At 64.6% G+C, this 115,343-nt stretch carries 71 protein-coding genes (1 of these 71 running past the window's edge); 27 read left to right on the plus strand and 44 right to left on the minus strand.

What is annotated here, in order from left to right:
* Window positions 1-74 precede the first annotated feature (74 nt).
* On the minus strand, window positions 75-1,241 hold the full coding sequence (locus BMI89_RS00005) for a tyrosine-type recombinase/integrase (protein ID WP_078569350.1): 1,167 nt from the start codon (window positions 1,239-1,241) through the stop codon (window positions 75-77).
* Between the two features lie 253 nt (window positions 1,242-1,494).
* Entirely contained in the window at window positions 1,495-3,153 is a 1,659-nt protein-coding gene (locus BMI89_RS00010) for an iron ABC transporter permease (protein WP_246831955.1), read from the minus strand.
* A 182-nt stretch (window positions 3,154-3,335) separates the two neighbouring features.
* On the opposite strand from BMI89_RS00010, the gene BMI89_RS00015 reads away from it, so the two are divergent.
* Complete coding sequence (locus BMI89_RS00015) at window positions 3,336-4,211, plus strand: hypothetical protein (protein ID WP_078569351.1); 876 nt, start codon at window positions 3,336-3,338, stop codon at window positions 4,209-4,211.
* Window positions 4,212-4,259: 48 nt separating this feature from the next.
* On the opposite strand, the gene BMI89_RS00020 is transcribed toward BMI89_RS00015, so the two are convergent.
* Window positions 4,260-4,511, minus strand: a complete 252-nt coding sequence (locus BMI89_RS00020; RefSeq protein ID WP_078539603.1) for a DUF2312 domain-containing protein — start codon at window positions 4,509-4,511, stop codon at window positions 4,260-4,262.
* Between the two features lie 206 nt (window positions 4,512-4,717).
* Here BMI89_RS00020 and BMI89_RS00025 point away from each other — a divergent pair, with 206 nt between their 5' ends.
* Window positions 4,718-4,933, plus strand: a complete 216-nt coding sequence (locus tag BMI89_RS00025) for a hypothetical protein (protein ID WP_075774390.1) — start codon at window positions 4,718-4,720, stop codon at window positions 4,931-4,933.
* 29 nt (window positions 4,934-4,962) lie between these two features.
* Here BMI89_RS00025 and BMI89_RS00030 read toward each other — a convergent pair whose 3' ends face one another.
* Window positions 4,963-6,984, minus strand: a complete 2,022-nt coding sequence (locus tag BMI89_RS00030) for an enoyl-CoA hydratase-related protein (protein ID WP_078569352.1) — start codon at window positions 6,982-6,984, stop codon at window positions 4,963-4,965.
* Between the two features lie 131 nt (window positions 6,985-7,115).
* Window positions 7,116-7,454, minus strand: a complete 339-nt coding sequence (locus tag BMI89_RS00035) for a TraR/DksA family transcriptional regulator (protein WP_078539605.1) — start codon at window positions 7,452-7,454, stop codon at window positions 7,116-7,118.
* 194 nt (window positions 7,455-7,648) lie between these two features.
* On the opposite strand from BMI89_RS00035, the gene BMI89_RS00040 reads away from it, so the two are divergent.
* Together BMI89_RS00040 and BMI89_RS00045 are read left to right on the plus strand one after the other, a co-directional pair.
* Window positions 7,649-8,074: a YeeE/YedE thiosulfate transporter family protein gene (locus tag BMI89_RS00040; protein ID WP_078519514.1), complete on the plus strand. Its 426-nt coding sequence runs from the start codon at window positions 7,649-7,651 to the stop codon at window positions 8,072-8,074.
* Complete coding sequence (locus tag BMI89_RS00045; protein ID WP_078569353.1) at window positions 8,074-8,574, plus strand: DUF6691 family protein; 501 nt, start codon at window positions 8,074-8,076, stop codon at window positions 8,572-8,574. The genes BMI89_RS00040 and BMI89_RS00045 overlap by 1 nt, the downstream gene beginning before the upstream one ends.
* Window positions 8,575-8,616: 42 nt before the next feature.
* On the opposite strand, the gene BMI89_RS00050 is transcribed toward BMI89_RS00045, so the two are convergent.
* The 6 genes from BMI89_RS00050 to BMI89_RS20765 form a co-directional block, all read right to left on the minus strand.
* Window positions 8,617-9,852 carry a FliM/FliN family flagellar motor C-terminal domain-containing protein gene (locus BMI89_RS00050; protein ID WP_078569354.1) on the minus strand — a complete coding sequence of 412 codons (1,236 nt, stop codon included), beginning with the start codon at window positions 9,850-9,852 and terminating at the stop codon, window positions 8,617-8,619.
* An 81-nt stretch (window positions 9,853-9,933) separates the two neighbouring features.
* On the minus strand, window positions 9,934-12,660 hold the full coding sequence (locus tag BMI89_RS00055; protein ID WP_078546459.1) for an ATP-binding protein: 2,727 nt from the start codon (window positions 12,658-12,660) through the stop codon (window positions 9,934-9,936).
* A 1-nt stretch (window position 12,661) separates the two neighbouring features.
* On the minus strand, window positions 12,662-13,000 hold the full coding sequence (locus BMI89_RS00060) for a hypothetical protein (RefSeq protein WP_232621727.1): 339 nt from the start codon (window positions 12,998-13,000) through the stop codon (window positions 12,662-12,664).
* Window positions 13,000-13,395 carry a response regulator gene (locus tag BMI89_RS00065; RefSeq protein WP_075774383.1) on the minus strand — a complete coding sequence of 132 codons (396 nt, stop codon included), beginning with the start codon at window positions 13,393-13,395 and terminating at the stop codon, window positions 13,000-13,002. The genes BMI89_RS00060 and BMI89_RS00065 overlap by 1 nt, the downstream gene beginning before the upstream one ends.
* A gap of 51 nt (window positions 13,396-13,446) precedes the next feature.
* Window positions 13,447-14,805, minus strand: coding sequence for a helix-turn-helix transcriptional regulator (locus tag BMI89_RS00070; protein ID WP_078569355.1), 1,359 nt, complete (start codon window positions 14,803-14,805; stop codon window positions 13,447-13,449).
* A gap of 74 nt (window positions 14,806-14,879) precedes the next feature.
* Window positions 14,880-15,047, minus strand: coding sequence for a hypothetical protein (locus BMI89_RS20765; protein WP_165756911.1), 168 nt, complete (start codon window positions 15,045-15,047; stop codon window positions 14,880-14,882).
* 172 nt (window positions 15,048-15,219) lie between these two features.
* On the opposite strand from BMI89_RS20765, the gene BMI89_RS00075 reads away from it, so the two are divergent.
* Entirely contained in the window at window positions 15,220-16,383 is a 1,164-nt protein-coding gene (locus BMI89_RS00075) for a mechanosensitive ion channel family protein (protein ID WP_078569356.1), read from the plus strand.
* Window positions 16,384-16,427: 44 nt separating this feature from the next.
* Here the strand turns inward: BMI89_RS00075 and BMI89_RS00080 are convergent, their stop codons facing one another.
* The 8 genes from BMI89_RS00080 to BMI89_RS00115 form a co-directional block, all read right to left on the minus strand.
* Window positions 16,428-16,892, minus strand: coding sequence for a hypothetical protein (locus tag BMI89_RS00080; protein WP_143593774.1), 465 nt, complete (start codon window positions 16,890-16,892; stop codon window positions 16,428-16,430).
* 108 nt (window positions 16,893-17,000) lie between these two features.
* Window positions 17,001-17,987 (minus strand): ABC transporter substrate-binding protein, encoded by a 987-nt coding sequence (locus tag BMI89_RS00085; RefSeq protein WP_078519523.1) that lies wholly within the window; start codon window positions 17,985-17,987, stop codon window positions 17,001-17,003.
* 71 nt (window positions 17,988-18,058) lie between these two features.
* Window positions 18,059-18,907 carry an ABC transporter permease gene (locus tag BMI89_RS00090; protein ID WP_078569358.1) on the minus strand — a complete coding sequence of 283 codons (849 nt, stop codon included), beginning with the start codon at window positions 18,905-18,907 and terminating at the stop codon, window positions 18,059-18,061.
* Window positions 18,904-19,767, minus strand: coding sequence for an ABC transporter permease (locus tag BMI89_RS00095; RefSeq protein ID WP_078519525.1), 864 nt, complete (start codon window positions 19,765-19,767; stop codon window positions 18,904-18,906). The genes BMI89_RS00090 and BMI89_RS00095 overlap by 4 nt, the downstream gene beginning before the upstream one ends.
* A 93-nt stretch (window positions 19,768-19,860) precedes the next feature.
* Window positions 19,861-20,649 (minus strand): ABC transporter ATP-binding protein, encoded by a 789-nt coding sequence (locus tag BMI89_RS00100; RefSeq protein WP_078569359.1) that lies wholly within the window; start codon window positions 20,647-20,649, stop codon window positions 19,861-19,863.
* Entirely contained in the window at window positions 20,646-21,068 is a 423-nt protein-coding gene (locus BMI89_RS00105) for a VOC family protein (RefSeq protein ID WP_078569360.1), read from the minus strand. Before BMI89_RS00105 ends, BMI89_RS00100 begins: the two co-directional genes overlap by 4 nt.
* A 6-nt stretch (window positions 21,069-21,074) precedes the next feature.
* Window positions 21,075-22,526 carry a dihydropyrimidinase gene (hydA, locus tag BMI89_RS00110; RefSeq protein WP_078569361.1) on the minus strand — a complete coding sequence of 484 codons (1,452 nt, stop codon included), beginning with the start codon at window positions 22,524-22,526 and terminating at the stop codon, window positions 21,075-21,077.
* A gap of 101 nt (window positions 22,527-22,627) precedes the next feature.
* A complete protein-coding gene (locus BMI89_RS00115) occupies window positions 22,628-23,878 on the minus strand; it encodes a Zn-dependent hydrolase (protein WP_078569362.1) in 1,251 nt (416 codons plus the stop codon).
* A 127-nt stretch (window positions 23,879-24,005) separates the two neighbouring features.
* Here BMI89_RS00115 and BMI89_RS00120 point away from each other — a divergent pair, with 127 nt between their 5' ends.
* The gene (locus BMI89_RS00120) at window positions 24,006-24,668 is read left to right on the plus strand and encodes a TetR family transcriptional regulator C-terminal domain-containing protein (protein ID WP_078569363.1); all 663 of its coding nucleotides are present in this window, start codon (window positions 24,006-24,008) and stop codon (window positions 24,666-24,668) included.
* Window positions 24,669-24,672: 4 nt separating this feature from the next.
* Here BMI89_RS00120 and BMI89_RS00125 read toward each other — a convergent pair whose 3' ends face one another.
* Window positions 24,673-25,524: a hypothetical protein gene (locus tag BMI89_RS00125; RefSeq protein WP_078569364.1), complete on the minus strand. Its 852-nt coding sequence runs from the start codon at window positions 25,522-25,524 to the stop codon at window positions 24,673-24,675.
* Between the two features lie 173 nt (window positions 25,525-25,697).
* Here BMI89_RS00125 and BMI89_RS00130 point away from each other — a divergent pair, with 173 nt between their 5' ends.
* On the plus strand, window positions 25,698-26,279 hold the full coding sequence (locus BMI89_RS00130; RefSeq protein ID WP_078569365.1) for a VOC family protein: 582 nt from the start codon (window positions 25,698-25,700) through the stop codon (window positions 26,277-26,279).
* Between the two features lie 254 nt (window positions 26,280-26,533).
* Here BMI89_RS00130 and BMI89_RS00135 read toward each other — a convergent pair whose 3' ends face one another.
* Entirely contained in the window at window positions 26,534-27,859 is a 1,326-nt protein-coding gene (locus BMI89_RS00135; protein WP_078569366.1) for an aspartate aminotransferase family protein, read from the minus strand.
* Between the two features lie 201 nt (window positions 27,860-28,060).
* Between BMI89_RS00135 and BMI89_RS00140 the strand changes: the two genes are divergently transcribed.
* Together BMI89_RS00140 and BMI89_RS00145 are read left to right on the plus strand one after the other, a co-directional pair.
* Window positions 28,061-28,711: a TetR family transcriptional regulator C-terminal domain-containing protein gene (locus BMI89_RS00140; protein WP_210402125.1), complete on the plus strand. Its 651-nt coding sequence runs from the start codon at window positions 28,061-28,063 to the stop codon at window positions 28,709-28,711.
* A 112-nt stretch (window positions 28,712-28,823) separates the two neighbouring features.
* Entirely contained in the window at window positions 28,824-29,465 is a 642-nt protein-coding gene (locus BMI89_RS00145) for a hypothetical protein (RefSeq protein WP_143593775.1), read from the plus strand.
* Between the two features lie 10 nt (window positions 29,466-29,475).
* On the opposite strand, the gene preA is transcribed toward BMI89_RS00145, so the two are convergent.
* On the minus strand, window positions 29,476-30,777 hold the full coding sequence (gene preA, locus BMI89_RS00150) for an NAD-dependent dihydropyrimidine dehydrogenase subunit PreA (RefSeq protein ID WP_078519535.1): 1,302 nt from the start codon (window positions 30,775-30,777) through the stop codon (window positions 29,476-29,478).
* Window positions 30,778-30,780: 3 nt separating this feature from the next.
* A complete protein-coding gene (locus BMI89_RS00155) occupies window positions 30,781-32,124 on the minus strand; it encodes an NAD(P)-dependent oxidoreductase (RefSeq protein ID WP_078569368.1) in 1,344 nt (447 codons plus the stop codon).
* Window positions 32,125-32,418: 294 nt separating this feature from the next.
* On the opposite strand from BMI89_RS00155, the gene accB reads away from it, so the two are divergent.
* Complete coding sequence (accB, locus tag BMI89_RS00160; RefSeq protein ID WP_078540411.1) at window positions 32,419-32,919, plus strand: acetyl-CoA carboxylase biotin carboxyl carrier protein; 501 nt, start codon at window positions 32,419-32,421, stop codon at window positions 32,917-32,919.
* 10 nt (window positions 32,920-32,929) lie between these two features.
* On the plus strand, window positions 32,930-34,273 hold the full coding sequence (gene accC / locus BMI89_RS00165) for an acetyl-CoA carboxylase biotin carboxylase subunit (protein WP_078569369.1): 1,344 nt from the start codon (window positions 32,930-32,932) through the stop codon (window positions 34,271-34,273).
* A gap of 45 nt (window positions 34,274-34,318) precedes the next feature.
* On the opposite strand, the gene BMI89_RS00170 is transcribed toward accC, so the two are convergent.
* Window positions 34,319-35,029, minus strand: a complete 711-nt coding sequence (locus BMI89_RS00170) for a class I SAM-dependent methyltransferase (RefSeq protein WP_078569370.1) — start codon at window positions 35,027-35,029, stop codon at window positions 34,319-34,321.
* Between the two features lie 71 nt (window positions 35,030-35,100).
* Between BMI89_RS00170 and aat the strand changes: the two genes are divergently transcribed.
* Window positions 35,101-35,739, plus strand: a complete 639-nt coding sequence (gene aat, locus BMI89_RS00175; RefSeq protein ID WP_078569371.1) for a leucyl/phenylalanyl-tRNA--protein transferase — start codon at window positions 35,101-35,103, stop codon at window positions 35,737-35,739.
* On the opposite strand, the gene BMI89_RS00180 is transcribed toward aat, so the two are convergent.
* The 5 genes from BMI89_RS00180 to BMI89_RS00200 all read right to left on the minus strand — a co-directional run bounded on the left by BMI89_RS00180 (window position 35,703) and on the right by BMI89_RS00200 (window position 39,273).
* Complete coding sequence (locus BMI89_RS00180) at window positions 35,703-36,113, minus strand: DUF2155 domain-containing protein (protein WP_078519540.1); 411 nt, start codon at window positions 36,111-36,113, stop codon at window positions 35,703-35,705. The genes aat and BMI89_RS00180 overlap by 37 nt on opposite strands.
* Entirely contained in the window at window positions 36,110-36,580 is a 471-nt protein-coding gene (gene mlaD, locus BMI89_RS00185; protein ID WP_078519541.1) for an outer membrane lipid asymmetry maintenance protein MlaD, read from the minus strand. Before mlaD ends, BMI89_RS00180 begins: the two co-directional genes overlap by 4 nt.
* Before the next feature lie 12 nt (window positions 36,581-36,592).
* Complete coding sequence (locus BMI89_RS00190) at window positions 36,593-36,967, minus strand: NADH:ubiquinone oxidoreductase subunit NDUFA12 (RefSeq protein ID WP_078519542.1); 375 nt, start codon at window positions 36,965-36,967, stop codon at window positions 36,593-36,595.
* A 292-nt stretch (window positions 36,968-37,259) separates the two neighbouring features.
* Window positions 37,260-38,525: an ATP-dependent Clp protease ATP-binding subunit ClpX gene (clpX, locus tag BMI89_RS00195; protein ID WP_078519544.1), complete on the minus strand. Its 1,266-nt coding sequence runs from the start codon at window positions 38,523-38,525 to the stop codon at window positions 37,260-37,262.
* 118 nt (window positions 38,526-38,643) lie between these two features.
* The gene (locus BMI89_RS00200; RefSeq protein ID WP_078519545.1) at window positions 38,644-39,273 is read right to left on the minus strand and encodes an ATP-dependent Clp protease proteolytic subunit; all 630 of its coding nucleotides are present in this window, start codon (window positions 39,271-39,273) and stop codon (window positions 38,644-38,646) included.
* A gap of 222 nt (window positions 39,274-39,495) precedes the next feature.
* On the opposite strand from BMI89_RS00200, the gene BMI89_RS00205 reads away from it, so the two are divergent.
* On the plus strand, window positions 39,496-42,102 hold the full coding sequence (locus BMI89_RS00205; protein ID WP_078569372.1) for a methyl-accepting chemotaxis protein: 2,607 nt from the start codon (window positions 39,496-39,498) through the stop codon (window positions 42,100-42,102).
* Between the two features lie 42 nt (window positions 42,103-42,144).
* Here the strand turns inward: BMI89_RS00205 and BMI89_RS00210 are convergent, their stop codons facing one another.
* Both BMI89_RS00210 and uraH read right to left on the minus strand, forming a co-directional pair.
* Window positions 42,145-43,443 (minus strand): urate hydroxylase PuuD, encoded by a 1,299-nt coding sequence (locus BMI89_RS00210; protein WP_078569373.1) that lies wholly within the window; start codon window positions 43,441-43,443, stop codon window positions 42,145-42,147.
* A gap of 122 nt (window positions 43,444-43,565) precedes the next feature.
* Window positions 43,566-43,922 (minus strand): hydroxyisourate hydrolase, encoded by a 357-nt coding sequence (gene uraH / locus BMI89_RS00215; protein WP_078569374.1) that lies wholly within the window; start codon window positions 43,920-43,922, stop codon window positions 43,566-43,568.
* A gap of 326 nt (window positions 43,923-44,248) precedes the next feature.
* On the opposite strand from uraH, the gene BMI89_RS00220 reads away from it, so the two are divergent.
* Genes BMI89_RS00220 through BMI89_RS00240 form a run of 5 tightly spaced genes read left to right on the plus strand, consistent with a single transcriptional unit; the run spans window position 44,249 to window position 48,967 of the window.
* Window positions 44,249-45,052, plus strand: coding sequence for a UDP-2,3-diacylglucosamine diphosphatase (locus BMI89_RS00220; RefSeq protein ID WP_078569375.1), 804 nt, complete (start codon window positions 44,249-44,251; stop codon window positions 45,050-45,052).
* Window positions 45,049-46,188 carry a ceramide glucosyltransferase gene (locus tag BMI89_RS00225; RefSeq protein ID WP_143593776.1) on the plus strand — a complete coding sequence of 380 codons (1,140 nt, stop codon included), beginning with the start codon at window positions 45,049-45,051 and terminating at the stop codon, window positions 46,186-46,188. Before BMI89_RS00220 ends, BMI89_RS00225 begins: the two co-directional genes overlap by 4 nt.
* Window positions 46,189-46,192: 4 nt before the next feature.
* Window positions 46,193-46,768 carry a VTT domain-containing protein gene (locus BMI89_RS00230; RefSeq protein WP_078546427.1) on the plus strand — a complete coding sequence of 192 codons (576 nt, stop codon included), beginning with the start codon at window positions 46,193-46,195 and terminating at the stop codon, window positions 46,766-46,768.
* Entirely contained in the window at window positions 46,765-47,508 is a 744-nt protein-coding gene (locus tag BMI89_RS00235; RefSeq protein ID WP_078569376.1) for a glycosyltransferase family 2 protein, read from the plus strand. Before BMI89_RS00230 ends, BMI89_RS00235 begins: the two co-directional genes overlap by 4 nt.
* 34 nt (window positions 47,509-47,542) lie before the next feature.
* Window positions 47,543-48,967 (plus strand): dihydrolipoyl dehydrogenase, encoded by a 1,425-nt coding sequence (locus BMI89_RS00240; RefSeq protein WP_078569377.1) that lies wholly within the window; start codon window positions 47,543-47,545, stop codon window positions 48,965-48,967.
* On the opposite strand, the gene BMI89_RS00245 is transcribed toward BMI89_RS00240, so the two are convergent.
* Together BMI89_RS00245 and BMI89_RS00250 are read right to left on the minus strand one after the other, a co-directional pair.
* Entirely contained in the window at window positions 48,964-49,716 is a 753-nt protein-coding gene (locus BMI89_RS00245) for a 3-keto-5-aminohexanoate cleavage protein (protein WP_078569378.1), read from the minus strand. The two genes, BMI89_RS00240 and BMI89_RS00245, sit on opposite strands and share 4 nt — an antisense overlap.
* A complete protein-coding gene (locus BMI89_RS00250; RefSeq protein WP_078569379.1) occupies window positions 49,713-51,035 on the minus strand; it encodes an aspartate aminotransferase family protein in 1,323 nt (440 codons plus the stop codon). The genes BMI89_RS00245 and BMI89_RS00250 overlap by 4 nt, the downstream gene beginning before the upstream one ends.
* Before the next feature lie 141 nt (window positions 51,036-51,176).
* On the opposite strand from BMI89_RS00250, the gene BMI89_RS00255 reads away from it, so the two are divergent.
* The 4 genes from BMI89_RS00255 to BMI89_RS00270 all read left to right on the plus strand — a co-directional run bounded on the left by BMI89_RS00255 (window position 51,177) and on the right by BMI89_RS00270 (window position 56,224).
* Window positions 51,177-52,040 carry a MurR/RpiR family transcriptional regulator gene (locus BMI89_RS00255; RefSeq protein WP_246831940.1) on the plus strand — a complete coding sequence of 288 codons (864 nt, stop codon included), beginning with the start codon at window positions 51,177-51,179 and terminating at the stop codon, window positions 52,038-52,040.
* A 57-nt stretch (window positions 52,041-52,097) separates the two neighbouring features.
* The gene (locus BMI89_RS00260; RefSeq protein WP_078519556.1) at window positions 52,098-53,072 is read left to right on the plus strand and encodes a TAXI family TRAP transporter solute-binding subunit; all 975 of its coding nucleotides are present in this window, start codon (window positions 52,098-52,100) and stop codon (window positions 53,070-53,072) included.
* A gap of 108 nt (window positions 53,073-53,180) precedes the next feature.
* Window positions 53,181-55,796 (plus strand): TRAP transporter permease, encoded by a 2,616-nt coding sequence (locus tag BMI89_RS00265; RefSeq protein WP_108722302.1) that lies wholly within the window; start codon window positions 53,181-53,183, stop codon window positions 55,794-55,796.
* Window positions 55,793-56,224 (plus strand): universal stress protein, encoded by a 432-nt coding sequence (locus BMI89_RS00270; RefSeq protein ID WP_075776036.1) that lies wholly within the window; start codon window positions 55,793-55,795, stop codon window positions 56,222-56,224. Before BMI89_RS00265 ends, BMI89_RS00270 begins: the two co-directional genes overlap by 4 nt.
* Before the next feature lie 102 nt (window positions 56,225-56,326).
* Here the strand turns inward: BMI89_RS00270 and BMI89_RS00275 are convergent, their stop codons facing one another.
* Both BMI89_RS00275 and BMI89_RS00280 read right to left on the minus strand, forming a co-directional pair.
* On the minus strand, window positions 56,327-56,992 hold the full coding sequence (locus BMI89_RS00275; protein WP_078546415.1) for an acyl-homoserine-lactone synthase: 666 nt from the start codon (window positions 56,990-56,992) through the stop codon (window positions 56,327-56,329).
* A gap of 73 nt (window positions 56,993-57,065) precedes the next feature.
* The gene (locus BMI89_RS00280; RefSeq protein WP_168173940.1) at window positions 57,066-57,641 is read right to left on the minus strand and encodes a LuxR C-terminal-related transcriptional regulator; all 576 of its coding nucleotides are present in this window, start codon (window positions 57,639-57,641) and stop codon (window positions 57,066-57,068) included.
* 126 nt (window positions 57,642-57,767) lie between these two features.
* Here BMI89_RS00280 and BMI89_RS00285 point away from each other — a divergent pair, with 126 nt between their 5' ends.
* The 5 genes from BMI89_RS00285 (at window position 57,768) to BMI89_RS00305 (ending at window position 62,866) form a co-directional block, all read left to right on the plus strand.
* Complete coding sequence (locus tag BMI89_RS00285) at window positions 57,768-58,199, plus strand: autoinducer binding domain-containing protein (protein WP_078539643.1); 432 nt, start codon at window positions 57,768-57,770, stop codon at window positions 58,197-58,199.
* A 393-nt stretch (window positions 58,200-58,592) separates the two neighbouring features.
* Window positions 58,593-59,567 (plus strand): UDP-glucuronic acid decarboxylase family protein, encoded by a 975-nt coding sequence (locus BMI89_RS00290; protein ID WP_246831956.1) that lies wholly within the window; start codon window positions 58,593-58,595, stop codon window positions 59,565-59,567.
* Window positions 59,568-59,668: 101 nt separating this feature from the next.
* On the plus strand, window positions 59,669-61,378 hold the full coding sequence (locus tag BMI89_RS00295) for a glycosyltransferase (protein WP_246831957.1): 1,710 nt from the start codon (window positions 59,669-59,671) through the stop codon (window positions 61,376-61,378).
* 32 nt (window positions 61,379-61,410) lie between these two features.
* Entirely contained in the window at window positions 61,411-62,322 is a 912-nt protein-coding gene (locus BMI89_RS00300) for a glycosyl hydrolase (RefSeq protein ID WP_108722301.1), read from the plus strand.
* 268 nt (window positions 62,323-62,590) lie between these two features.
* Window positions 62,591-62,866, plus strand: coding sequence for a hypothetical protein (locus BMI89_RS00305; protein WP_143593777.1), 276 nt, complete (start codon window positions 62,591-62,593; stop codon window positions 62,864-62,866).
* A gap of 54 nt (window positions 62,867-62,920) precedes the next feature.
* Here the strand turns inward: BMI89_RS00305 and BMI89_RS00310 are convergent, their stop codons facing one another.
* From BMI89_RS00310 to BMI89_RS00350, 9 genes are all read right to left on the minus strand, one after another.
* Window positions 62,921-63,727 (minus strand): efflux RND transporter periplasmic adaptor subunit, encoded by an 807-nt coding sequence (locus BMI89_RS00310; protein ID WP_078569383.1) that lies wholly within the window; start codon window positions 63,725-63,727, stop codon window positions 62,921-62,923.
* A gap of 12 nt (window positions 63,728-63,739) precedes the next feature.
* A complete protein-coding gene (locus tag BMI89_RS00315; protein ID WP_078569384.1) occupies window positions 63,740-65,734 on the minus strand; it encodes a preprotein translocase subunit SecA in 1,995 nt (664 codons plus the stop codon).
* Window positions 65,727-67,877, minus strand: a complete 2,151-nt coding sequence (locus BMI89_RS00320; RefSeq protein WP_078569385.1) for a hypothetical protein — start codon at window positions 67,875-67,877, stop codon at window positions 65,727-65,729. The genes BMI89_RS00315 and BMI89_RS00320 overlap by 8 nt, the downstream gene beginning before the upstream one ends.
* Window position 67,878: 1 nt before the next feature.
* Window positions 67,879-69,594: an HlyD family efflux transporter periplasmic adaptor subunit gene (locus BMI89_RS00325; protein ID WP_143593778.1), complete on the minus strand. Its 1,716-nt coding sequence runs from the start codon at window positions 69,592-69,594 to the stop codon at window positions 67,879-67,881.
* Between the two features lie 287 nt (window positions 69,595-69,881).
* A complete protein-coding gene (locus BMI89_RS00330; protein ID WP_143593779.1) occupies window positions 69,882-108,608 on the minus strand; it encodes a proprotein convertase P-domain-containing protein in 38,727 nt (12,908 codons plus the stop codon).
* A 337-nt stretch (window positions 108,609-108,945) separates the two neighbouring features.
* On the minus strand, window positions 108,946-112,251 hold the full coding sequence (locus BMI89_RS00335; protein ID WP_246831958.1) for an error-prone DNA polymerase: 3,306 nt from the start codon (window positions 112,249-112,251) through the stop codon (window positions 108,946-108,948).
* A gap of 104 nt (window positions 112,252-112,355) precedes the next feature.
* The gene (locus tag BMI89_RS00340) at window positions 112,356-113,831 is read right to left on the minus strand and encodes a DNA polymerase Y family protein (RefSeq protein ID WP_078569389.1); all 1,476 of its coding nucleotides are present in this window, start codon (window positions 113,829-113,831) and stop codon (window positions 112,356-112,358) included.
* A gap of 96 nt (window positions 113,832-113,927) precedes the next feature.
* Window positions 113,928-115,154 carry a glycosyltransferase gene (locus BMI89_RS00345; RefSeq protein ID WP_078569390.1) on the minus strand — a complete coding sequence of 409 codons (1,227 nt, stop codon included), beginning with the start codon at window positions 115,152-115,154 and terminating at the stop codon, window positions 113,928-113,930.
* On the minus strand, window positions 115,151-115,343 hold the 3' end of the coding sequence (locus tag BMI89_RS00350) for an ABC transporter ATP-binding protein (RefSeq protein ID WP_078569391.1). It continues 1,418 nt past the right edge of the window; only the last 193 of its 1,611 coding nucleotides appear in the window; its start codon lies beyond the right edge, outside the window — the gene reads right to left on this strand; the stop codon is at window positions 115,151-115,153. Before BMI89_RS00350 ends, BMI89_RS00345 begins: the two co-directional genes overlap by 4 nt.

Consider the following 115,343-nt stretch of genomic DNA (forward strand, 5'->3'; position numbering starts at 1 on the left):
TTGCTCAACCTGCGCCGATCGGCGTAAACACCAACCGGGCTCCGGTCGTGGCTGGATGAAAGACCCATGGCAGGTCAGTAGCCCCCCTCAGTTGGGACGTAGTTCAACATGAATACGCCATAGAAATGGCGTAACGAGTGGGGAGTATAATTCTCTTTTCCTGGAGGAGCGGGAATTCCGGCTTTCTTGCATGCGCGTAAAAACGCTGCGCGTTTGCTCTTATCCGATACCTCGCTGTAGGGGCGGCCATTACCTCCTGCGGTAATGTCTTGGAACACCATATGGTCTGGGTCTTTCGGGCGGTGTTCATAGCGGACGTAGTCAGCCAGCGCTTCGAAAAACACATCCCGCAATTGAGGAAGAATGTATGTTTCAGAGTATTTCCTCCCCTTGAAACGAGGGCGATACTCCTCTGGCATTTGGTCAGCGTAGCGATCGCTATCGGGATCGAATACGAAAACCTGCTGCGCTTCGATATCGATGGCGTCCCAGGTCAGCTGTGCCGCCTCGCTGTGCCGCAATCCTGCCCCGGCCATTAGGGCCCAGACAGCACGATCGCGATAACTGGTGCTTGCATCCAGAAGGGGATGCACCCATTCGACAGGGAGGTCCCTTTTGTCGTCCTCTTGGGACCGCGTCTGCGGCGACTTGACGCCGCTTCCGCGTGGCTTCTCTATTCCTTCCGGCTTTGCTCGGACGACGTTTGCAATCATGGATTTTTGCATGATCTGCCGAACCTCAGAGTGGCTCCGTTTGGCTTCGGTCAGGCGCTTGAATAGGTCTTTTGGCGATGGTGTTTCCGCGTGCGTTTCGCCGTGCCACTCAGCGATCTGTTCTTCTAAGTCGGCGCGATAGTCGGATAGTTTGAGAAATCTGTTGATTGCTGCGGCGGCGCTGCTTGCTGATGAGCTATCCAAGCGCTTTAGGCCGAGGCTTCTAACGATTTTTATATGATCATTTGTGGCCGTTGGCCCGGCCATCCGTGCGGGGAGGTATCTATCTACGGCCTTCAGGAGTTCGTAGCGGGAGCATGGCTGCCCGAAAACACCGGCATCGAAGAGGTAGTCCAAAAATTGAGCGACGGCCTCTGAGTAGCGTTTTACGGTGGCTGCGGCCAAGCGCGCATTGATTAGTGACTCGGTATAAGTGTCGAACACCTCGACAAAGTTACCGTCGCCGTCGATCAACCTATGGTTGACATATTTTCCGTTCTTGGTAGCGAGCCGCTCGAAGTTCCTCATTTGTTCTCCTCTGCGAAACGAGGTGTCGACGATACAATTTAAGGTGTATCTGTCAACCGCGCGTGGTTTTTGCGAATTTGTTAATTCTTGCAGGGACTTAGATCAGAATTCCCGGGCGATTTTTCTGTATCTCTTACAGGGTAAGATAAGAACCCCCGACCCCCTGATTACAAATCAGACGCTCTACCAACTGAGCTACGCCGGCGTGACCGGCCCGCAATAGCGCGGCTTGGAAATTCGTGCAAGACGCCGCTCAGCGGGAGCGGGCAAGATCGGCGCGCGCTTGATCTGCGCGGGCGAGGATCGCGACCGCGACAAGGCCCACCGCGCAGACCAGAAGTGCGGCAGGCGAGGCATCGCCGAGGTTCTCTAGGCTCGCCTTTTCCTGCGTGCGCGTGGCCAGCGTCTCGAAATTGAACGGGCGCAGCAGCAGTGTCGCGGGCAGTTCCTTCACGCAATCGACGAAGACCAAAAGCAACGCCGAGCCGACCGAGCCGCGCATCAGCGGCAAGTAGAGGCTGCGCAGGACGCCGCCCGGTGTGCGACCCAGCGAGCGCGCCGCCATCGGCAGCGAGGGCGGCACGCGCCCGAAGGCGGCGTCGCTCGCCCCTTGGGCGATGGCGAAGAATCGCACCACATAGGCGAGGATTATCGCGAAGGCAGAACCCGTCAGCAGCAGCCCGGGGTCGTGGCCGGTGAGCGCCAGCACGGCGTCGGCCAGCATGTGATCGAGACCGGCGAGCGGAATCAGGATGCCGACCGCCAGCACCGCCCCCGGCGCGGCATAGCCCAGCGTCGTCAGCGGCAGCACCGCGCGCGGCAGGCGCTGGCCCGACAGACGCACCCCGTAGACCATGAACAGCGCCAGCGTCACCGTGATCGCGGCGGCCGCGCCCCCGGTTAGGATCGTGTGCCACAGCGCGAGCCCAAGGCCCCGGCCGAACCACGCCTCGGGATTGGCGAGCGCATGACTGCCCATCACCGCGACCGGCAGCACGAAGCCCAAGGCGACCGGGAGCACGCAGGCCAGCGTCGCCACCCAGGCAGCCACACCTTTCAGGCGTTGTGGCTGCACTGGGCGGGCCTGACGCGCGCTTTGGTAATAGTGGACGCGGCGGCGCGAGAGCTTCTCGAGCATCAGGAGCGCGAGCACGATCCCGAGGATCACCAGCGCGAGCTGCGCCGCCCCGCCCGCATTGCCGCCCGAAAGCCATGTCGAGAAGATGCCTGTCGTCAGGGTTTGCACGCCGAAATGATCGACGACGCCGAAATCCGCCACCGTCTCCATCATCGCGATCGCGGCGCCTGCGGCGATGGCGGGACGCGCAAGCGGCAGGCCCACGCGCCAGACCATCCCCCACGGCCCGGTGCCGAGGGCGCGGGCGACCTCGTAGCTGGCGCCGGATTGCTCGCGCAGAGCCGCGCGGGTGATCAGGTAGATATAGGGGTAAAGCGCGGCCGAGAGCACGACCACCGCCGCCTCGCGCGAGCGGATCTCGGGGAACCAGTAATCACGCGCCGAGGCCCAGCCGAAAGCGCCGCGCATCGCGGTCTGCACCGGGCCGGAATAGTCGAGGAAATCGGTGAGTGCATAAGCGCCGACATAAGCCGGGATCGCGAGCGGCAGAAGCAGCAGCCATTGCAATATGCGATGCCCCGGGAAGCGATACATCACGACAAGCCACGCAGCCCCCGCCCCGATTGCGGACGCCAGCAGCCCCACGCCGCCTGTCAGCACCGCCGTATTGGTCAGGTAGCGCGGCAGCACCGTCGCGATCAGATGCGGCCAGATATTGTCGCGCGGATCGAGCGCCATCCAGCCGACAGCCAGGATCGGCGCCAGCACTAGCACCGCAATCACCACGGCTCCGAGCGACCACAGGCCGCCCCCCGCACGCAAGCGCCCGCGCAAGGCCGGCGCAGGAGGGACCGAGAGGGATTGAGCGGATTTGGGCACGGGCTTTCCCGATTAGTTTTGTCGGAATTGTCTCGCCCCTCCTACCCCGAAACACATTTGCCTGTCCAGAACGGAGCGGCTAGAGTGAGCGCCAACAATAAAGGCTTGACCGGCCAGACGATATTGAGGCGCGCAGAATGAAAGTCGTTTTCCATCTCGGAGCGCATTCGACCGATGAAGATCGCATCGTGGGCGCGCTTTCGAGCAATGACCGGCTCCTCGAGTCTCACCGCATCGCCGTGCCCGCCCCCCGCAGCTACCGGATGGTGCTGCGCGATGCTTTGGTCTCGCTGAAAGGCGGGCCTGCGCCGCAGGATGTGCAGGACGCGATCATCGAGGCGAGCACCGAGGCTCCAGTGCTGGATCGGCTGGTATTCAGCCACGCGTTTTTCCTGTGCATCCCCGAGCGGGTGATCACCAAGCGCGGCTTCTACGCGATGGCGCCGGGCAAGCTCGCGCCGCTCGCGAACCTCTTTCCCGATGCGGAGACCGAGTTCCATCTCGCGCTGATCAACCCCGCGAGCCTGATCCCGCAGCTGGTCGCCCGTCTGCCCAAGCGCAGTTACGAGCAGATCATGGAAGGCCACGACCCGCGCGAGCTGCGCTGGGAGCCGCTGATCCGCCAGATGGTGGAAGCCGCGGGCGGGCGGCGCTTCGTGATCTGGTGCAACGAGGATTTGCCACTGATCTGGCCCGAAGTGCTGCGCTCGGTCGGCGGATTGCCGGAGGATCAGGCGCTCAAGGGCGACATGATGGTGCTGCGTCAGATCATGCCCGAGGAGGGGATCGAACGGCTGCGCAGCTATTTCGCCGCGAACCCGCCGAAATCGGTGCTGCACCGGCGCAAGATCGTGGCGGCCTTCCTCGACAAATACGCCCAGCCCGAGGCGCTCGAGATCGAGGCACCGCTGCCGGGTTGGACCGATGAGCTGGTCGACGAGATCACCGCGCAATACGATGCCGATGTCGCCGCAATCGCGCGGATGCCCGGTGTGGAGTTCATCGCCCCCTAAGCGAAGGGCGCGGTTCGCGCCGGAACATCGCCCGGCGCGCAATGGCGCTCAGCCCATACCCAGCGCGGATTTGTAGAGGTCGAGAATCGCCTCTTCCTCGGCCACGTCATCCTTGTCGCGTTTGCGCAGCGCTACGATTTTCTTCAGCACCTTGGTGTCATAGCCGCGGGCCTTGGCCTCGGACATGATGTCCTTCTGCTGCTCGGCGATGTCTTTCTTCTCGGCTTCGAGGCTCTCGAACTGCTCGACAAACTGGCGCAGCTCATCGGCGGTGACATTGTAGGCGGCATCGTTGGGCATGGGCCTCTCCTGCTTGCGAACGGGGGTCGGCGCTCTGACTAGCCCGAGCGTCTGCGCGCATCAAGAGGCGGCGCGCGCGGATCGGCGGGTTATGGGAGGACGCCCGCCCCTCCCGCTTCTTCCCGCAAGATTACGGGCGCCCGCGTTTTTCTTGCCATACACCCGGCGACGGGCTAGGCAGGCGCGCGCAACTTTCGGAGGCCGCAATGGAAAATCTGATCTGGGCAGGGGCCGTCGTCTCGGTGATCGGGCTGTTCGGCATCCTCTATTGCATCGTCAAAGTGGCCAGCGCCAAACGCGCCGGCCTGCCCGATGAAGAGCTGCGCGCTCGGCTGCAAAAGATCATCGCGATCAATATGGGCGCGCTGTTCGTGTCGGTGATCGGGCTGATGATGGTGGTGCTGGGTATCTTCCTCGGCTGAGGCGGCCCTGCCCCTTCAGGCACGCCCCCTTACGCGTCGTCGAGATCGGCGAAGCATTTGCCGTTGCGGATCAGCACATCCCATAGCGTGACCGGCTCGGGCGCGCCCTCTTCGGCCAGCTCGCGCAGCAGCTTGCGCGTCCCAAGAAGGCCCGCGCGGTCGGCGGCGAACATCACGCCGCCCATCTGCGGCGCAAAGCCCAGCACATGGCGTGCCGCAACGTCGATATCGCCCGCGCGATGCGCCTGCGCGTGCTGCAAGAGCCCCGCGCCGCAATTGGCAAGCTCGGCCAGAATCCGGGCGCGGATGCGCGCATTGGACAGACGCCGCGGCACGATCCCGGCCTCGTCGCGCAAAGCCGCCAGCGCCTCGGCCTGATCGGGCACCGGGCGCGGCGTGCCCTCGGACCAATCGTAAAAGCCCTGTCGCCGCGCGCCGCTCGCCGCGGCATCGAGGGCGAGCAGGCTGAGAAGCGGGCCGAACGGGCGATGCAGCCGAACGAAATCCTCCAGCACGGCGTCGACGCCCAACCGGTCGGCCAGCTCCAGCGGCGGGCGCGTGCCGCCTGCCTCGCGGATCGCCGCATCGACCTGCGCGACCGAAGCCCCGGCCAGCACCGCGCGCTCTGCCGCGGCGATATAGGCGACGCGCAGATGATCGGCGATGCCGCCCGCGCCCGGGCCACTGCGCAATACCTGCGCCCCACCCTGCCGGAGCAGCCCAGCCATCGCGTAGAGATCGGCAGGCAGCGCGCCCTCGGGCGGCACGAGCTCACACAGATCGCCGGTGCAGCGCAGCCCGAAGTCCTCCGCGCCGTCAGCCAGATCATCGGCGTTGCGCGCGCTCAGCGGCGCGGGCGGGAAATTTCCTTTGCCCGAGGCGATCAGCGCATCCGAGCCCGACAGCCCCTCGCGGGTCATCGCCGCGCCAAGCCGCGCCCAATCGGCCTCGCGAATGTCGGGTGACAGAGCGCCGGACTGCACCGCGATCTCCTGCTTGCGCGCGATATCGGCAAAAGCCGTCTCGATCGCGGCGGGGTCGCTTGCGCCGAACACGACTTCGTGCCCGGCGGCAAGCAAGCCTCCGGCCATCGCGGCGGGCTGATCCCAAAGGCCGATGCGCAGCGGCGCGGGCGCGGTAGGCGTGCCCTCGCCGGGCAGATGCGCGGCGCGGCGCGTGGCCCGTGCGGCGTGGCGCAACGCCTGTGACAGCGGCGCCTCGAGCAATTCCTGCAAGGCGACCGCCTCGACATCGAGCGCCTCGTCGAGCGGCAGCAACAGCGCGCCTTCGACCACTTCGAACAGGCGCGCGCCGACCGGCGCAAGCGCGCCCTTTCCCAGCTGTGCCCGCAGCGGCGCGAGATCGTTGAGATAGGTTGCGGGATCGTCGAGCGCGGTATCGGTGCGCGGTACACCCTCGGCGATCAGCATATCGAGAGCGGCGGCAATCTGGCTGCGATCGGTCGCGCCCAGCACAAGATCGCATTGGCCCTGCGCCCGGGCGGGCTCGGCCTCGACCTCCTCACCGGCGGCCACGATCGCAAGCGCCCGCGCACCGCCGATCCGCCGCGCGAGCCGCACGAGGCCGCCTGCACCGACGAAGCCGCCAAGCGCGAATTCCGGTGCCGCAAAACAGGTATCAGGATCGGCGATGCGCAGATCGGCGGCCTGCGCCAGCGCCATCGAGCCGCCCGCGATCCGCCCGGAGAGCCGCGCAAGCACCGGCAGGTCGAGCGCCCCGAGTCGTCGGCAAAGCTCCGACAGGCTCGGCACCTCTTCGCCCTTCGCCGGGCGCGGCGTGATCGCGTCGAAATCTTCCAGCGGATCGGGTGCGCAGGGCCAGCCCGCCGCACCGCCCTGCAGGACCAGACCGCGCAGACTCTTGTCGCCTTCGACCCGGTCGAGCACGCCGCCGATCGCGCGGCGCATCTGGGCCGTGATACCGGCCCGCGCGCCCTGATCGTCGAGCGCTGCGAGCGTCAGCCAAGCCAGCCCGTCCTGTGTGCGAAATTTCACCCGGTTCGCCATCGTCCCCCACTTGTGGCGGGGCATTCCGTGCGATCCACCGCCGCGCGAAGTTTAAAGCGAAGCAGGTTCAAAACAAAAGGGAAATCGCGCATCCCCGGGGGATGCGCGCAGGGGCAATTGACTGCCCCTGCCCGTTTAAAACTATAGGCCCAGGGTTACTGGCGGGTCGCCTTCGCGCCCGGTGCGTGCGCCCGGCAAAACGGCGTTGCGGGCAGCAGATCGAGCCGCGCCTCGTCGATGCGCTCGCCGCAGGTGACGCAATAGCCGTATTCGCCCGCCTCGATCCGGGCCAAGGCGGCGTCGATCGCGCGGATCTCGGACTGCGCCGACTGGCCGAGGTCTTCGAGAACCTCGTCGCTCTCATGCTCGATCGCGGCGTCGTCCCAATCCTTTTCTTCGTGGCTCTCAAGCTCGGATTCGACCTGCGCCATCCGTTCCGAGAGTTGCGCCCGGCGGGTTTCGAGTTCGCTCTTGCGCGTTTCAATCGACTTCATCCTGTCCTCCTTGATCGATACAACCACCTAAACAGGCAAGCATTTATCCGCCTTGACGCAAATCAACCGGTCGCACTCACGCACATATGCAGATATCAAATTGCTTGCACCCTCACGGGCGTGAGGTCTAGCATTACAACTCTGACGGGTCCGGGAGAGCCCGTTCGATCCGCAATTGAGCACAGGGAGAGCTCATGCATCAAGATTGGATTTGGGGCCTCGTCGGAGGCCTGATGATTGGCGCGGGCGCGGGCCTGTTCTTGCTGGTCAACGGCCGGATCATGGGCGCAAGCGGCATTATCGGCGGGCTGGTCGACGGCTCGGGCCGCGAGACCGTGTCCGAGCGCGTGGCCTTCCTCGGCGGGCTGATCGCGGTGCCACCGCTTCTCGTGCCGCTTTACACAACAGTCGACACCCATATGACCAGTTCCGTCTGGGTGATCGTAGCCGCAGGCCTGATGGTGGGCCTGGGCACGCGGATCGCAAATGGCTGCACCTCGGGCCACGGCGTCTGCGGCATCTCGCGATTTTCGCTGCGCGGGATCGTCGCCACTGCCTTCTACCTGCTCGGCGGTGCGCTGGTCCTCGTGATCTTCCGGCATTTTCTGGGAGTGATCTGATGCGCAATTTCTTCGCATTCCTCTCGGGAGGGCTGTTCGGCGCGGGGCTTCTCGTGGCGGGCATGGTCGACACGAAAAAGGTGCAAGGCTGGCTCGACGTATTCGGCGACTGGGATCCGACGCTGGCCTTCGTGATGGGCGGCGCGGTGAGCGTGATGTTCTTCGTCTGGATTTTCGCGAAGCGCCGCGAAACCTCGATGCTGGGCTCGCCGATGCCGGGGCCCTTTCCGCGGCTCGTGGATCGCAATCTCGTGCTCGGCTCGCTCCTGTTCGGTGCGGGCTGGGGCCTCGCGGGGCTCTGCCCCGGCCCCGCGATGGGCTCGCTGTCCTTCAATGGCTGGGAGGGCTGGCTGTTCCTGATCGCCATGGGGGTAGGGATGGCGCTCGCACCGCGGGCGAAAGCGTGGCTGAGCGTTCTGGATCGCAGCACGCTGGAAGTGCCGCCCTGCGAGAACGGGACCAAAGAGGCGTCCGCGACCTCCGCGACGCGCGGCGCGTAAGTCGCCGCAGCCTGCATTCGCGCCCCCATCGCGGGGATGCGATCACATGCCCGATTGAATCTTGAGCGGCGGCAGCGCGTCGTCGTCTTCTGTCGAGGAGAGCGCATCAAGATCGAGTGGCTCTCCAAAATCCATGTCGGGTTCAAGCCCGTCAAACCCGCGCGGCTCGGGCGCGTGGGCGGCATCGACGCCACACTCAGGGTCATATGCCGGATCGAGCGGGTCGCCGAGGCTGGACAGGCCCGGCACCTCGTCGAGCGTCGGAGCCTGCGCATAGGGCGACGCCCCGGCATCGAACGTCTCAGCCCCCCGGCCAACGCCATTCGCCGACTCGTCTTCCTCGCGCAGGCGCAACGCACGTAGCCCGTGGCTCTGGCCGAGACGGGCGAGCGAGAGCTTGCGCCGTCCCTGCGCCTCGAGCGTGATCTTCTCCAACGCGTCTTCCGGAATCGGGATCTCTGTGCCGGGGCGCAGCTTCAGCACGGTAGACAGTGGCAGCGTGACGCGGTGCAGGACCGCTTCGAGCTGCGCGGAGGCCGCCAGAATGGAGCGTTCGAACGTGTCGGACCAGTCGCGCGCGGGATCTTCGAGCGTGAAGCTTTCCGCCTTGGGCCCCGCACCGCCCTCCGGATTTTCGCCCGCCGCCGGGGCCGCGCAGCGCATCGCCCCGCCCCGCCCTTCGCGCGGAACCGCCCAGAGGAAGCCGCCGCTGCGTTCGCCCCCGGTGCCGAAGCCAAGCTGCCCCGTCCAGACCCGGTAGCTGACATCTTCCAGCAGCAGGCCAAGCGGCCGGGGATCGTCGAGATGCGAGGCGAAGCGGAAGCCCCCAGCCCAGGAAATCGCCGGGTCGCTGATCAAGCCCTCCTCGATCTCGGCCAGCACCGCATCGACGAAATCGGCGGCGATGGCGGCATCGATCCGGGTGGGTTTGCGGGGGGCAGGCATGGTCTTGCCGAACCGTCCCATCGTCTGCATCTCGATCAGCGTGGCCAAGGTGGCGGGCGGCAATGCGAGCACGCCAAGCGCCTCCCCCGGCCCTTCGATAACCGCGAGCAGCGACAGATCTTCGAGCATCTCGGGCAGATCGGCGAGTGACCGCGTCGCCTCCTCGATCGAGGCGACCTGCAGCGGCAATTCGAGCATATCCTGCGCGACCTTCGACAGGGCGAGCGTGATCGCGCGTGCAGGCGTGATCGGGGCCGCGCCCGCAACCGCCTTCGCCGCCTCGGTCTTGCGCCGCAGCACCGATGTCTCGCGCTCGTGAACCATGGCCTCCATCCACCCGCCTTCGGGGTCTCATGGCTCAGCTTTGGCAGATCGAGGTTTACAAAACGTTGAAAATGCCCCGAGTTTCGCGGCTTAGCGAGAAAGGGCCGCGCTCTCGGGCGGCTGATCGGAGGGCGCGCGCTGATCGCTGCGCCTCAGCGGCAGACTGATGCGGAATGCGGCCCCTCCCTGCCCGGGCACGTAATCGATCGTGCCGCCCAGATTGGTCATGATCTCACGGCAGATCGCGAGGCCAAGGCCCGCACTCCCCGCGCGGCTTTGATCGGTCAGACGGGCGAATTTCTCGAAGATCAGCTTCTGGCTCTTCTTCGGAATGCCCGCGCCGTTGTCGATGAAGTCGATCTGCACCCGCTTGCCGCGGCGCTTCACCTCGATCCGCAGTACCGCCTTCTCGGCATCGCAATACTTCCGCGCGTTCGAGATGAGGTTGATCATCACCTGCACCAGCCGATCGGCATCGGTGAAGATCGGCATATGCTCGGTCGGGAAATCGCGCTCGATGCGGAAGGCGCGCTCGGGCTGGGTCGAGGAGGCCGATTGCACGGCGCGATTGATCAGGTCGTGCAGATTGGCGACCGAGACATTGAGCTGTGCGCGGCGGTTCTCGAGCACGGAGAGGTCGAGCAGATCGTCGAGCAGCCGGGTCAGGCGGCGCGCTTCCTCGTGGATGATCTCGGCATATTGGGCGCGCATCGAATCCGGCAGATCGGGCTCCATCAGGATTTCCGAGAAGGCGCGGATCGAGGTCATCGGCGTGCGCAGCTCGTGGCTGATCTGGCTGAGGAAGCTGTCCTTTTGCACCGACAGATCCTGCAGCTTGTCATTGGCCTCCCGCAGCGCCCGCGCCACCCGCGCGAGCTCCTCGGATTTCGCCTCGAGCCGCGCGGTGTATTCCTTGGCCTCCGCCGTCTCGCCCGCCACGGCGATCAGGTCCTGCATCGATACGGAGGTGCCGCCGGTGAGCTGCGCGATCATCGCATGCGCCGTCGAGGCCCCGACCGAGCCCGCCAGTTTCCGCTCCAGCCGGGCGAGGAAATCGGGTGTGGTGTCGGGCAGGAACCCGGCCTTGCCCTGCCCCGCCGCCTGCGCTTGGAAGAAGTGCTGCGCAGGCTCGGCGCCGAGAATCCGCTGCGACATCGACAGCAGGTCCTCGGCCTCGGCGCCGCCTTGCACCCAAGAGCGCGCTGCGGGGCTTTGATCGTAGATATTGACAAAGGCCACGCCCTGCAGCCGCTCCATAGGGCCGGGGAAGGACAGCATCGAGAAGACCAGAAAGGCCAGCGTGTTGAACAGCAGCGACCAGAACAGCGCATGCAGCAGCGGGTCGAGTCCCGCGATCCCGAACAGCGCATGCGGGCGCAGCCATTCGAACCCGAACAGCCCGTGATCCAGAACGATCTGCGGTATCAGCCCGGCATCGCCCACCGAGGGCAGAAAGAGCGTATAGGCCCAAAGCGCGAAGCCGATCACCAGCCCCGCCGCCGCCCCCACATGGGTCGCGCCGCGCCAGAAGATGCCGCCGATCAGCGCGGGCAGAACCTGCGCCGCGCCCACGAATGCGATCAGGCCGATCGCCGCCAGCGCCTCGGAGCCGCCAGACATCCGGTAATAGGCATAGCCCATCGCCAACACCGCGATGATCGAGACCCGGCGCGAAGCCAGAACCAGCCCGCGCACATCGCCCTGGGCGCGCGGCCCCTCCCGGCGCAGCGCCAGCCACAGCGGCGTCACGATATGGTTCGAGACCATCGTCGCGAGCGCGATTGCCGCCACGATCACCATGGACGTCGCCGAAGAAAACCCGCCGAGGAAGGCCAGCAGCGCCAGCTTTCCTTGCCCCTCCGACAGCGGCAGCGTGAGCACGAACAGATCGGGGTTCGCGCCCTCGGGCATCCGCTCGAGCCCCATCACCGCGATCGGCACGACAAAGAGGCTCATCAGCATCAGATAGGCTGGAAAGGCCCAGCTTGCGGTCGCGAGGTGCCGCTCGTCGACATTCTCCACGACGAGCACCTGAAACATCCGCGGCAAGGTCAGGATCGCGGCTGCGGAGACGAAGGTCAGCCCCGCGAAGCGTCCCGGATGGAGATCCCATTCCGCGATCTTCGAAGCGTCGATCCGCGAGAGCATGTCCATCGGCCCGCCGCCGAGGCCCCAGACGACGAAGACGCCCACCGCGACCAGCGCGACCAGTTTCACCACGGCCTCCAACGCAATCGCGGTGACAACCCCGTGGTGCCGCTCGTTCGCATCGAGGTTTCGGGTGCCGAAGAGAATGGTGAAGATCGCGAGCCCGCCCGCGATCCAGAGCGCCGTCGCCCCTTGATCGGGCAGCGCCCAGCCCTCGGGTGTGCCAGCCGCGAAGACGCCGAAGCTCAGCGTCACCGATTGCAATTGCAGCGCAATGTAAGGCGTGGCGGCGGCGACCGACATCAGCGTGACGATGACGCCCAGCGTGTTCGACTTGCCGTAGCGGCTGGAAATCAGGTCCGCGATAGAGGTCACTCGATGGGTGCGCCCGATCCGCACCAGCTTGCGCAACACCCACCACCAGCCGACGAAGACAAGCGTCGGACCAAGGTAGATCGTCAGGAATTCCAAGCCCGAGCGCGCCGCGTAGCCGACCGCGCCGTAGAAGGTCCAGGCGGTGCAGTAGATCGACAGCGACAGCGTGTAGATCACCGGCGAGCGTAGGAAGCGCAAGCGGCGGCGCTGCGCCCGACGTTCGGCCACGAACGCCACCGAGAAGAGCACGATCACATAGGTCAGGCAGACCGCGACGAGATTGTTGAAGGGCATCTCAGCCCTCCGGCGGCGGCGCGTCCGACGCGCGGTCAGTGGGTGCGGCGGCGGTCGGGGCCTCGGCCTCGCCATTGCCTTCTGGCACGTCCTCTGCGTTGAGCACCGGGCCCAGCCCGCGGGAGATGGCGAAAGCCGCGACGATCAGCACGATCCAGACCGCGAAAAGGTAGAGCCCGCCACGCCCGGTGTCGGGCACAGGGGTCTGCGCCGGGTGCCACAGACCCGGCATCATGATCAGCACCAGCCCGACAATCGGCAAAAGCCGCGCCGCATCCATCAGGCGGCGGCGGCGATAGGAACGGCGGGCAAGAAAGAGCGGCTGGCCCGTCTGCGGCATCAGGCGGGCTCCCGGCGCGCTGCGCCCCCGCCGGTGATGGCTTCGAGCTGGTCGAGCACATCGCCATTGGCAAATGGCTTGGCGAGGAAGGCCGTCGCCCCGGCGCGGGTTGCGGCATCGCGGTCGCGCCCCTGCCCGCGCGCGCTGAGCATCAGAACGGGCAAATCGCGCAGCGCGGCATCCGCGCGCATATCGGCAAGGATTTCGAGACCGGAGCGCCCCGGCAGCATCAAATCGAGGATGATTGCGTCGGGCGGATCGCCGGTGATGCGCGCCATTGCCCGCGCGCCGTCTTCGAGCACCGACACCGTCCAGCCCGCACGCGTCAGGATGAACCGGATCGCTTCCGCGATATGCGGCTCGTCCTCGATCAACAGCACCTGTCTTTGCGCCATAGCCATCCCCCTCACCCGACTATCGCCACCGTGTCGCGCCCTGTCAAACCCTCACGCCCTCCCCGCCGACGCATCCGCGACGATCGAGGGCTCGCGCCGCCCCGGACACTCGCCACGCGGGCAGATCCGGCACGACGCCCCGATCGGGCGCCCCGGTGCATCAGCGCTCTGCGCGGGGGCTGGCAGGATCAGCATGGTGGCCCGCATCAGCACCGGACCGTCGAACCCCGTCGGACGCGGCTCGGAGACGGCATAGGTCAGGAAGCGTTGCGGCAAGCGCCCCGCCATATCGACCAGCGCCCGTATCGGCTGCATCGGCCGCGCGAGCGCCTCATAGAGCGGCCAGAGCGGACAGGCGGCGGCGAAGCGCGGCAGCAGGAATCCGGGGGCTGCGCGGCGGAAGGTCAGGGTGCCCGAGCCGTCGCAGACCACCAACCCCGGTTGGCCAAGCCCCGGCGCGCCCTCTGGCAAGGCCGCGAGCCGCCGCAACATCTGTGCGAGCGGCACGACGAAGCGCGCCGCCAGCGCGCCCGGGTCGGGGCCGAGCTCGGCCAGCGCCGCCAGCACCGGGTCCAGCGGCAAGGCCCGCGCATCCTCCGCCTGCCGCTGCAAATGGCCGCGCGCCAGTTCCCGGGCCGCCGAGGACGCCAATTCCGGCGCGCCCGCGATCAGTGCTTCCGGATCGTTGCCCGCCTCCTCCAGTTCCGGGACATGCCAGCCGCGCGCTTCGAGCCACGCCTCGAGCTGTTCTTGCGGCGAGGACAGGCCGGTCTCCGCAGTTTCCATCTCGTCGAGATAGCCGACCAGCGCCTCCGCGGTTCCCGACAGGCGCAGGCTTTCCTCCTGGATCGTGTTGAGAAACCGCGCACGCCATTCCGGCTCGATATCCTCGGTCTCGACAAGGATCGCGGCGGTGGAGCGCAGCGAGGTCACCGCCGAGAGCACCTCATGCAGCGATGTCAGCAGGAATGGGTCCTGCGCCATGCGCTCGGCATAGGTTTCGACCACGCGCTCCAACTCGGCCAGCCGCGCCTGACGGTTCACCAGAAGCGCGGCCCATGCGGGAAAGCGACCGACGAATTCCTCGATCCGGTCGAGATCGGGCGCGGCTTGGCTGGTACCGCCTGCGCCATTGCCGCTGCCTGTCTCCGCCAGTTCCAGCGACGCGACCGCTTCGCGCAGCCCTGCGAACAACGCCCCTTCCGCCCCCTCGCCCAGCGTGACCGGATCGACGCCCATCGCACCCGCGATCCGCTCGATCAACGCATCGCTGACACGGCGGCGGTTGTGTTCGATCAGGTTGAGATAGGCTGCCGAAATCCCGGAGGCCCGCGCCAGTTCAGCCTGCTTCAAACCAAGCGCATTGCGCCGCTCGCGGATGCGGGTGCCGGTCAGCGGGGAACGGGCCATGTAAACTCCTCCTGCACCCGTTTTTACAAACAAGTGCAGAAGAAGAAAATAGTTTTACAGCGGTTTACAGGACCTCAGCAGGATCCCGTTCCAGAGGGCGCGACCGTGGCCATGCCCGATATACCCCCGACACCCGGCTCGCATTCCCCGATATCGCGTTCAAGCTGCGTACAGCCTGCAAACGCGACCAGCGCGACGAGCGCGGCAAGCTGTGCGGCGGTTGCGAAAAAGCGGTTTTTCATGGCTCTCTCAAATTCTCGGCATGGGACGATTTCCCCATATGTCATTCTACATTGCCGGCCTGTTCGCTCTATGATCGACGTCAATTCCCGGCCCGATTTGACAGCTCCGCCCGATGCGCCATCATCAATGCGGCAGCGCAGCATAACAGCGCGGCAATTCGCGGAGACCCGGATGGAGCCCGAGACGATCGAGACCGAACTGGCGAGCGCCATCGATACGGCGCAGAAATTCCTGCCGGACTGGGCGGTGGCGCTGATCGCCTATGTGATCGCGGCGTTGATCGCGCTGCTGCTGTTTAGGGTGTTGTTCACGGCGCTCAACCGCGCCGTGGCCGATCGCGATCTGTTCTGGCGCTCGCTGGTCGCGCGGGGGGCGCAACCGATGCGGTTGATCCTGCTGATCGCCGCACTTGGCTTTGCGAACGGGCTCGCCCCGACAAGCCCGGCCGCGACCACAGCGATCACCCACATTCTGCTCGTCGCGCTGATCCTCTGCCTCGCCTGGATCGCCTATACCGCGCTTTACATCTGGACGACGATCCATCTGCGGCGCTTCAAGCTCGACGCGGAAGACAACCTGCTGGCGCGCAAGCACGTCACCCAGACCCGCATCCTGATGCGTGTGGCGAAAGTGATGATCGTGATCATCGCGGTCGCAGCCGCCCTGATGACCTTTCCCGCCGTGCGCCAATATGGCGTGTCGCTTCTGGCGGCGGGTGGCGCGGCGGGTATCGTGGTTGGTCTTGCACTGCAGCCGGTGCTCAAGAACCTCTTTGCGGGCATTCAGCTTGCCCTGACCCAGCCGATCCGCATCGACGACGCGCTGATCGTCGAGGGCGAATGGGGCAATGTCGAAGAAATTACATCGACTTATGTCGTCATCCGCATCTGGGATTGGCGGCGGCTCGTGGTACCCTTGAGCTATTTCATCGAGCAGCCTTTCCAGAACTGGACCCGCGAAAGCGCCGATCTGATCGGCACCGTCATGATCTACCTCGACCACACGGCCGACGTCGCCGCGATCCGCGCGAAGGCCGAAGAGATCACCCGTGCCGATCCGCTCTGGGACGGTAAGGTCTTTGCCCTGCAGGTGACCGATTTCCGCGAGCGGGTGATGGAGGTACGCATCCTCGCCTCCGCGCGCAACGGTCCGCGCACCTACGATCTGCGCTGCCATATTCGCGAGGAGCTGGTGGCGTGGATTCAGGCCGAAATGCCCCACGCATTGCCCCGCACGCGGGCCGATCTGTCGCCGGCGGAGGCGGCATTCCTCGGCGCGTCCTCCGGCGAAGCCGCAACAACGGAGGCACCACCCGACGAGATGCCTTCCGCATAAGAGCTTGCCCCATCTGTCTCCCACGAAGTCTCGGCATCCCGGCGCTAATCGAAGGCCCCGAAATGCGCCCCGTAATTCACGGCCCGGTTGGAGCACCTATCCATCGCATCCACGAGCCATTGGCGATCGGGCACAGGTCTGCCGATCAGATGGTGCCCGAGCGCATCTTCGCCCTTCGCGATATTGCCCGCGACATCGCCGCTGAATGTCAGCAGGCGCTTCAGCCAGAAATCCTGCGCCTGCCCGATATATCCCCCGCTTCCGCCGCCCGAGAGCGCACGGACCACGGCGAGGCAATAGGCGGCCTCGATCGGCTGGGTGGGCGTGTCGAAAAGGTAGCTCGGCGGAGCCGCGAACTGGCTTTTCCATGCGAGGTAGAACAGCCCGCCCGCGACGCTGATCACGACGACTGCGTAGAACGCGGTCAGGGCCGGGTGCGTGCGCTGCTGACGCCTGCGAGCCCGTGCGCGGGCGCGCGCACGCTGCGCGGTCATTGATCGATCGGCCATGCGAGTGCCTCCTGCCGCTCAGCAAAGCCGATTCCCCTTAAGAAACCCCGAATATGAAAAAGCCCCCCGGCGCACCGGAGGGCTTCGTGTTTCGCGAGAGTGTCTCTCTTATTCGAGGCCAGCCTTGTCGGTCACATCATGGGTCCAAGCGCCTTCCGGCTTCTTGGTGATGACCGGGTCCGAACCGCCCGACATCAGAACGTCGACCGTGCGCTCGTAATCGGCGGGGTCGAGCGTGCCGTTCGAGCCAGCGGTCAGCTTGGAGACTTCTTTCATCATGCCGACTTGGTGCTCCATCGTCTGCGCACCGGTCTCGTCATTGTCGAGAATGATCTGTGCGGCCTCGTCGGGATGCTCCTCGGCGTATTTCCAGCCTTCCATCGAGGCTTTCACGAACTTCGCCATCTTGTCGACGAAGGCCGGGTCCTTGAGGTTCTCTTCGAGCACGTAAAGACCGTCTTCGAGCGTCGCGACGCCTTCGTCTTCATACTTGAAGGTCACCAGCTGGTCGGGCTGAATGCCCGCTTCGAGCACCTGCAGATACTCGTTATAGGTCATGGTCGAGATACAGGCCGCCTGCTTTTGCAGCAGCGGATCGACGTTGAAGCCCTGCTTGAGCACGGTCACGCCATCGTCGCCGCCTTCGGTCGAGATGCCGAGATGGTTCATCCAGCTCAGGAACGGGTATTCATTGCCGAAGAACCACACGCCCAGCGTATGGCCAGGGAAGTCCTCGGGGGTCTTGATGCCGCTTTCCTTGAGGCAGGTCAGCATCATGCCCGACTTCTTGAAGGGCTGGGCGATGTTCACGAGCGGCAGCCCTTTCTCGCGGGCCGCCAGCGCCGCCGGCATCCAGTCGACGATGACATCGGCGCCACCGCCTGCGATCACCTGTTCGGGCCCGATATCGGGGCCGCCCGGCTTGATGGTCACGTCGAGGCCCGCATCCTCGTAGAAGCCCTTGTCGAGCGCGACATAGTAGCCCGCGAACTGGGCCTGCGTGACCCATTTCAGCTGCAGCGTCACGTCCTCGTTGGCCCAAGCGGCCCCCGCCATGGTGAGGCTTGCGGCCACCCCTGCGATCAGTTTCTTCATCTTTCACTCCACTGTTGGCCCCGGATCTTTACGCCCGGGATTTTGAGTTGTTCTCAGGCTCTTCCTTGCCCTTACGTCCGGGCCCGTTGCGACGGGTGCCAGAAAGTCACCAGCTTCTCGATCAGGGCGACAAGCCCATAGAAGCCCGAGCCCGCGAGGGCCGCAACGGTAATTTCCGACCACACGAGCGGCAGATCAAGCTGCCCCACCGCGGTCGAGATGCGAAAGCCCATTCCTTTCGTCGGGCTGCCGAAAAATTCGGCAACGATCGCACCGATCAAAGCCAGTGTCGTCGCGATCTTCAACCCATTGAAGAGAAACGGCATCGCCGCTGGCAGGCGCATCTTGAAAAGCCCCTGCCAATAGCTTGCGGAATAGGTCGCCATCAGGTCGCGCTGCAGCGCATTCGTGGCCGCCAGCCCCGCCACCATGTTCACCAGGACGGGGAAGAAGACCATGACCACGACGACCGCCGCTTTCGACTGCCAGTCGAAGCCGAACCACATCACGAGGATCGGCGCGATCCCGACGATCGGCAGGGCCGCGACGAAATTCCCGATCGGCAGCAGCCCGCGTTGCAGGAAGGGCGAGCGGTCGATCAGGATCGCCACCACCACTGCAGCACCACAGCCGATGATGTAGCCCGACAGCGCGCCTTTCAGGATCGTCTGCACGAAATCCTCGCGCAGCACATCGGTCGAGGCCATCAGGCTCGCCGCGATCTGGCTCGGGGCGGGCAGGATCACCGGGCTGATATTCAGCCCGCGCACCAGACCTTCCCACAGAAGCAGAAGGGTGATGCCGAACAAAGCCGGGATCACGAAACGCGCCCAACGCTCCGAGCCATGATGGCGCGCAAGCCAGGAATTGAGGGCCCAGGCCGCCAGCCAGAAGACGATTGCGAAAATAAGCCAGCTCATTGCACCATCCCCATCCGCTTGAGCGTGATTTGTTCGATGATACCGACCACCACCACGAGGATCGCCGCGAGCGCCGCCGCTGCGAACAGAGCGGACCAGATCTGCACCGTCTGCCCGTAATAGCTGCCCGAAAGAAGCCGCGCGCCAAGCCCGCGGGTCGCGCCCGCCGGCAGTTCGGCCACAATGGTACCGACGAGGCTAGCCGCCACGCCCACTTTCAGCGAGGCGAAGAGATACGGCATCGACGACGGCAGCCGCAGCTTCCAGAAGGTCGCGCCCTGGCTCGCATTATAGGTCTTCAGCAGATCGAGCTGCATGTGATCGGGCGCGCGCAGCCCCTTCACCATGCCGACGAGCACGGGGAAGAAGCTCAAGTAAGCCGCGATGATCGCCTTGGGCAACAGCCCGGTGATCCCGAGGCTCGCGAGAACCACGATCACCATCGGCGCGATGGCGAGGATCGGGATCGTCTGGCTCGCGATCGCCCAGGGCATCACGCTCAGGTCCATCGCTCGGCTATGGGTGATGCCCACCGCCAGCAGAATGCCCAGACCGGTGCCCAGCGCGAAGCCCGCAAGCGTCGCAGACAGCGTGATCCAGCCGTGGAAGACAAGGCTGCGCTTGGAGGTGATCTTCTGCCCGGCCACACCTTCCCAAAGCCCGACAGCCACCTGATGCGGGGCGGGCAGAACGGGGCGTTTCTGGGTCAGCGTGTCGGTGACAAGCTCGGAGAACGTGACCTCTTCACCGGCGCGTGCGGCCTGATCGTAGGTCCATTGCGAGTTCATCCAGACGGTCGCTGCGTACCAAAGCAGCAGGATCGCGGCCAAAACTGTCAGAACGGGTGCGATCATCTTCATCAGATCGCCCTCCCCTTCGGTTTGGCCGAACGCGCCTTTGACGAGGCCGAGAGCTGCGCGCAGTCCCGCCCGGTCCGGGTTTCGGTCATGCGGTCATTCATCATAGGCATGCCCCGCCCGCAGCCCCTCGCGCACCCGGTGCGCGATCTGCAGGAATTCCTCGCTGTCGCGGATGTCGAGCGGGCGCGGCCCATTCGGCAACGTGCTCTCGATCACCTCGTGGATGCGGCCCGGACGGGGCGACATCACCACGATCTTGGTCGACAGATAGACCGCTTCCGGGATCGAGTGGGTCACAAAACCGATCGTCTTGTTGGTGGCCGACCAGAGCTTGAGAAGCTCCTCGTTGAGCTTGTCGCGCACGATCTCGTCGAGCGCGCCGAAAGGTTCGTCCATCAGCAGGATCTCGGCGTCGAAGGCCAGCGCCCGCGCGATCGAAGCACGCTGCTGCATGCCGCCCGAAAGCTGCCAGGGGAACTTCTTGCCGAAGCCTTCGAGGTCGACCAGCGAGAGCACTTTCTCAACACGCTCTTCCTGCTGCGCCTTGGAATAACCCATGATTTCCAGCGGAAGTTTCACATTTCCCGCAATCGTGCGCCAAGGGTAAAGACCAGCCGCCTGAAACACGTAGCCGTAGCTGCGCGCCTTGCGGGCTTCCTCCGGCGAGATGCCGTTCACGGTCAGCGAGCCGCCCGTGGGCGTCTCCAGAGCCGCGATGCAGCGCAGGAAGGTCGTCTTGCCGCAGCCCGACGGGCCGATGAAGCTCACGAATTCGCCCTTCTCGATATCGAGATCGATATCTTTCAGCGCGTGAACCGAACCGTCCCCCGTCTGGAAAGTCAGATTGAGCCCGCGGGCCTGAATTACCGGTGCTGCCGTCATCCGCGCCTCCACAGGGTTTTATCCGCAATCTCGACGCTGTTGCCCGCCGGGTCGCGCAGGTAGATCGACCGCGCCCCGTTCGGCCAATAGAAGTCGGCCTCAATCTCCACGTTATTGTCCCTCAAATGTCGTTCCCATTCGTTCAGTTGATCCGCGTCCGCCGCGAGGCATACATGCCCCGGTCCGACCGCGCCATGCGGTGGAACGGGCAGCGCCGCCTCCGGGTCGGGTGGCTCCCGCGTGGCCTGAGCGATGAAGGTCAGGATCACGCTGTCGCCACAGCGGAAAAAGACATGCCGCCCGTCGCGACGGGTGAGCCGCTCGAGCCCCAGCAGCCCGCCGTAGAAGGCTTCGGTCGCGTCGAGATCCTCGACATAGACCGCAGCCTCCAAAACGCCGGAACTGACCGGGGCCGCCATTGCGCCTTATACCCCGGTCGCCGGGATACCGCTGCGTTCGACCGGACGCGGCGCGGTGAGCTCTTTCCAGGTGGACAGTGCCTTGGTCACCGGCATGCCCGGATCGCGGGCAACGAATTCTCCGTGGCCCTCGGGCGTCTGGATCTTGCCATCGGCCCAGGCGACGACACCGCGGCTGAGCGTGTAGCGCGGCAGGCCCTTGACCTCTTTGCCCTCGAACACGTTGTAGTCGATGGCAGATTGCTGGGTCTCGGCCGAGATCGTCTTGGTCGCTTCCGGATCCCAGACCACGAGATCGGCATCCGCACCGACTAGAACCGCGCCCTTCTTCGGATAGACGTTGAGGATCTTCGCGATGTTGGTCGAGGTGACGGCCACGAACTCGTTCATCGTGATCCGACCCGTCTCGACCCCATAGGTCCAGAGCATCGGCATCCGGTCTTCCAAGCCGCCGGTGCCGTTCGGGATTTTGGTGAAATCGCCCACGCCATAGCGCTTCTGCTCGGTCGAGAAGGCGCAGTGATCGGTCGCGACCACCGAAAGCGAGCCCGAAGCCAGACCGGCCCAGAGGCTGTCCTGATGCTGCTTGTTGCGGAAGGGCGGCGACATCACGCGACGTGCGGCGTGGTCCCAATCCTTGTCGAAATACTCGGACTCATCGAGCGTGAGGTGCTGGATCAGCGGCTCGCCCCAGACGCGCTTGCCCTGCATCTTGGCGCGGCGGATCGCTTCGTGGCTCTCCTCGCAGGAGGTGTGCACGACATAAAGCGGCACGCCCGCCATATCGGCGATCATGATCGCGCGGTTGGTGGCCTCGCCTTCGACCTGCGGCGGGCGCGAATAGGCGTGACCTTCGGGCCCGTTATTGCCATCTGCCAGCAGCTTCGCGGACAGCTCCGCCACGACGTCGCCGTTCTCGGCATGAACCAGCGGGATTGCGCCCAGCTCGGCGCAACGCTTGAAGCTCGAATAGAGCTCGTCATCGTTCACCATCAGCGCGCCCTTATAGGCCATGAAATGCTTGAAGGTGTTGATGCCGCGCTCAGTGACCTGCTTCATCTCGTTGAAGACCTGCTCGCTCCACCAGGTGATCGCCATGTGGAAGGAGTAGTCGCAATGCGCGCGGGTCGATTTGTTGTCCCAGCGCTTGAGCGCTTCCAGCAGGCCCTCGCCCGGCGCGGGCAGCGCGAAATCGACGACCATCGTGGTGCCGCCGGCCAGCGCCGCGCGGGTGCCGGATTCGAAATCGTCGCTCGAATAGGTGCCCATGAAGGGCATCTCGAGATGGGTGTGCGGATCGATCCCGCCCGGCATCACATAGCAACCGGTCGCGTCGATCTCTTCGTCGCCTTTCAGGTTCGGGCCGATCTCGATGATCTTGCCGCTATCGATCAGCACATCCGCCTTGTAGGTCAGATCGGCGGTGACGATGGTTCCGTTCTTGATGACTTTGGTCATTGTTTACCTCCCACGAAGGTCTTCCGCCTTCGATTTGGTTCAAATATCCCGGGGGTGAGGCGCTTAGCGCCGAGGGGGCAGCGCCCCCTCTTCCGCCCGTCTCAGCTTACGATTTCCGCGGATTCCAGCACGGCGTGGAACAGCACATCGGCGCCCGCGCCTGCCCAGTCCTTGGAAATATCCTCGGCCTCATTATGGCTCAGCCCGTCGACGCAGGGGCACATCACCATCGCCGTCGGCGCGACCGCGTTGATCCAGCAGGCATCGTGGCCCGCGCCCGAGATGATGTCGCGATGCGAATAGCCCAGACGCTCGGCGGCGCTGCGCACGGCGCTCACGCAGGTCGGATCGAAGGTGACCGGGTCGAAGCCGCCGGTCTTCTCGAACTCCACCTCAAGGCCCATCTCGTCGCAGATCTTTTTCGCTCCCTCGCGCAGTCGCTTTTCCATATCCTCGATCACGCTCAGATCGGGCGAGCGGAAATCGACGGTGAACACGGCTTTGCCGGGGATCACGTTACGCGAATTCGGGTAGATGTCGATATGGCCAGCCGCGCCCACCGCATGGGGCTTGTGCGACCACGCGATCTCGTCGACCAGTTCCAGCACGCGCGCCATGCCGAGGCCCGCATTCTTGCGCATCGGCATCGGGGTGGAGCCGGTATGCGCATCCTTGCCGGTGATCGTCACTTGGGTCCAGCTGAGGCCCTGCCCGTGTGTGACGACACCGATATCCTTGCCTTCGGCCTCGAGGATCGGGCCCTGCTCGATATGCAGTTCGAACATCGCGTGCATCTTGCGCGCACCGACCTCTTCGTCGCCGACCCAGCCGACACGCTTCAGCTCGTCGCCGAATTTCTTGCCTTCCGCATCTTCGCGATCGTAGGCCCAGTCCTGCGTGTGAATGCCCGCGAACACGCCCGAGGCCAGCATCGCCGGAGCGAAGCGCGTGCCCTCTTCGTTGGTCCAGTTGGTCACGACGATCGGGTGCTTGGTCTTGATCCCGAGATCGTTCATCGAGCGCACCGCCTCCAGCGCGCCGAGCACACCGAGGACACCGTCGTATTTGCCGCCCGTGGGCTGCGTGTCGAGGTGGCTGCCCATATAGACCGGCAGCGCATCGGGGTCTTCGCCCGCGCGGGTCGCGAACATGTTGCCCATCGTGTCGACGCCCATCGTCATGCCGGCCTCTTCGCACCATTTCTGGAACAGCGCGCGGCCTTCGGCATCCGCATCGGTGAGGGTCTGGCGATTATTGCCCCCGGCGACGCCGGGACCGATCTTGGCCATCTCCATGAGACTGTCCCAAAGGCGATCGGGATTGATGCGGAGGTTTTCTCCGGGTGCTGACATTTCATAACTCCCTGTCGGCTGCGTGGGGGTTATCCCCTCTTGCGACGAATCTTTTTCTGACCGTATGGTCAGGTTGAGTGGGCCACGGTCTGACCATTCGGTCAACAAAAATCAGGACGTATTTTGAATGAAAGATAATGAGAGCGGCAAGCGCACAAAAAATGGGCAAGCCAGCCGGGGAAGCCGTGCCGAGGCGCGGCGCGCCACCGAGGAATCGATCCTGAAAGCCGCCGAGAGAGTCTTCGCCGAGGCCGGATTCGGCGGGGCCACGATGCAGCTGATCGCGGATGTTGCGGGGCTCCCGAAAGCCAATCTCCATTACTATTTCGAGACGAAAGAGTCGCTCTATCGGCGGGTCGTGGAGCGCATTTTCAACATCTGGTTGGAAGCGGCCGATGTGTTCGACGAGGCAAGCGGGCCGTCCGAGGGGATCGGTGCCTATATCGACGCCAAAATGGAGATTTCGCGCAATCACCCGAACGGCTCGAAGGTCTGGGCGTCAGAGGTGATGCACGGCGCACCGGTGATTCAGGATTACCTGGAGACGACGCTGCGCGACTGGACCGAGGGCCGCGCGGTGATCATCCGACGCTGGATCGCGGAAGGCAAAATGGCCGAGGTCGACCCGCATCACCTGCTCTACATGCTCTGGGCGACCACCCAGCACTACGCCGATTTTTCGCATCAGATCGAGACACTGAACGGCGGCGCGCCGCTGAGCGACGCTCAGTGGGAAGAGGCGAAGACCTGCGTGAAAAGCATCGTGCTGCGCGGGATCGGCGTAACCTGATTGCTCAATTCGCCGCCGGGTCGGCGGAGATATTCGGCGCGCCGACGGGGGCGACATCCGATTTTGCATCCGCCGCCGGGGCTTGCGAAGCCTCCTCCGATGCCTCCGGCTCTTCCGGCAGCGTCTCGGTCTCGACCGGGCGCATCGGCGCACCGGCCACGCCCGCAGGCAGATGCGTCTCGGGCAGTTTCGCGCCCAGAAGCTCCTTCCCGTCCGAGGTCGGCTCGACCGGATCGGCCTCCAGCCCCACCGCCTCTGCGCCGGTATCCGAACAGACGTAAATCGCGCCGCCCACGACCACCGCCGTGGCCGCGAGCGCAGGGGTCGAGGCCCCCGCCAGCACGCCAAGCCCCGCATCGCGCAGCTTCTTTTGCAGGTTTCCGGCCTGATCCGAGACGATCATGCCGCCGATTTTCTTGCCCAGAACCTTGCTCGCCGCATCGCCCACGGCGCTTTCGGCCTCATCGCGCAGATCGCCTGCGGCCTTCGCGGTGCCCTTGATACGTTCGCAGATACTTTTCGACGGCTTTCGGCAGAGCCCGTAGGCGTCGCGCTCGCCCCGGTCGTAGCCCAGATAGGTCTCGGCCTCCTTGTCCCATTGCAAACAGAACGGGGCGCGGCTTTCGTCGTCCATCTCGGGCGTCAGGGCGCGCAGGGTGACCAGCGCCGGGCAGGTCACCTCCCCTTTCTCGCCAAACAGCTTCTCGCGCAGCGAGCGGCTTTCCTTCAGTGCTGCGTTCTCCGCGTCATAGACGTAGGAATAGGTCTTGCCGCGAATGGAGGTTTCGCACGGCACCAGTTCTGCCATGGCGGGCAGCGGGCAGATCAGGGCAAGGACAAAGGTCAGGCGCAGCATCGCGAGTCTCCGGGCATCCCTGCGCAACATAGTCCCCGCCCCCGCCGCCACAAGGTCGCGCAATCTGGCGAAACGGTGCTCGGCGGGGTTTCGCGCGGCACCGCACAGATCCTGTTTCTAGACCTGCGCGCAGCATGGGTTAACTTGGTCGCAAGAGAGATAGGGAGAAAGACATGCGCAAGATGCAGGTGCAGGGCGTCCATCACATCACTCTGACCGGGGCGGACCGGCAGAGCTCGATCGATTTCTGGGAAGGGCTGCTCGGGATGCCGTTCATCTTCGACCAACCCAATCTGGACAATGCCGATGAGGGGCATCTCTATTTCGACCCGGGCGACGGGCGGCTGATCACCGTTTTCACCAATGAGAGCCGCAAGCCTGTCCATGACCGCACCCCCACCGATCCGGGCTGCGTGCATCACCTCGCCTTCAATGTCTCGATGGCGACGCATCGGCAGGTCGTGGCGCGGCTCGATGCGCGCGGGATCGCGCATTCCGGCGTGAAGGATCGCGGTTTCATGGATTCGATCTATTTCAAGGATCCGCTGGGGCTGCTGATCGAACTGGCGACCTACAAGTTCGAGCCGCCGCGCGGATCGTCCCATGCCGAGGTGATGATCGAAGCCCATCGCATCCGGGTCGCGTGCGGCGACAAAGCGATAGGCGAGGAACATCTGGCCGATGCGATCGAGATGATCGTGGAGCGCTCGCAGCAATCGCTGAGCGAGGATCGCGGGGCGAAGAACCCGTATTGAGGCCCCCCATATTGGGGAGGCGCAGTGAGGGCCGCGCCCGACCTCGGGTGGGCGCGTCGCGTCACCTGTGGTCAGGCACTTAATCTCGCAAGCCCGCAAGACAGATATGCCCGCGACGACATCGCCAATGCGCCCTGCCGGGGGGAGGTCGGGCGCGGCCCGGGGCTGGTCGCCCCGCGCCCTCAAGCACCACTCAGCAAAAAACGGCCGCGCAAATCCTGCGCGGCCGTCTTGTCATCTCGGCTTGGGCCCGATTACTCGACCTCTTCGAGCACCTCTTTGAGCGTGCCGACCAGCTCGTCGATCTGCTCTTTCGAGATGATCAGCGGCGGGCTCATCGCGATAATGTCGCCGGTGGTGCGGATCAGGATGCCTTTCTCATAGGCCTTCAGGAAGGCCGAGAAGGCGCGCTTCGTGGGTTCGCCCGCGATCGGCTCCAGCTCGACCGCGCCGATCAGACCCTCGTTGCGGATGTCGATCACGTTGCGCACGCCCTTGAGCGAATGCAGCGCCTCTTCCCAATAGGGGGCAAGCTCGGCGGCGCGCTCGAACAGGCCCTCTTCGCGATAGGTCTCGATCGTCGCGATCCCGGCGGCGGCGGCGATCGGGTTGCCGGAATAGGTGTAGCCATGGAACAGCTCGATCATGTGCTCGGGGCCGTTCATGAAGGCATCGTGAACCTCGGCCGTTGCCAGAACCGCGCCCATCGGGATCACGCCGTTGGTGAGGCCCTTCGCGGTCGTCATCATATCTGGCACGACACCGTATTTCTCGGCGGCGAAGGCCGCGCCCGTGCGCCCGAAACCGGTGATCACCTCGTCGAAGATCAGCAGGATGCCGTGCTTCTTCGTGATGTCGCGCAGCTTCTGCAGGTAGCCTTTCGGCGGCAGCAGCACGCCGGTCGAGCCCGCAACCGGCTCCACGATGACGGCGGCGATGGTCTCGGCGCCATGCAGCGCGATAATACGCTCGAGGTCGTCGGCCAAATGCGCTCCATGCTCGGGGCAGCCCTTCGACCAACGGTTCTCCTCGGGCAGATGGGTGTGCGGCAGGTGATCGACGCCCGGCACGAGCGGGCCGAAGACCTTGCGGTTGGTGACGATACCACCGACCGAGATGCCGCCAAAGTTCACGCCGTGATAGCCGCGCTCGCGTCCGATCAGACGGGTGCGGGCGCCGTCGCCGCGCGCACGGTGATAGGCGATGGCGAGTTTCAGCGCGGTCTCGACCGATTCTGAGCCGGAATTGGTGTAGAAGACATGCGCCATCTCGTCGGGCGCGATGTCGAGGATGCGGTTAGCCAGCTCGAACGCGATCGGATGGCCCATCTGGAAGGCGGGCGCGTAATCGAGCTCGGCGGCCTGTTTCTGGATCGCCTCGGTGATCTTCGGACGGCAATGGCCCGCGTTGCAGCACCAAAGACCAGCCGTGCCGTCGAGCACCTGACGCCCGTCCGAGGTGGTGTAATGCATATCCTTCGCGCCCACGAACATGCGCGGGTTCTTCTTGAACTGGCGGTTCGCCGTGAAGGGCATCCAGAAAGCGTTGAGATCGTTGGGGGACTTGCGGTCGAGCGCCATGGAAAAACTCCGGTCGGGCGGCCGGGTCGAGACACGGCCGGATTGTCTAGTTTGACCGAACGGTCAGACTCACGCTAGCACAGCTTAGGAACCAGTCAAGCGGCCTTCAATGCGCGTTAAAAGCGCACTCTGCCGCCCCGTAGCGATTGATCCCGCAGTAACGCTTCGGTTAACATAAAACACGAACTGGGAGACGAATATTTGGCAGACGACCTCGACCCGCGCGACTTCACCAGCGACGATGACGGCAAACGCCCGCTGACCCGGATACAAAAGGTCAATCGCGGCAAGATTCTCGAGGCGGCGCTGGACGTATTCTCCGCGCATGGGTTCCGCGGCGCGACGCTCGACCAGATCGCGGCGGAAGCCGGGCTGAGCAAGCCGAACGTGCTCTATTACTTCCCCTCGAAAGAGGCGATCCACGAAGCGCTTCTTGCTGGGCTTCTCGATATTTGGCTCGCGCCGCTGCGCGCGATTGATCCTGCGGGCGAGCCGCGCGAGGAAATCATGCGCTACATGCGCCGCAAGCTCGAGATGAGCCGAGAGATGCCGCGTGAAAGCCGCCTGTTTGCCAACGAAGTCTTGCAGGGCGCGCCCCGGATGGGCGCGGGATTGTCCACCGATCTCAAGACCTTGGTGGACGAGAAGGCCAAGGTGATCGAGGGCTGGATCGCCGAGGGACGTCTTGCCCCGGTCGATCCGCATCACCTGATCTTCTCGATCTGGGCGCTCACCCAGCATTACGCCGATTTCGACACGCAGGTGCGTGCGGTGCTCGGCCCGGGCAAGGACCCGATCGAAGGGGCGGCGCCGTTCCTCGATATGCTATTCGCGCGGCTGCTCAAGCCATAAGCGGTTAAGCCTTCCGTAACTATCCCCGGAGTTTCTGCCTGATCTTAACGGTCCGGTAACGCCCCCGGCGCAGTCTGAGGATGCGTGGGGGCGCAGGAATATGGAGCTCGGGATGGACCGGATTTCGGGGTTGATGCCTCAGGTCGGGTGGTCGCCTCTGTTGACGGTGGCGGCCCCGAAGACAGCGCCTGCCAGCACGGTGGAGGCGGCGGCCAATGCGGCCAATGCCAACGGCGGCCTCGGCGCAAATGTAGACACCCAAACGTCGCAGGATCGCGCGCAGCAAGTGCGCGCCTTGGAAGCGCGCGCGGCACGCGGCGCCAGCGCGTTGAAGGAGGAAGGGCAGGATCGGGGCACGGAGGATGCAAGCCAACCGTACCGTTCACTTGGCAGACGCGATGGGGGTGCACGCCCCGATCCCGATGCCTTGACCGGCCCGATCCCGACATTCGAGGTCACACCGCTCGAGGCCCAGGCCGCTGCGCTCTGGGCTGCGCCGGACCTTGTGGACACCTCGGACGCCCCCGCCCCGGAGCCCGTGCAGCCCACCGACACGATCCAGACCACCGATACATCGATGGAAGAGCGTGCGGAGGTCAAAGCGCCCGACACCGCCAGGGAGGCGCGTGCCGAGCCTGCACCGCAGGCGGAAGATAAAAACGACGCGCCCTCCGATCATCGGAGCGGCGCGTCGCAGGAGGGATGGTCTCAGGTTGCCCCGCAGGTCGCGCCGAACCTCGACGTGACCCGCTAGGCCCCTGCCCTTACTCGGCTGCCGTCGCAGCCGAGGGGTTGTTGGGATGGCTCGTCCAGTTGGCGTAGTCGCCGACCGTCTCGCCGGTGCGCGGATCCACCTCGCCCTTGTCCATCTTGCGCATCGTGATGCACTCGACCGGGCAGACTTCGACGCAGAGGTTACAGGCCACGCATTCCTCGTCCTTGACCGAGTAGACGCGATCTTCGGTCACGGCGATCGCCTGGTGCGAGGTGTCCTCGCAGGCGGCGTAGCAGCGACCGCATTTGATGCAATCGTCCTGATTGATCTCGGCCTTGGTGACGTAGTTGAGGTTCAGATACTGCCAATCGGTCACGTTCGGCACCGCGCGCCCCACCAGTTCGGAGGTCGAGGTGAAGCCCTTGCGATCCATGTAATCGCTGAGGCCCGAGATCATTTCCTGCACGACCTTGAAGCCATAGGTCATCGCCGCCGTGCAGACCTGCACATTGCCAGCCCCGAGCGCCATGAACTCTGCCGCATCGCGCCAGGTGGTCACGCCACCGATACCCGAGATCGGCAGACCCGCCGTTTCGGGATCGCGCGCGATCTCGGCCACCATGTTCAGCGCGATCGGCTTCACCGCCGGACCGCAATAGCCGCCATGGGTGCCCTTGCCGTCGATCGTCGGCTCCGGCGCGAAATCGTCCAGATCGACCGAGGTGATCGAGTTGATCGTGTTGATCAGCGAAACGGCATCCGCCCCGCCGCGCTTGGCGGCCTCCGCCGGGCGGCGGATATCAGTGATGTTAGGCGTGAGCTTCACGATCACCGGCAGGCTGCAATATTGCTTACACCAGCGGGTGACCATCTCGATATATTCTGGCACCTGCCCCACCGCAGAGCCCATGCCGCGCTCGGCCATACCATGCGGGCAGCCGAAGTTCAGCTCGATCCCGTCGGCGCCGGTTTCCTCGACCAGCGGCAGGATCGCTTTCCAGCTCTCCTCGTCACAGGGCACCATCAGCGAGACGATGATCGCGCGGTCCGGGTAGTCCTGCTTGACCGCCTTGATCTCGCGCAGGTTGGTCTGCAGCGGACGGTCGGTGATCAGCTCGATATTGTTGAGACCGAGCAGACGGCGATCCGCGCCATAGATCGCCCCATAACGCGGGCCGTTGACGTTGACGACGGGCGGGCCTTCCGAGCCCAGCGTCTTCCACACGACCCCACCCCAACCGGCTTCAAAAGCGCGGCGGACATTGTATTCCTTGTCCGTCGGCGGCGCGGAGGCGAGCCAGAACGGGTTGGGGGATTTGATACCGATGAATTCAGAAGTCAGATCGGCCATCTCTTAGCCCTCCATCAGGAATTGGTGGATTTCTTCAGCCGCATCGCGCCCCTGCGCGACCGCCGTCACGGTCAGGTCTTCGCCGGCATGGGTGCAATCGCCCCCCGCCCAGACCCGTTCGACCGAGGTGCGGCCTGCGCCGTCCACCTTGATCTTGCCGCCCGCGACTTCGACCTTCGGAGGCATGTCGCCCAGCGTCTGACCGATGGCCTTGAAGACCTGATCGGCGGACAGCTTGAAGGTGGCGTCGGTCATCTCCAGACCGCCCTCGCCCTTCTTCGTGTAGGCGAATTCGACCTGACGCACCGCGCCGTTGCCATGGATGGCGATGGGGGCGGCGTTCTCGATGATGTTCACGCCATGGGTCAGCGCGTGTTCCTGCTCGACCGTGCTGGCGGGCATCTCGGCGCGCGAACGACGGTAGACGAGGGTCACGTTGAGCGCGCCCAGCAGCTTCGACTGCACGGCCGCGTCGACCGCCGTCATACCGCCGCCGATCACGACCACGTCGCGCCCGATCGGCAGCTCGGCCAGATCGGAGGCCTGACGCAGCTCCGCGATGAACTCGGTCGCGGGGCGGATGCCGTCCTTGTCCTCACCCTCGAGGCGCAGTGCGTTCACGCCCGACAGCCCCATCCCGAGGAAGACCGCATCGTAATCGCCCAGCAGCTCGGCCAGATCGCCATCCCCGACGCGGCCCAGCTGCCAGTTCTCGACGATGGTGATGCCGCCGATCTGCATCAGCCAGTCGACTTCCGCCTGCGCGAATCCGCCCGGCGTTTTGTAGCTGGCGATGCCGTATTCGTTGAGCCCGCCCGGCTTCGAGCGCGCATCGTAAACGGTGACCTCGTGGCCCTTCATCGCGAGACGGTGCGCACAGGCGAGACCCGCAGGCCCGGCGCCCACGACCGCCACCGATTTTCCGGTGCGCTCGGCGCGGGTGTAGGGGTGGCTTTGCTTGGCCATCAACGTATCGGTCGCGAAACGCTGCAGCGCGCCAATCTCGACCGGCTCGCCTTCCGAATCCATGCGGACACAGGAGCCTTCACAGAGGTTCTCGGTCGGACAGACGCGGGCGCACATGCCGCCCATGATGTTCTGATCGAAGATCGTCTTCGCCGCGGCTTCCGGCGTTCCGGTCGAGATTTGCCGGATGAAAAGCGGAATGTCGATCGCGGTCGGACATGCCTCCATGCATGGCGCATCATAGCAGAAATAGCAGCGATCGGCCGCGATGCGGGCTTCTTGCGTCCCCAGCGGCGGCGCGTGATCGGCGAAATTGGTGCAGTAGCTTTCCGGGTCGAGCCGTGCTGGCGCGATCCCTTCGGTGAGCTGGCTATTGGACACTTGCGGGCTCCCTGTCAGTTTTTCTTGTTCCCTACGCTCGCACAGGATTGAATTTTATCAAGTGGTAAAATATGCCGCAGCGCGGCGGGTCGCCAATTCCCGCCCGATTGCCCGGTAGTTCAGCGCCCTCTACCCCACCCGTGCTCAATTATCGGGCAATCACGAGATCGCGAAACCCTGACACGAGGACGGCCGATGCGGCTTTTCACCGCGCGTTACCTCGCGTATAACCGCCTCCAGCACCAAAGAGCCCCGCAGAATGGGCTCCATTTCAAAGCACCCTTCGAGGACCGCATGACCAAAAATACCCGTGACAACGACGTGGCCTTCATTCAGGCCCTTGCCGAACTGCTCAATTCGAACGAGCTGACGGAAATCGCCGTGACGCGCGATTACGCGCAAGATGACAGCCTGAAAGTGCGGGTGTCGAAACAGACCAACATCGTGCAGGCTGCAGCGCCTGCGCCCGCAGCTGCCCCCGCTCCGGCGCCCGCAGCGGCCCCGGCCGCGCAATCCGCAGCCTCCGAGCAAGCCGCGCCCGTCGAAGACCCCGCCGATCATCCCGGCGCCGTGGCCTCGCCCATGGTGGGCACCGCCTATCTCTCGCCCGAGCCGGGCGCATCGGCCTTCGTGAAGGTCGGCGATCAGGTCAAGGAAGGCCAGACGCTGATGATCGTCGAAGCGATGAAAACCATGAACCACATCCCCGCCCCGAAATCGGGCACCGTGAAGCGCATCCTCGTCGATGACGGTCAGCCGGTCGAATACGGTTCGACCCTGATGATCGTCGAATAAGGGGGCCGGTATGTTCGACAAGATCCTGATCGCCAACCGGGGCGAGATCGCGCTGCGCGTGATCCGTGCCTGCCGCGAGATGGGGATCGCCTCGGTCGCGGTCCATTCGACGGCGGATTCGGACGCGATGCATGTGCGCATGGCTGATGAATCGGTCTGCATCGGCCCGAATTCCTCGACGCAATCCTATCTCTCGGTGCCCGCCATCGTCGCGGCCTGCGAGATCACGGGCGCGCAGGCGATTCACCCGGGCTACGGGTTCCTGTCCGAGAATGCCGCCTTCGTGCAGGTGCTCGAGGATCACGGCATCACCTTCATCGGCCCGTCGGCCGCCCATATCCGCATCATGGGCGACAAGATCACCGCGAAGGAAACCGCGAAGAACCTCGGCATTCCGGTCGTTCCGGGCTCTGCGGGTGGCGTGCCCGATACCGAGGCCGCAAAGCAGATCGCCGGTGATATGGGCTACCCCGTCATCATCAAGGCCACCGCCGGCGGCGGCGGCCGCGGGATGAAGGTCGCGAAATCCGAAGAAGAGCTCGAGGTCGCGTTCCGCACCGCGCGCTCCGAGGCGAAAGCCGCCTTCGGCAATGACGAAGTCTATATCGAGAAATACCTGCAGAAGCCGCGCCATATCGAGGTGCAGGTCTTCGGCGACGGCAAGGGCCGCGGCGTCCATCTGGGCGAGCGCGACTGCTCGCTCCAGCGGCGCCACCAGAAGGTGCTCGAAGAGGCCCCCGGCCCCTCGATCACGCCCGAAGAGCGCGCCCGTATCGGCAGCATCTGCGCCAACGCGATCGGTGAGATGGGCTATTCCGGCGCGGGCACGATCGAGTTCCTCTACGAGGATGGCGAGTTCTATTTCATCGAGATGAACACCCGTCTTCAGGTGGAACACCCGGTGACCGAGGCGATCTTCGGCGTCGATCTCGTGCGCCAGCAGATCAAGGTCGCCGCCGGCGAGCCGATGGAATTCGATCAGGACACGCTCTCGATCCGCGGCCACGCGATCGAAGTGCGGATCAATGCCGAGAAGCTGCCCAATTTCGCGCCCTGCCCCGGCAAGATCACCCATTACCACGCGCCGGGCGGCCTTGGCGTGCGGATGGATAGCGCGCTCTATGACGGCTATTCGATCCCGCCCTATTACGACAGCCTCATCGGCAAGCTGATCGTGCATGGTCGCGACCGCCACGAGGCCCTGCAGCGTCTGCATCGCGCGCTTGGCGAGCTGATCGTGGACGGGGTGGACACCACCGTGCCGCTGTTCAACGCGCTCCTGCAGGAGCCCGATATCCAGAGCGGCAACTACTCGATCCACTGGCTCGAGAAATGGCTCGAAAAGAACCTCTGATCGGTTCGAGATCTACGAAAACGCCCCCGGTTTCGGGGGCGTTTTTCATTTCGGGGTCAGCAGGCAGGTGCCGCGCTTTTTCTCTTTGTCTTTAGGGCGATAGTAGTCGCCAATATGGCTGCGTTGCCCCTGCCCGATCTGGTCCCAGTCCAGCCAGTGGCAGTCGTAATCGAGCACGTCGGCCATCGCACTCATCGCCGGGAAAGACGGGATTCCGATCAACGCCTTTTCCTGGCCCTCGATCTGCGGAATCGAGTTCAGTTCGTTGTCGGTGCGCTCGCGCATCAACAGGATCACCGGGCCGGGGCGCTGCGCGAATTCGCTGTCCACGATCACCAGTTCCGGCCCGAGCTGGCGCACCAGCTGGAACAGCCGGAAATGGTCCATGACGTGGTAGAGAATACCGAGGACGCCCACGACGTCGAAACGCTCGCCCGCGTCGATCAGTTTCTGCATCCCGTCGAAGATGTCGTCGCAGATCAGCTTCACCTTCTCGCGCAGATGCGCGCGGGGAAATTGGTCGAAGCGGTCGATCAGCTCCTGCCGCCCTTCGATTCCCACCACTTCCGAGGCGCCTGCCGCCGCGAAGGCATAGGCCCAGCGGCCATCATGCGCCGCCAGATCGAGCACGCGCTTGCCCGCGATCTCCTGTTCCAGCGGCTTGATGATCATCTTGTGGCGCAGGTTCATCCGCTCCACCGTGCCGGGATCTTCGGCGTATCGGTCGATCTCGGGGAGGAAATCGTAGAAACCCATATTTGCGCTCGGCCCCGCTCTGGTTCATCTTGTTGGCGAGCCTAGGCGTAACGGGAAAACCGGGCAAGATAATGACGGACAGGTTGAGCGCGGAACTACTTTTGGCGGGCTATGCGCAGGGCATCTTTCCGATGGCCGAAAGCCGCGACAATCCGCAATTGCATTGGTTCGACCCGGCTCTGCGCGGGATCGTCCCCTTGGACAAATTCCACATTTCGCGCTCTCTGGCGAAGGTTATCCGGCGTGGCGATTACAGTATTACAACAAACGCGGCATTTCGGGGCGTGGTCGAAGGTTGCGCGGATCGAGATGAGACGTGGATAAACGGCCCGCTCTTCACGCTCTACGACCAACTCCACGCCGCGGGCTTCGCGCATAGTCTGGAGGTCTGGCAGGACGGCACACTCGCGGGTGGCATTTTCGGGATCACATTGGGCGGCGCGTTCTTCGGCGAGAGCATGTTCTCGCGGCGGCCCAATGCCTCGAAAGTGGCGCTGACCTATCTGGTGGACCGGCTGCGCCAGACCGAGTTCAGCTTGCTCGACACGCAATACATCACGCCGCATCTGGCCTCGATGGGCGCGGTCGAAGTGACCCGGATCGAATATCGCGCGCGTCTGGCTCAGGCTCTGACGCGGGAATGCGATTTCACCTCAGGCGTGACCCCTGCGCCTCAGTCGCTTTTACAGCGGATGACCCAGACGTCGTAACGCGGGTGATCGAGCGCCGAGAGCGCGGGGCTGGAAGCGATCATCCAGCCGGAGAAATCAGGCTGCGGCTTGTCCTCTTCGGTCACCGTCACATAGGCATAGGCATCCGAGGACGGATCGTCGGCCGGGTAACGGCATTCGCGCAGCGTCACCTTGATGAACCCGTATTTCACGCTCTGCCCGACATTCAGATTGATGTCTGAGGCGATGCCCGAGACCTTGTCGAGCCCGCGCAGCATCGCGCCCGTACCGTCGGCCAGCCCTTTCGCGGGCTCGTCCTGCGGGATCTGGTCGTCCGGCGTCGTTTGCGTGAAGTCCTGCGCCGCAGCGAGCCCGGGAACGAGCGCCGCGATCAAAACCAAAGCGCGGATCATTGCGCCCCCTCCCCTGCGCCGTCGCCACTGCCGCCACCTGCGAATTTCAGCATCAGGTTCAGCATCGAGACCGCGCTTTGCGTGTCGAGAATTTCATCGCCGGGCTTGAGATCGTCGATCGCCCCGCCCGGGATCAAGTCGATATAATTCGAGCCCAGCAGCCCGTCTTGCGTAACCGCGATAACCGTATCCTCGGGCAGCGCGACGCCGTTTTTCACCGAAATCGTGGTATCGGCGAAGAAGGTCTTCGGGTTGAGCGCGACGTTCGTCACCGTCCCGACCTTCACGCCCGCAAGCCGCACGTCCGTGCCTGGCACGACGCCCCCGATCGACCGGAAGGAGGCATGCAGCGGATAGGAGCCGCCATCGGCGCCAATGCCCATGCCGCGCCCTGCCCAGACCAGAAAGCCCAGGGCCACGACCAGCACGATCGCGCCGGTGATGATCTCGGTGCGGTTTTCGCTCATAGCGGGTTGGCCTTACTCGGGCTGCCAAGCCTCGTAATCGCGACGCTCGACCGGATGCGCGAGGCGAATCGACCCCGGCGGCACATAGGCCGCTTCGGTGCCGGTGTGGTTTGCCTCATGCGGCTTTTCCCAAGGCTTGTGGGCCAGCGGCTTGTCGGTCGGCGGCTCGTCATAGGTGAAGTGCATCCAGCCATGCCAATCCGGCGGGATACGGCTCGCTTCGCTTTCACCGTTATAGATCACCCAGCGGCGCTTGGCGTCCTTGGTGCGGTAATAGATATTGCCTTGCTCGTCCTCGCCAACTTTCACGCCCTTGCGCGCGGTGAAAAGCTGCGTGCCGACGGTCGAGCCGTTCCACCAGGTGAGAATTCGAAGCAGAAACTTCATGGGGCAACCTCCGCAATGCGTCTCGCCTGTTATATCCGTTGGGGCGTCGAGGTCCAGTGCCCGTGCGGGGATCAGGGCGCCTACGAGGCGGAATTTGGTACCTCAAGCACCAGACGGTTAAGAAATCGGTTCGCCGGGCGGTCCGCCGCAATGAGCCATTCGCTCCCGCACGCCTGTCTATGGGAGGTGTAGCGAAGCCTCTCCGAAGCATCATGGCCTACGTGAAACACATGGCAAAAACAAAAGGGCGAGCCGAAGCTCGCCCCTCGTCTAATCCTTGGCAGCACCGCGATCAGCTCGCCGATTTGCCTTCTTTCTTGGCTTCAGCATAGATCAGCAGCGGCTTGGCGTCGCTCTGGGTCACGGCCTCTTCGTTGACCACGACCTCTTCGACCTCTTCCATGCCCGGCAGTTCGAACATCGTGTCGAGCAGGATGTCTTCCATGATCGAACGCAGGCCACGTGCACCGGTCTTCCGCTCGATCGCCTTCTTCGCGATGGCGGTCAGTGCATCGTCGGTGAAGGTCAGCGACACGCCTTCGATCTCGAAGAGACGCTGATACTGTTTCACCAGCGCGTTCTTCGGCTCGGTCAGGATGGTCACCAGCGCCTCGGCATCGAGATCGGTGAGCGTCGCGATGACCGGCAGACGCCCCACGAACTCGGGGATCAGGCCGAATTTCAGAAGATCTTCGGGCTCGAGCTCCTTGAACAGCTCGCCGATATTACGCTCTTCGCTATCCTTAACATCCGCCCCGAAGCCCATCGCCGAGCCCTTGCCGCGCTGCGCGATGATCCGGTCGAGGCCCGCAAAGGCGCCACCACAGATGAACAGGATGTTCGTCGTGTCGACCTGCAGGAATTCCTGCTGCGGATGCTTGCGCCCGCCCTGCGGTGGCACGGAGGCCACGGTGCCCTCCATGATCTTCAGAAGCGCCTGCTGCACACCCTCGCCCGACACGTCGCGCGTGATAGACGGGTTGTCCGACTTACGGGTGATCTTGTCGACCTCGTCGATATAGACGATGCCGCGCTGCGCCCGCTCGACGTTGTATTCCGAGGCCTGAAGCAGCTTGAGGATGATATTCTCGACATCCTCGCCCACGTAACCGGCTTCGGTCAGCGTGGTCGCATCCGCCATCGTGAAGGGCACATCGAGGATGCGCGCCAGCGTCTGGGCGAGAAGCGTCTTGCCGCAGCCCGTCGGACCGATCAGCAGGATGTTCGACTTCGCCAGTTCGATGTCGGTCTTCGTGCCGTGATTGAGGCGCTTGTAGTGGTTGTGCACCGCGACCGAGAGCACGCGCTTGGCATGTTCCTGACCGATCACGTAATCGTCGAGCACCTGGCAGATATCGCGCGGGGTCGGCACGCCATCGGTGGATTTCAGCCCAGCCGATTTCGTCTCCTCGCGGATGATGTCCATGCACAGCTCGACGCATTCGTCACAAATGAACACGGTCGGGCCCGCGATCAGCTTGCGGACCTCATGCTGGCTTTTGCCGCAGAACGAGCAGTAGAGCGTGTTCTTGCTGTCGGAGCCGTTCGAGTTCGCCATCTCTTACCTCTGCTGCCCGGGCTGCCCCCGGGCTTCGTGAATTGGCCTGTCCCATCAAGACTAGGACAGGCCAACCGTCACCTCAATGTCAAAATCGCCCCGAAGTTAAGCGGGAGGATCACTTTTCTCCGTCGTCGCTGACGCGGCTCTCGAGGATCTCGTCGATCAGACCCCAGGACTTCGCTTCTTCGGCGGACATGAAGTTGTCGCGCTCGAGACCGGCCTCGATCGTGTCGTAGTCGTTGCCGGTGTGCTTGACGTAGATTTCGTTCAAGCGACGCTTGAGTTTCTCGGTCTCGCGGGCGTGGATCATGATGTCGGTCGCCTGGCCCTGATAGCCGCCCGAGGGCTGGTGCACCATGACGCGGCTGTTGGGCAGCGAGAAACGCATCCCCTTTTCGCCCGCGGTCAGCAGCAGCGAGCCCATCGACGCCGCCTGCCCGATCACCAGGGTCGAGACCTTCGGCTTGATGTATTGCATCGTGTCGTAGATCGACAGACCGCTCGTCACCACGCCGCCCGGCGAGTTGATATACATCGCGATCTCTTTCTTCGGGTTCTCGGCCTCGAGGAAGAGAAGCTGCGCGCAGATCAGGGTCGACATGCCGTCATGGACCGGCCCCGACAGGAAGATGATGCGCTCTTTCAGCAGGCGCGAGTAGATGTCGTAGGCACGCTCGCCGCGCGAGGTCTGCTCGACCACCATCGGCACCAGCGTGTTCATGTAAAACTCGTGGGGATCTTTCATCTCGGCCCTTCCTGGTCGTTCGACGCTGTTCATAGCGTGTGATCTTTACAGAAGTCTTAGTGACCGCATCGGGGACCTTCAAGGGCGCTGACCCCGCGCGAAGGGCTGCCGCGGCGCAAATATTGGCCGTCGGCGGGTGCGTGTTAATCGCATGGAAAGGGTCTGGACGTAGCGTGTCGGCGATTTTGCGGGAATGCGCCCGTGTGGAAAAATGAGGCGGACATGTCCAAATCCGAGGCTGGTGCAAGCGCCTGGCACACCGTGATGCTCAAATTGCTGATCCTGATCGCGATCGCGGGGATCGTGTTCGCGGCGTTGATGACGCTCCTCACGATCAATTCGAACCATCGTCGCGCCAATGAGGCGGCGCGGGCACATCTCGACCAAATCCTGCCGATGCTTGGCGATTCGGTGACGGATGCGCTGATCACGGGGCGGGTTGCGGATGCGACGCATGAGTTGGAGAACGTGCTCGCGGGCTCGGACGGTGCAGGCCAATCCGCAATCGCGCTCAACAGACGCGGCACCGTTATGACCGAGGCTGGCGCGCCCGATCCCGCGCTTGTCGCTCTGGCCCAAAGCGCGCTTGAGAACAACGACAGGGCGATCTCGGCAGATGGGCTGAGCGAGGCGATTCCACTGCGCATTTCCCCGGAGGATCCGCCGATCGCCGCGATTGCCCTGCGCTGGAGTCCGGCCCCCGCCATCGCTCGCGCGCAAAAGGACATGGTGCGCAACCTCGCTTTCACCGCTTTGATTTTCGCGGGCATTCTCGGCGGTGTGATGCTGGGCGCGCGCTGGCTGATCACCCGCCCCCTCACCCGAGTGACGGAGGCGATGCGCTCCGTGGCCGGGGGGCAACTCGATACGGACATCCCGGCTACCGATCGCCGCGACGAAATCGGTGCGATCGCCCGCACTCTGGGGACCTTCCAGTCCGAGCTCGCGACCGCCGAATCGCATAACCGTGCCGCACGGATGCATAGCGCCGCGCTCGAAAGCGCCACGGTCGCGATCATTCTTACCAACAACGACCACGTCATCACCTTCGCCAATGAGGCGGCCGCGGAATTGCTGCGACCCTTCGCTGCGGAAATCCGCGACCACAATCCAGATTTCGATCCCGACAAGCTTTTGGGAACGCGCGCGGATCGCATCTTGCCGGCGGGCACGACAACGGCCGCCGCCCTCGACGATGGCGCGCGGGACACACTCACGCTCGAAGGACGGATGCGTGCCGGGGCGATTCTCGCCCTCGTCAGCCCTGTCACCGACGAGGCCGGGGAGAAGATCGGCCATGTCTCGCAATGGCGCAACATCACAGAAGAACAGCGAAACGCCTCTCTGATTTCCGCGATCGACGCCAACCTGCTGCGGGTCGACCTGCGCCCTGACGTGACGATCGACACGGTCAACGACGCATTTGCCGAGGTTTTTGGTGCACCCCGCGCAAAGATGGAGGGAATGTCCGTCGCCGGTCAGATCACCTTCGAAGGGCAGCCAGTCTGCGAAATCCTCCAGCGCGACCCCCAGCCCTTTGCGGGCATGCTCGTGCTGCGCTGCGCCGACGGCCGTCAGGCCTGGCTCGAAGGCTCGATCAATCCGATCCTCGATACGGACGGCAAGATGGTCATGTTCAGCGTTCTTGCGAGCGACCGAACGCAACAACATCTGGAAGCCGAAGCCCGGCGGGCCGAGCGAAGCGCGATGATGGCCGCCCAACAGAACATCGTGGAGACGCTGAAATCGGCCTTGGCCGGGCTCTCCGCCGGGGATCTCATGGCCGAGATCACCACCGAATTCGAAGGCGACTACAAGGCTTTGCGCAACGATTTCAACAGTGCGATCGGTGATTTGCGGTGCGCGATGCGCAAGGTGCTCGACAATGCCGGATCGATCCGCATCGAGGCGCGGCAAATCTCGTCCAGCTCCGATGACATGGCGCGGCGCACTGAACGGCAGGCAGCCACGCGCGAAGAAACCGCTGCTGCGCTCAACGAGATCACCGCCTCTGTCGAGGCCGCCGCCCACGCCGCCGGTCGCGCCAACGACCTCGTCGAGACCGCCCGGCGCAGTGCCGAACAAAGCGGCCACGTCGTGTCAGAGGCCGTGCAGGCCATGTCGGAAATCGAGCAGAGCTCGGAGCAAATCAGTCGGATCACCAGCGTCATCGACGAGATCGCCTTCCAGACGAACCTGCTCGCCCTGAATGCCGGGGTGGAAGCCGCCCGCGCTGGCGAGGCCGGGCGCGGCTTCGCCGTCGTCGCCTCGGAAGTGCGCGCTCTCGCGCAACGCTCCTCGGATGCCGCACGCGAGATCGCCGAACTGATCGCGAACTCCTCGGCGCAGGTGAAGCGCGGCGTCGGGCTCGTAGGCCAAGCGGGCGATGCGCTCGGCGGCATCCAGTCCTCCGTCTCCGACCTTCTCGCCTATGTCGCGGACAGCGCAAATGCGACGCAAGAACAAAGCGCGGGCCTGACCGAAATCAACTCCGCCGTGACGCAGCTCGATCAGGTCACCCAACACAACGCCGCCATGTTCGAAGAAGCGCTCGCCGCGAGCCAGGTCCTCGAACGCGAGGCGATGGAACTCGGCGCGGCAATGGGCCAATTCAAACTTGGCGCGGCCGCTTCGGATGAGGGAGACGATAGCACATCGCTTTCAGAAAGAGCGGCTGCGGCAGAAACCTCCCCCGAAACATCCGGGCCCACAGCATCCGCGCCGCAGCAATCAGCCCGCCCCAAATCGGCTCAGCAGGTCAGCGTGTCGGGCAACACCGCGCTGGCGGTGCCACCTCCGCCCAAAGATGACGGTTGGGAGGATTTTTAACCGACGAAGGAACTAGCTGAACGCCTTGGCGCGGGACGCCAATCAGGACGCGTTGGGATGGGGTGCTGGAATCATGGCTTCCGCCCGATCAGTCTCCCCTACTCCTTTCGTCCCGGCCTCGCCCGCACGGAACCAAGCCCGGATGGCGGCGCGCTCCTGCGGCTCCATGTAGCTCAAATTCGCGGGGGGCATCGCATCGGTCAGCCCGGCTTGCACATAAATCTGACGTGCGGCGGCGGCAATTTCGCGCGGTGTCTCCAGCTTGATATTCTTGGGCGCATGTCCGATCCCTTCATATCCGGGCTCGCTCGCATGGCACATCGAACAGCGCCCCATGACGATCCCGCTCACCTCGTCGAAGCCGGGCGCCGCGGCGAAGCGTTGTTCGAAGGGGGTAAGCATCGCGCTATCCTCCATGTCCTCGCCAGCATCCGCTTTCGGGATCGAAGACAACCAGACGATCGCGACGAAAAGCGCCGCGGTCGCCCCCCATGTCCACCACGGTTTCCCCTTATGGGCGTGATGGGTGTTGAAGAAATGCCGGATCGTCACGCCCATCAGGAACACCAGAGAGGCGATCAGCCAGTTATACGCGCTCGCGAAGGCCAGCGGATAATGGTTCGACAGCATCAGAAAAATGACCGGCAGCGTCAGGTAGTTGTTATGGGTCGAGCGCTGCTTGGCGATCTTGCCGTATTTCGGGTCGGGCGTGCGCCCCGCCATGAGATCGGCGACCACGATCTTCTGGTTCGGAATGATGATCAGGAAGACGTTCGCGGTCATGATCGTCGCGGTGAAGGCGCCCAGATGCAGCAGCGCCGCGCGGCCTGAGAAGACCTGCGTGTAGCCCCAGGCCATCGCGACGAGAATGACGTAGAGGCCCAGCATCAGCCGCGTGTTGTTCTCGCCAAAGCTCGACTTGCAGATCAGATCATAAAGGAGCCAACCCAGCGCGAGCGAGCCGATCGAGATCAGGATCGCCCCCCAGACCGGCAGCTCCATCACCCGCGGGTCGATCAGGTAGAACTGCGCCTGCGTCCAGTAGAGCACCACCATCATCGCAAAGCCCGAAAGCCACGTCATGTAGCTTTCCCATTTGAACCATGTCAGCCGGTCGGGCATCTGCGCGGGTGCGACGAGGTATTTCTGAATATGGTAAAAGCCGCCGCCATGGACCTGCCACGCCGCGCCATGCACCCCCTTGGGGGCACCGGGCTCGGGCACCAGCCCCAGATCAAGCGCGATGAAATAGAAGGACGACCCGATCCACGCGATCGCGGTGATCACGTGCAGCCAGCGCACCGCGAACTGCACCCATTCCAGAAAAAACGTGTAATCCATCCGTCATCCCTCGTTTTGCGCTCAGAGTTTCCCAAGCCACGCCCGAGCGCAAGCGATGGCGCGGCGGAACCGCCCGAATTTTGTCCGGTTGCTCAAAACGCAAGCAGATGGAGGCCCCGCGCTCAGCTGCCGCGATACGTGGAGTAGCCGTAGGGCGAGAGCAGAAGCGGCACATGGTAATGCGCCTCGGCGTCATTCATGCCGAAGCGGATCGGTATTTCATCGAGGAACAGCGGCTCTGCCGCCCCCTGCCCGCTCGCCCGCAGATAGTCACCCGCGGCGAAGACCAGCTCGAACTGGCCGGTGCGAAACCGCTCCACCGGCAGGATCGGCGAGTCGGTGCGGCCATCGCCATTCGTCACCATCTCGGCCAGCACCTCACGGTCGACCCCGTTGAGCGCGAAGAGTGTGATCTTGAGCCCTTCCGCCGGGCATCCCCGTGCCGTGTCGAGCACATGGGTGGTCAGATATCCTGCCATCGCGTTCTCCTTCGCCAATCGTCGAGACCGCGATCACTATGCTTTCGGGTGAAACAAACCGCAAGATATCGTGCGCTCACCGGAAGTTGCTTAGTATTTCACATCCTTATGGTTGATCACCGCACAGCTGCCTCTAGGTGACATTACAGGTTCACGTAGCCGTCACATCCATGTCACGTCGAAAGGCGATGGGCAGCGCAGCAACGAGCGGAAGGACCCTATGGGCAACAACATACAGCCTGTGATTTTCCCGACTGTTTCCGCTCCGCTTCTCCGCGCAGGCGCCGGGTGCCTGCCCCTCCCTGCAGATCCACCGGAGATGTGACATGAGCCGATCGCGCCATCACAACAAACAACGCTACCGCAGCCTTTTCCTGTCGGACTTCCACCTCGGATCGCGGGGGTGCAGCCCCGGCCCGATCCTCGACTTCCTGCAAAGCGTGCAGGCCGACGCGATCTACCTCGTCGGCGACATCCTCGATCTCTGGCATGGCGGGCCCGTGCAATGGGGCGACATTCACGCCGAGATCATCGAGACCCTCGAAGCCCATGCCGAAGCCGGGACGCGCATCGTCTATCTGCCCGGAAACCACGATGCGGCTTTGCGCTCGCCGGGGATGAATTTCCTCAGCTTCGAGCTTACCGAAACGGCGCTGCATGTTGGCGCGGACGGGCAGCGCTACCTCATCGTACATGGCGATCAATGCGATGCGCGCATCCTGCGCTGGCACGCGATGACCCGTTTCGGGAGCCGGATGGACGCGCTGTTCCGCGGCATCGATGCCTGGCTGCGCCGCCGCCGCGACGTGTCCGAGACCGAGCGCACCTTGATCCAGCTCGCGATCGAAGGGATCAATCACCTGATCGCGCGCGGCTCGGGGTACGAGCATCGTCTGATCGCGATGGCCTCCGAGGCCGGGGTCGACGGGATCATCTGCGGCCACTCGCACAAGCCCGCGTTGCGCGATGTCGACGGGATGACCTACGCCAATTGCGGCGACTGGGTAGACAGCCTGACCGCCTTGGCCGAGGATAGTTCCGGCGCGTTGCAACTTCTTCAATGGGGCGCGGAGCCCGCAGCGGTCACCGAGACCGGCACCCGCCCCGCAGTCGCAAAGGTTCGCGCATGACGATCGTTCTGCTGTCCCTTGCCGCCCTTCTGGGCATCACCCTCACGGCGCATCTGCTTAGCGCTGCAATGACCGCATGGCGCGAGTCCCGCCCGCCGAAGCCGGTGCCCGACGAGTTGCCCTTCATCGCCCTGATGCGCCCGGTCTGCGGGGTCGATCCCTTCGATGCCGAGACGCTGGGCTCTTCCTTCAACCTCGACTATCCGAATTACGAGGTGATCTTCTGCGCGCCCTCCGAGCGCGATCCCGCCTGCGCGCTGGTCCGTCGCCTGATCGAAGAGAACCCGCAGGTGCGCGCACGGCTTCTGACCGGGCTCGACGCGGTGTCGGGCAATCCGAAGCTGAACAATCTGCACAAGGGGCTGTCGGCGACCGAGGCGGAGTGGCTCGCGATGGCCGACAGCAATCTGCTGTTACCGCGCGACTACCTGCAGCGGCTGGTTGCGGAATGGCGGCCGGGCACGGGGCTCGTGTCCGCCCCACCGGTGGCCGAGCGCCCGGGCAATCTCTGGGGCGCGGTGGAAGCGGCATTTCTCAACACCAATCAGGCGCGCTGGCAGGTAGCGGCCGACATGATCGGGATGGGGTTCGCGCAGGGCAAATCGCTGTTCTGGCGGCGCGACATCCTGATGGCGGGCGGCGGTTTCGCGGCGCTCGGGCGTAACATGGCCGAGGACGTGGCCTCGACCAAATTGGTGCGCCGTCAGGGCCTGAAGGTGCGGTTGACGCGGCACCTCTTCGCACAACCGATCGGGACGCGCGCGGCCCGGGAGGTCTGGGACCGCCAGCTGCGCTGGTCCAAGGTGCGCCGCGACGGCTTCGTGATGATTTTCGCAGCCGAAATCGCGCAAGGTCCATTCCTACCCTTCCTCGCCGCACTTGCCCTCGCCGCTTTGGGCGCGATGCCTTGGATCGCCCTGCCGCTTCTGGTGGCGCTGTGGTACGGTGCCGAGGTGCTGCTCGCCCGGATCGCGGGCTGGCCCGCCTCGGCGCGCGACATTGCGGGTTTCGCGATCCGCGACGCGATGCTGCCCGCGCTGTGGCTGATGACATGGTTCGGGCGCGATTTCACCTGGCGCGGCAATGACATGACCCACCGGGACGTCGCCCGCAGCGACGCCCCCGTCACGGAGTAACCTGATGATCGGCCTTGAGACGATCTCCGTATTGATGGCGAAACACGGTCTGGCCGTGCTCGCGCCGATTGCGGTGCTCGAAGGGCCGATCGTGACGGTGATCGCGGCGTGGCTCGCCAGCCAGAACATGTTCTCGGTCTGGTCGGTCGCGATCATCGTGATCCTTGCCGATCTCGTCGGCGATCTGGGGCTCTATGCGCTTGGCCGATGGGGTCTGAACCGGATGCCCAAGAAGTGGCGCGACAAGCTGGGCCTCAGCCGCGCGCGGCTCGTGAGTGCGGCGCGGCACTTCCAGAACAAAGGGGTCAAGACGCTGGTCTTCGGCAAGCTGACCCATTCGGCGGGCGCGCCGGTGCTGGTCGCAGCCGGGGTCGCGCGGATGAATTTCTGGGTCTTCATGCTGACCAACCTGATCGCGACGATCCCGAAATCGCTGGCCTTCGTGGCGCTCGGCTATTGGCTCGGCTCGCATATCGGGAAGATCGACAGCTGGCTGTCGAAAGGCTCGCTGATCCTGCTGGTCGTGATCATTCTTGGTGGCACGATCTGGTTCTTTCGCCGCAAGAGGTCGCACACATGACGACGATCACCTGCATTCTGCCTGCCTATAACGAGGCCCCGCGGATCGGCGCGGTGCTAGAGCGTGTGCTGGACCATCGCCAGATCGCCGAGGTGATCGTGATCGACGACGGCTCGAGCGATGGCACCGCCGAGATCGCCGAAGGCTATCGCGACGCCCATCCGCATCTGCGAGTGCTGCGCCAGACACAGAACGGCGGGAAAACGGCCGCCGTGGCCGTCGGGATCGCGGAGGCCGCGGGCAGCCACCTGCTGCTGCTCGACAGCGATCTGCTGGGGCTGACCCATGCCGATCTGGGCGCGCTGATCGCGCCGGTGACCAATGGAGAGGCCGATGTCACGATCAGCCTGCGCCGCAACGCGCCGCGCATCTGGCGGGTGATCGGGCTCGATTACATCTCGGGCGAGCGGGTGATCCCGCGCGAGATGCTGGGCGAGCGGCTGGAGGCCCTCAACGCCCTGCCCCGCTTCGGGCTGGAAGTCTTCATGAACCGGCTGTGGATCGCAGAGCGCGCCCGGATCGCCGTCGTCTCCTGGCCCGGCGTCGACAGTCCGATGAAATCCGCGAAGCTGGGCAACTGGCGCGCAGGCGTCGCCGCCGACGCACGCATGATCCGCGATATCTTCCGCACCATCGCGCCGCATCGCGCGCTCGGCCAGATCGCTGCGATGCGCAGCCTGCGGGTTCGCGGCGAGGCGCAGGCTTTACCGCGCAAATGGTTGGAACGTATACCTCGCTGAACGGTTCGGTTCACGACAGATCAGCGGAGGTTTCATGTCACAACACGCGCGCGTCGTTATCATCGGGTCTGGCTCGGCCGGACTGTCTGCCCTGCGCGAAGTGCGCCATGCGACCGATGACTTCCTGATCGTCAACGACGGCCATTGGGGCACGACCTGTGCCGAAAGCGGCTGCATGCCCTCCAAGGCGCTGATCGAAGCCGCCAACGCCTTCCACCGCCGCCACGATTTCGAGGCCTTCGGGATTTCCGGCGCCGAGGCGCTGCGCATCGATGTGCCCGCCGTGATGGCGCGGATGAAACGGATGCGCGACGGGTTCACGAAATCGCCGCGCAAGGTCCCAAAAGCCCTTGGCGACAAGGCTATCTCGGGCCGCGCGACGCTCCTCGGCCCGAACCGGATCGAGATCGCGGGCCATGGCGAGGTCACCGCCGATGCGATTATCCTCGCGACGGGTTCGTCGCCGGTGCTGCCGGGGCCTTGGAAGACCTTCGGCGAGCGTATCCTGACCACCGACACTCTGTTCACTCTCGACGATCTGCCCAAGCGGATCGCGGTGATCGGCATGGGTGCGATCGGGGTGGAGCTGGCACAGGCGATGGCGCGGATGGGGATCGAGGTCGCGGGTTTCGACGCGCTGGAAAGCGTCGCCGGCATGACCGACCCGGAGGTCGCAGCGGTCTTGCGCGACGCGATCGCGGCGGAGCTGCCGCTGCATCTGGGCGCCCCGGCGGAGATTTCCGAAGGCAATGCGGGCAACCTCATCGTGAAAGGCGCAGACGGCGCAGAATTCGAGGCCGATGCCGTGCTCGCCGCGATGGGACGCAAGCCCAATATTGCGGGGCTCGGGCTGGAGACGCTGGGCGTGCCGCTCGACGATCACGGGATGCCCGAGGTCGACGCTTCCACCACCCAGATCGGCGATCTGCGGGTGTTCCTCGCAGGCGACGCGAATGCCATTCGTCCGATTTTGCACGAGGCCTCGGACGAGGGGCATATCGCGGGGCGCAACGCCGTGGCCGACGCCCCGCGCTGCTATCGCCGCCGGACCTCGATGGCCATCGCCTTCAGCGCGCCCAATGCGGTGCGCGTGGGGCAAAGCTTCAAGGATCTCGACGGGCAGGACATCCTGATCGGCAGCGCGGATTTCGCGACGCAATCGCGCGCCCGGCTGGCCGAAGAGGCGTATGGCATGCTCCGCGTCTATGCCGAGCCCGAAACCGGCAAGCTGCTGGGCTGCGAGATGGCGCTGCCCGAGGGCGAGCATTTCGCGCATCTCTTCGGCCTCGCGATCCAGTCGGGCATGAGCGTTTTCGACATGCTGGCGATGCCCTTCTATCACCCGGTGATGGAGGAAGGACTGCGGAGCGCCCTGCGCGAAATTTCCAAGCAGCTTCCCGAGGAAGACCGCTCGGACCTCTCCGATTGCCCCGAGAAAGGGCATCCGGCGCTCGATTAAAGGGCTGCGATCTCGGCCACGCGCGCGGCATTGTCGGGCGCGGTGGTGCCGTCCGCCATCACCAGCGAGTTCTCGAACCCGACCCGCGCCTTGCCGCCCTTGGCGAGCGCATTGCGCAGGCAGTCGGTCTCGCCCGAGCCGAAGGCGCAGATCGCCCAGTCGGGCGTGATCGCCTCGGCCTGCATCCAGTCGAGGAACGGATCGAGCATCGCCGGCGTCGAGACCTGCCCCGCGACATAGCGGCCCATCACGAAGATCAGTTGCAGCCCGGGATCGCGCAGCAGGCGATCCGGCAGAACATGCACCAGCGCCTCGGCATCCTCGCGGGAATAGAGGATATGCTGGATCGCGACGCCACGTTCCGCCGCCTCTTCGTAGAAGCGTATTGCCTGCAATTCGTGGTCGCGCAGCATCTCGCGCGCCGAAACCGAGACCATCTGCGCGCCCGAGTTCAACGCGACATAGCGCTGATGCCCCGGTTCGTAGCGCCCCGCGGCCTCGGTGGTGATCTGGATCGCCATCTGGCCCAGAAGCGGGCGCAGATGAGCCAGCGCCTCGGCATAGGCGCCACTATCGAGCAGATGCCCGCCCGCGTCGTCGCGCAGATGCAGATGCAGCGCCCCTGCCCCGGCGTCGCGGCAGGCCAGCGCGGTCTGCGCAATCTCGTCCAAGGTGATCGGCAGCGCCGGGTGATCGGTCTTCGTCTTGGTCGCCCCGTTCGGCGCGACCATGATATGCGGCAGGCTCACCCGAGAACCTCGCGGATCGCGGTGCCGAGCTTGTCCACCAATTCCCCGATCTGGTCGTCGGTGATGATGAAGGGCGGCGCGAGCAATATGTGATCGCCGCGCTGGCCGTCGATCGTGCCCCCCATCGGATAGCAGACGAGCCCGGCCTCGAAAGCCGCCGCCTTGAGCTTTTTGTTGATGGCTTTGGCCGGGTCCATCGGCTCTTTCGTGGCGCGGTCGGCCACGATCTCCAGCCCGCGGAACATGCCGCGCCCGCGAATGTCGCCGATATTGGGATGCTGGCCGAACGCCTCGCGCAGCGCCACGTCGAGCACTTCGCCCTGCTGCGCCGCCCGCGCGACCAGTCCGCCCTCGGTCAGCTTCTTGACCACCGCATCGCCCGCAGCGGTCGCGGTCGGGTGGCCGATATAGGTGTGGCCGTGCTGGAAGAAGCCCGAGCCGTTGACGAAGGCGTCGTAAATCTCGGAGGTGCAGAGCGCCGCCCCGATGGGCTGGTAGCCCGCACCGAGCCCCTTCGCGATGGTGACGATATCGGGCGCGATCCCGTCCTGCTCGCAGGCGAACAGCGTGCCGGTCCGGCCCATCCCGCACATCACCTCGTCGAGGATCAGCAGGATGCCGTATTGATCGCAGATTTCGCGGATGCGCTTGAAATAGCCCTTCACCGGGGGCACCGCGCCCATCGTGGCGCCGACGACCGGCTCGGCGATGAAGCCGATGACGTTCTCCGCCCCGAGGCGTTGAATCTCGGCCTCCAGCTCGTTTGCGACGCGCAGACCGTATTCCTCGGCGGTCTCGCCTTCCTCGCGCCAGCGGTATTCATGCACGGGCGCGATGTGGCTCACGTCGATCAGCAGCGGGTTGAACTTCTCGCGGCGCCACGCATTGCCGCCAGCCGCGAGCGCGCCCAGCGTGTTGCCGTGATAGGACTGGCGGCGCGCGATGAAATGCGACCGGCTCGGCTCGCCCTTCTCGACGAAATACTGCCGTGCCATCTTCAGCGCGCTCTCCACCGCCTCCGATCCCCCGGACGTGAAATAGACGCGATCCAAGCTCCCCGGCGCGTGAGCGATGAGGCGATCTGCCAGCCGTTCGGCGGGTTCGGAGGTGAAGAAACTCGTGTGCGCGAAGGCGATATTGTCGATCTGAGCCTTGATCGCCGCAGTCACGTCAGCGTCAGAGTGACCGAGGCAGGACACCGCCGCGCCCCCGGACCCGTCGAGATATCGCTTCCCGTTGGCATCGAGGATGTAGATACCGTCGCCCTTTACCGCCAAGGGCGGATTGGACTTCGTGTGGCGGGGGAATACGTGACTCATATCGGTCCCTCCTTCGGGACAAGAATGCGTGAGGATCGCTGATTACCCCATGAAACATATGTTTTACGCATTGACAATATATGAAACAATTGAAACGGTCACCTCAACGCGATAACTGGTGATGGAACCTGGGGAGGAGCATTGTCCGGCAGTTTCGAACAGCGATTGGCTGCGCAATATGGCAACCTTTCCACGCGCTTGCGTGAGGCGGGAGACTATATCGCAGACAACCCGGTGAGCATCGCCACCCGTTCGCTGCGCACGCTGGCGAGCGAATCGAACCTTGCGCCCGCGACCTTCACCCGCCTCGCCCATGCGCTCGAATACGAGAATTTCGAAGAGCTGCGCGAGACCATGCGCGACCAGATCGGTCGCCGTGTCTCCCCCTTCGCAGACCGCGCCGATCGGCTGCAAAAGGATGCCGTCGATCCGCAGAGCAGCTTCCTCAACCGCTATGCCGCAGCCACGCAGGACAATATCGCAGCCCTGACCGCCGCGATCGAGCCGGGACGGCTCGAGGCCGTGGCCGACACGCTCGCCGCCGCCCGCCGGGTGGTGCTGCTGGGCGCGCTCGGTTCGACGGGGATCGCGGAATACACCGCCTATATCGCCAATTTCCTAGGCGATAGCTGGGAGCTGGGCGCGCGGGCGGGTTCGTCGCTGGGCGCCACGCTTGCCGGGCTCGATGAGCGCGACGCGGTTCTGGTCATCACCAAGCCGCCCTTCGCGCGCTCCACCATCCGCAGCGCGATCCATGCCCATGAACAGGGCGCCTATGTCGCGCTGATTACCGACAGCCGCAGCTGTCCGGCGCTGCATGCGGCCGATGAGACTTTCATCGTGCCCACAGACAGCCCGCATTTCTACACGAGTTACGTCGCCACGCTGTTCTTGCTCGAAGCAATTCTGGCGTTGGTGGCGAAGCGCGCGGGACCCCGCGCAACCGAACGGATCGCCGAGGTCGAACGGCGCAACAGGCTTCTCGACGAAGTCTATGCGCGCTGACCGAAGCGGGCCGTATCTTTGAACCGAGACCCAAAAACGACCAACGGGAGTTACTCAATGAAAAAGTTCTTCAAACTCGGGGCCATCGCGGCCGTCGCCGGTGCGCTGTTCGCGCCCGCGGCGAACGCAGCCGACGAGACCTTCATCACCATCGGGACCGGCGGTGTGACCGGCGTTTACTACCCGACCGGTGGCGCGATCTGCCGCCTAATGAACAAGAGCCACAAGGAAACCGGCGTGCGTTGCTCGGTCGAATCCACCGGCGGTTCGGTCTACAACATCAACACCATCCGTTCGGGCGAGCTGGACTTCGGCATCGCCCAGTCGGACTGGCAGTACCACGCCTACAAGGGCGACTCGAAGTTCTCCGATCAGGGTCCGTTCGAGAAGCTGCGCGCGGTGTTCTCGATCCACCCCGAGCCCTTCACCGTCGTCGCGCGTGCCGATAGCGGCATCAAGAACTTCGCCGACCTCAAGGGCAAGCGCGTGAACATCGGCAACCCCGGTTCGGGTCAGCGCGGCACCATGGAAGTGCTGATGGACGCGATGGGCTGGAAAACCTCGGACTTCGCGCTCGCAACCGAGCTGAAGGCTGCCGAGCAGTCGAAAGCGCTCTGCGACAACCAGATCGACGCGATGGTCTACACCGTGGGTCACCCTTCGGGTTCGATCCAGGAAGCCACCACCTCGTGCGACGCGACCCTCGTGAACGTCACGGGTGACGCGGTCGACAAGCTGGTCGCCGACAACCCCTACTACGCGAAAGCCACCATTCCGGGCGGCATGTATCGCGGCAACCCCGACGACACGCAGACCTTCGGTGTGCGCGCGACCCTCGTGACCTCGGCGGATGAGCCCGATGATGTCGTCTACGCTCTCGTGAAGTCGGTCTTCGACAACTTCGACGAGTTCAAGAAGCTGCACCCGGCCTTCGCGCATCTGACGCCAGAAGAGATGGTCACCAAGGGCATCTCCGCTCCGATCCATCCGGGCGCTCTGAAGTACTATAAGGAGCAGGGCTGGATTAAATAAGCCCTGCGTATAACTGGGCGGGCGCGCTTGCGTGCCCGCCTTTTTTAGTTTCAGCTTTAAGATCATGCCGGAACAGGCGGACGGCCCTGAGGGCCGCTAGGGGGAACGATGGCGGAAAATCGCGCCTTGAACGAACAGGAATTACAGGAGCTCGTGCAGGCTTCTGACAGCGGGGCGCGCAGCCCCAAGGGTTGGGTCGGGCTCATGGTCGCCGTGGTGGCGCTGAGCTGGTCGATCTTTCAGGTGCTTCTGGCCTCGCCCATCGGGCCCTATGTGCTGCCGGGCGACCTGATCAACAACGCCCGCCAGATCCATCTGGCCTATGCCATCTTCCTCTCGGCGATGGCCTATCCGCTGTTCAAATCTTCACCCAAGGACCATGTGCCGTGGTATGACTGGATCCTCGCGGTCGGCGGTGCGCTGCTCTCGATGTACGGCTATTTCTTCTACCAGAAGATCGTCGACAATGGCGGGCTCGCGGATATGCAGGACGCCTATATCTCCGTCCTCGGCATAATCTTCCTCTTCATCGCAGCCTATCGCACGCTCGGGCCCATCATGGTCCTGCTGGCGATCGTGTTCCTGTGCTACGTCTTCTTCGGCTCTTCGGAGTTCTTCCCCGAACAGATCCGCTGGGCCGGCGCGAGCCTGCGCAAGGCCATGTCGCATATGTGGATCACCTCCGAGGGCGTGTTCGGCATCGCGCTTGGCGTCTCGACCAAGTTCGTCTTCCTCTTCGTGCTGTTCGGCGCGCTCTTGGAGAAGGCCGGCGCGGGCAACTACTTCATCCAGATGGCCTTCGGCGCGCTCGGCCACCTGCGCGGTGGCCCGGCAAAAGCCGCCGTCGTGGGCTCTGCCGCGACCGGCCTGATCTCGGGCTCGTCGATCGCGAACGTCGTCACCACCGGCACCTTCACCATTCCGCTGATGAAGCGCGTGGGCTTCTCGGCTGAGAAGGCGGGTTCGGTCGAAGTGGCCTCTTCGGTCAACGGCCAGATCATGCCCCCGGTGATGGGGGCCGCCGCCTTCCTGATGGTGGAATATGTCGGCATCTCCTATCTGGAGGTCATCAAACACGCCTTCATCCCGGCGATCATCTCCTACATCGCACTGTTCTACATCGTGCATCTGGAGGCGGTGAAGAACCGGATGCCGACGATCGGCGACCGCGTGGTCTCGGTCTGGCGTACGGCCTTTGGCATGTTCGCCTTCTTCGCGGGCTTCGCGGCTCTGTGCTACGCCACCCAATTCCCGGTGCGCCTCATCACCTCGATGGTGCCCGAGGGCGCGGCCTGGGTTCTCGCCCTGCTCGTCGTCGTGGTCTATCTCGGCCTCGTCTGGGTCGCCGCGAAAGCGCCCGATCTGGAGCCGGACGATCCGAATTCGGAGATCGTGAAGCTTCCCGAGATCAAGGACATCTACAAGGCGGGCCTCTACTACCTGCTGCCGATCGTCGTGCTGGTCTATTTCCTGATGATCGAGCGCAAATCGCCGGGCCTGTCGGCCTTCTGGGCCTCGTTCCTGCTGTTCTTCATCCTGCTCACGCAGAAACCGCTCAAGGCGATGTTCCGTGGCGAGAGTGCGCCCATGAGCCGCTTCCGTGAAGGCGTTCTCGACCTGATCGGCGGCATGATCGACGGCGCGCGCAACATGATCGGGATCGGTCTGGCCACGGCAACTGCCGGGATCATCGTGGGCACCGTCTCGCTGACCGGGATCGGTCAGGTGATGGCCGATTTCGTCGAGTTCCTCTCGGGCGGCAACCTGATCCTGATGCTGATCTTCGTGGCGATCCTGTCGCTGATCCTCGGGATGGGCCTGCCGACCACGGCGAACTACATCGTCGTCAGCTCGCTGATGGTGGGCGTGGTCGTCCATCTGGGCGCGCAATCGGGCCTCGTGGTGCCGCTGATCGCGGTGCACCTGTTCGTGTTCTACTTCGGGATCATGGCCGATGTGACACCACCTGTGGGGCTGGCGAGTTTCGCGGCGGCGGCGGTCTCTGGCGGCGATGCGATCAAGACGGGTTTCACCGCCTTCTTCTATTCGCTGCGCACGGTCGCCCTGCCCTTCGTGTTCATCTTCAACACCGACCTGCTGCTGATCGACGTGACCTGGTATCAGGCGATCTTCGTCTTCATCGTGGCGACGATCGGTATCCTCGTCTTCACCGCAGGCACGATGGGCTGGTTCATCACCCGTTCGAAGATCTGGGAGACGGTGGCGCTGCTTCTGATCGCGTTCACCCTGTTCCGTCCCGGCTATTTCATGAACATGATCGAGCCGCCCTATAACGAGGTGCCGCCTGCCAATATCACGCAGCGTCTCGACAAGGCGCCGGTCGGTCGCGAATTGCGGCTGGTCTTCTCGGGGCCCGATTACACAACGGGCGATCCGAAGGATATGACCGTGCTGGTCAAGGTGCCCGAGGGCGCGACGGGTCAGGACCGGCTCGACAAGCTCGGCCTGAGCTTCACCGAGACGGACGGCAAGATGGTCGCGGACGAGCCGATGTTCGGCACGGAGCTGCAGACCAAACTGCAGGGCTTCGACTTCTACGGCGACAATCCCGTCACCCTGTCCAACGTGAAGGTGCCGAACGATCAGCTTCCGAAAGAGCTGATGTTCATCCCCGCCTTCGCCCTTCTCGCGCTCATCGCTTTCCTGCAAAATCGGCGCAAGGAAGACGATGACGCAGCCTTTGCTGAAGGAGAACCGGCATGACCAATACCATTCTCTGCGCGATCGACATGAACCGCCCCAAGACAGAGCGCAAAGTGCTCGAATGGGCGGCGCGGCTGGCCAAGATGGAAGACGCCCAGCTCGACGTGATCACCGTGGTGCCCGATTACGGCTCGGCGGTGGTCGGGGCCTTCTTCTCGGACGATCACACCGCGAAGGCGAAGGAGCATGCGCGCGAACTGCTGCATGACTTCGTCGCTGAGGTGGTCGGCCCCGAGGTGAACGCGAAGGTGCGCCACATCGTGGGCGTCGGCACCGCCTATCACGAGATCCTGTCGCTGGCCGAAAAGGACGGCGCGGACATGATCGTGCTCGGGGCGCACCGCCCCGATCTCAGCGATTACCTGCTCGGGCCGAACGCCGCGCGGGTCGTGCGACACTCGAATTGCTGCGTCTTCGTCGTGCGCTGAGCGCGCGACCGACGCCGAAAGCTAAGGGCGCGCCCGGACGATGGGCGCGCCCTTTTTCTATCGGAGCCCGGATCAGGCGGCCCCGGAACAGGCTGCCCTAGATCAGGCGGCGGTGTGCAACTGGCGCGGGGCCGACTGAGCTGCGATCACACAGGCTTCGGCCATTTCACGACGCCGCTGCGTGGAATATTCCGCAGGCATCCGCAGCGCCGCGTATTGGCGCCCATCCTCGTCGTTGCGATAGGTCGGGCCCATCCGGCTCACATCGTAGCCAAGCTGGCGCAGCGCGCGCATCAGGGCGAGCGAGGAGAGGCAGATCAACTCGTCCGCGCCGCGCTCCTTCGCGCGCTCCACCAGCCCGTCGACGATGAGCCGCAGACAGGTCGAGCGTTCCGCCTGCGTGGTGAGCGCGTCGGAAATCACGAGCCGCGTGCATTCCCAGACCCTCTCGCTCGCGATTTCGGTCGGCAGGATTTCCGGCGGGATATGCGGCAGTTTCCCCAGATGCGCGTCGCGCAGCATGTAGGTATTGCCGCCCCAGATCGCCGCGGTCGACATGACCCTTGCCCCGCCCACCACCTGCCCGTCTTTCAGCACGAGCGAGTAATGCGCCAGAGGCGTATCGTATTGATCCATTTCTACTTCGTCATTATGCGGCACGTCCCAACCGAGCGTGTCGACGAAGACCTCCTTGCGCAGGCGCAGGAAGTCGTAAAAAGCGGTGCCGAAGCGGTGAAGTTGCGAGAATTCGAAAGTGCAGTTTTGCATTGGAGCCTCCTTCTGGATAGCTCCATCGAAACCACGAATTTGTGAAAAATTCACTCTTTTAGGTTGTATAAACCTAGATCAGTCGCCTTGAAGTCGCGATTGCGAGCATTTCAATCGCATTTCGCGCCCCCAGTTTTCGGCTCGCAGAAGACAGCCGCGCTTTCACGCCGCTTTCGGAAATTGCGAGTTCCGCGGCGATCTGTTTGATCAAGAGCCCGTCGGCGCGGAAGCGGATCGCCTCGATTTCGGCATCCGTGAGCGAGCGTTGCGAGGCGTCGACATGCAAGGCCTTGAGCATATCGAAAGCTTCATGAAGCTCGGCATCGGTGAAATCGCGATCCGACCGGAACAAGACCGCGTGGCTGCGGCGCCCGGCATCGCTTGGCGTGTTGTAAGAGATCGTGGCGGCGTAGGTCAGCCCCATCCGTCGAGCCATGCCGACGACGTCTCGGGGATCATCCTTCAGGTCGACCCAGCGCACATACCCGACATTGTGGTAGACCCAGTGCATCGAAGGGTCCTGCACGACCAGTCCATGCTGGGTGTACATGTCGACCCAGTCGCTGTTCAAACGGTTGAGTTCGGCTTCGGGAAATGCATATCCAACCCTGAGCGCGAGGTAAAACCCGGCCGGGGCGATTTCATTCAATCGCTTTTCGCAATCCCTCAGTTCCATATTCTGATGGTCAATTCACTTGCACTCACTGCGGTCGCAGCCTACCGTCGCACGCGTCGCTGCAGCCTTGTACCAACAACCTAAAGACGAATTCCCGTGATGGAAACAGCAAACCGCAAGGAAATCGCCAGCCTGCTAGAGGACCTCGGGCAAACCTGCGACACCGGTTTCGCATTTGCCCTGCATATCCGCTTCACCCGCCCGAACATCCTTTATCGCACATATCCCGAGCCGTGGATCGACGAATATAGCGAAAAGGGCATGATGATGGACGACCCTGTCGTCCTGTGGGGCTTGCAGCATGTGGGTATCGTGCGGTGGGACGATCTCGATGACCCCAAGGGGGTTCTGAAAGGTGCGAAATCCCACGGACTTTATAATGGCCTGACCTGCGCAGTGCTGGAGAACGGCTCGCGCTCGATTTCGGGGTTCACACGATCCAGCGCCCCCTTCTCCGAGGACGAAGCGCAAGACCTGCTTGAGAAGACCCGGCGCCTGCACAACCTGACGGCGGGCCTTTCCGACCTTTGAGAAAAGGCGCTTTTGCCCTTCTCTCGGCTCGATTGTCCAAGTCGAATCAAGGGATAGGCGCGAAGACGAGAAGTCGAACCGGCAGCGCCCCACTCAACCTTAGCGTGCAAACTTCATCTATCGGAAGGTCGATTTTTTTCGGCCTTCCGAATTTCGGTCGAAATGCTTTGCTTTCGCTTGATCGGCCCGAAAATCGCCCCCTACGCTTTTGAAATATCTGTAATCGGGATCGACGGGCCTGGTCCGGCCCAGAGCGATTAAGTTGACCTCAAACCGGACTGGGCAGTCGTTGCCGTTCTTCTGTGGGGGGAGAACATGACGCATCTGCCACGTTTCGAGACGAGAGATATCTCTTGGGCGCCGCCGCGCCGGCATAAGGGGCAGTTGCGCTGCCTGGTTGCCGGAGGGGCCGGATTCCTGGGATCGCACCTATGCGACCGGCTGATCGAGGCCGGTCACTCGGTGATCTGCATCGACAACCTGCTGACCGGGCGGACCCAGAACATCGCTCATCTGATGGGGCATCGCGATTTCACGTTCCAGAAACATGACATCATCGCGCCGCTGCAGATCGGTGGCGAGGTCGACCGGATCTACAATCTCGCCTGCGCGGCCTCGCCGCCGAAATATCAGCTCGATCCGCTGCACACGTTCCAGACCTGCATCGCCGGGTCGCTGAACCTGCTCAGCCTCGCCGAGCGGACCGGCGCGCGCATCCTGCAAGCCTCGACCTCCGAGGTCTACGGCGACCCCGAGATTTCGCCCCAGCGCGAAGACTATCGCGGCCGGGTGAACACCACCGGCCCGCGCTCGTGCTATGACGAGGGTAAACGCGCGGCAGAGACGCTGTTCCATGACCTTCAGGCCATTCGCGGCATCGACACCCGCATCGCACGGATCTTCAACACCTACGGCCCCCGGATGGACCCCGAGGATGGTCGCGTGATCTCGAATTTCGTGACGCGGGCGATCCGCGGCGTGCCGCTCGAACTCTATGGCGGCGGCACGCAGACGCGCTCGCTGTGCTATGTCGACGACCTGATCAGCGGTCTGGTCGCACTGATGGAAAGCGAGACGGTCGGGCACGATCCGGTCAATCTGGGCAATCCGGGCGAATACACGATTGCCGAGCTGGCCCATATCGTGCGCGACATGTGCGAGAGCCGGGCGCCGCTCGTCGTCTCGGATCTGCCGCTCGACGATCCGATGCAACGCTGCCCCGACATCACCCGCGCCGAGACCCGTCTGGGCTGGCGTCCGGAGATCGCGCTGCGCAGCGGCCTCGTGCCGACCATCGCCTATTTCCGGGCGGAGATAGCGGGCGTTGAAACCGCAACCGCCCCGATAACCGCAACGGCCGCCGAATGATCCAGCGCCCCGACATACGCGCTGCGATCGAGGCCGGACACCTCGCGCCCATCCTCACACCGAGGCAGGCACTGCGCTATCGAGTGCTGTTTGCGCTGTGGATGCTCGCGACGGTCTATTTCTGGAGCTGGTGGCTGACACCGTCGCATATCCTTGCGACGGTTCCCTATTTGATACTCACGGGTGTGCTGATCTGGCTTCTGGCAATGCAGATCTACTTCTTCGTGATCTTCCTGCAGGCGGTCCGCCCCTCCTCGCCCCTTCCGGAGCCGGGTCGGTGGCGCGTCGCGATGATCACGACGAAAACTCCATCCGAACCCTTTTCGGTCGTTCGTCGGACATTGGAGGCGATGCTCGCGCAGGACTATCCGCATGACACGTGGCTCGCCGACGAGGCGCCCTCGCCCGAGACGCGCGCATGGTGCAATATCCACGGGGTGAAGATCTCCAGCCGCCACGGCATCGCGGACTACCATCGGCAGGAATGGCCGCGCCGGACGCGCTGCAAGGAAGGAAACCTCGCCTATTTCTACGACCATTGGGGCTATCGCGATTATGACATCGTAAGCCAGCTGGACGCCGACCACGTCCCGCAACCGGGATACCTGCGCGAGATGCTGCGCCCCTTCGCCGATGATGCGGTGGGCTATGTCAGTGCGCCGTCGATCTGTGCGTCCAATGCCAAGGAAAGCTGGGCCGCGCGCACGCGGCTTTATTTCGAAGCGGCCTTCCACGGAGTTTTTCAAGCGGGCTACACTGCAGTATTCGCGCCGATGTGCATCGGCTCTCATTACGCTGTGCGCACCTCCGCGCTGAAGGAAGCTGGCGGTCTTGGTCCCGAGCTTGCCGAGGATCACTCGACCACGCTCCTGATGAACGCGGCCGGCTGGCGCGGCGTTCACGCGATAGATGCGATTGCGATCGGCGATGGCCCGGCGACTGTGACCGACCTGATCACGCAGGAGTTCCAGTGGTCGCGCTCGCTGCTGAGCCTGCTTCTGCGCTACATGCCGGACTATGTCGGCAAGATGCCGTGGCGGCTGAAGTTCCTCTTCGTTCTCTGCCAGAGCTGGTATGTCTTCTTCGCGCTCTCGATGTCGATGATGTATGTCGCTCCGATCATCGCCATCAGCTTCGACATGCGCTTTGCCGATGTGACCTATCCCGCCTTTATCGGACATGTGCTGCCCGCAGGCACGGTGACGCTGATATTCGCCTTCATGCTGCGGCGCGATCAGTTCTTCCGTCCGCACGACGCCAAGATCATCGCATGGGAGAAAGCACTCTTCGTGATGATGCAATGGCCTTGGGTGCTCTGGGGATGCGTCATGGCCGTCTATGACAGGCTGTCGGGAAAATTCGTCGATTTTCGGATCACACCGAAAGGCGAAGCGGCCTCGACGATGCTGCCGGAGCGGATCATCGCAGTTTACGGTGGACTGGCCCTGGGGGCCTTGCTGCCGGTTCTTCTGGTGGACAACGTCATCGAGGCGCGCGGGTTTTACCTCCTCTCCATGTTCAACGCCGCGTTCTATTTCGTCTTGCTCAGCGTGATCTTCGGCGCGCGCGCGCGCCGCGTTCAGATCGATTGGCGTGGCTGGCCCCGCGATATGGCGGTTCAGATGGGCACGCTGAGCGTCATCGTCTCGCTCAGTTTCGGAGCCCTTTGGCTCCGCGGCGGCGAAAGCGTCTACGCGCTCATGATCGGGCTGAAATCGGTTCAGCTCGCAAAGGTCGAATACATCGTCTCGGGGGCCGGCATGGGCGCTCCGGGACAAGCGAAGTTCCACGTCAAACCGAGCTGGAAGTGACGGGGCTTTGCACTGAAAAGGAGGAGACTGACATGGCTAATGATTTGATGACCCGTCGCGAGATGATGGCCGGTGCCGCGGCGTTGGGACTGACAGTATCGGCGCGGCCGGCGTTCGCTGCGGATGTCAGCGTGCCGCCCGGCTCCTTGCCGTTCGGGGTCTATGATCCCGATGGTGACTTTGCGGATCTTTCAGGCGTGGTGATCGAGCACCTGTTCCTGCCCTGGGAGGACGTTTTCCTTCCCTCGCTGAACGATGCCGACAGCTACGCGCTCGAACGAAACCGCGCGCTTCTGGTGACACTGGAGCCCTGGACATGGTCGCGCTCGGAGCGCAACACGGCGCAATATCTGCGCCGCGGCATCGAGCGGGGCGAATACGACGCCAACATGATCGCGGTGGCCGATGTGCTGGCGACGCTGCAAAGCCCGGTCACGCTGCGCTTCGCCCATGAGATGGACGATAAATCCGGCCAGTTCATCTGGTCGGACTGGAACCCCGACGACTACATCGCGGCCTATCGCCGGATGACCGATGTCGCCCGCGACCGGGCGCCGAAGATCAACCTGATGTGGTCGCCGCTGGGCGACGAGAACATGGGCGACTATTACCCGGGTGACGATTACGCCGACATCGTGGGCCTCACCGTCTTCGGGCTGCAGGCTTGGGACCAGGCCAAGTTCGGCCGCGATCAGACCTTCGACGACATCTTCGCGCCCCGCTACGCGCGGGCTGCCACCTATGGCAAACCGGTTGCGGTGGCCGAGCTCGGCTATGTCGGGAACCAGTCCTACGTCTCGATGTGGCGCGACCGGGTGCGTCAGGAATTGCCCGACTATCCGAGCCTCGTCGGTGTCAGTTACTTCAACCAGCGCGAGGTTTACCCGTGGCCCGAAGGCTTCGGCGCGCCGGATTGGCGAATCAAGAACCAAGTTCTGACCTGAGCCACCATAGGTAGTGGCGATTTTTCGCCTACAACACCACTGCTAGACAAGACATTGAAGCTGCGCGGGAATTTCTCTCGCGCAGCCTCTTTGCATTTCGCCACAAATCCGCCTGCTTCCCGCCACGTCACCTACCAACTTGACCCGTAGGCTGAGATCGACCAATCCTGCTGGCACGAGGACGCAATCGGCCCTCTTCCGCGCAGACGGGAGGGGTCAGACCGCAACGTGAGCAGACAGGATTACAGTTCCGATGACGTTTTTATCCGTGAAAGCGGCCCGCCTTGTCGTGGCCGGCCTGATCTTTGCAGCCCCGCTGAGCAGCGCCCATGCGCAACAAGCTGGCATGCTGGACCTCAAACCGATCCGTGTTTCCGCCAAAAGCACCGCCGGTCAGGGCGGCGCAAAATTTGACTGGCTCGCCGGTCGCACCAGCAAAGCGCAAGCCACGCCGCGCGTCGTGCAGACCCGGTTCATCGGTAAGGGCAAATGGATTTGCTCGCCCGCCGGTTTCGGCAAGAAAGCAAGCTGCTTCCAGCGCTGAACGCCGCCCCTACGCTTTAAGTGATGGCCCCGTCCTGACCGGGCCACGTCACGCTCATTCGGCGGGGAAACCCACGGTGCAGTCGATCCCGGCGGGCAGCTTGCCTTCGGGATTGGGCAGCGCGAGGCGCACTCCGAACGTGTCCGACGCCGCATCGAAGACCTTGTCGACGACGCTCACTGTTGCGTCGTATTCGCCGCCCACGGGCGCTGCGGGATAGACTTTCAACACCTGATCCTTCTTGACGCGATCATACATCGACGTCGGCAGGAAGACCTCGACATGCAGCGGGTCGATCTGCGCGAGCTGCGCGATCGGCGCTTGCGAATAGACGTATTCGCCCGGCCCCATCATCCGCGTGATCACCAGCCCGTCGATCGGCGAGCGGATTTCACGCCGCGCCAGCTGCGCCTCCACCCTTTGCAGATCGAGCTTCGCCAAATGTTGGTCCATTTGGGCCGAGCGCAGCTCCAACTGGGCCACTTCAGCATTGGTCTGGGCCTCCTGCACCTGCGCATCGGCCATCACGTTTCGCTTGCCCATCTCGGTCGCACGGTCGGCGGCCTTTTGCAGCAGCGCCACTTTGGAGCGCGCGATGTCGATCGGTCCTTCGTCCTGCGCGCGTTCGCGGGCATAGGTCAGCTGCGCCTCTTCGGCCTTGGATTCCAGCTTCGCGATCGGGTCGCCCTTCTTCACCGTATCCCCGCGCGAGACGAAGACCTGATCGATCACCCCGTCCACCGCCGAGCCGATCTCGAGCACCTGCCCCGGATCGATCAGGCAATCGAAGCGCTCCTGATCCTGAGCGAGCGCCGCGCCGGGACCGAGGGCGAGAAGGAGGGTGATGGAAGTAAGCCGCATGGGTGGTCCCTTTCAGTTGCCCCTGCCGCTGAAGGCGAGCAGGTCTTCGAGATTGTCGTCGGCGCGCAAAAGCGCCTTGCGCACGCCGGAATGGCGCGCTTCGGTCGCGCGTTGCGCAAGCCGGGTCACGGGCGCGCCGATAAGCCACGGCACGCGCCCCTTCCCGCCTGAAAACATGCGGATCAGGCCCGAGAGCCGGGTGCCATAGAAGACCCGCAGCAGGTCGTCGTCGAGCGACACGAAGGTAACGAAGCTCCCCGGATCGCCCTGCCGTCCGCAGCGCCCGAACAGCTGGCGGTCGATGCGGCGCGCGTCGTGGCGGCCGGTCGCGATGACATGCAACCCGCCGAGGTCGCGCATCTGCTGATCGATGCGAATGTCGGTGCCGCGCCCGGCCATGTTGGTCGCGACCGTGATCCGCCCATGACCGCCCGCTTCGGCGATGATATGGGCCTCGTGCTCGGTCTCGCGGGCGTTGAGAACGCGATGCGTCAGCCCCTCTTCGGTCAGGAGCGCGCTGATCTCTTCCGAGGCGGCGATGGATTGCGTGCCGATCAGGATTGGGCGGCCCGTCATGTGGACGCGCTTGGCCTCTGCCAGAACGGCGCGCCATTTCTGATCGGCGGTCGCGTAATGCCGCTCGCCGAGGTTCTTGCGGCGCGAGCGGCGGTTGGTCGGGATGCGCTTCGTGCGCAGCCGGTACACCGCGCGCAGCTCGCCGGAGACTTCGGCCGCGGTGCCCGTCATGCCTGCCAGCGTCAGATAGCGGCGGAAAAAGCGTTGGTAAGAAATCCGGATCAGCGTCTCTTGCCGCCCGGTGATCTCGCAGCCTTCCTTCACCTCGATCATCTGATGCAGCCCGCGCTCCCACGAGCGGTCGGACATCACGCGGCCTGTGTATTCGTCGACGATCTGAACGCCCGCCTCATCGACGATGTAATGCTTGTCGCGGTGATAGAGATGCAGCGCCGAGAGCGCCTGCCGCGCCAGTTCCTCGCGATGGATCTCGGTGGCCCAAACCCCGCCGAAATGCGCGCTGAGCTGGCGCAGCCGCGCCTTGCCCAGATCGGTCAGTTCGACCTTCCATTCCTTCTCGCGCACCGTGAAATCGCGCGGCCGGGTCAGCTTGCGCCCGATCTCGACGGCGCGCTGATAGGTCTGCTCCAGCCCCGAATGATCGCCCGCGCGCGTGATGATCAGCGGTGTGCGCGCCTCGTCGACCAGCACGCTATCCGCCTCGTCCACGATCGCGTAGCACAGCCCGCGCATCAGCAGCCTCTGCCGTTTCGGATCGGTCTTCGATAGCCCCTCCAGCGCCATATGCAGCGCGCGGGTCTCGCCTTCCAGCACCAGCCGGTCCTTGAGGTAATCGAAGGCCAACTGCTTGTTCGTGCAGTAACAAATGTCGCAGGCATAGGCCGCCTGACGTTCCTCGGGGCTCAGCCCTTCGATGATAACGCCGACACTGAGTCCCAACGCCCGATAGAGCGGCCCCATCCATTCCGCATCGCGCGCGGCAAGGAAATCGTTCACCGTCACGATATGCACCGGCACGCCCGAGAGCGCCATGATCGCGGCAGGCAGCGTCGCGGTCAGCGTCTTGCCTTCGCCTGTGTCCATCTCGGCGATCCGACCGCGCAGCATCGCGCGCCCGCCCAGAAGCTGCACATCGAAGGGGCGCATCTGCAGCGAGCGTTCGGACTGGATACGCACCAAGGCGAAGGCGCGGGCCACCAGATCGGCGCGCAGCCCCTTTACCCGCAGCTTCTGCGCCACCTCGACGCGGGCCGCGTTGAAGGCATGCGCCTCCAGCTTCGCCAGCGCCTTTTCCTCTTTCGCGACACGGCGCAAAAAGCCCGCGCCCGCCGCCGATTTGATCGAGAAGAATTGCGACACCCGCCCCACCGCGCTTGCCATCACCCGGTCGAGCGTGCCGAGGCGTTCATCCTCGCGCTCGGGATAGAAGGCGGTCAGCAGACCGGGGCGTTGGACGAGCATCTCAGACATCGTAGAGCCTCAGGAACAGCTGGCGCAGCGCGCGATAGGCCTGAAATCCGATCGGCAAAGTGCCATGTGAGAAGCGCACCTCGACGCGACGACCTAGCAGCGGCAGCGCCGCATCGGGGGCCATCTCCAGCTCGAACTCGAAGACCCGTTGCAGCGTGCGCAGCCCCTTGGTGTCGCCCGGATCGACCGGAACCGTGCCGCCGCCCTGCAGCCCCAGCGCGGGCGTCGGCAGGTCGCGGATGCCGCCGGGCACTTCGCGCACGATGGTCGCGGGATAGCTCTGCCCGCCATACTCGACCGGCATCACATCGACGCGGCCCGTCGCGTTGCGCACCAGATCGACATCGTCCTGACCGACCACGACGCGCAGAGCCGCCGTGTCTTCCTCGGTCAGAACGTAGGAGATCACCTGCCCGCGCTTGGCGAACCTTCCCTGCAGATCCTCTCCATTGGGCACCACGGCCAGACCCGCGCGCGGCGCGCGGATCGACAATTCGTCGAGCTGTTGGGCGAGCCGGTTGCGGTCCTCGCGGGTCGCGGAAATCTCCGCCGCGATCATCTCGGCCTCGACCCGGTCAGTGCGCACCGCCGCCTGACGCTGCAGCTCCAGCCCCGCCAGTTGCGAGTCCAGCACATCGAGCCGCGCGCTTAGCAGCGGATCGTCGAGCTTGATCATCACCTCGCCCGGCTGCACCGCGTCATAGGTCGCGACCGGCACCTCGGTCACGAAACCGCTGGTGCCGACGCGCACCTGCGCCTGCTCTGAGGGCCATGTCACGCCGCTGACCACGGATCGATACGGCGCGGGCAGGACGAAGAGGATCACGAAGAGCGCGGCAAGGATCGCGCTTGTCACAAGGACCGCACGCGGCCTGTTGGAGCGGAGTTTCGGGCTGGAAGACAGAAAGGACATGGATTTGCCTATGGGCACGAGGATCTGTGTCGTGATCGCCCAAGCCGCCAGCAGCACCCCGATGAAGAAGAAGCGGCCAGCGATATAGGTAATGATCGCGAACATGATGAAGAGGCGATAGATGAAGGCGGCGATCCCGTAGAACAGGAACCAGCGCTTCTCGGCGGGCAGCGAAGTGACGGGCTCCGCCTCCTTCATCCCGAAGAGGTATTTCTGCGCGAGATAGGCGTAGTAGCGGTTCGCGCGCTGGCCGAGATTGGGAATTTCCAGCCAATCGGCGAAGACGTAATAGCCGTCGAAGCGCAAGAGCGGGTTGCCGTTGAACAGAAGCGTCGAGACGCCGCCGATCAGCATCACGTTATAAGCCACCGCATGGGCCGCGCCGGTCTCGGCATTGAGCCAGACGAAGAGCGCGATCGAAGCGAGGAACAACTCCACCATGATCCCGATGCCACCGACCAGCATCCGCTGATACTTGTCACGCAACGCCGAGGCCGCGGAGGCATCGACATAAGGCACCGGCACCAGAACCAGCAGCATGATCCCGATCTCATGGACTTCGCCGCCGTTCTTCTTCACCGCGTAGCCGTGGCCCAATTCGTGAAACGCCTTCACCACCGGATAGACCAGCCACAGCACGAAGAGGTTCTTCGGCGTCAGCACCCGGTCCGCGATATTGTCGGTGATTGCGCCGAAATTGATCGCCGCGAAGATGAAACCCGCGAGCACGACCAGCACCCAGGTCACCGCGAAGGTGCGGGTGAAGAAGGGCCGCACGAAGGGCATGGTGCGGGTCAGGAAAGCGTCCGGGTCCCAGATCGGGATGCGGATGGCGAGCGGCGACCAGATCTTCTGCTTGATCTGCATCGACTGATGGCGTTGATAGCGGCGGAACAGCTCGCGTCCGTCGGGCGGCACGTCGCAGATCAGCGCGTCGGCCGCGTGCAACTGCCCCATTAGCCGGATCGCCTCGTCCTGCGTGGGGGCCTTCTCGCCAAGCTGCTCGTTGGTGGTGTTCCACAGCTCGTCCATCGTGCGCTTGCCGTTCATCAGCCCGACCAGCCGCCACGCAGCAGGCGAGATGCGATGGAAGCGCCCCGTCGCAATATCCTGAACCACGAACCAGACGCGCCCGCGATAATCGTGCCGATGGATCGCGACATGCCTGCGCAGGCGCGGTTTGAGATCCTTCACCCGATACCAGGACGGAGAGAAGAGCGAGGTGGCCATGTCACGGCCACCAGGACCAGAGCGTCATGCGCACCCAGAGAACGATCCGCCGGGTCCAGATCCATACGAGGCGATGTTCCTCGACCTCGATCTTGGCGACCCCCTCCATGCCCGGACGCAGCGCATCGATCGGCCCGTCGGTCACGGAAGCTTCGACGAGGAACTTGTTCGCCCCCGCTTCGGCATTGGAGATCGGCGTGATCCGGTCGACCTGCACTTCGATCGGGGTGTCGGGCAGCGAGGCCAGAATGAGCGCGCCGCTCTCGCCCGCTTTCACATCCTTCACGTCGCGCTCGTCCACACGCAGCATCACGCGGTAATCATCGAGGGGGGCGACTTGGAACAGAACGTCGCCGCGCTCGATCGGTGCGCCCAGCGCCTGCGTCAGATCGCCCGAGACCACGACCCCATCGAAGGGCGCCTTGATCACCATCCGCCCAATCTCCTGATCGAGCAGTTCGATCTGGGCATCCGCCTGTTCGATCTGGCTTTGCAGGATCAGCGCCTTGGCGCGTTCGCGCTTGGCCATGGCTTGCGAATATTCGCGGGTCTGCTTGGACTTCTGGCTTTCCCATTTCAGCCGCTCGAGCCGCAGATCGCGGTCGTCGAGCTTGGCCATCACCTCGCCCGCCTTCACGATATCGCCCGCGCGCGCATCGGCCTCGGCGAGATAACCCTCGATGGGGGCCGAGATCGCGCGCTGGATACGGCCCTCGATGGTCGCATCGGCGGTCACGCGATACATGCCCTTGGCGAACCACGCGAAGGCCAGCAAAGCGACCAGCGCAATCGCGGCCAGTTTCAGCGCCGCATGATTGGGGCCGAACAGCGCCTTGAACGTATTGACGCTCGCATCCCATGTCTTCGCGGGCAGCCAGCGGTCCTCGCGCCGCTTGATCGCCAGAACTGGGCCGAGCAGCACGCCCGCATATTCCGCCATCTGGATCGTATCGCGCCCGAACGGCTCGCCCGCCGGGCGTTCCAGCACCAGCGCGCCGACCAGCTTCTTGTCCTCGGTCAGCGGCACCGTGCAGAGCGTCGCCCCGCCCTCGGTTTCCGACAAAGCCGCATGGGCGCGCAGCACCCGTTCCGAGCCGTCCTCGGGCGGCGGATAGCTCAGCACCGCCTGCTGGTCGATCGCCTCGTCCATCGCGGCCTCGATGGCGCGCACGAGGTTGGACCGCTTGCCGAAGCTCGCGGAATTCGACAGTGCCCGGACGCGCGCATGACGCCCACGGGTCAAGCCGATCGCGACCAGTTCGCAATTCAAGACGCCCGCAAGTTCCGAGGCCACCGCCGTCGCGGCTTCGGTGAAGCGGTCGTGGTGCAGGCTGGTCGCGAGCAGTTCGATCACCGAGGCGAGGCTGTCGCCCGAACCGCCCTGCTTGCGGCGCAAGAACGCCTCGAGCCAGCCCGAGCCCCATTGCAGCTGATCGATCGCAAGGTCGGTGCGCGCGTCGGGGTGCGTGCCGATCTGGATCGCCGCCGCGCCGCGCAGATGGCCCTCCATGCGGATCGGCACCGCGATGGCCGCGCCGCCTTCGCTCAGCGTCTCGATCACCATGCGCTCGGCATGGATCGCGCCGTCGATGGCTGCCATCAGTTCGCGTTTCGGTTTCGCATTCTCTGGCCAGACCGCAGCGGGTTCGAACCGGCTGCGCCCGATCCCGGCCAGCACCACCAACCCTTGTTCCAGACCTGTCACCTGTCGGGCCATCGCGGCCAACCAAGCCTGCGATACCTGCGCGCGGTCTGTCCCTGCTTTCAGTCTGCCGAGGGTTTCGGAATCCAGAAATACCGAGCCCGTCGCCTCGCCAGACGTTGTCCCTGCATGTTGCTGCAAAATTGCTCCCTCGAGGGTGCTCCCCAGCGCCCTTCCCGTGTCCGCTTATGTCCCTGAAAGTGCCGATTGAACGGCCAAACTTGCTCCCTTACGCAAAGTAAACGAGCAGTTCCGGATTCAATCAAGAAAAAACGTGGCAGTTGAACGCATTGGCCCCTGCGTCAGGCTTTCGCATTGCGCGATTGTTTACCCGTATTGCCTGAATTGCCTCGGGTCGGGGTCGTTGTTGCCGGTTCAGGCTCGGTGATCGGGGCCGCACTGGGCGCGGATGTGGTGTCGCTGGTGGCGGCATCCTGCGGACCGGCGTCAGTCGCAGTGTCGGAAGCGGTATCATTCGGGGTGTCCGGCACAGGGTTGGCCGCGGGCGTGGCGTCCTGAGCCGCGAGGGTCGGGTCCATCCAGGTGGCCGCATCGCTATCGTCGGCCAGCCCGAGGATATGCCCGAACTCATGCTTGAGCGCATCGACGAGGTTCAGCCCTTCGCTGCCATCGAGCGACCAGCCATGCCCTGCCCCATCCGCATCGAGCGTGATCGCTCCCTCGGCGGTATAGCCCAGAAGCGTGCCGTCGAGCGAGGCGATGGAAATCTGCACCGCTTCGAGTTTGGCGATCTCTTCCGCGGTCAGCCCCAGCTCCTGCGCGATCTCTTCTAGCGCCTGCGCACGCGCCGCGGCCAGAAGATCTTCATCGAGCACCGCACCGTCTGGCACCTCCGCGACCGAGACCGCATGAAGCGCTTGCGCCGCCTCGATCGTCAGCGACCAGCTTTCCAACGTGCCGGTCTTGCGCTTCGCTCCGTCCACGATCTCCAGCGTCCAGACTCCGCCCGACATCTTGCCCTCGAGTGCCGCCAGATCGCCGACCGGGCGATAGGTCACGCCGTAAGGTGCCGCCGCGCCGGTGATGCTATCGGCGGCCGCATCGTCGAAGCGCGTGTCGATCGCCGTGCCATCAAGCGCCGCGAACAGCTCGATCCGCGTGCCATCGGGCGCGATCAGCGTCACGGTCAGGTCGCTCAGCCGCTCATGGGTCAGGCTCAGCGTCACGTCGAGATCGGCGATCACCACATCCGAGCCGACATAGAGGCTCTGCGTCGTCACGCCCTGATCTGCAATCGCGATGGGACCGGCGGAATTGTAGTCGTAGATCCGCGAGCCAGTGTCGGGCGTGAAATAGGCCGGGTCGTTCGTCGCGAGGCGCACATCGTCGAAGCTCGCCGCATCGAAGGCCATCACACCGACCGCACCATCCGCGACCGGGGCGTAGAAGGCATGGCCCAGCACTTCATGGCCGTTGAGCGCGAGGCTGACCGTGCTGCGGGCGAGCGTGATTTCGAGCTTGTTGGACTGGCTGCCGTCGATGGCGATGTCGTAGCTCGCGGTTTCCACGAACCCGTCGCGCTGCGTGTAATAGCCGATCGAGACGCGGTCATTGGCGGCATCGATCACGGCGTATTTGTAGCGTCCGTCAGTGTAGCTGTCGAAGACGAAGCCCGCGCGACCGTTGGTCTCGATCTGGGCCGCGATCCGCGTGACGGAGGTCTCCGCAATCACCAGATCGGACAGTGCGATGGCGGGCACACCGGCGGGCTGGGCATCCAGCACGCCCGCGTTGATCTGCCAGGCGGTATCGGTGGCGAAGCGATCCGCGATGCCGTCCGAGAAGTCCTCGGTCTCATCGAGGGTGAATTCCGGGGGCAGCACCTGCACCGCGATATTGTCGAGCTTGGTCACCGAGTTCTGCGCGCCGATCCCGACATAGCCGGAGTTCAGCCCGTGGGTGACGCCGTATTGATCGACCCGCGCATCGAAGACATGGGTGAAATATTCTTGCCCGTCGATCACCAGCGTCGCCGTCAGCCCGTTGATCGCGAGCAGCAGGTTATAGGGCGTGTCGGGCTTGGCCTGGACCGGGGTCTGCTCCAGCACGATCCAGCCATCGGCGGTGCGGATGCCCATCTCGAACTTGTCGGTCGAGATGTTCACGCCGGCGAATTTGAAGTCGGTCGGCGACTGGTAGTCGAAGATCAGATAGGCGTTCGACTTCAGCCCCGCCGTGGGTTTGCCGCCGACGATGGTCGCCTTCATCTCGAAATAGCTGGGCAGCGCGTCGCCGATATAGAAGACAGAGACCGCATCGCCGCCGAGCGTTTCCGGGCTCACCGCGAAGGCGCCGCCCTCGACCGTCCAGACCCCGCTATCGGCAGCAAAGCCCTGCGCGTCCTTGCCGCCGCCATTGCCGTTGAAATCGGCCGAGCGCAGCACGTCACGGCGACCGCCCGGAATATTGCCCGGCTGCGGATCGTTCGGCGCTCCGGTCTGATCCTGCCACGCATCGTCCTTCTGCATCACCAGACCTAGCTCGCCCCACGGCTCGCCGTTGCGGTCGGCGTTGTAATCGCCGGTATCGGCCGCGCGGGTCGGATCGGCGCCGTCGGAGGCCGAGAGATCGTAGAGGTATTCCTGGACCTGCGGCGCCAGCGCGCGGGAGATCGTGAAGGCACCGAAGGGTGCGAAGGGCACGATGTAGCTGTTGAACTCGCCCACCCAGTCGATCAGGCGATCGCCGCCGGTATTGCCGATCATGATGTCGCGACCGGCACCGCCATAGACGATGTCCTCATAGCTCGACGACGTGTCGGGCGTATCGTTCGCCCCCGGAGCCGAGCCATCCGCGTCGCGGGTGTGATCGTCGTCGACATCGATCAGATCGTCGCCCCAGCCGCCATAGACATGGTCGCGCCCGGTGCCGCCGACGAGCCAATCATTGCCCAGATCGCCGAAGATCACGTCATTGCCGTCGCTATAGACCGGGCTGCCATCCTGCTCGAGCGTGCCGACCTGCGGCGCACCCGGATCGGCCGGATCGAAGCTCGCGAAGAAGGTCAGACCGTCGGTCGCCTCAGAGAGCGAGACATAGTGGCCAGCGGCGTCGATCACGATCACATCGCGCGGGTTGTATTCGTCATAGGCTGCGAACTCGCCCGCGTAGAAGGCGTTGTAGCCCAGCGCATTGCCCTGCGTGGCCGCGGGATCGGCGGACCAGAACGGCACCGTGTAATCCGAGCGTACCAGCACGCCCGCCACACCCGGCGCCAGCGCGTCGTTCGGATAGGCGAGATACCAGGCCTCGGCCAGCGCCTCTGCACCCGAGACCAGATCGTCGCCCGCGCCGCCATGCAGGAAGTCGTCGCCCAGACCGCCATAGATGATGTCATCGGCATAGGCGGGGTCTTGCAGCGGATCGTCGGTCTGGCCATCGGCGGTCAGGAAGAAGGGCGTGAGGTTCACGGTCTTCTTCAGCGCGCCTTGGACGTTGATATCGGCCTGCTGGATCTTGCCCGGGGTCGAGATCGTCTCCGGGCTGACCGGCGCGACACCGTAGAGCGGCTCGCCATAGCCACGGTCGTTACGCGAGGTCCAGATCCGGCCATCGTCGCCCAGCACGCCATCCTGACCGGTGCCGCCCGAGATCCAGTCATGGCCCCAGCCGCCGATCAGATCGTCGTCCTGACCTTCGCCATAGAGCACGTCATTGCCGCGCATGCCGTAGATCGCGTCGTCGCCGCCCTCGCCGTGGATCTCATCCGCGCCGCCATTGTCGGCCAGCGCATCCGCGCCCCAGACATCCGGGCCGCCGGTGTGATAATCGAGCAGCTCGACCGCGCGCACCACCAACCAGGCGTCGGAATGATCCGCGCCGCCGATGGAAGTGCCCGAGGCCCGCGCCGGATCGAGCGTGTCGTAGTTGAAGCCGAGGAAGCCGATCGCACCCACCAGACGCAGGATGCGGCCATTGTCGCCAAGGATCACATCGGCGTCGCGGGCATGGGCATTGGCGCCGCTCTGGCCGTAGTCGTTGCGGCTCAGCGTCACCGGATCGCCCTGCCCGCCGAAGAGCATATCCGCGCCGTCGGGACGGAAGGTCTCATCGACATTCGCCGTGGCCAGCAGATTGAGGCTGAAGCCCTCGCCGGTCGCGCGCGCATCATGGATGTAGAGATCCGAGGAGCCGCCGATGATGTCGTCCTGACCGAGCCCGCCGAAGACGATGTCGTTGCCGCCATTGGCCTCGATGTAATCGTCGCCGTCGCGCGCCGCGTCGATGCTGCGGGTCGGGTTCACGCTGAGCGTGCCGTCGGCGAGGCGCGTGGCGTAGCCGTTATCGGTCGCGTCATAGGCGGTGGCGAGCGCAAGGCCGCGGAACGTGGCCGAGCCGTCGCCCTGGATCACATCGTCGCCAAGCTGGCCGAAGATCACATCGTCATCCGCGCCGCCTGCGAGGTAATCCGCACCGTAGAGGTCGGTCCGGTTGGCCTCGGTCGCGTCGGTGTGGTCGAAGAGGGCGATCAGCCGCTCTTCCACCCCGGTCGGGTTGACCTGCGCCGTCGTCCCTGCGTTCGAGCCGGTGCCGTCATCGGCAGCGTCATAGATGGTCAGCGTGCCATCGGCGAGCATCCGGAAACGCAGGCTCTCGGCCGCGTCGGTGCGGATCACGATGCCATTGTCGCCAAGGATCACGTCATTGTCGGTCGCGTTCGGGTCGAGCGCCTGCGCGTCCAGATCGAACCAGGCGCTGATCACCGGGCGATCCTCGAACAGCACCGCACCGTTGCCGTCGATACGGTCCGCACCATCATCGCCGCCCGGACGGTTGTGACCGCCGATCAGGTCGTCGTCGCCGTTGCCGCCATAGATCACATCGGCGCCCTGCTGGCCCAGCACGATATCCGCGCCATCCTCGGCGAAGATCATGTCGCGCCCGCCGCCGTCCAGCTCGCTGCGCAGGATCGAGTAGAAGTCGAACTGCGTCGTCAGCTCGGTCAGGTTCAGCGGCAGCAGGTCGGCATCCACGCCACCACCCGGCTGCGCGACGATCCGACCGTGATCGCCGAAGACCAGATCGTTGCCCGCACCCGCGAAGATCGTGTCATCCGCCGTGCCGCCGATGATGAAGTCGCGGCCTGCGCCGGTGGCGATCAGATCGTTGCCGCCGATCATCGCACCGGTCGCCGCATAGCGGTCCTCGGTGGTCGCGATCTCGTCGATATCGGTTGCGTCATTGTCGAGGCCGACCCAGTCGATGAAGCCGGTATCGCCGATCACGATATTGCCCGCGTCATGCAACGTGGTCGCCGTGTCGGTCGCGGCATAGACCTCGTCGATCTTCACATTGATCGCATCTCCGACAGCCCCGCCCAGCACGATATCATAGCCAATGCCCGCAAGGATCACGTCATCGCCGCCAACCTCGGGCGCGGTCGTCTCGATCAGGCCCAGCGTGATCGCTTGGGTGCCGAAGCGCGGCGCGTTGTCCGTCGCGGCCACGATCCGGCCGTTGTCGCCCAGCACGATGTTGTCGCCCTGGCTCGCGTTCACGTAATCGCCCGAGATGACGGTCTCGCCGTCGCCCCAATCGACGCTCAGGGCACCGCCGTCGACACCCGCGATGACGATGTCGTCGCCGCCGCCGGTCACGATCCAGTCGGCCCCGCCGATCGCCTCGGCGGTCGAGGCGATCTCGTCGATGTCGGACGCATCGCCATCGGCTTTGACCCAGTCGATATAGCCGTTGTCGCCAAGGACGATATTGCCCGCGTCGCGCAGGGTCGTATCGCCGACGGCCACGTCATAGACCTCGCCCTCGGCCACGCGGATCACGTCACCTGCCGTGCCGCCCAGCACGATGTCGAAGCCGATGCCCGCAAGGATCACGTCATCGCCGCCGATCGCGGGCGTGGTGGTCTCGATCCGGCCCAGCGTAATCGGCTGCGTGCCAAAGCGCGGCGCGTCATCCGTCGCGGCCACGATCCGGCCGTTGTCGCCCAGCACGATATTGTCGCCCTGGCCCGCGTCGACATAGTCACCCGCGATCTGCTGCCCTTCGGCGAGGATCGTCGCTGCGATGGTTTCGCGGTCGCGCGAGCGGGTGCCGTCGATCAGCGCGTCGAGGATCGTCTCGCCATCTTCACCGGCGAGCACGATATCGTCGCCTAGACCCGTCACGATCCGGTCGGAGCCGCCATAGGTCTCGGCGGTGGTGGCGATCTCGTCGATATCGGTGCGGTCGCCGTCAGCCGAGACGTAGTCGATGAAGCCGCTGTCGCCGATTACGATATCCATGCCGCTATCGGTCGCGCCGTCGGTGGTGATCGTGTCGCCGTTGACGCCGCCCAGCACGATATCGTCGCCGCCAAGCGTGGTGATCGTGTCCGCACCGCCGATGGTGGGGTCGATCGTGTAGATCAGCGTCGGCGCGACATCGGTGCCGTCATTGACGTGATCCGGGCCGCCCGAGCCGAGCTTGAGCGCATAGCCCGTGCCATCCGCGGTGAGGTAGTCGATCCGGCCGCGATCACCGAAGACGATGTCATTCGCCAGACCGGACGTGATGCGGTCATCGCCCTGCCCGCCGAAGATGATCAGCGGCAGCGTGCTGAGGGCGGCATCGACGATATCGTCATCGGCGAATTCCAGATAGTCGCGGGCATAGCCCCAATCGGGCGCGTAATTGGCGTCGTGCGGGCCTTGGGTGTTGAGCACGAAGGCCCCGTCCTCGCCCGCCTGCAGATCGACAGTCACATCGTCATTGCCGAGGCCAGTGTTCAGAACCGTCAGCTCGCGGCTGCCTTCGATATCGCGTGCGTGGGTGCCGTCGATGGCGATCGCATCCGCGCCGAAGCCGGTCCAGTAGGTGATGCCGCCGAGGAAGTTGCCCGCCGCATCCGCGCCATAGGTGATCGGCGCGGGCGCGATGCCGACGACGAAGATCTCGTTGACGCTCGACAGCTCGGTATCGTCGCCCCAGGCGGTGGCCGCGGCCAGCGCGGCATCGCGGTCATCGGTGATCTCAGCGCGCAGATCGGTGGTGCCGTCGCCCTGCACCGTCGCCTCATCCGAGATCATCAGCTTGTGACGGCCGGTGCCCGCTTCGATGTTGAGCATGCCTTTGATGTTCAGCAGATGGCCGGTCAGGAAGGTCGTGTCGGTGTCGAGCCCGAAGCCCGCCTCGGAGGAGACATAGATCCGCTCGTCGCCTGCACCGAGGTTCAGGGTGGTATGGGCCGTGGTGCCGCGCACGTTGATCACATCGTCGCCGGCGCCCATCCCGATCTCGAGATATTCGACACCGTAGTAATCGACACCGTCCATCCGGGTCTCGAGCTTGGCCAGATCGGTCTGGATGCCCAGCGGGCCGAGCAGATAGTCGAGCGCCGGATCGCCGCCATTGACCGTGACCGAGATTCGCTCGCCCGAGCGCGAGGTGATCACGAGCACCGTGCCCTCGACATGGGCGATGATATTCGGACCCTGCGCATCCATGATCTGGGCTGCCAGCGCCGCCGCCACATCCGCCGCCGTGTCGCCTGCCAGCGCGGTATAGGCGAAGCTCGACAGTGCGAAGTCACCCGGGAAGGCATCGTCGAAGAGCGGCGTCGCCAGATCGGTCAGATCGATGGTGAAGGTGTCGCCCGCGCTCGGCCCGGCGATATCGATGCGCGCCTCCAGCACATCGCCCGTCAGACCGCGCGTATCGACAGCCTCGACCGTGGTCTGGGCCAGCGCGCCCTGGAAGGTCAGGTAGATCGTGTCGCCGAAGCGGTCGACCGCGAAGTTCTTGGTGTAGGGCAGGAACGGACGGCTGTTATTCGGGTTCAGGATCGGCTCGAGGATCGCGGCGATCTCTTCGGCCGTCGCGTCATAGGCGATCGGGTCGGAGATGCGCAGATCCATGTTGCCCAGCACATCCGGCACCATGAAGGCCAGCGTGAAGGTGCCGCCCTCGGCCGCGATGGTGATCGCCTGCATCTGGTTCAGGCCCGGATCGGTGGTGCCCTTGATGACTTCGGTCACCTCGATATTGGCGGTGGTGTTCGCGTCGCTGGTGATGCCGCTCGCATCGACGATCAGGTCGGGCAGATCGACGCCACCGGTCGGGCCGGCGAAAATGACGGTGTAGATATAGCCGCTATCGGTGGCCTCGACGCTCACCTCGGCATCGGTGCCGTAATCGGCAAAGACCGTGTCGATCGCCGCTTTCATCGCTGCGGCATCCGCGTCGAAGGCCACCGTGACCGGCGTGCCATCCGGCAGAGCCAGCGTGAAGCTGCCGCCGGTGCCGCGGGTCTCGATCTGGATACGCTCCGCCACCGAGGGCATATCGAGCCCGGCCACGCGCGCGCCATCCAGCACGAGGACATTGTCGTTCAGATCGGCACTGTCATCGAGGAACAGACGGTCGTTCTCGCCCGCGCCCATGTCGACGATCAGCAGGCCGGTGATCTGGTCGACCACGCCCTGATCGGAGCCGACATAGACCTGATCGTCGCCGTTGCCGGTGCGGATGATCGTGTGACCGGCAGTGGTCTTCACATAGATCACGTCATTGCCGTCGGCGCTGTCGATGATGGTCTTGCCGCGATGGGTGCTCTCGACCGTGAAGGTATCCACATTGCGGCCCAGACGGATGTCGACCACTTCGAGGCCGGTATAGCTGACGCCGCCCACGATCAGTTCGCCGCCGATATAGGTGTCGCCGCCCATGCCCAGACCCGAGAGATGGTTCTCGGTCAGCACGCCGCTGTCGATGGCCGGGCTCTCGTTGTTGAAGACGGTGAGCGTGTCGATCTGCTCGGCCTCGTCCACGCGCAGGTTCGGATTGACCGGCGCATAGGTGATGAGCGCGCCCGGATCGGTGTCGAACCCTTCGGGCGGCGTGCTTTCCAGAACCATCTGGCTGCCCGAGACGACCGGCGCATAGACCGAGGAAATCCGCGCCGCCAACCCTTGGGTGACCGAGCCGAAGCTGCCATCGGCAGTGACCGAAGCCGGGGTGGCCGCACCGTTGATCGTCAGCGCCCAGCTCGCGCCGCTCACCGGCGGCTGGATCAGGTGGAACGCAGCCGCGGTCCAGTGGATATTCGCGTCGTTGTAGAGGCTCTGCACCGGCGCGCCGCCGATGGTCGAGGTCAGGCCCGCATAGGTGGTCACCGCGATATCGAAGGCGGCTGCATCGGCGCGCTTCACATGCAGGCGGGTCTCGCCCAGCAGGTTCACGGTCGCCACCGCTTCATATTCGGCCGAGGCGTCGATCAGCGCGGCCAGTTCGCGCAGCACGATCGAGCGGTAGGCGTGCTCGGTATCCGGCGTGTAGCTGAAGTCGGTGCCGTCGAGCGTCACGGTCACGGTTTCGAAGGCGGTCACGTCGCCCGCCAGATCGACCGAAGCCGTCAGCCAGTCGATCAGCGACAGGTCGCTCTGATCGGGGGTGCCGAAGAACCAGACATAGCCCGCCTCGACCGCATCCTGCGCACCGACCATCAGCGTGAGCGTCATGCCCGCATCGTTGACGAGCGAGAGGATATCTTCCGAGACGCTCGCGACATCGACACGGCCGCTCAGCGTGCCATCGGGATCGATGGTCGCGATGTCGTAGATCGTGGCGGTGTCGTTGATGCGCGGATCGAAGCCCGGACGCTCGCCGTAATCGCCGTTCACATGGGTCAGCTCTTCGGGATCGATGGTGATCACCGTGCCACCATCGGTCACCGTCCCGGTCACGCCATCAGCGAGCGGAATGTTCGTCTCGCCCGGCAGCAGCACCGGCACGCGCAGCGACACGTCGGTATCGCTCTCGCCACCGATGATCGAAACCGGGCCGCGGATCGAATTCACGCGGTCGTTGAAGGCGCCGAAGACCTGCGCGTCGCCGCCATCCACGATCGCATCGTCGATCGCGATCACGGTGATCTGCTGCGGGGTCATCCAGTTGGTGTTATCGAACTCGACGAACTGACGCGCCGCGATCTCGCCGGCCTTCTGGCCGCTGACCGAGGCCGAGGCCGCGTAATCCGCCGCCGGATCGGCCAGCTCGCGGATCGAGATCACGCGACCATCGACGATCACCTCATAGGCGCGCGGATCGCCATTCGCGGTGGCCGCATCATTCGCGAGATTGATCTGGGCACCCAGCGCGGCAGCGATGTTCGACAGCGACTGCCCGGCGCTAACGGTATGCCAGAAGCTCTGGCCGTCGAAGTTGACCGTCCAGACCTCGCCCGCCGCAGGCACGCCCATCATCTCGAATTCGAGGACATTGGCGAAGTTGAAGTCCTGCACGGTGCGGGTGTCGATGCTGCCCTGGCTGTCGCCCGCGATGCCAACCTCGACGAAGAAGCGGGTGAAGCTCGCGCTGGCATCGACCGAGATTTCAATCGCACCATCGGCGGTCAGCGTGGCGTTGTAGCCGGAGGCGCCGTTGATCGCGGCGATCAGGCCCGCGGCAACCGCATCAAGATCGTCGCCCGCCTGAACCGTGTAGCTGACCGTCTGGGCACCCGCGCGGAGGTCCACATCGTTGAACAGGGTGACCTGCCAGGTCTCACCTTCGACCGCCTCCCCTGCCAGCGACAGGGCTGCAAGCGGGGCTGCGACCTGAACCTGCACAAGTTCGTTCTCGCCGAAGTTCGCATCCGCGTTGAACGCCTCTTGCGAATTGTAGGTGCGGGTCGGCAGCGGGGTCACATCGACGCGGACCGTGTTGTCGCCGCTCAGCGCACCGGTCAGCACGACCGAGAAGCTGTCCACGACCTGCACATCACCCGGCGCACGCTCGGCCAGATCGGTCGAGCCGCCCGTCTGGATGATCTCCACCGTCGGCGCGTCGTCATCGAGCACGGTGACGTCGAGCGGCGCGGGCGCGAGATTGTCGCCGTTGCTGCCCACGACATAGCTGTAGGGCGTGAACTGCTGCGCGAGTTCGGCATTGGTGATGTTGGTGCCGATCTCATAGGCGAGGCTCGTGCCCTCGGGGATGACGATCGGGGTCATCGGCGCCGCGAAGGCGATGCGGGCAAGCTGCCAATGGGTCTGCGACTTCACCGCGTCCGCGCTGACATAGAGGCCCCCGGTCCGGGTGTCCGCCGCGTCGGGGCTCGTCTTGCGCAGCACTTCGATCGAGAAGGCTTCGATGCCGCCCGCGCCCGGGGTGCGGAAGATGAAGATCTCGCCCAGATCGTAGCTCGGCGGCGTCAGGCTCGCATCGCTCGCAATCGCGATCGAGGCGTCTTCGCTATCGAGCGGCAGCAGCGAGAAGGCCGTGGCCGAGGTCAGCGTGATCGCGCCATTGGCATCGACCACGGCCGTGATCCCGAGATTGGCCGCGTTGATCTGCGCTGCGAGCTCGTCGGAAATGCCCGCGATCCCGCCCAGTTCGTCGCCCGATTGCGAGGTGTAGCTGATCAGTTGACCGTCGACGAGGATCGTCCAGGTCTTCGCCCCGGCATTGGAGTAGATCGCGCCTTCGACCGAGGGCAGCAGCGTCGCTTGCAGATAGCCCGCCGAGGCCGAGTAATCGGCGCCCGCGAATTGCGCGACCAGCTTGTTGACGATGTCGCTCATGCTGTCGCCGAACTCGGCGGTCGCCTGAACCTGCAGACCGTCGAGCTTGATGATCCAGGTCGCGCCATCGACCAGCGTGCCATCGGCGGCGAGCGTGCCGTCGGCCAGCGACGCGCCGAGGCGGAAGGCCACGATGTCATAGGCGCGCTTGCTGGTGGTCGCATCAACGCTCAGCTCATCGCTCGCGAACTCGAACGCATCGCCCGAAATCGAGACATAGATGTCGCCGGTCGGCGTGAAGAGGTAGCCGGAGGCGGGATCGTTCGTCTCGATCAGGAGCTTGAAGGAGACGCCCGCAGCAGCCGCGATGCTGCGCATGGCACCCGTGCCCGTCATCGTCGCGGCCTGCTCGGCGTCCGCGTTCACCAGCGTCGCGAAGGCATCAGCGATATCCGCGGCGGTGGCAGTCTGATCGAGGCGCGCATCGACCACGATCGTGCCCTCGGTCACGGTCGAGAGATCCGCCACCACTTCGCCGATCCCGACGCCGACCACATAATCGATGCCGCCCAGCGTGAGCGTGTAGATCTCGGACACGGCCGTATTCGGGCGCAGGATCGTCAGATCGGCCGCGGTATAGAGCACCTCGGCGCTGCGCGGCTGGCTGATATCGCGGTTGATATTCGCCGCGACCCCGCCGGCCACATCCGCATAGGTCGCACCAAGGAAGGCGTCGCGCGTGTCTTCGAAGATCGTGGGCTGGATGCGGGCGTAATGCACACCCTCGTCGGCGCTGTCGTTCACTGCGGTGATCGTCACGAATTTCGCGGTATTCCAGTCGGAGCCGTCGAAGTTCACGACATTCGAGGACAGCGTCACATTGCCATCGACCGCGAAGTTCACCTGCACCGGGCCGGTCGGCGCGCGGCTCAGCATCACGGCGAAGCGGTCATTCGCGGCAAGCGCTGCCGCCTCGGCCACGATGGTGTCGCCCGCAAGATCGATGGCCGAGGAATTGTCGACCGGGAAGATCAGCAGCTCGGCCACTTCATCGTCGATCACATCGACCAGCATGTTCGGCACGGCGAGATTGTCGAAGCCGGTATCGTCGGCGCGGCTGTCGCCCTGGGTCACGGTATGGCGCAGCTGGACGATGCCGCGACCCTCTGCCACCAGATCGTTGATCGCGGTGACGGTCACGTATTGCGGCGTATCCCAGTTGGCCGCCGTGAAGTGCAGCACCGTGCCCGAGGCCGAGCCGTTGACCAGCACGCCCTCGGCGCCCGCGGCCACATCGCCCTCGGAGCCCAGCGTCGGCGAGATCGTGATGTAGACTTCTTCGTCCGGTGCGCGCGACAGCGCAATCGCGTAGCGGGTGACCGACATGGTCGGATCGGCGGTTGCGGCCTCGAAGACGCGCAGCACGCTGGAGCCCGCCTCGCCATCGGCGTTGAAGAAGACCAGATCGGGCGCGTCATTGTCCTTGATCTGCGAGACCGGATCCTGCGCCCAGATCGCCTGATAGCGCGGATCGGTGCTGTCGACCGTGGTCTGGATCAACCCGCTGTGACCGTTGAGACCGTTCGACACGACGGTGATCGCGCCGCCCTCGGTGACGCCGTCGAGATCGGAACCGCCAAGGTTCACGCTATCCGAGCCCAGACCGCCCACGATCTCCAGCAGCACGCCCTCGGAAGTGCTCTCGATGAAGAAGGTGTCGTTGCCCTGCAGCGCGTCGACCACCAGCTTCTCCATGCCGGTGTAGGAGATGAACAGCCCGCCGCCATAGACGCCGTTCTTGGTGATCACGTAGTCGTCGCCCATCTCGGTGCCGATCACGGTCATCGTGTCGAAGCCGTCGCCGCCATCGATACGCACCGGCGCGTTCACCGCGTATTGGATGAAGTCGGCGCCCTGCCCGCCATTGATGTTGGTAAACGGCGCGGCCGGGTCGTTCGGGTCGACGCGAACGAAGGAGCGGACCTGGAACGTGTCGTCATCGGCCTCGCCATAGAGGAACAGCTCGGCCTTGTTGGAATAGACGGTGAAGCTGTCCTCGCCGTCGCCGCCACGGATCGTGGTGTCGAAGCTGACGCCGTTCGACAGGAAGCCGACCGTGACCTGCGTGGTCTCGTAATAGTCGATGCCGCTCAGGCCGTTATAGGGGTTCTGCTCGTCGCGGAAGGAGGCGAAGAGCTGGCCGATCTGGAACGTGTCGTCGCCCGCATCGCCGAAGGCCTGAACGCCCGCGAGCGTGTCGTCGAAGACGAAGAGGTCATTGCCCGCGCGGCCGAAGACCCGCAGATCGGCGTCGATGGCGGAGTTGTATTCCACCCGCTCGACCACGGTATTGAGGATCGTGCCGTCCTCGGCGATCGGCAGCGCCGCGACCACGCCCACATCGAGGTCCTGATTGGCGCGGAACAGGAACAGGTCGCGCCCGTCCGTGCCGCGGATTTCGGCGCGGTCGATGCCGTCGAAGGCGGTGCCGGTGTCGAGGATGCGGATCGTGGAGTTGCCCGCGCTCGCCAGACCGATGTCATAGAGGTCGCTGCCCGCCTGACCGTCGATATCCAGCTCGAACCCGTCGATGCCGTTGAGGAAGGTCTGGGTGCCGTCGGCGTAGTAGTTGACCTGCACCAGATCGTTGCCCGCGCCGAGGTTGAGGAAGGTGCGGCCCGAGATCTTCTCGATGGTGATCGCATCCGAGGTGGCATCGCCCGTCGCGGTCTCGTCGCCGGTGTTCAGCGTGGTCAGCCCCGCATGGGTGTCGGAGACGTGGAAGCCGTTATTGCCGTTGCTCAGCGACAGCTCCAGTTCCTCGAAGCCCGCATAGACCACGCCCAGCGTCATGCCGAGGCCGACGATCTCGGTGCCGCTGAGATAGCCGCCCTGATCGGGCAGCGTGTCGCCCGCATCCGACACGATCAGCGTATCGCCATGGTTCACGATGGTGCCATCGACCTCGTAGGTGACCGGATCGTTCGCGCCCGCATCGATCGTCAGGTAGCCGAAGAGGATCGCGTTCAGCGTGCCGTCATTGGCCAGCGGCGTGTCGGGATCGTCATCGGTGACGGTGACCGCGTCGTCGCCCGCGCCGGTGTCGATCGTGGTCGGGCCGTTGATCGCGAAGACCTTGATGATATCGGCCCCGTCGCGGGTCTCGAGCGTTGTGACGTCGCGCTTGCCGGTCGACTTGAGGGTGACGTCGTTCACGCCGTCGCCCAGATCGACATTGACGTTTTCGAGCGCGATGTAGCGGATACCCGCGGTCGCAGCGGTGAAGCCATCCACGAAGACGAAGCCCTCGACCGCGGTGCGATCTTCCAGACCAATCACCCCGGTGGTCGCGCCGGTATTGCCGCTGTCGTCGATGTTGAGCGTGTCATTGCCGCGATCGGCGAGGATCGGGCCGCTATAGGTGTCATAGGCGTCGATCTGGATCAGCGCGGCGATGCCCGAGAGCGTGCCGCCCAGCGGGGCCGTGCCCGGCTCGGACGAAGCGGCGGAGCCGATGTTGATCACGTCGTCGCCGATGCCGCTGTTGATGTAGATCGGCAGATCGGTCGCGATGACCGCGATCACGTCGGCGCCTTCGCGGGTATCGACTTCGATCACGTCGAGATTGCTGTGATCGATGCTGACGGCAGCCGCGCCCAGCACTTTGCCAGCCGCATTGGTGTAGCGCGAGGCGGCCATCAGGCCCACCGACAGCGCGACATAATCGTCGCCCTGCGAGCCCAGATAGACCAGCTTATCGGCGTCGGTCGTGCTGCTGTCGGTGATATGAACGGTGAAGCCCGAACCGAGCGGAGCCGCGATGATGTAATGCTCGAGATCGCCGCTGGCATCCGAGCCCTTGTTGTCGAGCGTCACGGTGCCGTTGAAGGCGCTGACGCCGATCGCGAGACCGCCCACCGTCACCGAGCCGCTCAGATCGTTGACGACGAAGGTGTTGTTGACGCCGTCACCGCCGGTCAGATCGACCGCCTCGAAGATACCGTTCAGACGCTCCACCGTGGTCTCGCCCGCGCCAATACCGGAGGTGCTCCACAGATCGGCGTCGCCCGGCACCATCGCGCCATCGGTCGTGCCGTCCGCATAGCCCGTGGAGCCGTCCGCCTGGAAGACTTTGCCGACGAGGAACAGGTTCTCGTAGAGGCCCATATCCTCGCCCGCGAAGACCTCGATCAGCGTGTCGGTCTCGTTCGCCTCGTCGGTGTCGCGGAAGACATCGAGCCCTTCGCCGCCCGTCACGGTATCCGAGCCCGCGCCGCCATCGATCACGTCGTTGAAGATCGAGCCGATGATCCGATCGTTGCCGCCCTCGCCTTCCAGCGTGAGCGCGATCAGGTCGTTGGTCAGCGGCGTCGCATTGGCCGGGTCGCCCGCCGCCACGGCCGGGCCGGCGGTGATCTTGTCATTGCCACCCGCCGCCGAGATGCGCAGCGTGTCGCCCTTGGCGCGGATCGTGTCGTCGAAGGTGACGGTCACGGTGCCGGTCGACCAGGCGGCGACGAGGATGAATTCCTGATCGGCCACTGCACCCGCCTTCAGCGTGAAGGTATCGGCGCCGCTGGTGCCGTTGAAGATCACCGCATCGGCCACACCGTCGCTCGTGCCGTCGATCTCGGCCACGTCCTTCGCGGGATCGGCGGATTCCACGACCAGATCGTCGTCGATGCGCATGGTATTCAGATCGGTCTGGCCGAGCGGATTGACCGTTAGCGTATCGGTGCCGCCGAGCAGATGGATGATCAGCCCCTCGACCCCGTCGGCCTCGAAGCCGCTGCCATCGGCGTCGAGCGCCTGCAGGATGCCGGAGTCAGAGGGCTTCTGACCGATCGTGACCGTGTCGGGGTTCGCGGTGCCATAAAGCAGGATCGTGTCGGTGCCGCCGCCACCGTTGATCACCTCGACGCCGTCGGAGGCGAGGCTGCGGAAGATGCGGTCATTGTCGCCGCCGCCGTTGATCGTGTTCGCGCCGCCGCGACCGTCGATCTCGTCCGCCCCGCCCTCGCCGTTGATCACATCCGCCGCCGCGCCGCCGATCAGGCGGTCCGCGCCGGTGCCGCCGTAGATCGTGGCGACGCCCGTGCCGTTTTGCAGCACCACGTCATCGCCGCCGAGCGCGTAGATGGTGATCGGCACCAGCGCATCCGAGACGATCCGGTCATTCGCGCCCGAGCCGTAGATGATCGAGCCAGCCGCGACGCCGCTGCCGATGCTGATCTGATCGCCCAGATCGCCCGCAGTGCCGCCCTCAGAGGCCGAGTTGATCGTGACCTGACCGTCGCCCTCGTAGGCCACGGTATCGACACCCGCGCCGCCCACGAAGAGGATCGGCACGGCGACGCCGTCGCGCACGACCAGCAGGTCGTCGCCGGAGCCGCCATAGCCGCGGATTTCGTGGACGTGCTCGAAGACCTGCTCGCGGCCCGAATAGATCACGCGGATCGTCTGCGCTCCATTCACGACCGGGGTGACGGCCTCGATGATATAGGTCTCGCCCTCTGTCGCTTCGCCGATGCCGCGCTTGGTATTCGCGTCGCCCATGTTCAGCACGAGGATCGTGGAGGTGTCATCCCAATCCTTGTAGGTGCCCGAATTGGTGTCGCCGTTCAGATCGCCCGCGAGATAGATCGGGGTCGGGAATTCGACATAGCCGACGGTGAAGGACATGCTCACCGAGACCTTCACGAAGAGCACCTTCACGCTCGCACTGGCCGAGATCACGATCGGCACGCGGCCGGTGCCGGTCGCGGTGGCCGAGAAGCTGATCGAAACCGTGGCCCAGCTGATGTTGAAGGCGCGCAGCGAGACCGAGGCCGAGCCCGACACACCGAGCTTGTAGACGTCCGCCGCATCGTCGAAGAGGTAATAGACCCGGATCGAGAAGTTGCCCGTCAGGCCGAAGCTGTTCGAGCCCAGCACGAGGCGACCGCTCAGCGAGAGGTCGAAATAGCCCTTCGAGTTGAACCAGCCGTTCACGCTCATCGTGGCGAGACCGAAGAAGTCCATGCTCGCGTTGAAGTCCACGCGCCAGGCGTTGTCCGTGACCTCGATCCGGAAGCCCGCTTCGAACTTGAGAACCTTCAGGAACTCGACCTTGCCGCTGAGATCGAGCACGAAGGAGTTGCGCTCCAGCACACGGCCCGAGATCGTCACGTCGCGGCCGACGGTGTTGAGCATCAGTTTGCCGCTGGCCTCGATGTCGATCACCAGCGCGATATTGGCGTTGATGCTGACATCCAGAAGCAGCGCGAGGCCGTCGAGCTCGCCAGTGGAGGCGTTGAAGAACAGCACCGCGCCGCCTGCGGCCGAGATGTTGAGCCCGGCTAGGCCGAAGGTCACGTCGAACTCGACGCGGAACTCGCTCGCGTTGAGGCCGATATAGACGCGGCCCGAGGCGGTCGCGAGGCCAACGAAGTCGACCGAGCCTACGATCTCGAGGCTGAAGCCCGAGGCCACGGTGACCGAGATCGTGCTCTCCTGCCCGCTGGCATTGATGGTCGGGATCTCGAGGGTGCGCGCAGTCGAGAAGGTGTTGAGCTGGAAGGTCGCGTCGCCAGTCACGGTGATGACGGTTGCGAGGTCGATGTTGAGATCGATCTCGGCATAGATCACCAGCCCGCCATCCGCGATCACGAGACCGCCGGTCAGACCGAACTCTGCCACGCCCACGAGCTTCGCCTGCACGTCCAGCGTCGCGACCAGTTCGAAATCGGGCGCGGTGCCGATGCGGAAGGTGAAGACGCCCGTCAGTTCGATCACATCCGAGACGACCAGCGTGCCGGTAACCTTCAGGAACAGCCCGTTCTCGACCGAAATCGTGCCGTAATAGAAGGTGCCGTCGGTCGTCGCGGTCGCATCGCCGTTGGCGACGAGATCGTCATATTCGCCCTGCGTGACGATCGTGTAGCGATCCTGCGTCGTCGCGTAGGTGTTGAATTCGAGCATGATCGACAATGACCCGCCCAGGCTGACGCCCGGAAGCTCCAGCCCGCCGACCAGCGACAGCTGCGCCCGCCCGACGACACCCGGATCGCTCGCGCCGATATTCGCCTCGAGATAGAGCATCCCCTCGACCGCGCCGAAGTTCTCGATCCGGCCGGAGACCGTCCCCTGGATCGTTAGGGAGTCGCCAGTGCCCGTCACCGACAGGAAGCCGTTCAGCGTCACCGTATCGAAGAGCGTCACCGAGCCGCTGATCTGGACCACGAAATAGGCGCCCGCGGATTTCGTCGTATCCGGCACGTTCTGGCCCAGGATCGGCGGACGGTCGAAGATCTCGAAGGTTGTGGGCACGTTCGCGGGCAGGAACGGCACGAGCGCGTCGGGCACGTCGAAGGTCTGGTTGATGCCGGTGGTATTGAAGAGAACCATCACCTCGGCCTCGAAGCGGAAGATATCCGCCGCGATATTGCCGAAGCTGCCGGCATTGTTCGCCGCATCCGTGCCGCTGCCGCCGTCGACATCGCCCACACTCAGTTCGAGCGACAGGCTGCCCGCGACACCGAAGGCGCTGCCCGGGGCGGTGCCGAAGTCGATGATCAGCAGACCGACCGCCTGACCCGAAATCACGTTGAAGACATTGGCGCCGGCCGCGACGAAGACCTCGACCCGGTCTTGCGAAATCTTCAGGTAGAAGGCGCCGGTCAGCTCGGCATAGACGTTGACGCTCGTGTCGACATCCGGGTCGTTCGCGTTCTGATCGGTCAGCTTGATCGCGCCGCCGATATAGAAGACGACCGAGTTGCGCGTCAGCTCGTAGGTCTGGTCTTCGGAATGCAGCGTCGCGGTGCCGTCGAGGCTCTCGATGAAGTACTTCTTCGCGCCGTCCGTGATGCGCCAGCGAGACTGGGTGTTCAGCTCGCGCACCAGTTCGATCTTGGCCTCCGAGCTGAGCGTGACACCGAATTCCGCGAAGGTGGCGCGCACTTGCGTGCTGACGGCCTGCTTCTCGTAGAAGCCCTCATTGGCCTGGCTCGGCAGCGCGCCGAGATCGGCCACGGCCACCGTGTCGTCGTCGCCGCCCGAGATTCGCTCGAGCTGATCGCCAAGGATGCCCTCGAGCGACAGGGTCTCGACCTTGTCCTCGCCCGACATGTTGATCATCAGGGTCGCGTTGCCCTTGATCCAGACGCCGTATTCGTTGAGCGCCTCGAAGTTCGGCTGGATGGTGGCGACGCCCCAGAACTGCGGCAGGCCGCTCGACAGACCGCCGGTCTCCAGCACGAAGCGCGCCGCGGCCGAGCCGATATTGCCGAGCTTGTAGACCGTGATCGTGCCCGAGGCTTCGAGCGCGAAGCGGAAGACCTTGGAGCCGTCGGCCTTGATGTAATCGCCGAAGGTCAGTTCGGCCTGCGCGCGCAGTTCCACGAGCGGCTCGTCGACGATGCCCGCCGAATTCAGGGTGATCGACCCGGAGACGCGGATGAAGAAGACGCGGGTGGTGGCCGGGTCGGCATCGGCGCCGGGCTGGCCGCCCTCCTGCATCTGGTCGATAACGCGGAAGCTCTGCTGGCTCGCGCCGCCTTCGTTGCCCTGCAGGTCGGACCAGCTGCCCTCGTTGAAGGAAACCGTGACCGTGCCGAGGCCGAATTCGCGCGAGACATAGTAGCGGAAGGTGCCGTCACCCATGTCGGTCGGGGTGAGGTCGAGCAGATCGAGATTGGCCCCGCCTGCCCCGCCAAGGGTGAACTCGTCGCCGTCGATCGTGGCCGCGTCGATCGCGTAGAGCGCGTTGAGGCTCGGATCGCCCAGCGTGTCGAAGGTGATGTCGATATAGGAAGCGGTGTCGGTGGGCTTGATCGAGAGCGTCGTCGGATCGATCGCCTCGGAGGCAGCGGCCCCGTAGGTCCATGCGCCCGCCGCATAGGTCAGGGTCAGCACCGCGCCGTCAGCGGCGTCGGCGGAGTCGAAGGTCACAGCGAACTCGCCTGGGGGACCACGGGCTTGGATCCCGGTGATGGTGATCGAGTTGCCGTCGATATCGGTCAGCGTGAAGTCCGTGGTCGCGAGGCTGCTATCGGTCAGCGTCTGGCTCGTGCCGAGCGACAGCGCCACATAGGTCGCCGTCGGCGCGCTGGCGCCCAGACCGATCTTGCCGGTCGTGACCACCAGATCTTCGCTATTCGTCGCGGTGATCGCCTTGATCGTGCCGCCATCGGTGCCGATCCAGTCGAAGCTGCCCGAGATGAACTCGACCGAGACATTGTCGTCGAGGTTCGAGCCCGCGAAGTCGCCGAGATACCAGATGCGGAAGATCGGATTGCCGTTCGCATCGTCGCCCATGTAGGTCGGCGCCTGGCTGTCATCGACTTCGATCGTGTAGCCGGTCGCGCTCAGGATCACCTCTGCGCCCGCGTCGGTGATGCTCTCGAGATCGACGCCGGTGACATAGCTCGGCAGCTCGAAGGTGACGTCGATGAAGCCGCGCTCGTTCAGGGGTGCCTGCCCCACCGAGGCGCCTTCGACCGGGTCAGTCAGGCTCGCACCAAGCTGGACGAGGCGGAAGCTCTGGGTCTTCGCGTCATTGTCATAGGCGCCCGAGCCGAAGCTGGCTGCGGCGTAATCGACCTGCACAGTGCCGGCGGTGAACTTGCCGGTGAGGAAGTAGCGCACGGTCAGCCCGTCGCCCACGATCAGAGCCGAGGAAACGGTGACGCCATTCGCGCCGGTGCCCGAGAAGCTGATCTCGTCGCCCAGCGTGCCGAAGTCGATCTCGTCGCCATAGGTCGGCGTGTAGCGCACATCGACGAAGGCGACCGAGAGGGTGCTCGCATCGAAGGAGACCGGGCCGGTCGCATCGTCGGCCGTGCCATCGGCGCGCAGAACGGTCGGCTGATCCTCGAAAGTCGCGATGCGCGAGATCGTGGTGTCGGCCGCAGCAGCGCCGGTGGTGAAGTAGCGGAAGATATAGTCGCCCGAGGTCGCCTGCGGGTTCAGCCAGACCGGGGCCAGCGTGTCGTCGAAGGTGATCGAGCCGCTGCCGCCGAAGGCGAATTCCGGGGCGAGATCGGTGATCGAGCCCACATCGAGCGCGCCGCCCACCGGGCGCTCGAAATGCAGATCGACATAGCCGCGGCCGTTCACATCGCCGAGCCCCGTGCTGCCCTCATTCGCCGGATCGACCAGATCGCCCTGCGGGCCCGAGACGGTGAAGGACAGCGTCTGGACGCGGTTCTTGGCTGCGTCGCCGAAGCTGTTCGCGGCCAGCGTCACGTCATGGCTGCCGATGCCGAGCGAGCCGTCTGCGAAGACGCGGATCGTGCCGCCCATATCCATCAGCTCGGTGATCGTGAGGCCGGTCACAGTCACGTCGCCGATGGCCAGTTGATCGGTGATGTCCTCGCCATAGGCCCCGCTCAGCGCGATGTCGAAATAGGTGCGGGCGTCCGGCAGGTTCGCGGCGTCGTTGGCGGCGGAGTAGGTCGAGCCACTCTTGACTACGATGCTCGGGGCGCTCAGCGCCGCGGTCGAGAAGAAGGAGATCGACGTGATGTCCAACTCCAGCGTGATCGTCTGCGGGTAGAGTTCGCCAGTGAGCGAGGCGGGCTCCGCCGGGTTGCCCTCATCGATGAAGGTCTGCAGCGAGTAGATGAAGGAGATCTTCGTCGGATCGTTCGGGTCGTTTTGCAGCAGGGCCGGCGCGCCCTCGCCCAGCTCGACACGGAAGGTGCCGCCGCTCAGGCGCGAAGTCTCTACAGTATCGGTCTGCACGGTGAACTCGGCGGCGAGGTCGAGCACCGAAGCCGGGTCGAGCGTGTAGCCCGCCGGAATATTGGTGAAGGTGATCTCAACCGAGCCTTCGCTGATCTCGAGATTGGCGACCACGCCAAGCCCGTCCTCGCCGCTCTTGATCGCCGGGTCGGTGGTCGGGTTCGCGCTGTCGGAATAGCGGTAGGACCAGCCCTGCTCGACCGCCGCGATGGTCACATCGCCATAGGTCTGGCTGCTGTCGAAGCTGCCGGTCAGCCAGTAGCGATAGATCGGGGCCGCGTCGGTGCCGCCCACGCGGACCGGGGCCACACCATTGTCGATCTGCACCGTGCCGCGGCCCGCGCCGCTCAGCGTGAACTCCGCCCCGCCATCGGTGATCGAGGCCGCGTCATAGACGAAATCGCTGTCGGGCACGTTCGGGAACTCGATGTCGATATAGTTGCGGCCGTTGAGGAGGTTCACGTCGATCGCAGCGCCTGCGCCCGGATCGACCATGATCGCGGTCGCGCCTTCGACGGTGATCACTTTGTCCCCGGTTGCGCCCGTATTACCCGCCGCATCGGCCCAAGCCCCGGTGAAGGTGAGCGTGTAGGTGCCCGGCGCGAAGTCGAAATTCGCGGTGGTAATGGCATAGGCGAATTGGGTGATGCCCTCTTTCTTCAGGAGCGCATAGAGTTCCGCCCCCGTCGGCAGGGGATGGTCATAGTCCGCGCTGTCGGAGGCGACGATCCGGCCTTCGGCATCGAGACCGAGCGTCTTCAGGCTCGCCGTGCCGTCCTCGTTCATGAACATCGCGACCGGAACCGGCGTATCCGAGAGTCCGACGGCCGTATTCACCGTGGAGCCATCCGCAGCACCGGTGCGCGTCAGGGTGAACTCGTCATTCGTATCGAGGATCGAGTCGTAATCGAGCGAGCCGCTGCCTGCGGGATCGAAGGTCACGATAATGCGCTGATCGGCATTGGCGAGGTTCACGTCGACCGTGTAGCCGTCACCATCGAGCTGATAGGGCGCGCTGAGCGAGGCTTCAGGCTCGACCACCGAGAACACGGCATCCGCGGTCGCGGTGTTGTTCTTGCCGGTCTGGCTGTCGTTATTCGCCCAGGTATCGGCGGTGAAACGCACGGTGTAGTCGCCGACGGCGAGCTGGTTGTTCGTGAGGTCGGGATCGGAAGTGTCGATGAAGTAACGCACCTTGCCGCCGCCGATCGCGATGGCGCCGAGGATGTCGATCTCGTCGCCATTGTCGTTGAACAGTTTGAACGGTGCCACCGCGTTGGTCGCGATCGCGGCCAGCGTCTCGGCGGAGATCTCGCCGCCGATCTCGGCAATGAACTTGATATCGACCCACGGCCCCGCGACAGCCGGGTCGCCGCTTTGGGTCGTGTTGTCCTCATCCGCATAGACGGTCTGGTTGGTCGCGGTCTCGGTGTAGGACCAGGACTGGAACAGGAAGGTGTAGGTCACCGAGTTCACATCGCCCGTGCCGGTCAGCCAGAAGCGGAACGTGTCGGCATCGACCTGCGCCGGAGCCTGCGTGTTGTCGAGGGTGAAATCGCCGCCGGTGATCTCGATCTCGGGCGTCAGGTCGAAGACCGAAGCGGCGTCCACCGTCGCACCGTTCACCGTCGGGAAGGTGATGTCGATATAGGCGCGCTCGTTGAAGTTGCCGACACCGGTCACGCCGCCATCGCTGGGCCCGTCGAGGCGCTGCGTCGGCGTCGCGGCCTGCTCTTCGACCACGGCGAATTGCGTGGCCTCGCCAAGGATGTCCTTGAAGCCGAATTGCAGCGAGCCCTTGATCGTCAGCAGATCGACCTGATCGGGGATCTTCACCAGCAGAAGGATCGTCGCTTCGCCGGACGCGATCTTCGACAGGTTCGCGTAGAGCCGTGCAGAGAGCGACAGGTTGTCGGCTGCGAAGTTCAGCTGGCCGATCACGAGGATCTTGCCGTCGGTCGAGATCTTGATCGTGACCTGACCGTTGAACACGGCCTGCGAGGTGTAGATCGAATAAAGCTTGGCCGAGCCGGTGATGATCATCGGCGAGGTGAATGCCGCCGCAAACCCGCCGCCCGCCGCCGAGCCGTTCTGGATCGCGATATACTGGTTCACGACCTGCTGCTGCACCGAGTTCAGCCAGTCGTCGACCGACACGTTCAGCGGCAGCGCGAAATCGGGGCCGTTGAGCTCGTCGGGATCGGTGATGTCGGGCAGCGACTTGAAGAAGTCCACGCCGCCGGTGAAATCGTTGATCGCGAGACCCGAATTCGGCTCGAGCAGGATACCGCCCGGCACCGAGCCCGAGACCAGCACGCCGAGCGGTCCCAGTTCCGACAGAGCGAAGCGGATCGTGAAGCCGCCCAGACCCGAGAAGGAGAAGCCCGCCTCGACGCCGATGAAGAAGACGCGGTCTTTCACCGGGCTCGTGAGGTCGAAGGTGGAGAGCACCTGATTGCCTTCGCCGATCCGAATGATGCCGCCGATCAGCGCGCCCTCGATCTCGCCGCCGAAGGCGTTGCCGCCGATCTTCACACCGATCGAGTCGATGCCGATGATTGGGAACGCGCCTTCCAGCAGCAGGCCCACATCGATGCGGATGCCCTCGACCGTACCCTCGAAGGTCAGGCCGTCATAGCCTTGCAGCCCGGTGATCGACGCCGAGAGCGTCAGGACGAAGTCGCTCGGGTCGGCCTGGATGTCGGGCCATTGCACGCCGATCTCGGTGATCTTGATCGGCAGCCAGCTCGGCCATTTGAAGTTCGCGCCCGAAGCGCCGCCCACGCCGATGAAGACGCCGAAGCCCTGCTTGGTGACGAAAGTGCCGTCGCCGAGGAAGGCGAACTGGCGCGCCTCGCCCGAGAGGTTCAGCGAGCCGATCTTCAGTTCCGCGCCGATCGACACGAAGCTGATCAGCTCCTCGTCATCGGCTGCCCCGGTATCGAGCGACAGGCCCACACCCTTCAGCTTGAGGACCGAGCCGATATTGATCTCGAACGTGTCGAGCTCGAAGATGAAGCCGTCGACCACGCCATCGGTGAAGGTCAGGCCGGCCTTCAGCGCGAGCGTGTCGTTCACGTCCTCGCCCGAGACGCGGTCGGTGACCTTGGCGTTGATCGCCTTGCCCGGCGCGAAGGTCGCCCCGCCAGAGCCGACATAGATCGTGCCGTCGAAATTCACCTCTTGACCGAAGATCAGCGAGAAGTCGGTGACGCCGATACGCAGATCGTCGAATTCGAGGATAGAGCCGAACTTGATCTTGCCGGTCGCACCGTCGGTGCGCTGGACCGCGCCCGTGCCGGTACCCGAGCCCGCGCCGGTGCCCGAATAGATGATCTCGCCGCGACCGATGCGGAAGCCGTTGTCGTAGATCGTGAGGCCGCGCACGCCCTCATAGGTGGTGATCTGGCCCGCAATGCCGAATTTCGGGAAGGTGACCTTGATCGTGTCGATCTTGATGATCTCCTGACCCGCGCCTTCCGGCGTGCCCGCGACCGGGGTATCGGGCGCCGTCCACGAGGGATCGTATTCGACCTTGATGCGGTCGGCCTCGAACAGGACCACATCGGGGATCGAGCCCGTCAGCTTGTCGGCGGTGATCGACCATTTGCCGGTGAGCGAGACGACCGGATCGTCGCCGCCGCCCGAGATCACGCCCATCACGTCGATGCCGATATCGAACTTCACCAGCAGGTTGGTCAGGGTGATCTGGGTGCCACCGCTATTGGTCTGGGTGCCGTCGGCATTCTGCGTCGCGGTGCCACCGAAGGCGAGCGAAGCGCTTTCCGCTCCGACCGAGATCGTCAGGACCAGCAGACCGTCCTTGAAGCCGAGCTTCGCGAGGCCAACCTTCGGCGCGAGGATCGAGACCGGACCGACCTTGATCGGGGTCGCGGCCTCGGCGGCCGGCAGTTCCTGCACCTTGAAGATCTGCACATAGGCGGTTGTCTTCGCGGGCGACGCGACCGAGCCGTTCTCGCCTCCGAACCAGTAGACGACGTCGTCGGCGGTGCTGTTCAGATCAGTGCCGCGATCGGTGTATTTCCACGTGCCGGTGATGAACTCGACCTGCACATCGCCCACGTTGAAGGCCGGGTTCGCCTGCGAGGTCGAGGTCGAAGTCGGCGTGCCGACCACACCCGTGCCGGTGGCGGTCGCGGCGGGCGGCTCGGCGAAGACGTAATAGCGATAGGTGGTCTTGCCGATCTTCTCGACCGTGTAGGTGCCGTTGGTGTTCGTCAGCAGATTGACGTTCGACGCGCCGCCCGTGCGCACGAAACGGATCTCGTCGCCATTGATCGAGCTTGCGTCGAGGATCTCGCCATTGGGCAGCACGAAGGTGACGTCGATATAGCCCTTCGAGTTCAGCATCGACTTGTCGATCACCGCACCATTGAAGGGCGAGGCCAGCTCGATCGAGGGCGCAGCGGTGATCGTGGTCAGATCCTGCGGATCGGTCGCCGGGTTCGCCGCGGGCGGGTTCTGAACCGGCGACTTGCGGATCGTGAAGCGTTCGTATTCGGCGGCGCTTTGCGCACCGGCCGCATCGCGCCAGGAGTTAGCAAGGAACTGCACCTCATAGGTGGTGTTCGCGGACAGGCTCACAGGCGTGGTGATCTGGTAGCGATAGGTCGGGCGCGCCGTGCCTTCGACCAGCACCCCTGCCCCGTCGACCGTGATCGCCGCCGTCGTGTCGCCATAGCGCGCGGTGATGGTGAATTCCGGGTCGATATCGGTGATCGAGTCCGGATCGATGCCCAGCGGATAGGCCGGGTAGGCATCCGCATCCAGACGGTTGGTGTTGTAGAAGGTGACGTCGATATAGGTGAAGCCGTCGAGATTGATGATCTGGCCATTGAGCGGCGAGGCAATATCGGCGGTCAGCGGGCGCAGGTTCGTCGTCGGCGTCACCGAGACGGTCTCGCCAAAGAGCGTGTAGCCCGTCACCCGCATATCGGTCAGCTGGAAGCCGGTCGCGCCGCCGAAGCTGAACTGGGCCGCGCCTTCGATGCCGAAGCTGTCGGCGCCCGGCGGTGTCACCGTGATCGAGGTTTCGGGCGCATCGACCGAAATCCGGCCATCGGGCGTCTTGTTGAACAGAACGTCGTTGGAGCTGATCACCAGCAGATCGCCGGTCTCGGCCACGCCGAAGCTGATCTCGACAGAGCCTTTTACGCGCTCCATCTGCGGGGCTACGAAGCTGATCGCGACCGGGGTCGCCGAGGTGCCGCCTTCGAGCAGCGGGAAGCCGGTCACGGTGGTCGAGAAAGCGGTGCCCGAGGTGTTGAGCCACACTTCGACCGTGCCCGAGATATTGAGCCCCGGAATGCCCAGCGCCTGCACCTCGCCCTTCGCATAGACTGCGAATTTGCGGTTGGCGGAGGTGCCGAATTCGAAGATCGCGATCGTGGTGTTCGAGATCAGCAACCCGATATCGTCATTGGGATCGTTCGGATCGCCCGCATCGCCGAGGAAGATCGAGATGTTACGCCCAATCTTGCCGCTGGTCGCGCCCGCAGGCAGTTCCGCCGGGAGAATGTCGCTCAGGCTGCCTTCGATGGTGAAGTAGGGCTCGTAGCTCAGCTTCACCTCGGCCAGCGCGATCTGGTTCACATTGGCCTGACCCTGGAAGTCGAGAATGTAGGTCGCGTCGCCCACATCGACCTCTTCGTAGATATCGGTGCGCGAAGTGGTGTTGATGCGGATGATCGCGCTCGCCGAGACCTCGAAGCCTGCAGCCGAACCTTGCGCGCTCGCCTCGATCTGCGCGGCGATGCCGTTCTGCGACAGCGTGGCCGAGCCCGAATAGATCAGGATCACGCCCTTCGCGTCTTCGATGGTGAAGCCGTCTCCGTTCGAGTCCGTATAGCCGCCCGTGACCCCGGTGAAGGCGATGGTCATGCGCTTGGTCTGGTTCGGCGCAATCCCGGTCGTCAGCTGCGAGAACATCAACGTGCCGGTCAGGCTGATCTCCGGCGAGGCGCCCACATCGAGCGTGCCGTCATTGTCGGTATCGGTCGCGTTGAAGTCGACATAGAAGGCGGCGTTCTCGACTTCGACCCGCAGGAACTGGCCGCGCGGCAGATCGAGGATATCGCCATTCGCGAACTCGACATAGACCGCCTGGATCGAGGTGTTGATCTCGAGCGTCGCCGTCGTGCCATTGCCGATCTGGTAGGCGTTGGTGCCGTCGTCGAATGCGATATCGGGAAGCGTGACCGAGAAGCTGCCCGCCATGCCCTGCGGCATCAGATAGAGCAGCGCGTCGCCAGTGAATTCATAATCGCCGAATGTCAGGGTGATGTCGGTCAGCGAGATTTTCGAGTAGACCGCGCCCGTCGCGCTGGTGGTCTTTTCGAAGGACAGATCGCCGGAGAAGGCAAAGTCGGCATCGTCTGCGCTGGTGGGCGTATAGCCCGAGAGGTTCACGAGAAGCTCGATCCCCGATCCCACCGGATCTCCATAAGCCGAGACCGAAAGGAAAGTGCCCGCATAGCCAAGGTCGTAGAACGCCTGAAGCGGGGTCATATCTGCAAAGGTCGTGGCACCGGGGTCGAGGCCCGTCACCTCCGTAAAGTCGAAGCCCGTGAGGATCGTCTGGGCGCCCGCTCCCGCGGTGCCCGACTTGCCTTGGTTCAGCTTGAGCTCGACGCCGCTCGCGCTGATCGCGACGCCCGGAATACCGGCAAGCGCAACCTCTTCGATCGACGCATAGAGCGCGGTGTATTTCTCACCGCCCACCACCGCGACGCCATTGGCATCGACCTGGCTCAGCATGGCGAGACGGAAGGAGAAGTTCGTCAGCACCAGACCCTGCGCACCCGAGGTATCGGCCATCGGCTGCACGACCGGGGTGTCGCCCGAGGTATCAACCTCGAAATACGGCCCGCCGGTGCCGACGAAGGCGCTGATGCCATCGCCCGAGATTTCGGTCGCGGCGAAGGTCTTCTGGTTCGGCGCGGTGCCGACGGTCAGAGTCGCGCCCTTCTGGAAGGCAACCTGCCCGGCGAGGAAGACGTAATCCTCGAAGCCCAGCACGACGAAGCCGGAGGCCGCGAGGATCGCGCCATTGGCATCCAGCGTCACGATATCGGTGTCGCTCACCTTCACGTCGAAGCCGCCACCATCGAAGCTCGCGAGGTTCAGCGCTTCCTTGGCTTGCGTGCTCAGGAGCTTGCCCTGGTTCAGCTCGACCTCGAGCCCGTAGCCCGAGAGGGTGACCCCGTCGATGCCCACCAGCTCGACCGTGCCACCGGCTTTCAGTGCCATATAGGAGGCCGCCGCCGGATCGGTCGCAGCCAGCGCCACGCCATTCGCGTCGACCGTCTTGAACATCGCGAGCGCGAGATAGGCGTCCGTGATCTTCAGACCGACCGCATCGCCCTGATCGCCGAAGGCCTTGGTCAGATCGTAGCCGGTGCCGACGAAGATGTTCACATGCTGCGCACCGACCGTCACCGCCTTGAGATTGCGGGTCGTGCTCGTGCCCGCGACGAGGGCGGAATAAATCTCGCTCGACTGGGTGAAGGCGAACTCGCCCTGAATGAACACATAGGAGTCGAAGCCGATGGTCAGCGAGCCCGACACTTCCAGCGTCGCCACGGTCAGCTCGTCGAAGGTGATCGTCTCGGCGCCGACCGTGATGTCCCAGGTGCCGCCCGCCCCGCCATAGGTGAAGTCGAGCGTGTTATAGGGCGTCGTCTCGTTGCCGCCGCGGTTCATGATCAGCGTGAGCGAGCCATCGACCGTGACATTGTCGACGCCGATCAGCGAGGCCCCGCCCGTCGCCTTCACGACCATCCAGCTCTTGAGCGGGGTCGCGGTCGGGTTCGCCGGGTCGAGCGGCATTTCCTTGACGATATGCAGGCCCATGCGCTGCAGCGAGAGCGCCACGCCCGTCGCGTCGGAGGTAGCATCGACCTCGCCATTCGTGATCGTCGGCGTGCCGACCCCTGCGAAGACCACTGCATCCGAGATACCGATCGACAGAACCGAAGCCTCGAAGGAGGTGGTCGAGCCGACCATACGGGCTGCGACCTTGTCGGTCTTGGTCAGCGTGATCTGGCCTTCGATATGGACGAAGTTTTCGATGACGATCGTGGCACCCGCGAAGAGCGAGAAGCCCGACTGGTTCATGTCGAGGACCGTATCAGTGGTGGCCGGGTCGACGTCATTGCCATTCGTCGCGGCGAGCAGGTCCTGGCCGCTGAGCATGGTCAGGCCGTCGCTCCATTCGGTCGAGAGAAGATTGATCGACTGACCCCAGTCGAGCACGTCGATCACGCCGGTCGCATCATTGGCCTTGTTCATCTCGAGCGACAGCGTGTCGAGGGTGATATCCACCAGATCAACCCCGGTCAGCGACGCCGAGGCGATATCGGCCTTGAGCGCGGTGAAGGCGCGGGTATCGGTGAGCGGGTTGGCCGCCTTGATCGAGGCGAGCAGGATATCGGCGCTCGCGATGGTGATACCGGGGCCGTCCGGGATGCCAATGAAGAACTTGGCCTCGTAATCCGCCGGGGCGTCGCCGCCATTCGCGGCCTCGTCGGCGGGATCGATGCTCAGGCTGATCCGCGTCAGCACCGCATCATTCATATCGGTGGCGATGTCGAAGGTGCCGTCGTGGTTCACATCCACATCGACGATATCCTGCGACAGCGTGAATTTCGCGCCTACATCGACGAAGCCGAAGGCATTCAGCGTCAGGTAGCCCACGACCTGCGTGCGGTCTGCGCTGGCGTCGAAAGTGACCACCTCGTCATTCGGGCCATAGGTGAAGGAGACCGGACCCGCCGGGTCGTTCGCGGGATCGCCCTGCGCGGGCGTGCCGTCCAGATCGATCGAATTCCAGTTGAAGAAGGTCGTGGTGTCGTTCCCGGCGGGCTTCGTCGCGTAGTAGTCGAGCGAGAAGGCATTGACCGTCAGCTCCATCCCCTCGGGCAGACCGGCGAGCGTGCCGCCTTGAATATTGCCCAGCACCGCCGTCGCCGAGGGCGTGGTGGTCAAGGGCAGCGTGCTGTTTGCGGGCGGGGTCGCCTTGATCAGCGCGAGCGCGATATCGGCGGAAGCCACCGACAGACCCACGCCGCCCGGCTGGCCGACGAAGAGGTTCTCGACATGCAGGCCGATCAGCATCAGGCTTGCGTTCTCGAGACCGTCGGAGGTGCTGTCCAGCTCCGCCTCGATCTGGTTGCGCATCACGATGTCGAAGGTCGCCGAGCCGGTGACGAAGCCGAAGATATCCAGATCCAGACCGCCCGAGATCACCAGATCCGTGCCGTCTTCGGGGGCGACCGCATCGACGCCCAGATCCTGAATGATCGGCGCCCAGTCGAGTTGATCGCTATTGGTCGCGTCGCGCCCGTTCAGCGTGAAGTCGAGCGAGTTCACCGTCAGCTCCAGCCCCTGCGGCAGACCGCGCGGCGAGATCGTGTCGGCATGGGCGGACATCGCTGTCCAGCTGCGCGCAACGGCGCTCGGGTTTGCGACCAGATCGACCACCTCGGTCACCGAGATCAGATCGAAGGCGAGCCCTTCGGCCGCGAAACCCGTGCCCGCATTGGCGACCGCGTCGACCCGGTCGAATTCGTCATAGGTGAACTCTCCGCCCGCGCCGACGAAGACATAGGCGCCGTCGATCGAGAAGGAGAAGGCCTTGGCGCTGATCGTGCCGCCCTGCGGATCGTCGACGGTGAGATCGCGGATCACACCCGACAGACCGCCCGCCAGCAGGATCGCGCCTTCGATCTGCAATTCGACATAGGCGCCGAACTCGATGCCGAAGCCCGCGTCGAGATTGGTGATATCGGCCAGCGCGTTGATCTGATCGACGCCGGTCGCGCCCCAGTCGAGCTTGTTACCGTCCGCATCCGCGCCGTTCATCGCGAAGTAGAGATCCTTCACCGTCGCGGTCAGCGGCAAGCCCTGCAGACCCAGCTGATCGACGCGCAGCGACAGCGCCATCCAGCTGCGAGCCACGGCGGGCGAGGTCACGGTGGCGGGGTCTTCCGACACCATCACCAGCTCGATCGAGCCGCCCTGCGCCACGAAGCCCATGCCCTGATCGGGATCGATCGTGCCATCGTTCTTGAGCATACCTTCGACACCGGCGAAGAAGTTCAGATCGCTCAGGGTGAAGATCAGAACCTTCGCCCCGGTCAGCGTGCCATCGGCGTCGATTGCGGTGGCGACCGCCACATCGGCGAGCAGGCTCTTGATCGAGAAGGTACCCGTCGCGATCACGACGCCCGCGACGTTCAGCTCCGACACGGTGCCGGTCACCGACAGGATCGCGGTCGCGTCATAGCCATCCGTGCTGTCGGTGATCGTCAGGCCCAGATCGAGGCCCTTCCAGTTCATCACCGAGTTGTTGGCCGCGTTCAGCGGGTCGGTGTAGCCGAAGTTGGCTTCGACCGCGACATCCGAGATTTTCAGCGTGAAGCCCGTAAGGCCGGTCACGCCGACGCTTTGCGAGGTCACGAGGATTGCCGACCAACTTTTGACCGTGCGGGTCTCGACCACACCTGTCGTCAGCGGGTTGTCGGCGGTCTGGGTGACCGAGGCGAACTCGATGCCCACGTTGTTCGCATAGATGCCGGTACCCTCGGTCGTGCTCACATCCGTGATCTTGCCATCGGTGCGGGTGAAGACACCGCCCTGCCCCGCGAAGAAATAACCGCCGGTCAGCGAGAAGGTCATCACCGACGCGCCCTCGACGATCAGCCCGTTGCCGTCGTCGAGCGTCTCGGTCAGGATCTGGCCCGCCATCGTGCCCGCGACGGTGACGAAGCCGTCCACGGTGAACTCGACATAGCCGCCGAAGGCGATGTTGAAGCTCGCGCCCATCTCGGTGACGTCGAATACGTCGACCGAAGCGAGGTTGCCGATCTCGGTGACGCCGGTCGCGGCCCAGTCGATCCGCTCGCCGTTCACCGCATCCGCGCCGTTGAAGCCGAAATAGAGGTCGAGGCCCTGCACGGTGACCGTGTTGGGCAGACCCTGCAGGCGCACCGTGGCTACGTCGAGCGCCACGGCGGTCCAGCTGCGCGGCACTGCCGGAAGCGTCACGCTCAGCGGATCTTCCTTCACCAGCACCAGTTGCAGCGAGGCGTTCTCGGCCACGAAGCCGGTGCCCTGATCGGGGTCGATCGTGCCGTCGCCCAGAAGCGCACCGCCGACACCCGCGAAGAGGTTCAGATCCGACAGAGTGAAGATTAGGATATTCGCACCCAGCACGGTCTCGGTCGTCACGCCCGAGGGCACGATGATGTCGCTCGCGAAGCTCTTGATGCCGAACTTGCCCGAGGCGACGATCACGCCCGCCACGTTCAGTTCCGACACGGTGCCGGAGACCGAGAAGCCGTCGTCGCGGGTCAGGCCGTCGGTCGCGTCGGCGAGGCTCAGCGTGTCGAGCCCGGTGACCGCGCCCAGCGAGGCCCAGTTCAGGAAGGTGCCGTCGATGGCTGCGAAATTCCCGTCGACCGCGAGATCGGCCAGCGCGATCTGGAAGGCGTCGATGCCGCGCAGGCCAAGGCTCGCGACGGTGACGCGCAGTGCGGTCCAGCCGATGGTGACGGTCTCATCGTCCCATTGCGTGGTCGCGTCGTTGTCATTCGTCGCCGCATTATCGGTCAGCACGCCGAGGCGGGTCACCTGCGCGAATTCCAAGGCATCGCCCGTCGCCATCGATGCATAGATGCCGGTGCCCTGATCGAGCAGCCCGGTCACCTCGTTCGTGGTCGCATCACGGTCGAATGCGCCGCCTGCGCCGACGAAGATCTGCGCACCGGTGATCTTGAAGCTGGTGATATCGGCGGCGGTCAGGGTGATCACGCCGTCATCGATATCGGCGGTCGAGATCGAGCCCTCGACCGTGCCATAGACCAGCACGAACCCGTCGAGCGCCAGATCGAGCGTGCCGCCGAAGGCGATGCCGGTATTGGCATTGATCTGAGCGATACCTGGGTTCTCAGCCGCATCGACAATGGCCGACCAGTCCAGCTTGGTCGCGCCCATCGAGGCCGTGTTCATGCGGAAGTAGAGACCGGTGACCCCGAGCGCGAACTCGTTGGGCAGGCCGCGCATCCCGACGTAATCGACCGAAAGCGACAGCGCGCTCCAGCTGTGAGGTGTGGCGGTGCCGAGTTTCTCTTTCACGACGATCAGTTCGAGCGTGCCACCCGACGCGAGGAAGCCCGTGCCCTGATCGGCAATCGCGGTGGGAGCATTGGCATCATCGAAGGCACCGCCGACACCGGCGAAGAAGTTCACATTGGTCAGGGTCAGCCGCGTGACCTGCGCATCGGTGATCGCCGCCTGGATGGTGTCGTCGATCGTCTCGGTCGAGGCCGAGAAGTTGAAGGTGGCGAGCGCGAAGACCGTTTCGGAAATCTCGACGGACAGCGTGCCGGACACCGCCAGCTGATCACCCGGGCCCAGATCGCCAAGCGCCGTGGTCACGTCTGTATCGTTCACGGTCGACCAGTCGAGACGCGGGCCAGTCAGCGCGGTGGTCGAGTTCGAGGCCAGCGCCATGCCCGACAGCATGATCTGAACCGCGTCGATGCCCTTGGCCTCCAGCGCGCTCAGCGAGCCGATCACCCCGGTATATTTTACGCCGGTCGTCGTGTCGGTCAGCAGGCCGAGCGCGAGATTACCGCCATTCGCATAGAAACCCGCGGCATCGCCCAAGAGGTTCAGCGTCGTCGTGCCGGTCGCCTCATCGGTGGTGGTCGACGCGCCGGTGCCCGCGAAGAACTCGACATCGCTGAGCGTCACGAAGGTCAGCGTGCCCGTGGTGATATCGACGAGATCGAGCGTCTCGGTGCTGCCCGCCTGCGCCGTCACGTCGATCGCCTTCAGCCCGAAACCCGCGCGCAGATAGACGAAATCGCCAACCGCCAGCGTCAGCTTGCCCGACACCGCGAGGCTCACCGTGTCGGTCACATCTTCGAGGCCGGTCAGGCTCGACCAGTCGAGATTGGAGAGGGTGGTGTCGCTGACCGAGTTGTAGAGCACTTTCAGGCTCGCAAGGTTCAGCGTCACGCCTTCGACATTCACGAGACCGAGGCTCGCGAGGCTCGCCGACACGCCGGTATAGCTGACCGGGATCGGGTCGGTGGTGGTCAGGATGCCGATGTAGAAATTGCCACCCGCCGCCGAGAAGCCGATGGCGTTCGTCGTATCGATACCGCTTGCGCCGATGGTCGCGCCCGAACCGGCGAAAAGGCTGAGATCGGTGAGCGTGATGTAGAGCAGATCGCCGGTGACGCCGCCGACCGAGGTGCCCGCCGTCTTCTCGACCGAGAAGCTGCCGGTCAGCAGCACGGTATCCGAGATGTTCAGCTCGTCGATGGTGGCGCCGATGAAGAAACGCTCGGTATTGTCGAAGCCGTTCGTGGCATCGGTCAGCGCGAGCGTCGTGCCCAGATCGAGACCCTTCCAGGTCATCACGGTCGGGTTCACCGCGACCATCGCATCGGCGGCGTTCACTTCGACCACGAAATCGCTGACGGCAAGCGTGAATCCCGGAATGCCCGCGACCTCGACGGTGCCGACATAGAGCTTGATCGCGCTCCAGGCGTTCAGAACGGCGCCGGTCGTTCCATCGACATTCTTCACCGAGGCAAATTCGAACAGCACCCCTTCCGCGCCGAAGCCGGTGCCGACCAGCTTGCTGTCGCCATCGCGGGTCAGCCCGTTGACCTTGCCATTCCCATCGGTGGTGAAGCCGCCGCCGCTGCCCACGAAGATGTAGCCATCGGCCAGCGCGAAGGTCATCACCTGCGCATCGGTCAGATCGGTGCCAAGCGGATTATCCGCCGCGGCGATGGTCTGCTTGGTCACCGTGATCGAGATGTCGCCCGCGAGCAGAACGGTGCTCTTGACCGTGAAGACCGCGCGCACATCGATGGTGAAGCCCGTGAAAGTGCTGTCGAAGCTGAAGCTCGGCCCGCCCACCTGGCTCCAGTCGAAGGCCATGCTCGCATAGGTGACGTCGAGCGCATCGACCGTCGCGGTCACATCGGTGATCCCGTGCAGCGTGGCCGCGGTCGAGAGTTCCAGCGCGGTGACCTTCTGGCCGAGGTTGGCCCCAGCCGAGGTCACGGTGAACATCGCCAGCGTCAGATCGAGGGTCGGGATCTCGAAGCCGGTGGCATTGGTCAGGTCGTAGCTACCGCCCGAGACTTCGGCGCCGACGCCCGCGAAGAGACGCCCGCCGATGATCGACAGCGTGAAGTAATCGCCATCCACCGTCGCGCCGTCGAAGGTCACGCCGGTCTTGGCCGAGCTTTCGAGCGCGAAGGTGCCGCTGACATAGACCGCGTCATTCACGATCAGCGTCGCGGTGGCCTCGACCTTGGTGAGCGCCCCGCTCAACGTCAGGCCCGCATCGGTCAGCTTGGCCTGCCCCCAGTTCAGCGGGGTGGCCACGCCCGACGCCGTGTTCACCTGCACCGCGACATTGCTGACCTCGGCGGTCAGCCCGGTGATGCCGACCGGGGTCGCGTTGGCGAAGGAGAAATCGATGCCGGTATAGGTGGTGCCGCCCGAGCTCAGCACCGCGAAGGTGCCGGTGAAGCCGGTGACCGAGAAGCCGAAGGCGTCGGTCGTGTCGACGGTGACCGGTCCGCTCGTGTCGAAGACCGCGCCGGTGCCCGCGAAGAAATCGACCGCGTCCAAGCCGAAGACCATCAGGTCGCCAACCGTGTCGGTGGCGCCGGTCAGCCCGTCGACGATGGTTTTGGTGAAGCTGAATCCGCCCGCGATCAGGACCTCGCCGCCGATGGCCAGCGTCACATCGCCCGAGACTTTGGCCAGCGGTGCGGTCGCGCCTGTCGCCACGCTGTCGATCTCGGAGACGACGAGCTTGGCGCTCAGCGCATCGTTCGGGTCGGTCAGTTGCGAGGTCACCAGCTCCAGCGTGCCGTTCGAGAGCGTCGCGGTCACGTTGTCGACGTTGACCAGACCCAGCGCATCGACCGCGCCATTGGCGATGACCCACTGACGGTCCGTCGCAGTCTCGCGGATCATCGTGATCGAGAAGCTCAGGTTGTCGACCGCGAAGCCGACCGAGCTGCTGGGCTGGCCGAGGGTGAAGTAGCCGTTCGCGCCGCTGCCCGCGAAGAACGAGCCGCCGGTGAGCGAGATGGTGGTGACGTCGAACCCGGCGGTGACGGCGGTGGTCGTGCCGGTGCCCACTTCGTAGAGCACACCGTCGAGGCCGGTGTCGGTGGTGTAGCCCAGCGGCGAGCCGACGCCGTCACTGGTCGCGAGGCTCACGAAGTCGCCGACGGAGATTTCCATCAGACCGGCATTGCCCGCGAAGCCCGAGGTCACAAAGCCCGGACCGTCGATCGCGAAGGCATCCGCCTCGGTGCCACCCTCGAGACGCTCGACCCCGGTGAAGGTGATGGTGAGGCCGTTCCAGCTCAGCGACCCTTCGTTGATGCCGGTGATCGTCCAGACCGTCGCGGCGTCCGGACCCTCGATCGTGTCGCTGAAGCCCGCCCCTGCCGCGATCGAGGTGATCGGTGCGCCGGGCGTGCCATAGGTCGTGCCGTTAACGGTGATGGTGCCGTCGAGGTTCACGGTGTAGGTGAGGTTGCTGTCGGCGGTGCCGTCGAGCGCGCCCCCCGCTTCCGAGATCGCGCCGGCCACCGGAGCACCGAGGCTCGGGGCCGCGTCGGGAAGACCGATGCGCTCGCCGGTGCCGAGCGTCGCGCCCATCACCGCTGCGTCCGCGTCATGGTCGAGGCCGAGCGCGTGACCGATCTCGTGGAGCAGGACGGTGTAGAGGTCGACGCCCTCGGAGGCCGCACCGTCGGTCGCCACCAGACGGTCGCCTGCGAGCAGGTCGAACTCGGTGCTGTCGCCCGGCGTCGCGTCGATGAACCAACCGGCCCCGGCGGCGTCAGCGTCGATCTCAATCAGCGTGCCGGTGATCCGCGCGAGCGCGCCGTCCTCGAGATCGGTGATGGTGAAGGTGAGTTGCGACAGGATCGCCGCGTCGGTGCGGCTGGCCCATTGAGCGAGGGCTTCCTGAACGAGGGGGGCAAGCTGTGCCTCGGTGAGATCCGCAGCGCCGGTATCGGTGCTATCCGCGGTGGCGTCGAGATGCAGATATTGCGGCTCTGCGCCCTCTTCAGCCGGGCTATCCCCTTGATTTTCGCTGGCATCGTCGGAGCCAGCAGCGACGAACCCGGCGTCCGGATTGTCAGTATTTTCGTTGTTTTCCAGTGCATTAGAGGTCGCAGCCGGGGGGCCAGTCGCCTCGTGACCCGTCAGATCCGCCACGGAACTGCCAATCGGGTCCTGCCCTGCATGGGGCATATTTTCCAGCCAAGACAGCGCCGATTCCAGCAGCTGCTGCACCTGAACGGCAGTCAGGAAACCACCGGAATGAAGCTGTTCCGCAGCCGTTTCCAGCTGCGCTGCGGCCTGTTCGCGCGCCGGTTCGGCCACCGCTTCGAGCGGTGCCACTTCCGGCTCATGCGCCCAATCCTCGGGCCAGGCCACATCGCTTTGCGGGCCTTCCTCGGGATCGTGATCGGCTGCCAATTCGTCCTGCTGATGCAGGTCATCGACGGTCTGAACGAGGGCGGAGAGCCCTTCGATCGGGTCGATTTGATGTGCGGTTGCTGCAACGCGGGCCAATTCGCCGAACACCGGGTCCGCCGAGAGCAAAAGCCGCGGCTCGAGAGCCTCGATGCGGTAATTTTCCTCGCGGTGAAGGGTGTTATCGGCTTCGTGGAGAGCGGTGTCATTGGCCAGACCGACAGCATCCTGCACGTCGGAGCGGGTCCGACGCAGGAATTTCGTCACACTGGTCAAGCCAAATAAAGACAAGACGCGCCTGAAGCTCACCGATATCGGCAAGCTCCCTCCCCAAGTTGCGATATGAACGCGGTTCCGCCATCTGACGAAATTTTGTTCTCCTTTAGGCTGAACTCACGCAGCAATATTGCAACGAAAATAGTATCCACAGGGCGCCGAAATCATATGAAACATATATATTTCAGCAACTTAATATCCTTACTTAGCGTCAACAATGAAACTTATCCACAGGGCGTTCTTGACGTAACGGGAACAATTGCGTCCAAAGCGAGGCGAATCGCCGCACCGGGCAAAGTGTCGCGCGACGGTCGGTAGAGGCCGGATTTCAATGGAAATCCCGGCTCGGGAAAAGCCGTTTCGCCTGCTCGCGCGGATGGCGCGCGGTGGTCTGCGGACGGGGTCTCGGGGCGTCGTCCGCCTGGGGTGTGGTGAGGCCCAGAACGTCGTCGAGCGGGTGCCCCAGATCGGCCAGTCGCGGGGACAGATCCTCGATCTTTTCGGCGATCAGATGGACCACCACCCCCTCCCGTTCGAGCCGCCCCGAGACCCGCAGAAGACGCCCGCCCATCACCGCCCGGCGGAACCGCTCATAGAGCTTCGGCCAGACCACGACATTGCTCACGCCGGTCTCGTCTTCCAGCGTGATGAAGATCACCCCGGAGGCCGTTCCGGGGCGCTGTCGGGTGATCACGAGGCCGCAAACCGTGACCCGATTTTGCCGCGTGCCGACCAGTTCGCAATGCGGCGTGAGGCCGGAAATCGAGGGGCGCAGCAGCTCCATCGGATGGGCGCGCAGGCTCAATCTTAGCGCCACGTAATCCTCCACGACCTCCTCTCCCAGATGCATCGCGGGCAGCTCCACGGCCGGTTCGCGCCCCCCTTCCCCATCCATCGGATCGGCAAAAAGCGGCAGCGGCGCGGGCGCGCGGATCGCCTTCACGGCCCAAAGCGCATCGCGCCGCGTGAGGCCGATTCCGGCAAATCCATCGGCCTCGGCGAGCCGTTCGAGCACATGCGGCGGCGTGCCCGCGCGCAGCCACAGGCTCTCGGGATCGGGGTAGCCATTGCCCCGTGCAGCGACGATCCAGCCCGCATCCTCCTCGCGAAATCCCTTGATCTGGCGAAAGCCCAGACGCAGCGCCAGGGCCCCGTCCGCGCGGCGTTCCAGCGAGCTGTCCCAGCCCGAATGGTTCACACAAACGGGCCGCACTTCGACCCCGTGTTCCCGCACGTCGCGCACAATCTGGGCGGGCGCATAAAAGCCCATCGGCTGCGAATTCAGCAGCGCGCAGGCGAAGATCGCGGGGTGGTGGCACTTGAGCCAGGACGAGACATAGGTGAGATGCGCGAAGGCTGCCGCGTGGCTTTCGGGGAAGCCGTATTCGCCGAAGCCCTCGATCTGGGAAAAGCAGCGATCGGCGAAATCGGGCGTGTAGCCGCGCGCCAGCATGCCTTCGACAAAGCGGTCGCGGAAGGTGCCGATCGTGCCCATCTTGCGGAAGGTCGCGAGCGAGCGGCGCAGGCGGTCAGCCTCCTCCGGCGTGAAGCCTGCCGCGACCACCGCGATCTGCATCGCTTGCTCCTGAAACAGCGGCACGCCGAGGGTTTTGCCCAACACGCCTTCCAGTTCCTTGGAAGGAAAATCGACCTTTTCGCGGCCCTGACGGCGGTTGATATAGGGGTGGACCATGCCGCCCTGAATGGGGCCGGGGCGGACGATCGCGACCTCGATCACGAGGTCATAGAAGATGCGCGGACGCATCCGCGGCAGGAAGTTCATCTGCGCCCGGCTTTCCACCTGAAACACCCCCACCGCATCGGCGCGACACAGCATGTCATAGGTCGGCGTGTCCTCCTGCGGGACGGTGGCGAGCGACATATCCAGCTTCTCGTGACCCGCCAGAAGGTCAAAGCTTTTGCGGATGCAGGTGAGCATCCCGAGGCTGAGAACATCGACCTTCAGGATGCCCAAAGTGTCGATATCGTCCTTGTCCCATTCGATGCAGGTGCGCCCCTCCATCGCGGCATTCTCGATCGGACAGAGCGCGTCGAGTCGGCCTTTCGTGATGACGAAGCCGCCGACATGCTGGCTGAGATGGCGCGGAAATCCGATGATCTCGCCGATCAGTTTCAGCGTCTGCGACAGCCGCCGATCGGTGGGGTCGAGGCCCAGCTCGCCCATCCGCGCATGGTCCGGCCCCTTGCCGGAGATCCCCCAGATCTGGCCCGCGAGGCTTGCCGTGACATCGGCGCTCAGCCCCATCACCTTGCCCACTTCGCGGATCGCGGCGCGGGTGCGGAAATGGATCACGGTGGCGCAAAGCCCGGCGCGGTCGCGACCGTAGCGCTCGTAGATCCACTGGATGACTTCCTCGCGGCGCTCATGCTCGAAATCGACGTCGATATCGGGCGGCTCGCCGCGATATTTCGAGATGAACCGCTCGAAGACCATACCGATCTGGTCGGGGCTGACATCGGTGATGCCGAGCGCCCAGCAGATGATCGAATTGGCCGCCGAGCCGCGCCCCTGACACAGGATACCGCGGCTGCGCGCGAAGCTCACGATGTCATGGACGGTGAGGAAATAGGCGGCGAAGCCCAGTTCGGAGACGAGCCGCAGTTCCTTCTCCAGCAACCCCGCGTGACGTTCCGAAATCCCCCCCGGAGAGCGCCGGGCCAGCCCCTCGCGGGCGAGCCGGTCAAGCCGGTCCTGCGCAGGTTCGTTCTGAGCGACCTCATCGGGATATTCGTAGCTGAGTTCGTCGAGATCGAAGCCGCAGCGCGCCGCAATCTCGCAGCTGCGACGCAGGGCTGCGGGGTGGCGACGGTAGAGCCGCGCCATGTCCTCGGCCCCTTTCAGGCGGCGTTCCGCATTGGGCAGCGCGCGGGTGCCAAGCGCGTCGATGGTGCAGCCCTCGCGCAGGCAGGTCAGCACATCGGCCAGTTGCCGGCGCGACCCGCGATGCATCAGCACATCCCCGGTCGCCACCATCGGCGTCGAGGCCCTCAGCGCGAGCGCCGCACAGGCGTCGAACCAGCGCTGATCCGAGCCGTCATAGCGCGGTGGCGCGCCAAGAAAGACCTGCCCCGGATAGCGCCGCCGCATCTCCTGCAGCGGGCGATAGGCACGGGCCAGATCGGCAGGCGGCAGGGCGATCAGGATCATCCCCGCGCAGCCCTCCAGCAGGTCCGCGCGGGTCAGGTGACACTCCCCCTTCCCCGCCCGGCGCTTGCCGCGGGTCAGAAGCTGGCTCAGCCGGTGATAGGCCGCGCGGTCGGTGGGAAGCGCCACCCACTCGACCGGGCAATCGGTCAGCACCAGCCGCGCGCCGACGATCAGCTTCGGCAGTTTCGCGGTTGTGGGCCGGGCCAGATCCTGCGGCGAGCCGATGGGCTGGCGGGAGCTTTCGTCGCGCTGGACTTCCGAGCGGATACGCAGCGCCTCGCCGAGCTCGCGCTTGAGTTCCTTGAGCGCCGAGAAGGCCCGGACCACGCCCGCGAGCGAGTTGCGGTCGGTGATCGCGATGGCCTCGAGGCCCAGCTCGGCGGCGCGCACCATCAGCTCCTCGGGATGCGACGCCCCGGTGAGAAAGGTGAAATTGGAGGTGGTGCAAAGCTCGGCATAGGCCAGCGGAATGGCGGGGGTGTTGGCGGTGGTCACGACCGTGGAGGGGGCGCTGCCCCCGCGCCCGTCGGGCGCCCCCCGGGATATTTGTGCCAAGAGGAAGGGGGCGATCATGCGAACACCCCCTCGACATACCAGCCGGGGTCTTGGGGAGTGTGGAACATCCAGAGCCGCAACCCCTGCCCGGTCTCGACGCGCCAATAGTCGCGCATGCCGCGCCGCCAGTTCGGATCGTCGAACCACCATTCCGGGGTCAGCCGTTCCGGCCCCTCGATGCGTTCCGCGCTGAGCGATTGCCGTCGCCAGCGGAAGCGGCGCGGCGGATCGGGGGCGTCGGAGATGAGCGGCTCGGGCGGGAACAGCCGCAGCGGGCGGGGGGGCGGCTGATGCCAGTTGCCCTCGGGCTCGGTGAAAGCGGCGGGCGCGATCAGGAAGCTGCGCTCGGGAATATGGCTGTCGGCGGGCAGGTAGCGCTGAACGTTTTCCAGCCCGATGCGCAGCCCGATCCGGGTGATGAGATCGCCCAGCTTGTCGCGCCGCTCGGTGGCGATGGCGCCGATCTGACGGGCGGGGAGCGCCTCGACCTGCGTGGCGGCGAGGCGCATCTGGTCGATCCCGAAGCCTGCATCGATATCCTCGATGCCGCGCGCGAACAGCGCCGCGATCCGGGTGGGATCGCGGAGCGGGGTCGCGAGGCGCAGCTCGACCTCCTGACTGGCCTGATCGACGCGGCGCAGGGTGAGGCAGAGCACCCGCGCCCCGGTCTCGTTTTCTTTGAGTTTGACGCAGAGCCGGTCGAGCAGCCGCTCGATCCCCGCCATCACGTCGTCCTGCTGGCCGATCGGTTCGGGCAGGGTCAGGCGGGTGCCGTAATGGGGCGGATCGGCCACGGGCGAGACCTGTTCGGGCAGATCACCCAAAGCCTGATCGAGCCGCGCCATCAGCCCCGCCCCGAAGCGGCGCACGAGGGGCGCGCGCGGTGTGCGGGTCAGATCGCCGATCTCGCGCAGGCCCAGCCGCTGCAGCCCCGTGACCGTGTCATGCGGCAGGCGCAGCGCGGCCACCGGCAGCTTGCCCAGTGCCGAGAGCCGCGCGCCCGGCGCGGCCCGTCCGGGGGCGAAATGCGCCAGCGCCCAAGCCGCGCCGCGCGTATCGGCGAGGCCCAACCGCGCGGTGATCCGGGCGCGCTCCAGCCGGGCGGCCATCTCGGCCATCATCGGCTCCTCCCCGCCCCAGAGGTGATCCGAGCCGGTGATGTCGAGCACCAGACCCTCGTCCTCCAGCCCCACCCACGGGCAATAGCGCGTGGCCCAGCGGCGCAGGGTTTCGAGAAACTGCGCCTCGCGGGCAGGATCGGCGGGCGCGGTCTGCAGCGCGGGGCAGAAGGCCCGGGCCTCGGACAGCGCCATGCCGCGCGCGAGCCCCTGCCCCTCGGCCGCGGCGTTCAGGCAGTGCAGCCGGTCGGTATTACCCTCGCGCAGGACCAGCGCGAAGGGCCCTTCGACGGGCCGTGCCCGAAGAACCCGGTCGCTCGCCAGCCGGGGAAACCAGAGGGTGAGAATACGCCGTGTGCGCCCGTCGAGCATGTCGCTGAGCCTAGGGTTCGAGTCATTTGTTCGTGCTTTGTTCTTTTTAAGTCTCGCAGGACGCGGAGTCGAGTCCGTCTCGCGGAAGGGCGCGTATCAGGGCGTGGCGATCGCGCCCTCGACGAAGGCGATCAGGCGCGGCAGGCAATGGGTGCGCAGGTCGTACCGCTCGAGGATATGGGCGCGGGCCGCCTCGCGCATCGGGGCGAATGTTTGCGGCGTCGCCAGCCCTTCGCTCAGCGCGCGCGACCAGCCGGGGATATCGAAGAAATCCACCAGCCGCCCGGTCTGCCCGTCGGTGATCACTTCGCGCACCGGCGCGGTATCCGAGGCCACGATGGCGCAACCCGCGGCCATCGATTCCATCAGCGACCAGCTGAGCACGAAGGGATAGGTCAGATAGGCATGGGTGCGGCTGACATGGAGCATGTCGACGTAATCGCCGTAAGGGATGCGGCCCAGAAAATGCACGCGGCTCATGTCCAGCCGATCGCGCACCTCGTCGAGGAATTTCTGCTTCCAGCTTTTGGCGTCCTTCGGCGGAGCGCCATAGCTTTGCCCCTCCTCGCCCACGATCAGCACATGAGCCTCGGGCCGCGCGGCGAGCACATCGGGCAGCGCGCGCATGAAGGAGTGATAGCCGCGATAGGGTTCGAGCGAGCGGTTCACGAAGGTCAGAACCTCGTCGCCGGGGCGGAGGGTGAGCGTCGTTCCGGGCACGGTGAAGCGCGCCTGCGGGTTCGGTGCGAGCCGCGCGCAGTCCACCCCGTCATGGCAGATCGTGAGCTTGGCACGTAGCTCCGGCGGGAAGGTCTCGGCCTGAAACTCGGTCGGGGAGAGGCCCGCATCGGCCTGCACCATGGACTGGATCAGATGGGCCGAGCGCGCTGTAGTGGAGATCCGGGTCTCGAGGCTGGGGCGCTGGAACTCGGCGTCGAAATCCGTGTCCATCCCGGTCGTGCGATACATCAGCTCGGCATAGACTAAGAGTTTCGCCTCGGGCCAGACCTCGCGCAGGAACAGCGTCTCGCCCCAGCCGGAATGACCGAGGATCACATCCGGCACATAGCCGTGCTTGTCGCGCAACTGCCGGGCGGCGAGTGCGACCTTTGCCCCGCGCGCGGCGCAATCGGCGTAAAGGCGCGTGAGGCGCGAGGACATCTCGACCGGCGCGGGCTTGCGGTATTTCACCACCTTCACCGGCGAGGGGCGCTGGTTCGTCTCGACCGTCAGGGCCAGAATGTCATGACCGCGTGCGGCCAGAGCCGGTGCCAGATGTACGAACTGGCCCGGGAAGTTCTGGTGAACGAAGAGGATCTTCATGCAATCTCGGGGGTCAGCGAACTCTCCCCCAAGGCGGCCACCATCAACTGGCGGGTATAGGCGGTCTGCGGATTGGCGAAGACCTCCGCCGCGTTGCCCGCCTCGACCACGTCGCCGCGCTTCATCACCATGATCTTGTGGCTGAGCGCGCGCACCACCCGCAGGTCGTGACTGATGAACAGATAGGCG

The sequence above is a fragment of the Thioclava sp. F36-7 genome (assembly GCF_002020075.1).
GTDB classification, from domain to species: domain Bacteria; phylum Pseudomonadota; class Alphaproteobacteria; order Rhodobacterales; family Rhodobacteraceae; genus Thioclava; species Thioclava sediminum.

Bases quoted from the DNA above. Each gene is read 5' to 3' on its own strand.
- BMI89_RS00005 (WP_078569350.1), bottom strand. From the start codon at position 1,241: ATGAGGAACTTCGAGCGGCTCGCTACCAAGAACGGAAAATATGTCAAC.
- BMI89_RS00015 (WP_078569351.1), top strand. From the start codon at position 3,336: ATGAAAGTCGTTTTCCATCTCGGAGCGCATTCGACCGATGAAGATCGC.
- BMI89_RS00020 (WP_078539603.1), bottom strand. From the start codon at position 4,511: ATGCCCAACGATGCCGCCTACAATGTCACCGCCGATGAGCTGCGCCAG.
- BMI89_RS00025 (WP_075774390.1), top strand. From the start codon at position 4,718: ATGGAAAATCTGATCTGGGCAGGGGCCGTCGTCTCGGTGATCGGGCTG.
- BMI89_RS00030 (WP_078569352.1), bottom strand. From the start codon at position 6,984: ATGCCCCGCCACAAGTGGGGGACGATGGCGAACCGGGTGAAATTTCGC.
- BMI89_RS00035 (WP_078539605.1), bottom strand. From the start codon at position 7,454: ATGAAGTCGATTGAAACGCGCAAGAGCGAACTCGAAACCCGCCGGGCG.
- BMI89_RS00040 (WP_078519514.1), top strand. From the start codon at position 7,649: ATGCATCAAGATTGGATTTGGGGCCTCGTCGGAGGCCTGATGATTGGC.
- BMI89_RS00045 (WP_078569353.1), top strand. From the start codon at position 8,074: ATGCGCAATTTCTTCGCATTCCTCTCGGGAGGGCTGTTCGGCGCGGGG.
- BMI89_RS00050 (WP_078569354.1), bottom strand. From the start codon at position 9,852: ATGGAGGCCATGGTTCACGAGCGCGAGACATCGGTGCTGCGGCGCAAG.
- BMI89_RS00055 (WP_078546459.1), bottom strand. From the start codon at position 12,660: ATGCCCTTCAACAATCTCGTCGCGGTCTGCCTGACCTATGTGATCGTG.
- BMI89_RS00060 (WP_232621727.1), bottom strand. From the start codon at position 13,000: ATGCCGCAGACGGGCCAGCCGCTCTTTCTTGCCCGCCGTTCCTATCGC.
- BMI89_RS00065 (WP_075774383.1), bottom strand. From the start codon at position 13,395: ATGGCGCAAAGACAGGTGCTGTTGATCGAGGACGAGCCGCATATCGCG.
- BMI89_RS00070 (WP_078569355.1), bottom strand. From the start codon at position 14,805: ATGGCCCGTTCCCCGCTGACCGGCACCCGCATCCGCGAGCGGCGCAAT.
- BMI89_RS20765 (WP_165756911.1), bottom strand. From the start codon at position 15,047: ATGAAAAACCGCTTTTTCGCAACCGCCGCACAGCTTGCCGCGCTCGTC.
- BMI89_RS00075 (WP_078569356.1), top strand. From the start codon at position 15,220: ATGGAGCCCGAGACGATCGAGACCGAACTGGCGAGCGCCATCGATACG.
- BMI89_RS00080 (WP_143593774.1), bottom strand. From the start codon at position 16,892: ATGGCCGATCGATCAATGACCGCGCAGCGTGCGCGCGCCCGCGCACGG.
- BMI89_RS00085 (WP_078519523.1), bottom strand. From the start codon at position 17,987: ATGAAGAAACTGATCGCAGGGGTGGCCGCAAGCCTCACCATGGCGGGG.
- BMI89_RS00090 (WP_078569358.1), bottom strand. From the start codon at position 18,907: ATGAGCTGGCTTATTTTCGCAATCGTCTTCTGGCTGGCGGCCTGGGCC.
- BMI89_RS00095 (WP_078519525.1), bottom strand. From the start codon at position 19,767: ATGAAGATGATCGCACCCGTTCTGACAGTTTTGGCCGCGATCCTGCTG.
- BMI89_RS00100 (WP_078569359.1), bottom strand. From the start codon at position 20,649: ATGACGGCAGCACCGGTAATTCAGGCCCGCGGGCTCAATCTGACTTTC.
- BMI89_RS00105 (WP_078569360.1), bottom strand. From the start codon at position 21,068: ATGGCGGCCCCGGTCAGTTCCGGCGTTTTGGAGGCTGCGGTCTATGTC.
- hydA (WP_078569361.1), bottom strand. From the start codon at position 22,526: ATGACCAAAGTCATCAAGAACGGAACCATCGTCACCGCCGATCTGACC.
- BMI89_RS00115 (WP_078569362.1), bottom strand. From the start codon at position 23,878: ATGTCAGCACCCGGAGAAAACCTCCGCATCAATCCCGATCGCCTTTGG.
- BMI89_RS00120 (WP_078569363.1), top strand. From the start codon at position 24,006: ATGAAAGATAATGAGAGCGGCAAGCGCACAAAAAATGGGCAAGCCAGC.
- BMI89_RS00125 (WP_078569364.1), bottom strand. From the start codon at position 25,524: ATGCTGCGCCTGACCTTTGTCCTTGCCCTGATCTGCCCGCTGCCCGCC.
- BMI89_RS00130 (WP_078569365.1), top strand. From the start codon at position 25,698: ATGCGCAAGATGCAGGTGCAGGGCGTCCATCACATCACTCTGACCGGG.
- BMI89_RS00135 (WP_078569366.1), bottom strand. From the start codon at position 27,859: ATGGCGCTCGACCGCAAGTCCCCCAACGATCTCAACGCTTTCTGGATG.
- BMI89_RS00145 (WP_143593775.1), top strand. From the start codon at position 28,824: ATGGACCGGATTTCGGGGTTGATGCCTCAGGTCGGGTGGTCGCCTCTG.
- preA (WP_078519535.1), bottom strand. From the start codon at position 30,777: ATGGCCGATCTGACTTCTGAATTCATCGGTATCAAATCCCCCAACCCG.
- accB (WP_078540411.1), top strand. From the start codon at position 32,419: ATGACCAAAAATACCCGTGACAACGACGTGGCCTTCATTCAGGCCCTT.
- accC (WP_078569369.1), top strand. From the start codon at position 32,930: ATGTTCGACAAGATCCTGATCGCCAACCGGGGCGAGATCGCGCTGCGC.
- BMI89_RS00170 (WP_078569370.1), bottom strand. From the start codon at position 35,029: ATGGGTTTCTACGATTTCCTCCCCGAGATCGACCGATACGCCGAAGAT.
- aat (WP_078569371.1), top strand. From the start codon at position 35,101: ATGACGGACAGGTTGAGCGCGGAACTACTTTTGGCGGGCTATGCGCAG.
- BMI89_RS00180 (WP_078519540.1), bottom strand. From the start codon at position 36,113: ATGATCCGCGCTTTGGTTTTGATCGCGGCGCTCGTTCCCGGGCTCGCT.
- mlaD (WP_078519541.1), bottom strand. From the start codon at position 36,580: ATGAGCGAAAACCGCACCGAGATCATCACCGGCGCGATCGTGCTGGTC.
- BMI89_RS00190 (WP_078519542.1), bottom strand. From the start codon at position 36,967: ATGAAGTTTCTGCTTCGAATTCTCACCTGGTGGAACGGCTCGACCGTC.
- clpX (WP_078519544.1), bottom strand. From the start codon at position 38,525: ATGGCGAACTCGAACGGCTCCGACAGCAAGAACACGCTCTACTGCTCG.
- BMI89_RS00200 (WP_078519545.1), bottom strand. From the start codon at position 39,273: ATGAAAGATCCCCACGAGTTTTACATGAACACGCTGGTGCCGATGGTG.
- BMI89_RS00205 (WP_078569372.1), top strand. From the start codon at position 39,496: ATGTCCAAATCCGAGGCTGGTGCAAGCGCCTGGCACACCGTGATGCTC.
- BMI89_RS00210 (WP_078569373.1), bottom strand. From the start codon at position 43,443: ATGGATTACACGTTTTTTCTGGAATGGGTGCAGTTCGCGGTGCGCTGG.
- uraH (WP_078569374.1), bottom strand. From the start codon at position 43,922: ATGGCAGGATATCTGACCACCCATGTGCTCGACACGGCACGGGGATGC.
- BMI89_RS00220 (WP_078569375.1), top strand. From the start codon at position 44,249: ATGAGCCGATCGCGCCATCACAACAAACAACGCTACCGCAGCCTTTTC.
- BMI89_RS00225 (WP_143593776.1), top strand. From the start codon at position 45,049: ATGACGATCGTTCTGCTGTCCCTTGCCGCCCTTCTGGGCATCACCCTC.
- BMI89_RS00230 (WP_078546427.1), top strand. From the start codon at position 46,193: ATGATCGGCCTTGAGACGATCTCCGTATTGATGGCGAAACACGGTCTG.
- BMI89_RS00235 (WP_078569376.1), top strand. From the start codon at position 46,765: ATGACGACGATCACCTGCATTCTGCCTGCCTATAACGAGGCCCCGCGG.
- BMI89_RS00240 (WP_078569377.1), top strand. From the start codon at position 47,543: ATGTCACAACACGCGCGCGTCGTTATCATCGGGTCTGGCTCGGCCGGA.
- BMI89_RS00250 (WP_078569379.1), bottom strand. From the start codon at position 51,035: ATGAGTCACGTATTCCCCCGCCACACGAAGTCCAATCCGCCCTTGGCG.
- BMI89_RS00260 (WP_078519556.1), top strand. From the start codon at position 52,098: ATGAAAAAGTTCTTCAAACTCGGGGCCATCGCGGCCGTCGCCGGTGCG.
- BMI89_RS00265 (WP_108722302.1), top strand. From the start codon at position 53,181: ATGGCGGAAAATCGCGCCTTGAACGAACAGGAATTACAGGAGCTCGTG.
- BMI89_RS00270 (WP_075776036.1), top strand. From the start codon at position 55,793: ATGACCAATACCATTCTCTGCGCGATCGACATGAACCGCCCCAAGACA.
- BMI89_RS00275 (WP_078546415.1), bottom strand. From the start codon at position 56,992: ATGCAAAACTGCACTTTCGAATTCTCGCAACTTCACCGCTTCGGCACC.
- BMI89_RS00285 (WP_078539643.1), top strand. From the start codon at position 57,768: ATGGAAACAGCAAACCGCAAGGAAATCGCCAGCCTGCTAGAGGACCTC.
- BMI89_RS00295 (WP_246831957.1), top strand. From the start codon at position 59,669: ATGCTCGCGACGGTCTATTTCTGGAGCTGGTGGCTGACACCGTCGCAT.
- BMI89_RS00300 (WP_108722301.1), top strand. From the start codon at position 61,411: ATGGCTAATGATTTGATGACCCGTCGCGAGATGATGGCCGGTGCCGCG.
- BMI89_RS00310 (WP_078569383.1), bottom strand. From the start codon at position 63,727: ATGCGGCTTACTTCCATCACCCTCCTTCTCGCCCTCGGTCCCGGCGCG.
- BMI89_RS00315 (WP_078569384.1), bottom strand. From the start codon at position 65,734: ATGTCTGAGATGCTCGTCCAACGCCCCGGTCTGCTGACCGCCTTCTAT.
- BMI89_RS00320 (WP_078569385.1), bottom strand. From the start codon at position 67,877: ATGGCCACCTCGCTCTTCTCTCCGTCCTGGTATCGGGTGAAGGATCTC.
- BMI89_RS00325 (WP_143593778.1), bottom strand. From the start codon at position 69,594: ATGGCCCGACAGGTGACAGGTCTGGAACAAGGGTTGGTGGTGCTGGCC.
- BMI89_RS00340 (WP_078569389.1), bottom strand. From the start codon at position 113,831: ATGCTCGACGGGCGCACACGGCGTATTCTCACCCTCTGGTTTCCCCGG.
- BMI89_RS00345 (WP_078569390.1), bottom strand. From the start codon at position 115,154: ATGAAGATCCTCTTCGTTCACCAGAACTTCCCGGGCCAGTTCGTACAT.